Origin of the sequence: Lysinibacillus capsici (assembly GCF_003367505.1) — a bacterium.
GTDB lineage: Bacteria > Bacillota > Bacilli > Bacillales_A > Planococcaceae > Lysinibacillus > Lysinibacillus capsici.
Genome location: NZ_PXXX01000011.1, coordinates 230,687 through 346,029 on the forward strand (window position 1 = coordinate 230,687; position 115,343 = coordinate 346,029).

Here is a 115,343-nt window from a genome sequence, read left to right on the forward strand (position 1 = left end):
AAATAGTCCACCATACTTTGTAGTGAAAGAACGTATTGCTTGAAGAAATTCAGGGTTAGCTGGTATTCCCGCCATATTGCCTGCAAACGGTTCTACGATGACTGCTGCTATTTGTGAGCCATATTTATCAAAGATCTTTTTCAGGACTTCGATATTATTATAAGGTATGGAGATTGTATGCTTAGTGATCTCTATAGGTACACCCAGACTATCAGGAAGGCTGAAGGTAGCAATTCCTGAGCCTGCCTTTACTAATAGATGATCACTGTGCCCATGATAGTTTCCATCAAATTTCACAATCATGTCTTTGCCAGTAAAGCCTCTAGCTAGTCTAATGGCGCTCATTGTCGCTTCTGTACCCGAATTAACCATTCGAATCTTCTCTATGGAAGGTATGCGAGTAGCTATTAATGTTGCCAGCTTATTTTCTTGTAAAGTTGGCAAGCCAAAACTTGTCCCCCTCTTGATGGCTTCAAGAAGTGCATCTGAAACTTCCTTATCTGCATGTCCATGAATTAATGGCCCCCAAGATAGAACATAATCTATATAGCGATTGCCATCAATATCATATATGTTTGAGCCTTTCCCGTGACTCATAAAAATTGGCTCCATCCCAACTGATTGAAATGCTCTCACTGGGCTATTTACCCCACCAGGCATAAGTTTTTTTGCTATTTCGAAGGCTTCTATTGATTTTGTCGTATCGATGTTAAAAACCACCTTTCGTAGTGATATTATCTTTGTCTGATTTGTTGTCCCTCATTTATACTTTGCTGTTTTCTGAGCAATGGAACATTCATTAATAAATGTGCGCCCAAACCAGCTACAAGCCCCCAAAATGCCCCGCCAACTCCAAGTAAAGTAACATTTGCGGCTGTTGCCAAAAAAGTAATGAGTGCTGTTTCGCGTCCAATAGGATTTGTTAAAGCATTGGCAAGGCTACTACCAATTGTGCCTAGCAACGCTAATCCCGCTAATGTTGCAATGAACGTAGCTGGGAGAATTAAAAACAATGCAGCCAATGTTACCCCAAAAATTCCGACAATTATATAAAAAATGCCACAAACAATACCTGCAATATAACGTTTTCTTGAATCCTCATGAGCGTCCTTCCCCGTACAGATAGCTGCTGTAATTGCTGCTATGTTAAAAGCATGCGATCCAAAGGGTGCTGTCAGGAGTGATCCCAATCCTGTTACAATCAAAATCGGATTGGCACTCGTTTTAAATCCATCATTTCGCAACACTAACATGCCTGGCATGTACTGTCCTGTTAAGGTAATAATAAAAAGCGGCAAAGCGACACCCAATAATGCATGTAGAGAAAACGTTGGCGTAACAAATACAGGAGACGCGAAGGCTAACTCGATATGGCTGAAATCTACCTGCCCCATACTTATTAAATAAATCAAGCCAATGACTAGAATACCGACAATTGCATAGCGAGATGTAAACCTTCTTAGTACGATATACGTAGTAAACAGGACGATGACAAGTAAAGGTTCCACTTTCGCACCACCAAAGGCTGAAATACCAAATTGTAATAAAATACCTGCCAGTAGACCTGACGCAATACCTGGAGGAATAAGTTGGACAAAACGTTCGAACATGCCTGATAAACCTAACAAAACAAATGCTATTGCAGAAATAATATAAGCTCCAATGGCTTCAGCATATGGGGTAACAGCTAAAGCTGAAACAAGAAACGCCACGCCTGGTGTTGACCAAGCTGTAATAATGGGTTCACGATATCGGTAACTTAGCCAGATACCCGTTACCCCCACACCAATGGAAATCGACCATATCCATGATGCAGTCATTTCTGGACTTAGACCGGCAACCTTGGCAGCCTGAAACACCAAGATAAAAGTGCCCCCATAGTTAACTAAGACAGATATAAAAGCAGCGATGGTGGGCGACAGGAAATCCCGTACATTCAGTGAAACGTATGTTGAGTTCATACACTTTCCTACCTTTCTACAAATTATTTAATCTCTTCTTCATACTAGAAATTCATCACGTATTCTCGTCCTTTAAGGACTGTTCCCTTGTGGAATGTCAATTTCCTATTGTCATTAGCCCTCTTTATGCAATGATTCCAAGTAACGCTTTACTTGCCGCTATTTGATAAAATGTCAATCTACCTGAACTAAACAGTAGCACTTCCCCTCCTTGCTAATAAATGAACGGTCTTAGCATAACGTAATACGGATTGATAAAAAACATCCAAAACTACGAATTTTAGCAGTCCATAAAATTAGGTACAATAAAAAAATACTATCCTTATATTGTAGTTTTAAAAAAGAATTGAACGTTTAAAACAAAGATTGATTATTCATTTTAAAGTTTGATTAAAAGTCCTGTGTTGCTATGTAGGATTCTTTTGTTCAACAAACGGGCCAGATGTGGAACTAGGAAAAGCGTCTTTTTACAAATAAAAAAGATTGAGTTGAACGTATTCTTTTGTAATAATTGGTATTAATCAATAAGTTAATTAATGAAATAAGATTCAATAGAAAAATATAGGAGTGTGTCCATGGATAAAAATGAATTAATATCACTATTTCACAAAGAACTTCGACAAGAGGCTCAAGTAAAAGGTTACATAAGAGAGGAAACGGAGCATGTTGTGCGTCACATTTCACAATTTGGTGAAAAAGGGTTCATAATCTCATCTAATGTAAACGAAGGTGATGTAAGAGAAATTATTAAGAACGAGTTAAACTATTTTAGTAACATTGAGCAGGATTTTGAGTGGAAGGTGTATAGCTACGACAAGCCTGATAATTTGAAAGATATTCTTAAACAAGAAGATTTCACAATAGATGATCCTGAAGCAGTAATGGTCATGAAGTTAGATAATCAGCACCCCTTGCTTAATAATGACCAACACTTCAATTTAAAGGAAATAACAGATGAACAAGGCATTCAAGACATTATTGTACTAGAAGATGCCATCTGGAATGTATCGCATGCTGAGCTGGGGAAAAGACTTTGGAGAGATAAACAGAATAATCCTGAATCCCTATACATTTATGGAATTTATGAAGATGGTCAGCTGGTAAGTGCTGCTTGGATGTACTTGGAAAAAAACTCCTCCTTTGCTAGCTTATGGGGAGGTTCAACGCTACCGTTGTTCCGAGGAAAAGGTTACTATACAGCACTTTTAGCTACTCGTGCAAAAAAGGCATATGAAAATGGGCATCCTTTCCTTACTGTTGACGCCAGTCCAATGAGTGAACCTATCCTAGAAAAGTGTGGTTTTCTATGTCTTGCATACTCTTATGGCTGCCAGTCACCTTCTACCAAGTAGAAGAGCATCTTATTATAAAACTAGCAAATAGAAGTTCATGTGTTATTTCGTTTAAGGGCGCTTTTCTGTAATAAGTTAAGCGTCTTTATTCATGAAAAGGCTATATTATTGAATAACTTTCTGGTTTACCAAACGTCGCTTTGGAGACGTTTCTTGAAAAGATTAATGTTATAATCTGTATGAAACTAACAAAAAACAGGAGATTGAGGTTATGCAATATAAGGTTTGGAATGGTGCATCAGCAATTATTATTAAAGGTAATAGTGTCATTAATGATTCGTACAAAAAATTCAAATAGTTGGAGCATTCCTTCAGAGGGAGTAGAAGTTGGCGAAACCGCAGAGGAAGCTTGAATACGTGAAATTGCAGAAGAAACTGGTTATGAAGCTAAGATAGTTAAAGAATTACATACAAAAAAACAATTATCAAAGAATATAAAGTAACAACGCAATACTTTTTATGTAAAATTACTGGTGGTGAAATTCAATATCAAGATCCTGATGAAGAAATTGAGGAAATTTCGTGGAAGAATAGTAATGAAATTTCAAGATTAATTCATACTTATCCAGAAGACCAAGAAGTTATTGAACAATTATTATCTAAGTTCTCTTAAAAAAATCTTCAACAAACGGGCGCAATTTTGGAACAACATAGCTGAAGAATGTTCAAACTTTTTTATAAAAATCTCATACTTATCTAAAGAGAGTAACTCCATTTTGATCAATCTTTTTCAAAATGGAGTTTTTGATGTTGCTATTAGATAAGGATTAAGGGATATTTTTTAATCCATCTTTATTCTAGTTTACTGTGATTTGATTTACCAATTTCTAGAACCAATACTATGTATGTGGGATTTTCTCAATATTGAACATCTCCCCTAAGGCAATTGGATTTTCTTTCCCGGTAATATGTTGAGGATCAATACGGTAAACTTGAACAGGCCCTCCGAAAACGGCTGATCGATATTTATCCACGTGTTGCTGGGATAAGGGGCGATTATAGTAACCAGGTACATATTTATTTATCATTTCTTGCAACATGTGTGTCGCTTCATTCAAATCCAAAATAGGCTGAGCCTTGCCAAAAACCATGACACTCATATAAGCCGTGTCCGTTTTTGCAGGTACTGGATTTGTAATGGTTCCATATTCATCGCAAACCGTAAAGCAAACCTCTGGATTCTCTTCCATCACTTGATTTCGTCTCCCGCCAGTGGCTCCATGGAAATAAAGCACTCCATTTGTCCACACAAAATTAAGGGGGACAACATACGGCAAATGACCATCAACCATACCCAAATGCCCAATGCGAGCTTGCTGCAAAAATGCATCAATTTTGTTCTTGTCCAACACTTCTCTGACTTTATAACGTACCTTATCCATTGTTATCACTCCTACTTGTAGTATGATGTGATTTTATCAACCTTTGGATTGAATAAAAACGTCCATAACTACAGCAATTAAGCAATCCATTTTCCAACTTGAAACAAAGACAAAACCACCGTTCAACAAAGAATGCTCAAACGATGGTTCTATTTTTAGGAGATAGGTAATTATAAGCTTATTGGCTGACTAACTTTGCTATATTTGCCTTCAAAGAACGCAAGTGGTGAACCATCGCTCATCTCAATATCGGTTACTTCTCCAATAAAGAGTGTATGGTCTCCTGCAATTTGTTTGCTATGAACATTACATACAATATTTGCTAATGCATTTTTTAATACCGGTAGCCCATTTACCCAGTCAAATTCAACTTCACGTTCTTCTTTAATTTGTCCTGCAAAATGCATGGATAGCTCTTTTTGTTCCTCTGATAATATATTCACAGCAAATTTGCCTGAAGTATTAATCTTATCTAGCATTCTAGCTTTTTCGCCAATGGATATTAAGACTAATTTCGGGTCAAGCGAAACGGACATAAATGCGTTTGCTGTCATACCGTGTGCTTCCCCTTCAATCACAGTCGTAATTACTGTTACCCCTGTAGCAAATTTACCCATTGCATTTCTAAAAGTTCTATCATCCATCATGTTATTTCCTCCTTAAAATTCCTGATTTTATTATTTGAATATTCCGATATAAAAAGCTATTTAATAACCAATTCCTTTTGAGGCAATGATTGCTCCACTAAGCTCTCTTCTATTACTGGCGCTTTGCGTAAAAATGTAGCAGAGATAAAGGAAGCCACTGACAGAATCACAATGAAAATAGCGAGTGGAATCCAGGAGTTATTGTAAGTGCTAAGTAAAACTGTCGCAATCATAGGAGCAGTTCCTCCAAACAACGCCGACCCTGCTTGATAACCAAGTGTTATTCCTGTATAACCGACATTTGTACTAAACATTTCTGTAAACATGGTGCCAATTATACTGGCAATAGCTGACCATAGAATGCCTAAACCGATAATAGAAGCGGCATAAGCCCAAAACGTTGATGCTGTTGATAATAAATAATAGTAAGGGAAAGAGAATAACGCAATTCCTGCCGCTCCCATCATGAATAGGCGTTTACGTCCCAGTACGTCAGATATTTTCCCCATGACTGGAATACACAATGTCGTCACAATAGTTGCAACAGTAATAATATTCAGTGCTGTAGTCCTTGAGAAACCAATGTTATCTGTCGCATAGGAGATAAAAAATGTTGTGAAAACATAGAATGGACCCACTTCCACACATTTTGCCCCTAAGGAAATTAATACAGCTTTCCAATGATAACGTAATGTCTCAAAAAGGGGTACTTTTACAACATTGCCTTTTTGCTTTTCTTCACTAAATGCCGATGTCTCCTCGATGCCACGGCGAATCCAGAATCCCGTAATCACTAGAACGGCACTTAATAGAAAAGGAAGTCTCCATCCCCATGAAAGAAATTGCTCCTCTGGAAGCAAACTGACGATTGAAATAGCCGTTGTGCCAAGTAGCATACCTAGAGGAATTCCCATTGCAGGAAAACTTCCAAAGAATCCTCGTTTTTCTTTTGGTGCATTTTCAACTGCTAGGAGAACAGCTCCTCCCCATTCCCCACCAACAGCTATACCTTGGAGGAGTCTCAAGAATACTAGTAGAATAGGCGCGAAAATGCCGATTGAACTATATGTTGGTAGCAAGCCTATACATACGGTTGAAATCCCCATTAATAAAAGTGAAACAACAAGGGTGTTTTTCCTTCCAAATTTATCGCCCATATGACTAAAAATGAGCCCCCCAAGAGGTCGAATGAAAAACGTTACACCAAACGAAGCATAAGCGAGTAACAAACTTACATATGGATCATGGCTTGGGAAAAATAATTTATTGAAGACAAGTGCTGCCACGGTACCATAAAGAAAGAAATCGTAAAATTCAATTGTACTGCCAACTAAACTAGCGAATAATACTTTTCGGGAACTTGCAGTTGATTTTTCTTTTCCCATTCATCACATTCCCCCAACAATTTGTTTTTTAAATACAGATTTGTGGATAAACTTTAATTCCAAATAGGGATTGTATCCATATAAGCGACTCTGTTAAAAAATTTCACCGTTATTTCCTTTTGGTGTACCTCTTTCAATCTTTCTAATTTATTACTAAGCAGTTCAAATCTGATTTCGTGAGAGCTATTATGGTTTAAAAAACCTTGAATGGTTTTACAGTCATCAGTAATCTCTACTTTGTATAAACCTTGTTTTGGCAAAACATATTTACCCTGAATTTGAAAAGCCATACTATTCAATCGCGGTTGTCTATCCAAATCTTTCGGATAATTTATAAATCCTTTTACTTCATAATGTTTGCCCAAGTAGTATGGAACTAGGTGAACATCCCCTTCACTTATTAACTCTCTAATGAATGTTGAACTTATTTTGTTATCATTCGTGACCCTTTTGGAGATCACTGTCACTTTAAAGGGATTGTATCTACTAGCCTTGCGCAAATAATTTACATTGCCTTGCGCTTTATAGCCAAAGTTAAAGTCAAAGCCCACAACAATGTGTGTAGCATGGAGCTTGATGATATATTGGTTAATAAATTCACTTGCAGGAAGTGAAGCGAAAAGCGATGTGAATTTCATGACAAAAACTTTATCAACACCGATTTGAGACATTTCTTCAAGCTTAGAAGACAAAGGGGTTAAATATTTTCTATCTGTTTCACCTTTGATAATCTCACTAGGGTGAGGATCAAAAGTCATGACTGATAATTTACAGTTATTTTTATGAGCAATTTTCTTTGCTTGCTGCAGTAAAAATTGATGGCCTATATGAACACCATCGAAAAAGCCTAACGCCATTACATGGGGTTCTTGTATGTCAAAATGCTCCTTCATTGGATGTGTTAAATGGATAATTTCCACTACGCTTCACCTTCCTTACAAGTTAGCTAATCTTTAATGTATACTGTACTGTGTATACATTGATGAACAATAAAAATGTAGAAGTTTATATGCATCAGAGGCAATTTTAGATGAGATTCTTGACCCCATCTAAAAAATTAGCTTCTCTAATATTGAATCGCTTATTTATTGGCGTAATAGCGAACTTCGAAAATTTTACAGCCATTTGGGGACTGCCATGGTCCATGCTCCATTCCAGGAGGACGACATGCAACCATTCCTGCTGTAAATTCCTCGTTTAAACGTAAATCAATTAACGATCCTTCGATAATGTATAATTCTTCCCAGAAATCATGAATTTGCACACCGTCTGGAGATGTATCTGTCCCTGCTCCTAGTTCTAGAATACGTGTTGCTACTTCAGTACCTGGAATCTGTGCAATAATTCGTTGGGAGGAACCCTCTACAGTTTTTGATGGGACAGCCTCAAACGTCTTGAAGTCAACAAACTCATGCTCTTGCTTTTCCTGATCAGCATAATAACGAACTTCAAAAATTGTGCAGCCATTTGGGGACTGCCATGGCCCATGCTCCATTCCAGGAGGACGACATGCAACCATTCCTGCTGTAAATTCCTCGTTTAAACGTAAATCAATTAACGATCCTTCGATAATGTATAATTCTTCCCAGAAATCATGAATTTGTACACCGTCTGGAGATGTATCTGTCCCTGCTCCTAGTTCTAGAATACGTGTTGCTACTTCAGTACCTGGAATCTGTGCAATAATTCTTTGGGAGGAACCCTCTACAGTTTTTGATGGGACAGCCTCAAATGTTTTGTAATCAACAAATTCATGTTCTGGTTTAATAACCACTTCTATTTCTGAATTCCCCATTTCATACTACCTCCGCATCTGTTAAAATATGAACCTTATAATCTAGTTGAATTTTTCGGTCTGTTAAAGCATCATACAATTCTGCTGAAAAACCATCACCGTAAATAAATTCTCCAGTTACGATTGGTAGAGTCCCACAAAAAACCATCAAATCCTCACTGTAATATCCACGCTCTGTAATAATTTTTATTAGCTCTTTTGGATGCAAAAACTCTCCAAGTGTTCCAGTTTGGTATTCTTTTTTTTCACCATTCACAATCATCCAACTTCGCATTTCAATGTCATCCCAGCGGCTCTCTATGTCATCTAGCAACCAAAATTGAGTGGAAATCGGCTTACTGCAAACCTGTTTGGATTTTTGAATGGACAATTTTTCAAGCTCCCGATCTGTGTGATCACTACCCAGTCCTACGTACCATTTCCCTTTCACGTTCATAATAACGACTTCTGCTTCTCCACTACTACTTTCCTGAACTACTGAAATGGATGGACTTGTTGTAAGAAGATTAGTAGAAACATCGTAAATCATTGGCACTTGAGGTGGGGCTGGAACACCAATCTCTCTTAATTCATCAATATGTTTTTTTACAGATGCTTGATCTTTACCTGTATAGCCAGCAATAAGTAAGCGTTTAGGTGTAGCCTCCATTTTCTTTCCAGAAACGATAATATTCATTAAATCAATTCCTCCTGTCTATCTAAAACTCGATGCTTTAAATTAGGGAAGGCATCACGAATAGTAGCAATTTGGGAAGGATCAATTTCTGTTTTTACAATGGTTTCCTGATCGCCTCCACTTGCCATAACAATTCCCCAAGGATCAACCACTTGACTGTGACCACCTAACTGGATGCCATGTGTATTACCTACACAATTACTTGAAATTAAGAAACATTGGTTTTCTAATGCGCGCGCTGTATTAAATATTTTCCAATGCTCTAATCTAGCATGTGGCCAAGCAGATGTCACAAGAAGTAATTCTGCTCCTAAATCAACTTCTGCGCGGTACAATTCAGGGAAACGTAAATCATAGCAAGTTGATAATCCTACCTTCCCAAAGTCCGTATCTACTACAGTCGTTTCGATTCCTCTTGTTAAAATTTTTCCCTCTTGCGAACCATAACGGAATAAATGTATTTTTCTATAGGTTCCAATGAGTGTACCCTCGGGAGAAAATAGAACACTTGTGTTATAGTACTTTCCATTGTTTCTTTCTATGAAACTGCCTGCAAATAGATAGGATTGGATTTCTTTTGCCTTTGAAGAAAATCGCTGTACAAAATCACCGTTTATTTCTTCTGATTCATCAACATAACGATCAAATGCAAAGTACCCTGTCGCCCATGTTTCGGGTAGTACAATTAAATCTTGTCCCTTTAATTGATCAATCATTGCTTCGACACGATCGATACGAGCATTTTTCGATTCCTGATCTTTAATCTCTAACTGTATTGATGCAATTTTCATTTTTTCAACATCCTTTTATCTATTTTTCCTAAACCAGCTCCTCCACTTGCGTAGGAAGGGAATAACTTTCTAAAAATGTTTCAACCATTTTTACTGGCTCTTCATATCCATAATTTCTAAATGAATAGCCTTTCGTAACGAATGGTGCACCATTATAGAACAATTCATATTGTTGATGTCTACCACCAAACTCTGAGCCAATGATATCCCACACTAACTTAAATAATTTGATTCTCTCTTCAGCTCCAACTCCTGTGGAACGAATATATTGATAGATATCATCTTTCGTCTCAGGATTAATCATTTCTTTATAGGAAGAAGGTAATTGTAAAACACCTCCACCACAAAGCTCCCTTAAAATCCGAATAGTAGACGCATAAATAATATCCTGTTGACCAACTACACCATACAGGAAACGTGGATCTGGTCGAGCAACCCCATTTTTATCAATCGTGCAGTTATATTCGGATGCTAATAGGTTACCTTCAACAGAAGCTGCAATGGATGCCAACTCACCTAGCTTTTCTTGAACAGAAGGAATTTTATCAATGCCATTCATAGCTGTTACTTTACGTGCTGCACCAATTAAGAATTTCAATTTATTACTAAATCTTATTTGAGCTTGATTATTGCCTAATACGTGAGCTGGTGTTTCATGGAACTGAGCTCTTACAATATCAATGTTTTTATACACAAAAATATCTGACCATGGAATAAATACATCATCAAAAACCACTAACGAATCACTTTCATCAAAACGAGAAGACAACGGATAATCAAATGTACTCGGTGATTTTTCCGCATAGCTAGGTCTTGCATAGAATTTTAATCCTTTCGCGTGAATCGGTAAGACAAAGGATAATGCATAGTCTTCATCCCCAGGACGGAGTGGCGTAAGACAGCTTACAAATAAGTAGTCGGATACTGCTGAAGCTGTACCAAGCATTTGAGAACCTCTCACAATAATACCGTCCTCTACCTCTTCATAAACGCCTACAGGAAGGTATTTATCTTCTAGTTCATGAGCCGCTTTACTTCGATCAATTTGAGGAGGAATGATTACGTACGTTACATATAAATCATTATCTCGTACATGTTTATAGAAATTTAAAACATTTTCTCCATAGCCTTTTCCTCCACGTTCGAATACTTCAGGTGCACTAGCAAATGAAGCTAAAAAACTAGCAACATGATCAGGGCTTCTTCCAACAAAACCACAAGTGGCCTCAGACCATTTTGAAATGGCCAATCTTCGTTCTTTCAGTTCTTCACGACTCTTGGGAATCATATAAATTTTGTTTGCTAGCGTTCCATCTTCTGTTTGATAAATCATATTGTTTGATTCATCTAACGCTAAATCATATAAACCTGCAATTGTATTTGTAATACCTTTAAAAGCAGGATGTGTTGCTACATCTTTGACTCTTTCCCCATTTATGTAGATCACACGATCGTCTTTCAATGCTTGTAAGTACTCTTGACTTGTTCTCACCATATTTAATTCCTCCCCATGTGTTGTTTAAATAGAAGCTATAAGAGACAATCTTTCAGAAATTAATGAACCCAATCAAGTATTCTGTATACTGTATTGTGTATACATAAATCTCTGAAATAATTCAAAAAATTACAATAATTAAGTACGGACGAAGACGCAAGCGCTTACAACGAACAAATAAGTAAACCTCTCACGTTTTAAAATTTATCTTCATTGAAGTACACCCTACACGATAGTAGTAACTTCCTTAACACCTCCCTTCAAAGCATTCATGACTATTAGCTATTATCAATAACCATTAATGTTTCTTTTGTTTTTTCTAAATGATTTAAAATCATTTTTGAAGCTAAATCAGGATTTTTTTCCTCAATAGCTTGAATAATTTGTTGATGCTCAACTAAAACACTTTTCATTCTTCCAGGCTGCCTAATTGCTCTTAAGCCCATTAGCTGTGTTAGATTGTGCAAATTGGTCAAAATTTGTTCCATTATCGTGAATTTAGCCAACTTTGTAAGCGACAAATGAAATTCATGGTCTAACCCAATAAATCGAATAGCATCATCATTTTGGAGCGCTTCATCTTGTTGCTTCAAAATTAGCTTGAGTGACTTTAGCTGCTCAGGAGATGTTATGATTTCAATTAGCTTCTTTACTGCCTCCACTTCAATAGCACTTCTTAATAAGAACACTTCTTTTTGCTCATCTTCCGTCAGTTTTTTTACAGTCATTCCTTTTCTGGGAATAGAGACAAGTAAACCTTCCTTTATCAAGTCTTGAAGAGCTGCTCTTACTGGCGTTCTTGAAGTATTTAATTTCTCTGCTAATTGAACCTCTGTAAATATCTCATCACTCGTTATACCACCGTATAAAATCGCTTTTTTAATTTCTTTATACACTTTGTCTTGCGTTGTTTTTTCCTTCTCAATCGGCTTTAATTTTGCCCCTTCCATAATAATCCATCCTTTTTATTAAGTCTTTACCATACGAAATTAAAAATTTGAATTTATATGAATGGTTTAAACTCTTTATGTTTTATGTATACATAATACAAAACACTTTTATTATAAGTCAACATTATTTTTTGTTTTTTCTGAAATTTCAACTCTGCTATAAACAGTCAGCCCTTTTCCAATCTCATCTATCCTGCAAAACAAGAACTGTGAAAACTGAAAAGGGCTGTTTGAATTAAAGAATTTCAGGGAACATAAAGACTATTTCATTTTTACGATAATCTTCCCCTTTGCTCTACCTGACTCCGCATATTCCATCGCCTTTTGAGCATCTTCAAATGAAAAAGTTCTATCAATGACTGGTTTGATTTTACCAGATTCAATTAAATTGGCGATTATGCGTAATTGATCGCCACTTGGTTTCATAAATAAGAAGGAATATTGAGCATGATATTTCTTTTCAAGTGAGGTCAGTTTATGACTTGCTGCTGAAAATAATAATGTTTTGAAAAATCCTGAACCATATTCTTTGGCGAAACGTGCATTCGGCGTGCCTGATACGGAGACAATTTTTCCACCATCCTTGATAATCTCGAAAGATTTTTCTAAGGTCTTTCCTCCAAGCGTATCAAAGACTGCATCATAATTTTTCAGTATAGCTTCAAAGTTTTCTTTCTTATAATTAATCACTTTATCTGCACCCAAAGATGTAACTAAGTTTGCACCAGCTTCGCTAGCCGTTGTTGCCACTGAGGCGCCCATTACTTTTGCTAGTTGTATAGCAAAGGTACCTACACCACCAGAGCCAGCATGAATTAAAATCTTTTGACCTTTTTGTAATTGCATGATGTCATGTAAAGCTTGGTATGACGTTAAGCCAACCAGTGGGATTGATGCAGCTTCCTCAAAGCTCAAATTTTTAGGCTTTAGGGCTATGTCATCTTCATGAATCGAGATATATTCCGCAAAAGTACCAATTTTACTCTTCCTTGGACGTGCATAAATTTCATCTCCTACTTTAAAGCGCGTCACTTTTTCGCCAACCTTTACGACGACCCCTGAAAAATCATTTCCAAGGATCAGTGGCATTTTATAGTGGATTAACAGCTTTACTTTCCCATCACGGATTTTAAAATCAATCGGATTAATACTTGCTGCATGGATTTCAGCAAGTACCTCATATTCATTTATTTCAGGTGTAGGCACTTCTTTCATGCGCATTGGGACTTTGCCATATTGATCTATCACCATTGCTTTCATCGTTCATTCCTCCAGATAACCTATTATATTGTCAATAAAATTTCGTTAACAACGTCTCAATATCCAAAACAAGATTTTTTAACGAACCTAGTTTTGTCCGTATATCTATATAGTAAAAGTTTTTTGTACCTTCTTTGCGCATTAAAATAACACCAGCATCTCTCAAAATTTTAAGATGATGTGACACAGCTGGTCGAGAAAGATGTGTTTGTTCTGTGATTTCACCTACACGCAATCCCGTTTGACAATCTGTGCTCATTAATACCATTAAAATAGCTTGTCTGGTTTCATCACCAATTGCTAATAGTACCTTTTGAGAATTTATAAAGTCGTCCTTAATCAAGTTAAGCTGGTCCTGTTTATTCATTAAAATCCCTCCTCTTACTAATCTGTTGAATAGTTTAAGTTAATGAACCATTGCTGCATATAACGATATAATATTGCCGTATTCGCTGCAATATTGGGAAAGTAAATCGAGACGAATGATTTTTAAAGGCGTACACCTTACTTTCCCCTCTTTCCATAAAAAAACACAGAAGTCACATGGACTTCTGTGTTATTTGCTCTCCTTAATAAGAGCCTTCATATCTCCAACGATTGTTTCAACTGGTACGTTTGTCGCGCCATCATAGTCTTTTACAACTGTGCCGTCTGCGTTTACTAAATAATAGCTCGACATATGTATGACTTGGTCTGAGTTAGGATCGTTTTTAACTAATGAATTAAATGATTTACGTGCAAATTGTTCAATGAATTTTTGTTGATAGCCAGTTAGTAGCTGCCATTTGCTTTCATCTACAACATTATACGTATTTAAGTAATTTGTTAAAACCTCAGGCTTATCCACTTCTGGATCGACGCTAAATGCCACAATTTGATAATCTTCAAGGCCTTCATCCTGTAGTGCTTGTTGAACTTCTGTCATATTAAATGTCATGGGTGGACAGATTGTCGTACAGTTTGTAAAAATAAACATGGCTAGCCAAGGCTTACCTTTAAGATCATCTAGGGTCACTTGTTCATTTTTTTGATTTGTTACTGTGAAATCTTGAACCTCGAGATTTAATGTTGGTTCAAACTTGTAACTACCGCAAGCAGCTAGAATGCTACTAAATGCTAGAACTAAAACTAGCAATATACTTTTCTTTGTCATTAGTGGTGCCCACTTCCCTTCATTTCATCACCTTATTTTATTCATTATAGAAGCTAAACACAAGATAATGGACTTACACCCAGATGGCTATTTGTATAACATGTGAACATTAACTGATTCTGGAATTCCACCTCACTAATTCTTCCAAATGACACATCCTTTTTAAAAATTTTTTCATAGCTTTTTTTTATCATTTTCGTTATTTCCCAAAATCTCAGATAATTGTTATATAACAAATAATTTCTACTTAACAAGCTCCCATGGAATTTAATAGCAGAATAATAAAATACAGAAAATTCTCTTTTATGTTTGTATTTTCTCCTACATTCATTTTTATCAACAACAAACTATTTTAATAATATTATTTCACCAGAAAACCGCACGCTCTTTTAAACAGAATTTTTCTAATAAATCCTTATTATTTCTATGTTATTTCCACAAAACAGAAGTGACTAAAAATTATAAAAACTCAAAATTTAGTATTGCATTATAGGATTCTCCCCCATAAAATAAGTGAATATAACGACGAACGAAAAAGAAATATGTCGTTTAAAACAGAAATATATAACTTTAGGGGGAATAATAATGGCGAATGTTTCAAGCAAAAAACAGGCCCAATCAATTGATTATCATGCAATTGAAGCAATGGAATCGTTTAATAGCTTTGTAAAAAAGAAAAATACCTTTCTTTTCTCGATTACAGCAGTGTTTTTAATTCTTTATATCCTGCTTCCGATTCTTGCTTTCCAGCCTGTACTACAACAAAAATTCTTCGGAAATATTACGGGTGTATGGGTTTATTCTGCAGGATTATTTATCATGACCATTGTGCTTTGTACAGTATATGTAAAAAAAGCTGCTTCATTCGATAAAGCTGCAGCTGCTGTTCTTGCAGAGTACCAGGCGAAAGGTGGAAAATAAATGAATATCGTATCTATAGGTTTCTTTTTAGCTATTGTTGGCTTAACACTTGTTGTTACCTATATTGCAGCAAAGCGTACATCTTCTGCGGCTGATTTTTACACTGCTGGTGGTGGTTTAAAGGGGTGGCAAAACGGCTTTGCGATTGCTGGTGACTATTTATCTGCGGCAGCCTTTCTTGGGGTGTCTGGTGCAATTGCCTTAACTGGCTTTGATGGTTTCTTCTTTTCTGTAGGCTATGTAGTAGCGAATTTAGTGCTGCTTTATGTTATTGCTGAGCCAATGCGAAACTTAGGCCGCTACACGTTAGCAGATATGTTAACGGCTCGTTTTAATGAAAAGCGAATTCGTGGTGTGGCAGCGTCTGGGACCATTATTATAGTAATTCTTTATATGATTGCACAGCTAGTTGGTGCTGGTGCATTAATTAAGCTATTATTCGGTATTGAGTATTGGATTGCTGTTTTAATTGTCGGTGTTATGATGACAACTTATGTATTGTTTGGTGGTATGACAGCGACTTCTTGGGTGCAAATCATTAAAGCAAGTCTATTATTATTCGGGACAGGTTTATTAGCGGTTTTAGTATTAATGAAATTTGACTTCTCTCTTATGAAGATGTTCGACACAATTGCAGTAGATCATGGCGAAAAGTTCCTTGTACCTGGAATTAAGTATACAAGCACAATCGACTCCGTTTCGATGATGATGGCTTTAGTTTTAGGAACATCTGGTTTACCACATATTTTAATGCGTTTCTTTACTGTAAAGGATGCAAAAACAGCACGTTCCTCTATTTCTTGGACAACTTGGATTACAGCTATTTTCTTTTCATTAACAATTTTCTTAGGGTTCGGTGCATTAAACTTTGTAGGTTTAGATCAAATTCTTGCTGAGAGTAAGGCTGGTAATACAGCTGCTCCGCTTCTTGCGCATTACTTAGGTGGAGATGTATTGATGGCATTTATCGGCGCAGTGGCATTTGCGACTATTTTAGCCGTTGTTTCTGGTTTAGTACTAACAGGAGCTTCAGCCATTTCTCATGATATTTATGGAGAAATCATTAAGGGTGGTAATTTAACAGAGAAGCAACAGGTAGTAGCAGCTCGTACAGGCTCTATCTCAATTGCGATCGTGTCTATAATTCTCGCTCTGTTTGCACAAAGCTTAAACGTTTCATTCCTAGTATCATTCGCCTTTTGTATCGGTGCGTCAGCAAACCTACCTGTAATCCTTTATACAATCTATTGGAAGAAATTTAATTCTACAGGTGCTGTAACTGCGATGGTAACGGGGTTAGTATCATGTTTAATTTTAGGAGCAATGGGACCAAATGTGTGGAGCCCTGTTGAAGGTGCGGCTATCTTTGTTGGACAACCACTTGTGCCACTTGCTGTTCCAGCGATTATTACGATTCCATTAGGCTTTATTGCTGGATACTTAGGTACTGTTCTTTCATCTAACAAAGTGCCACAGGAAGAAGCAGAACGTATTTATAAAGAAATTCGTGTGAAAGCAAATACAGGCGTGTCTGTCTCTGATATTTCACATTAATATTTATACACCTCCTGCATAATGAATCTCAATTCAAAAAATGCAAAAAAATAGGCAAAAAATTCGATTTTTGGTCGAGTTTTTCGCCTTTTTTGTTATTCAATATCTACCAATTTATTTATCGAACAATATTATTTCACTTCCAAAAAACAGAAAAAATCCAATTTTCACTAGGTAAATAGTGTTTATTTTTAATTGAAAAAACAAGATTTTTTTGTAAATTTACCCTTCATTTTTTGTTAAGAATCTAGATTTCTCTTCACTTCATTTATTTATCTGAATTTTCTAAAACCCTTTATATTCTTGGCTTTGCGCCATTTTTTCTCTCTTAGGAGTATTTTCTGAAAAATTTTTTTTACATAATTTTTCTGAAATGTATTGCAATTTTGTGAACTGTTACATAAAATGAAAATGTGAATTCACTAAACTAGCAAAATCAAGTCTTGAGGTAGAAAAAATATACACAAAATGGGGAATGTTAATGGCGAACAATCAAGCAAAAAAAGGTATCGTGATTGACTATGATTCAATTGCAAATCAAGAATCATTTAAGTCTCTTGTACGAAGAAAGAACTCTTTTCTTTGGTCAATGACTGCCATATTTTTATCGGCATACATGTTGTTACCAATTCTGACATCGTACACGACAATTCTACACCAAAAGGCATTTGGGGAAATTACTTGGGTGTGGATCTATGCAGCAGGTCTTTTCATCATGACATGGGGGTTATGTCATTTATATGTAGCAAAAGCAAACAGCTTCGATAGAGAAGCAAAAGCGATTATCGCTGAATACGAGAACGGAGGTGGCCGCCGATGAGTAACGGAATGAGTCTTACAGCCATATTCTTCTTCGTAGCCATTGTTGGTTTAACATTAGTTATTACATGGTGGGCATCCAAACGTACATCTTCAGCAAGTGATTTCTATACTGCTGGTGGTGGCTTAACAGGCTGGCAAAATGGACTAGCTATCGCTGGTGACTACTTATCAGCAGCATCCTTCTTGGGTATCGCTGGTGCTGTAGCATTATTTGGATTTGATGGATTCTTCTTCTCTATTGGTTATTTAGTAGCTTACTTAGTGGTATTATATATCGTTGCTGAGCCATTACGTAACCTTGGGAAATTTACATTAGCTGACATGATTACAGCGCGTTTTGATAACGCCAAAGTCCGTGGAACAGCTGCTTTAAGCACTATTACAATTGTTTTATTCTACATGATTGCACAACTAGTTGGTGCAGGAGCACTTATTCAATTACTTTTAGGAATCGACTATTGGATCGCCGTATTAATCGTAGGATTCATGATGACTACTTACGTACTATTCGGTGGTATGACAGCAACATCTTGGGTACAAATTATTAAAGCTTGTCTTTTAATGTTGGGTACAGTTATTATTTCGTTCTTAGTATTAAAAGAGTTCGGCTTCAGTATCTCTACAATGTTTAAAGAAATGACAACGGTTACTGACAGTGGAGCTGCTTATTTAAACCCAGGTCTTAAATATACAAATGGACTTGATACAATCTCTATGTTAATTGCGTTAGTATTAGGTACTGCGGGTCTTCCACATATCTTAATGCGTTTCTTCACAGTAAAAGACGCGAAAACAGCTCGTTCATCTGTTATTTGGGCTACTTGGATCGTAGGTATCTTCTACGTTCTAACAATTTTCTTAGGCTTCGGTGCAGCAGCATTCGTTGGGAAAGAAGATATTATCGCAGCAAACGCTGCTGGTAACATGGCTGCCCCACTTCTTGCAGAAGCACTTGGTGGCGACATTCTATTCTCATTCGTTTGTGCAGTAGCATTCGCAACAATTTTAGCGGTAGTAGCAGGTCTTGTACTTTCTGGTGCATCTGCCCTATCTCATGATATTTATGGACAAATTATCAAAAAGGGTAAAATTACAGAAAAAGAGCAAGTTCTTGCAGCTCGTATCGGTTCGATTACAATCGCTGTTATTTCTATCCTATTAGCACTTGGTGCACAAACATTAAACGTTGCATTCTTAGTATCTTTAGCATTCTGTATCGCAGGATCTGCTAACCTTCCAGTTATCATCTACACAATTTATTGGAAACGCTTTAATACAGCGGGTGCTGTTACTGCGATGTTAACAGGTTTAATCTCTGCGTTAGTATTAGTTGCTATGTCTCCAAACGTTTGGAATCCAGTTGAAGGTAAGGCAATTTTCGTTGGTGATCCTTTAATTATGTTAACGAACCCAGCCTTAATCTCTGTACCACTTGGTTTCCTTGGTGGTTTCATCGGCACATTACTTTCTAAAGAAACAGATGATGCGAAGTATCGTGAAGTTGACGTTAAAGCAAACACAGGTATTTCTGTACAGGACGTATCTCACTAATACACTCGACAGCCTCGTAAGTATCTTGCTTACGAGGTTTTACTTTTTCTTCCCTATTCGCTACTATAGAATTAAAAATGAATTGGAGGCGATGCTCATGTCACAATCTAAAGCTAAAAAGAAGCGGATGCACATTAAACGCACAGTTGGTAAAGATGTTGAAAAAAATCGACAATCTATCTCTTTTAGTACACATGAACGTCTAACGAAAACAAAAAACGAAAAATTAGAGCATGATTATACGAAATATAAAAAGCAGTATAAGGACGAATAACTCGTACCCTATACTGCTTTTTCTTATTAAAGCCGATAAAATGTTTTCGTGTTTTGCGTAATAATTTTGGCCACTTCCTGTGTTGATAGCCCTTTGATGGAGGCAATCACCTCAATCGTTGAGTGCATCATCCAGGGAGATGTACGCTTCTTCGTAAACGGTCCCTCAAACGGCCAAGGACCATCCGTTTCTACCATCATTAGTTCAATGGGATAAGCATGAATTAGCTGTTGAATTTCCTCTTCGTACAAGCAATCTGGCGTAATAGAAATAAAATAACCTCGCTCTATCATGCGCTTCACAATAGCTTCATCCCCTTTAAACCAATGAAAATGGGCTTCGTGAAGCTGATGCTTTTCCAGCAAATCACACACAATATGGGCGTCCTCATATACTGCGTGTAACACAATTGGCTTGTCCAGCTCCTTCGCCAATACAACAAAACGCTCTAATAGTGCCACATAGGGACGTTCATCAATCGCTTGCTCTTGTTTTAAATAATAAGGTAGACCCACCTCACCAATAGCAACCATATCATCCTGATGCGAATGAATCCAATCAAATAAAGCTGTCTCATCATTTGGACTTAGTAAAGGCTGTTCAGGATGAAAGCCAAATGCAGCCTTTACTTGCTGATAGCTATTCGATAAACGCAACGTTCTTTCACAAGAGGAAAGTTGCATACTAACCGCGATTACAGCTTTCACTTCTTCTAATAAGGAAGGAATTTCCTCATCGGTGTACTGATCCAAATGAATATGCGCATCAATCAACATACATATCACCCTTTTCCTCCTGTAAATACATAAATAATTGTTGCTTTAATGCTGTGAATGCTGCAGAATGTCGAATTTCCTCTTTCCGAGGTCTCTCAAACGGCACGATGATTTCCTTTTTAACGGTAGCTGGACGTTTGGTTAAAACAAGTATGCGATCTGCTAAAAAGAGAGCTTCCTCAATACTATGTGTAACAAATAGAATGGATTTGCGGTACTCCTCCCAGATAGATAAAAGCCATGCTTGCATTTCCAGTCGAGTAAATTCATCCAACGCAGAAAATGGTTCGTCCAAGCATAAAATCGGCTTATCACTGACCATTGCTCGAATAAAGGACACACGCTGCTGCATGCCTCCAGACAGTTCGTTCGGGTAGGCATGGATAAAAGAGGCAAGACCAACCTTTTCTAACCATTCCTTGGCACGTTCAACATTTGGTTTATGTTGTAATTCCTCTACAAGCGTGACATTTTCTACTATTGTACGCCAGGGTAATAGACATGGCTGCTGTGGCATATAGCCAATCGTTCCTTTTTTTTGTTGGATATCCTCTCCATTTAATAAAATGGCTCCTTGATCAATTGGCGAAACACCACCAATTAATTGAAAAAGTGTACTTTTACCACTGCCTGAAGGACCAACGATGGCCACAAACTCTCCATCCTTGACGTCAAAAGAAAGTTGATCAAGGACTTTGAGCGCATCGAAGGATTTAGCGATGTTTTGAATGCTGAGCATGATAGCCTCTTCCCTTCACCATGAATTTTTCAATTAAACGAATACCACTAAACAATAGTAAGCTCAAGAGAACAATCGCAAAAATTGCCACAAATACGCGATCCGTACGGAAGGAGGATTGGGCTAGGGTCATGTAAACACCAATACCCCTTTTTGCACCAAGCCACTCCGCAATCACAGCCCCCATCACACTATATGTAGCCGCAATTTTAATGCCTGAAAAAATAGCAGGATAGGCATAAGGCCATTCCAGCTTCCAAAAGGTTTGTGCCCTTGTAGCACCAATCATGGCAAAATAATGCTTTAATTCTGGAACTGTTTGTCTAAATCCATCCATCGCTGCAATGACTATCGGGAAAAAGCACACAAGACAAATAATGATAAGCTTCGGTAATAAGCCAAAGCCAAACCAAATAATAAGGAGCGGTGCCAAGACAAGAATAGGAACATTCTGCGACATGATAAGAATTGGATAAAACAGTTCTCGAATAAATGTAAATCGATGCAACACTATTGCCACCGTTAGCCCACAAGCGATGCCAATGGCCAAACCTAGTAGAGCTAATTGTACTGTAGCGAATGCATGTGGTAGAAAGGTTTGATACGACTGGATGGCTTCTGACAAAATACTACTTGGTGTGGGAACTAACCAATGAGGAACTTCAGCAAACCGCACGATTAGTTCCCATATGAACAAGAGGAAGGCGATAAAAATTATCGTCCTTCCCTTCTGTAATGCACGTTTCATTACTGATATTTCTCCGTTAATGTATCCATCGTAATACCCGTTGGCTGATATAAAATTTTCACTTGTGTAATGACATTAATGGCACCAAGTTCAATCATCTTCTCATTCATTTTTTCAATGATTTGGAGCAATGTTGAAAGCTCACCCTCCATCGTTGTTTCCAATGGATGTACCTCATATTTCACACCAGAAGCATCGATCACCGCAATTGCTGCATCGACATATGGTATAACATCTTCATATTTCTCTGTCTTCGGAATGATTTGTACACTGATTAATGAATTTGCCATCTTATTTGGCCTCCTTTTTAGGTAAGAAATCATTAGTAAAGGCTTTTTTCGCATCAAATTCGCCCTCTAGTACTTGATTGCTTGACATCCATTTCGCGTAATTTTCCCACACAGAAAGCTTTTGCTCTCCCCATTGCTTGGCATCATCCTGATATTTATCAGCCAGCCATTCCTGACTTTTATGCACTAACGCTTTATCTAAATCAGGAGCTGCTTCGATTAAAATATCAGCCGCTTCACTTGGGTTTTCAATTGCGTATTCATAGCCCTTCGATGCAGCTGCCACAAAGGCTTTGACTACATCCGGGTTGTCCTGTATCATTTTTTCATTTGTAGCTAAAACTGGCGTATAATAATCCAATTGATCACTATAATCTGTAAGATATAGCATATTAATCTTTTCCCCACGCAGCTCAGCCTCAATCCCAGTCCATGCATAATAAATCCAAGCAAAATCTATATCTTTTTCCATCATTGTAAAGAAATCTAAATCCCCTGCATTGACGATATCTAGCTTATTAATATCTGCCTTTTCTTTTTGCATGAGTGATTGTAAAACGGCTTGCTCTAATGGCGCGCCCCAACCACCATAGGTTTTACCTTCAAAATCCTTTGGCGATGTAATGCCCTTCGAAGCAATAGAAGCAAAGCCAGATGTATTATGCTGTATAATTGCTGCGATGGAGACCAGCGGCACATCCTGTACTCGTGCCTGTGTTATGCCTTCCTGATAGCTCACGCCAAAATCCGCCTTTCCAGAAGCAACAAGCTGATCTGCGCCCGCCTCACCAGGCATAATAATATCAACATCTAAACCCTGTTCCTCAAAATAACCGAGTTTTTTGGCAACATATAGTCCTGTATGATTTGTATTCGGCGTCCAATCCAGTACCACAGACACCTTTTTCAGCTTGTCTGCAGCCTGCTTGTCATCCTTGTCACTACAGCCTACTAATGTCAATAGTGCTGCCAATAAAATAAAAAACCATTTTTTCATGCGAAAGCCTCCCAGTTTGTAATATGAAAGTGTTCATGAATGAATGTTGTCACCAGAAGAAAGCGTATACAATGTTGGCAAGCTGTTGCTTGAAAACATAAAAAAACGCCTAGGATTCCTCCCAGACGTATTGCAATCAATCTTCAAAACTTTGCTTTTTGAATAGATGTTCCCTACGCTGGTACGAGCCAAATCAGGTTCAAAGGGTCAGCGTCTACCGGACACAATCTCAGCTAGCAATTACTAGCCCCCCTACATTCTTTCGCTATGAACTTTTCGATGATTATTATACCCATAGTTTCACTTAAATGACAAGGTGCTATTTTTGAATAGAGCTTAAAGCCCAGCGCTCCTAAGAGGCTGGGCATGCTTTTAGCTTGGTTTCTGTTCTTTTTTGGCTGTTACAACATGAGAAATTGCTCCATCTGTTGCAATATCCACTTTAAATGAACCATTGGAATGGCGATCCGCACGAGACAATGCTTGTACGTCAATCATCTCTTGAACACCTTTTTCAGTTTCAATCACAACCTGCTCCTCGTCTGTTGCTTGAACAACTGCCACAATTCGGTGAGGGTTTGCTTTTAACTCTGTTAATACTTTTAGTCCACGTTTTGCACGACTTGCTACTTCAACTTCAGCGACATTCATTTTCTTCACGGCCCCACGCTGTGTCACAATCACTACATAGTGGGTAACATCAGGCTGTAACACATTGACTCCAACTAAGGCTTCTCCATCTTTTAGTGTGATCCCTTTCACACCACCTGTTTTCACACCTGTCACAGGTAGTTCCTCCATTGGGAAACGAATCGCATAGGCTGTATCTGTTGTGAGCATCAGCTCCAAGTCATCAGTCACAAATGATGCATAGATCATCGCATCACCAGCCTTGACATTCATCGTTTTAATTGGCTTTGAATAACGCGTTACCGCATAGTCTGCGAGTGGTGAGCGCTTAATTTGGCCATCTTTTGTGGCTGTGAAGACATACGTATTTGGCTGGTCAAATGTTTCGAAACCATAAACCGCAATAATCGATTCATCTTCCCCTGTTGGTACAATACTTGAAATATGCTGGCCGAGATCCTTCCAGCGTATATCAGGCAGCTCATGAACAGGCTGATAAATATAATTGCCTCGATTTGTGAAAAGCAGTAGATGGTGCTGAGTATTTAAATTTGCTTCATACAATAAATAATCCGAATCCTTCATGGCAAAATCTTGCCCGTTTGAAGCGGCATGAGAACGTATGGATGTACGTTTAATATAACCATCCTTCGTTACTGTTACGACAACCTCTTCACTTGGCACAAGGACATCCAATGTAATTTTGATTTCTTCAATTTCTTGCTCAATCTTCGAGCGACGAGGTTCTGTAAAGCGTTTCTTAATATCTAGTAACTCTTGTTTAATAACACGCACTAGCTTTGCTTCACTTTGTAGAATCCCCTCTAGCTTCGCAATTAGCTTATTTAACTCGTCCTGTTCCTGACGTAGCTCTGTAATATCCGTATTCGTTAAACGATATAATTGCAGGCTTACAATGGCCTCTGCCTGTACCTCTGTAAAATCAAACTTTGCTTGTAAATTAAGCTTCGCATCCTTCTTATCATTTGAAGAACGAATCGTCGCAATGACTTCATCTAAAATGGAAAGAGCTTTAATTAATCCATCTACAATATGAGAACGATCCTTTGCCTTTTGTAAATCATAAATGGAACGGTTTGTTACCACTTCTTTTTGATGGGCAATATACGCATCTAGCAATAATGGCAATGTCATCATCGTTGGACGACGATTATGAATGGCAATCATATTAAAATTATAAGCTACCTGTAAATCAGTTGTTTTAAACAAGTACTGTAAAATTCCTTGTCCTGGTACATCCTTTTTCAGCTCAATTACGACACGTAAGCCTGTACGGTCTGATTCATCACGAATTTCCGCAATGCCTTCTAGTCGTTTATCTACACGTTGCTCATCAATTTTTTTCACAAGATTCGCTTTATTTACATCATATGGTAACTCAGTGATAACAATTTGCTCTTTACCACCCTTGATTGGTTCAACAACTGCTTGTGCACGGACGATGATTTTACCACGACCTGTTTCATACGCCTTTTTAATGCCATCAACACCTTGAATGATTCCACCCGTTGGGAAATCAGGTCCTTTAATCACCGTCATCAATTCATCTACAGTAACATTAGGCTTGTCTAAGCGCATCAACACAGCATCCAGTACTTCATCTAAGGCATGTGGCGGAATATCTGTCGCATAACCAGCGGAAATTCCTGTAGAGCCATTGACTAAAAGGTTAGGAAAACGTGCTGGTAATACAGTTGGCTCCATATCCTGATCATCAAAGTTTGGCACAAATTCGACCGTTTTCTTGCCAATATCTCGTAGCATTTCAGCGGCAATAGCTGATAGTCTCGCCTCTGTATAACGCATTGCAGCTGGAGGATCGCCATCTACCGAGCCATTGTTCCCGTGCATCTCAATGAGCATATGACGTGCCTTCCAGTCCTGACTCATCCGTACCATCGCTTCATACACAGAGCTATCGCCGTGCGGATGATAATTACCAATTACATTACCCACAGTTTTTGCGGATTTACGGAACGGCTTATCATGTGTGTTGCCTTCCGTAAACATCGCATATAAAATACGGCGCTGTACTGGTTTAAGACCGTCACGTGCATCAGGCAACGCGCGGTCTTGAATAATATATTTACTATAGCGACCAAAACGGTCACCCATTACTTCTTCTAACGGTAAATCTTGAAACTTTTCTGTACTACTCATGCTTGGTCCTCCTCTTGTTGGATGAATTCATTCTCTAAAATGTTAGAATCATCCTCCATACCGAAGTCTACATTGGCTTCGATCCATTTACGACGTGGTTCCACCTTATCACCCATTAACGTCGTGACACGTCTCTCCGCTCGTGCACCATCCTCGATTGTGACACGAATCAATGTCCGTGTTTCAGGGTTCATCGTTGTGTCCCACAGTTGGTCTGCATTCATCTCACCAAGACCTTTATAGCGCTGTAATATGTAACCCTTTCCAACCTTCTTGATGGCCTTTTGTAAATCACTTTCTGTCCAAGCATATTCAATGACTTCTTTTTTCCCTGTACCTCTTGAGACTTTATAAAGCGGCGGTAGTGCGATATAGACTTTCCCAGACTCAATGAGCGGACGCATATAACGATAGAAGAATGTTAATAGCAAGACTTGAATATGTGCCCCATCCGTATCCGCATCGGTCATGATGACTACTTTATTGTAGGCAGAATCCTCCACCGCAAAATCCGTACCAACACCTGCCCCAATCGCATGGATAATCGTTGAAATTTCTTCGTTTTTCATAATATCCTGTAGCTTGGCTTTTTCTGTGTTGATTACTTTCCCGCGCAATGGCAGAATCGCTTGGAATGTACGGTCACGACCTTGTTTAGCAGAGCCACCCGCAGAATCACCCTCGACTAAATACAGCTCATTTTTTGCCGCATTACGTGACTGAGCTGGCGTTAATTTTCCAGATAAAATCGTACTACCCTTTTTGTTTTTCTTGCCATTTCGTGCATCCTCACGCGCTTTACGAGCTGCTTCACGCACTTGCTGCGCTCGAATCGCTTTACGAACAAGAGAAGCTGATAACTCTGCATTTTCCTCTAGCACATACAAAATTTGCTCAGACACTACACTATCTACTGCAGAACGAGCTTCACTTGTCCCAAGCTTGCCCTTTGTTTGTCCTTCAAATTGCAGTAAATGCTCAGGGATACGAACAGACACGATCGCTGCTAAGCCCTCACGAATATCTGTCCCCTCAAGGTTTTTATCTTTGTCCTTTAATAGGCCAATTTTTCTTGCATATTCATTAAAGACACGTGTCAATGCTGCCTTTGCACCCGTTTCATGTGTACCACCATCACGTGTACGGACATTATTAACGAATGATAAAATCGTTTCTGAATAACCATCGTTATACTGGAAAGCGAACTCTACTTCGATTTCATCCTGTACGCCTTCTACATATTTTACTGGATGAAGGACATCTTTTTCCTCATTCAAATACGCAACGAAAGCCTCAATGCCATTCTCATAAAAGAACACATCGCTCTTGCCTTCCTCGCGCTCATCAATTAATTCAATTTTTAAGCCCTTTAATAAAAAGGCTGATTCACGTAATCGTTCCGCTAACGTATCATAATTGAATTTTGTGACAGAGAAGATCGTTTCATCTGGTAGGAAATGAACAAGCGTTCCTGTCTGCTTGGTCTGCCCAATATTTTCAAGTGTTGTGACAGGCTGTCCACCATGCTCAAAGCGTTGACGATACTTTTTACCATCGCGATGGATTGTCACCTCTAAAAATGTTGAGAGCGCATTCACAACGGAAGAACCAACACCATGTAAACCTCCACTTGTTTTATAGCCACCTTGACCAAATTTACCACCAGCGTGTAGCACTGTAAAAATAATTTCTGGTGTCGGTTTGCCCATTTTATGCATACCGGTTGGCATCCCACGTCCAAAGTCGCGCACACTCATACTTTGATCTTTATGAATTGTGACAATAATATGAGATCCAAAGCCAGCCAGTGCTTCATCCACCGCATTATCTACGATTTCATACACAAGGTGATGAAGTCCACGGCCATCCGTAGAACCGATATACATGCCAGGTCGTTTGCGTACCGCTTCTAATCCTTCTAATACTTGTATAGCGTCATCATTATAGACGCTAGGTGACTGTTTATTCGTCAAAAAAATTCCCCTCCAAAAAACAAACACATGTTCTATTTATGTTCTCATCCTAATAATAATAGCATTTCCTGTCAATAGCTAGCGACAGGTCCAATAAAATTTTAAAATTTGCTGACAGTTTTGATCTTTTTTATTAATAGTAAACATCTTCAACAGTTGCTTAAAATTGGTATTTGAGCAAGACAGACTGCTTCTAGCTTCCATCATCATTTGACGCATTGAAGCCTACTTAGTTGCAAAATAAAGTTGTGATGCTTGCAAATAAAAGCACACTAACTCGTGCCTTGCGATTAAACAGGATAAAGTTAGACTTCTATTCTACCAAAGGAATGAGCGATTGACAAAATTGCCATTTTGCCTATATTTTTATAAAGGTTTTAGTGCTTCCTACAAATTTATGTCTAAAAGCCTAGTCCTCGCTAATAGATTCTCTTTTGTATTGATTCAAGACTTCGGATGAAATCTCCTTCATAACATTGTAGATTAGCAAGAAAAAGTGTAAAATACTTGTTACAAACTATTAGTACCAAGTGATGGACTATGAATGAAAGGAGTCCAACTATGATCAATGGACTTATTATTTTATGTGCTTATCTAATCGGCTCTATACCTTCTGGATTATGGATAGGCAAAATTTTTTATAATACCGATATTCGTGAACACGGGAGCGGTAATCTTGGTGCGACCAATACTTTTAGAACATTAGGGAAAAAGGCTGGTATTATTGTTACGGTGATGGATGTCTTAAAAGGAACAGCCGCTGTCTTACTCGTGACACTTCCTGTTTTCTCTGATACTACACTCCACTCTTTATTACTGGGTCTTGTCGCTGTTATCGGTCATATGTTCCCGATCTTCGCCAACTTTCGTGGTGGGAAAGCTGTGGCAACGTCAGCTGGTGTATTATTAGGCTATTCTTGGCCACTCTTTGTCCTACTATTTATTACCTTTATTGTGACATTAAAAATCACAAAAATCGTCAGCTTAACATCAATGATAGCCGCTTTAGTAGCGCTTATCTATGCAATCGTTTATTATTTTATTACAGGTGACTTTGCATTAGGCATCTTGGTAGCCTTTTTATTTACCTTTATTATTTATCGTCACCGTGCCAATATTGCTCGTATTAAAAACGGCACCGAACCAAAGGTAAAATGGCTGTAGGAAGAGAGGAGCATTTGAAATGAATATTGCATTGACAGATGAAGCCCTACAATGGTTCAAACATGAAATGGAAGTTGAACCTGGTGATACAATTCGTTTTTATGCACGTTATGGTGGCTCAAGTCCGTTTCACGAAGGCTTTTCATTAGGCATGACACGTGAGGAACCTATTGCCATAGGTGTGCAAACAGAAATTGATGGTGTTATCTATTACATTGATGAGAAAGATCTTTGGTTCTTTAACGATCACAATTTACATGTTGATGTTGATACAAGTAATGATGAATTACAATACGACTATCGTACATAAAGCAGTTTGTCCTTTCCATACATGAAAGGACAGACTGTTTTTTTATTTATTACAAAACAAGACACACAAAAGTTGCAAGGAATGTGATATTGCCACAAATAACTAGATTTTTCATATCGCTTTCGTTTATCTCTCAAAAAAATTGTCCATTCTAAAGATAATGAACGACCATTTGAGGAGGAAAACACATGTCCATGTCTAACAATCACGAGACCTCCCCATCCCATACAACGAACGATTTATTGTATACTTCCCTATCTAAAAATATAAAAATCATTCAACAGTCACTAGGGCATAGTAATGATATTATCATACGTGAAATTGCGATTGGAGAAACTGATCCTCATAGCCTCGCCATTATTTCCATTGATGGCTTATCGGATAAAACGACTATTTCTGATTCTGTTATCGATAAACTGATGGCAAATATTGAAGAAGAACAAGATATTGAAATAACAACCATTAATCAATATGTTCGGAATTCCTATTTAACGGTAGGCGATGTGACGAATATTGAGCATTTCACAACACTCTACAATGCCATTCTCAATGGTGAAACGGTTATTTTATTAGATGGCTTTGCCGAAGGGATTGTGACAAGTACTAGAAGTGCCAAGGATCGAGCTGTCACAGAGCCATCGACGGAATCCGTAATTCGCGGACCGAGGGAATCCTTTACGGAAACCTTGCGAACGAATACAGCGCTCATTCGTCGCAAAATAAAAAGTCCGAATCTCTGGATAAAATCACGCGTTATCGGAGATGTGACACAAACAGATGTAGTAGTGATGTATATAAATGGCATCGCCAGTGACAAAATCGTCGCAGAGGTATTGGCTCGATTAGATCGTATTAATATTGATGGCATTCTGGAAAGTGGCTATATTGAGGATTTTATTCAAGACTCAAAAAACTCTATGTTTCCAACCGTCTACAACTCTGAACGTCCTGATGTCATCGCAGGTGAATTATTAGATGGCAAAGTGGCGATTCTAGTTGATGGCACACCTTTCGTCTTAGTCGTTCCAGCGCTATTTACATCCTTTTTACAATCAGCAGAAGATTATTATCAGCATTGGATGATTAGCTCACTTGTACGTATCTTGCGTTTCTTTGGTATCAGTCTAGCATTAGTAGCACCATCCTTGTATGTGGCGATTACTACCTTTCATCAGGAAATGCTACCGACACCCATGTTAATTAGCATTGCTTCACAAAGGGAAGGCGTACCCTTTCCTGCAGTAGTAGAAGCGCTTATTATGGAGGTTGCCTTTGAGGTCTTAAGGGAAGCTGGACTTCGTATGCCTCGAACAATCGGTCCTGCGGTATCCATTGTAGGTACTTTAGTTATTGGACAGGCAGCAGTTGATGCAGGCGTCGTATCCGCTGTAATGGTAATTATTGTAGCCTTAACAGCGATTTGTAGCTTTCTATTCCCTGCCTATGGCTTATCGAATACGATTCGTGTACTACGTTTCCCATTAATGATTTTAGCTGCTATGTTTGGTTTATTCGGTGTAATGTTTGGCATTATGCTAATTACTCTTCATCTATGTAGCATTCGTTCATTTGGTGTACCTTATTTAAGCCCATTCGCACCGTTGGTATTACAGGATCAGAAGGATGCATTTGTGCTGTTCCCGCGTAGAAAATTACTTACACGACCTCGTTTGGTCAATCAAAAAAATATTGTTAGAGGACATAACTATATCAATGTAAAAGGCAGGAAATAACTTCAGGATAAATGAGGAATAGAATATGGCAAAATTAAACTGGATTTGCTTACTATGTATCCTCACTTTACTGTTAAGTGGTTGCTGGAGTAAGCGAGAATTAAATGAATTAGCCATTGTGGTAGCACTAGGCATTGACAAAATAGATGAGGAATATGAAATTACAGTTCAAATTGTCGATCCTAGTGAAGTCTCAGTGCGACAAGCTTCCACTCAACGCTCACCTGTCGTTAGCTATCATTCGAGAGGCGAAACCATCTTTGAGGCCATTCGCAAAATGACGACTATTGCAGCACGAAAACCTTATTTTGCCCACCTTCAAGTGGTTGTATTAGGGGAAGATCTCGCGAAAGAAGGCATTAGTGATGCACTTGATTTAATTGTAAGGGACCATGAATTTCGTAAGGATTTCGACGTCATTATGTCTCACGAAGCAACAGCGAAGGAAGTATTAAATGTACTAACACCCATCGAAAAAGTTCCTGCTAATAAAATCTTGAATTCCCTTGATGTCTCTGAAAAGGCTTGGGGCTCCACAATAGCTGTTAATATTGATGAATTAGTCAATACGTTAACCAATAAGCATAAAGGGGCGTTAATTTCTGCTATTGAAGTTCATGGCGATAAGAAATTAGGTGTAGATCAAACAAATGTGCAACGTGTTAAAACACCTGTGCTATTACGTTATACAGGTTTAGCAGTATTTAAAGGGGATAAATATATAGGGCTACTGACTGAAAGCGAAAGCAAAAGTATTAGTTTTCTTAATGACAAAATTCAAAGTACGATAGAAATCATCGCCTGTCCTAATAAAGGGACCTTGTCTACTGAAATCACCCAATCCACTACAAAGGTGAAAGGGTCATTTAAAAACGGGAAACCGAAAATCGATGTCCATATTAATGTAGAGCAGAATGTTGGAGAGGTCGAATGTGATATCGATCTTACCAAAAATAAATCGATTGATTACGTTAATAAAAAAACAGCCCAGGGTATTGATGACCGCATTGAAAAAACAGTAGAGAAAATTCAACAGCAATATGAAGTCGATGTTTTTGGATTTGGGGATGCCCTACATCGGGCAGATCCAAAGCAGTGGAAAAAAATTAAGGATGACTGGACTTCCATTTTTCCAGATTTAGCAGTGGCTGTTCATGTAAAGGTAACAACCCAAGGTTCAGGTACGATGCAAAATTCATTATTAAACAAGCCAAAGGAGGAGTAATGAGATGGTACTAGCAGTAGCTATCTTGATTATTGCAATCATTGTTGCTCTTGTTTTTATTCCAAAGCTAAAAAAGCAACAGGATAGAAAAGCCATTATTGTATTCTCCTTTTTGCTATTTATTGGAACGGCTTTAAATATGGGGATTGCCCTTAAAATCCATATTCCTAGCCCATTAGATTTGATTACCTTTATCTTCACACCGATTAGGGATTACATTGTGTCATTCACAAAATAGAAAGATGGACTGAGAAACGGAGGGTAGCTTGATGGAAAAAGAGATAATTAGTTCAAGACAGTTTACAATCGTTACCTTTCTCTATTCTATCGGTACAGCGATTTTAATTATCCCTTCGAGTATTACTGGTGCCGCTAAGCAAGATGCTTGGATAGCGGCAAGCATTGGTGTTCTGCTCAGTTTACTGGTTCTAAAATTATTTTTAACACTGGCCAATCAAACACCGTCCCTAAACTTTATCGAGGCCAATGAAAAAATTCTTGGGCGTTTTTTCGGGAAAATCACAGCGATTTGTTTCCTGATTATGACCTTTCTTTCGGCTGGAGAATTACTTTATTTTATCGGTATTTTCATGAAAACGGAAGTTATGCCAGAGACACCGACATTAGCATTTGCCCTACTGTTCAGTATCCTTATTATGTATGCCGCTTATTTAGGGATTGAGACCTTTGCCCGTTCGGCAGAAATCCTCTTCCCATTGTTTATCTTTATTTTTATTTTTTTCGTCATTAGTATTACCCCTCAAATTACATTTGAGAATATTCAGCCTCTACTAGAAGCGACCAAAGCATCTATGTTTTATAGTATTGCACGCTTTATGAGTATCTTTTCCTTTCCATTAATTGTATTATTGATGCTCTATCCTACTGGCGTCAATGTACAGCCGTCTGCACAGAAAGGGCTATATATTGGGGCAATCCTTGGCGGAATCGTCTTAGTTACGTTGATTGTCCTATCAATTCTTGTATTAGGTCCTGAAAACACTGCATCAAGGACATTTCCTAGCTATGCCTTAGCGCAAAGAATATCTATAGGGAATTTTTTACAGCGCATTGAAATCATTATGGCATTTATGTGGATTACGTCTATATATATTCGTACATTTATGTATTTCTATACGACCGTTGTTGGCCTTGCACAAATTTTGAAGATTAAGGATCATCGTCCGCTTATTATACCGATGGGTATAATTGTCATTGGACTTTCTCAAATTGTTCATCCAGATATTGTGCATTCTACTAATTATAATAATGAAATTTGGCCAATCTTTTCCTTTATTTTCACCATTTTATTACCCATACTTTTGTTGATTGTGGTAGTTATTCGCAATCGTAAATCCAAGGCTCAAAAAAACGAAACACCTCAGCAGGAAACAGAAGATGACAATCAAAAAGTCTAATTTCTTCTAAGCTAGAAAAGAAATTAGACTTTTTATTAATTAAATATGATATTCGATTTCATCTACAAAATCCCATTCATATGGTGTTTCTTGGTAAACATAGTAGTTCAACCAGTTAGAGAATAATAGATGCGTATGGGCACGCCATGTATTCATCGGCACTTGTGTCGGATCGTCATTCGGGAAGTAGTTTACAGGAACGGCGATATCTATGCCCTTCGCCACATCGCGACTATATTCATCGGCTAGCGTTGTCGCATCATACTCTAGATGCCCCGTAATCATAATATTTTTATTATCTTTTGATTGTACAATAAATACCCCAGCATCCTCTGAATAGGATAATAATCGTAGATCTGGATGATTGCGAACCTCGTCAATCGAAACAGATGTATAGCGTGAATGAGGTGCAGTAAATAAATCACTAAAGCCACGTACCAAATCTACAGTTAAATCTGTAATCACATGGGAATAGACGCCTGAGCATTTAGCAGAAAGCTCAACCTTCCCAATGCCATAATGATGATACAATGCAGCCTGTGCCCCCCAACATATATGTAGCACGGATGTCACATTCTTTTTAGACCAATCCATAATTTCTGAAATTTCCTGCCAATAGTTGACCTCTTCAAAAGCCATTTTTTCTACTGGCGCACCAGTTATAATCATACCATCATAGCGTCGGTGTCGAATCTGATTGAACGTTGTGTAGAAAAGCTGCAAATGGGATTTACTCACATTTTTAGACTCGTGTGTGGCTGTATTCAAAAAGGTAATATTGACTTGTAATGGTGTATTCCCCAATAAACGTAATAATTGGAGCTCTGTTTTTTCTTTTTCAGGCATTAAATTTAATATTAATATATTTAATGGACGGATTTGCTGTGTTTTCGCACGATCTTCTTCCATGACGAAGATTTTTTCCTCACGTAAATGTTCTCCAGCTGGTAAATTTTTCGGAATATTAATTGGCATCTTGCTTTCCCCTCTCTATAATCACTCTCTTTTAGCAAATCTTGCTTGCGTAGGATGCAACGAAATTAAAAAATCCTCCTCATTCCATACGAGATAGAATGAGAAGGATTTTTTTCACGTCCACTCTTATCTCTCAAAGGAAAAAATCCTTTGCTGGAATTAGCACCTTTCTAACAATTGTTAGAGGTTGCTGAAGCGTCATCGGGCCAAATCCCTCAGCTTCTCTTGATAAGATTATTTAATTATCTTGAATTGTAACACGAACTAGTTAGAATATCAATAATTCATAGAATATTTTGTGATTCATGTGCATGTTCCTTGCTCATTTGATGTACACTAAGCTTGCTATATGTGGTGTTTTTGCATTTAAAATTTATGGTAAACATGCCGTAATTATGTTACCATATACTTTTAGTAAGAGAGAGGAACGTGAATAGTTTGATTAAAATTGAATTTCCAAAACCAGATCTAGTAATCCGTCAACGTGAACAAGATTTAAAACCAGGTGATGTGCCGATCACACCTTACTTTGGTTTTATTGACTTCCATAAAATCACACGAGATAAAGGCGGCATTTTCTTATTCTATAATGACAAGAATGAGCTATTGTTTGTTGGGAAAGCACGTAAAATTCGTCAACGTATTAAAAAACATTTCGAGGATAATGTATCTCCGATGAAAAACCATCGTGATGAAGTGTTCAAAATTGAAGTCTATGAAGTAGAAGATCCAATGGAACGTGAAATTTACGAAACATATGCGATTAATACTTTCCGCTCTAAATATAACGTAGACAAAGTCTTTTATTAGACATCACGTAAAGAAACCGAAATCTCATTTCTAAAGGGATTTCGGTTTCTTTTATCACATAATGGTCATACGATCAATTGGCGTACTCTGACCGTTAATTCGCAAATCAATGGTATCCAGCTCAGGATTCTTGACGGTGATTTGAAAAACATAGGGCTGAGCCTCTTTCCTTTGCTCGCTGCCTTCTTCTAACTGGATAATAAGCCTATTTTCCTCAGCTGTAATACTTGCCAATACATTCCCTTTTGAATAATAAACAAGGTAATATGGAGCATCCTTTTCATGCAATAGTTGTATTCTGTCATTAGAAACGATATTTTTCTGGACATTATCTGGGACAACCGTTAGCTCATGAATCGTTGGTGGATCGGTAGGTGGTGTAGCATTACAGGCTCCTAGCATTAGTAGGCTCATTAAACCTAGCAACACGAGTTTTTTCAAGTAACTCCCCTTCCTTATACGACTATTCTAAGAAAAAAGCTTTACGTTCCTTAGCAATCCAGTCTTCTAACTCCTGATCATCACGTTTTACTAACCGATTGATGAGCACATCATGCCATATATAATCCTCTAACAAATAAATATGAACCGGATCATTGGTGATAAAGGCCGTCTCTTGGGTAGATGGAGAATGACCATAAATCATTTCCTGACCATCTATCGATAAGATAAACCAATGCGGTGTAGACGCTTTTTTTGTATAATGTGTGGCTCTATGCTGGTCAATTGAGGCGAGATGCTCTCCTACATACAACGTAATGCCATGAACAGGAACATGCAGCGCCACCTCTTGCAAATCTTCACGTAAGGCATCATACATATCTTCCCACATCGACAGCATCACTTTTTTCTTCGCCTTCTTTAGAAGTGACTGACAATAGTTGATAATGGATTCCTTGCCCTTCAGCATGACCACTTTAGGCTCAGCTTCCTGTACTTTTTCCTCTAATTTCTCTAATTTCCCGCTTATAGACGTAAAATTCGACTCCCAGCGCTGTTGCATTTGCTGTAAGAACACAGACACAGGCATTGCCGAATAGGTCGTTTGTTCTGCGGTCTCTTCTTTTAACACGATGCCCTTTTCTACAAGGATATTTAAAATATCATACACTCTTGCACGTGGTATGCCAGAATTTTTACTAACCTGATAAGCACTGACATGACTTTGCTGAACAAGTGCCGTATAGGCCTTCGCTTCATATTCTGTAAAACCCATTTCTTTCAGCTGGGTGATTAATTCCTCCATGTAATCCCTCCATTATCTTTATTATAGGCTACCAATGTGAAGATTTGCCAATGAAAAAATGGGGTTTACAGCGCAAATAAAATTAGTTACTATTTCAGTAGTAACTAATTATAAAGAGGTGTCATATGTTGTTTGAAATCGATGTACATATTCTCATACTATTAATTTCTTTTGGATTTCTGGCGGCTTTTGTTGACTCAGTAGTGGGAGGGGGCGGTTTAATTTCACTACCAGCCTTACTATTTGTTGGGCTCAATCCAGCTGCTGCGGTTGCCACGAACAAACTAGCAGGAGCTATGGGCTCGCTCACTTCCTCTATTTCTTTCTATCGTTCTGGCCAGCTGGACATTCGCTCTGTCCTCAAATATTTTCCATCAGCATTTATCGGATCATTATGTGGTGCTTGGACTGTGCATCTGATTAATCCAGCATTACTAAAGCCATTAATGCTTGTTATGCTGGCGGCTGTTGGGGTATATACGATCTTTAAAAAGGATTGGGGTGCCGTCTCTACCGTAAAAAATCTATCTAAAAAACATTTATTTTTATTTATGCTGCTATTATTTGCTATTGGTTTTTATGATGGATTTCTTGGTCCTGGGACAGGGTCGTTTTTAATCTTTAGCTTCTTACTGGTAGGCTTTGATTTTTTAAAGGCGGCTGGTAATGCGAAGTTTTTAAATTTGGCGAGTAATGTGGCTGGTGTTTGTATGTTTGCTTACTTAGGTCAAATTCATTATGTTTATGGTCTAGTCATGGGCATTGCGCAAATTGGTGGGGCTATGCTTGGCTCACGGATGGCAATCAAGAAAGGAAGTGGCTTTGTCCGCACGCTATTTATTGTCGTTACAATGACATTACTTGCGAAAAATGCCTATGATTTTATGATGCATTAAAATAAACGCCACAGAATTTGAAATCTGTGGCGTTTTGGCGTTAAATCATAAGCTTTTCGTTTTTAAATTTATGACTAGTGGACAAACTGACAATCACAAAAATAAAGAAGGATGCGACAATTGGTATCGTGACTGTATGCATACCCAAGACAGAAGGATAAAACCGATCAATCATAATATACAACAACATGCCTGAAATCATTGACGCAATCGCTCCGTATTTATTCGCTTTTTTCCAATACAATCCTAAAACGACTGTCCAAATAAAGACAGCCTCTAGTCCACCGAAGGCAAATAAGTTCAACCACACTAATAAATCAGGTGGATTGAGTGCAAAGATGACAACGGCTAGGCCAATGACTGTTGTTACAATAAAGCTTGCACGCTTTATCTCTGCATCACTAGCTTTCGGCTTCATATAATTTAAATAGATGTCTTTGACAACTGTAGAGCTGACAAGCATTAGTAAAGCATTAACCGTAGACATTGTCGCAGCCATTGGTGCAGCTAAAACGATTCCTGCTAAAAATGGCGGTAATACCTTCAATGTCAGGAGCGGCATGACTTTATCACCAATCTCAATGCCCGGTAAGACAGGTCGGGCTAACACCCCAATTAAATGCATGCCAAACATGATTGTCCCTATGGCAATCGTGCCAATAAGAATCGCTTGATGCATACTTTTGGAATCCTTATAGCTCATCGCACGAACCGCAATTTGCGGAAGTCCTACAACCCCTACACCAATGAGAATCCAAAATGTTGAGACATACAGAGGCGTTAAATCTCCTTGTGCGCCAAATGGTGACACAAAGTCAGGATTTTCAGCGACCAGTGAGGCCATTATATTGTCGATGCCTCCACCTGCCACAATGGTGCCGATTAATAAAATAATTGTACCAATCACCATAATTGAACCTTGGACCGTATCTGTAAGTGCAACCGCACGGAAGCCTCCGATAATCACATATACTAACACGGAAATCGCAAAAATAAACAGTGCTGCTGTGTAGCTTAAGCCAGTTAATGACTCAATTAAGCGTGCACCCCCAACCCATTGAGCCATCATAGCCGAAAATAAGAAAACAATGATGCTAATGGCTGATAAAATAACAATGACATGGCTTTTGTAGCGTTCACGTAAAAAGTCGATTAACGTAATGGCCTGGTAACGACGAGCAATAATGGCGAATTTTTTCCCTAAAATCATGAGTACAAAATAACCTGCTGGTAGCTGAGCCATTGCCAGTAATACCCACCCAAGTCCTTTTGTATAGGCTACACCCGGTCCTCCGATAAAACTACTCGCACTGCCATATGTAGCAATCATCGTCATTGCAAGGATAAAACCACCCATTTCACGACCACCTAGGAAATACTCCTGCAGGAATGAATTAGAGGAGCGGACATGCTTATTGGCCCAAATACCGATTCCAAAAATAATAATTAAAAATAATAGCAATGGAAATACAACTTGCCAATGCATTAGCGATCCACCTCCTCATCATCGAATGGTACCTCTTTGAAAAAGAGTTTCATCACAATCCAGATAAGAAGGATCATAAAGCCTGTCCCAGCGATACAGCTATAGAAAAACCAGGCAGGAAAACCAAATACATACGTATAATTTCTTGGATCTCCTGAACCTAATCCATAGGCAAAGCCAAACCAAATCGCAAAGTTGACAAGGACGAGTCCAATTCCGATAAGCGCCTCTCGATGCGCTATTTTAAAGCGTTGATCTTTCACATGTAATCCCCCTAACCTACTCTATTTTACTGATATGTCGCTCTGATGGGAAGAGATGTGAGTAAATAAGGATAAGTTATATGGAAATGATTTTGTTATACTAAGTAAAAGGTAAGGAGAAGAAAGTTGCTTGATCCTGACGTTTTTCACACAAACCTAACTATCCCTCACAATTATGTAGACATCTACAACAAACTGATAATGGAGATAAGTAAAAACCTTCGTCCATCTAGTTAGACGAAGGTTAGTTAGTTTATAATGGTCGCTTTTCCCAAGGTTGTAGCGTCCCGACGATATGGATAGGTTGATCCTGTTGAATAGCAGCAACGACACCTTGCGATATTTCCTCATGCGTAAGCCATCTCGCATGACCTTCTTCCATCATAAAACCTAGCTGGATTTGCCTGTATTGCGAACGAGCAGGGAGCTTCAATTTCTCTTGGACTTCACTTAAATTCGCCTTACTCCCCAACACATGAAACAGTTTCCATTCCCCATTATTCTCTATTGAAATTACATTGGAGATGTTCTCTAATGTAGTGTCCGCATAGGAATGAATCCAAGCAACGACCAATTCAATGGGCCCGTTATGCTCGAGCGTTTCTTCTAGCTTCTCTTTTAATAAGGCTATATTACAATAATCAACTAAAATCGGCGTTAGAAGGGCAGGTTTGGTTGTTCTATTTCGCAAATCTTCCATTCGATGGGCACTACGTCCAATTACTGAGACATGGTAGCCATCATTCACTAACCAAAGGGATGTGTCAGCCAACATCCCTGTTCCACCAATAACTAATGCGTGGGCCATTTATGTGTCCCTCTCTTATTTCGGATTTAGAAAGACGTGCGTTTCTTCCTTCTCATCATACTTAACAGATAGATGAGTCAACAAGCCTATACAATGCCTTTTTATCGATTTTACCAACGCTTGTTTTCGGTAGTTCGTCTAAGAAAATCATTTGTTTTGGAATCTTATAACGTCCTAATTGTTGATGACATAGCTCATTAAGATCATCTAATAGAGAGGCTACTTGGTGGGGACAAACAATAAAAGCTGTCACGATCTCACCCCAATAGTCATCACCTACACCAATCACGGCCACCTCCCGCACATCTGGATGCCGTAGTAGACATTGTTCTACTTCCTGAGGATAGATATTTTCACCACCTGAAATTATCATTTCTTTTCTACGCCCAACAATATAAAAATCGCCTTCCGCATCCATCATCGCTAAATCCCCTGTTTTCAACCAGCCATCTTGCAGGATATTGGCAGTTTCTTGCTTGTTATTCCAGTAAAAGCGAAACATATGCTTCCCTCTTACCAATAGCTCTCCTACTTCTCCAGGTGCACAACTTTTTCCTGTATGACTGATGATTTTAGCTTCATTGAATTGCATGCTTTTCCCGACAGCCCCCTTTTTTGCATAGGCACGCTCTCGGTCAATATAAAAATTATTGGGTCCTGCTTCTGTTAAACCATATCCCTCTTTAAAAAATAATCCCTTATTATAAAAAGCATCGTAAATAGGATGAGGGCACGGGGCACCTCCAGATAAAAATACCTTCATGGAAGGAAATTGATTTTCCTGAAAATACTTCGTAGCAATCATTGCTTGATACATTGTTGGCACAAAAAGAGAAATTGTCGTTTGATATTGGTTCGTTGCTTGTAGTGCCTCTTCTGCATCAAATTTATCGCCAATAATGACGGTTCCTCCCGCCATCAGTAAGGGAATGCATAAAGCATTTAAGCCACCAGTATGAAACATCGGCATATAATTTAATGTCCGATCTTGAGCATGTAAACCCCAGCTAATAATAGTATTCATGGCATTCCAATTGACCGACTGAAAGGATAACACTACTCCCTTTGGCTGACCCGTCGTGCCTCCTGTATAAATCATTAACCATGGATCATCCACATCCACGTCTTGCCTACTTGGTTGTATCTCCTTCTCATGCTGGCTAACATGAAGTGAAAACATTTTTTCTAAAACTAAGGGACAATGACTATCCTCTTCGTATAATAGGATAGCAGGAGTCGCATCCTCCAAAATTTGTGTTAGCTCCTCCTTGCTTAAGCGCCAATTTAAAGGTACATAAATGAGCCCACGTAGCCCACAGGCAAATAAAACAGCAAACAATTGGATATGATTTTTCGCAAAAACAGCGACTCTACTTCCCTTTTGTAGCTGCTGCCGTTCGAAAAATTGACTCCATTTGCCGATTTCCTCAGATAATTGCTGGTAGGTCCATTGTTCCTTTGATGTTAAATTAATTAATGCGATGTGGTGAGGTGTTAAAGCTGCACGTTTTAAAATCCATTCTTGCTCAACAAACATCTTGACTACCCCCTATCACATCATAATTGCGCCATCCACATGCAGAGTATGCCCATGAACATAGGAGGCCTCATCAGATGCTAAAAATAAATAGGCATTGGCAATATCACGTGGTGTCCCTAGGCGTTGTAGGGGGACGATTGATCGCATTTGAGCCAAAATATTTTCAGGCATTTTTTTGACCATATCTGTTTCTGTAAAGCCAGGTGCCACTGCATTAACATTAATCCCCTTACGCCCTAACTCCTTCGCCCATGTTTTTGTCATACCTACAATCGCTGCTTTTGTCGCTGCATAATTAGTTTGACCAACATTGCCATATACTCCACTAACTGAGGATGTATTTATAATTTTGCCTCCACCTGCTGCCACCATATAGGGAATGACCTCCTGTGTACAATGGAAGACACCTGTCAAATTGACATCTAGTACCTGCTGAAATTGATCCTCCGTCATTTTTGTCAGCATCGCGTCTCTTGTAATCCCCGCATTATTCACTAAAATATCAATCCGTCCTGCCTGTTCGATCACTGCCGTCACCAGCTGATTAACGCTCTCTCTACTTGCGACATCTACTTGTATAAATACAGCATTTTCGCCTAGTTGTTGTGCTGCTAGAATGCCTGCTTTATCGTCATAATCGGCGATAAATACCCATGCCCCCTCCTCGATAAAACGCTCAGCAGCCGCATAGCCAATACCATTTGCAGCGCCTGTAATGATAGCCACTTTATTGTTCAAACGCATACTGTCTTCCTCCAATTTCTAAAAAGGCTTCAATTTCAGCTGTCAATTGTGCTAAATCATCGACCAAAGGCGAATGTCCACAATTTTTTAGGCTTACAAACTGTGCTGTTTTGCCTAAATCATGTAATATCTCTGCATTCATTTCCTCTGTAATCACCAAATCACGATCCCCTCGGAGCACTAAAATTGGGATATGAAGCAACATGGCCTCCCGAGAGCCTTTTGCCACCTCATTGTCAACAGCGCTTATATTAAATGTATTGAGTGCATGATATACTTCTGCTAAATTGCGCTGTGTAAGCATATCCTCTACATATTCTTGATATTTCCCCTCGTTTGGTCGATGATGCGTATAAATTAATGCATTCCATATAGACTGTAAGCCTTCCGCATTTTTTTCATCGTAGAAGCCTTGAATAAGCTTTGTTTTGGATGTATCCACCAATACCTCCTCATAATGATAGGCTCGCTTAAAGGAGGCTGGATTGCCTGTTCCTAAATCCGTGTAAAATGGATAACCACGTGTAGAAGCAGACGCAAGTAAAATTAGTCGTTGACAGTGTCCTGGATAATTTGCTACAAACTGCATACAGACAGCTCCACCTGTTGACCAGCCAATCATATCAAAGCTTTGCAGTTGCAGTGCATCCACAAATAGTTTGACATCATCACTAAAATCTTTAATAGCAGTGATTGGCTTAAGATAGGATGATTCACCAAAACCACGTAAATCTATCGCGTAAATGGTGTATTTCTCGTCTAAAGCATCCATCAGAATATCCCAATGCTTAGAAGATGTCATATTGCCATGTACCAACACTAAAGGATGACCTCCACCTGATCGCTTGCGATAGGCCATTGTTTCTCCATTTGCTAGTTGAATCGTTTTTACCATGCCATTTCCCCCTTATCCCCAACGTATTGTGATAGCTCCCCATACATAGCCAATGCCAGCACTAACAAGCGTCACAATATCGCCTGCTTGAATTTGCTTTTGCTCCTGTGCTAGCTGTAGGGACAATATTTGATCGATCTGACCTATATGTCCATAGTCTTGCAAATAAATAGACTGCTCCTGCTGTAAGCCAAGCTCTGTTAAAATATAATCATGTGCAGATCTTTTCATGTGCAACATCGCTAAATAATTTAGCTGATCGTCACTGTATCCACTTTTCGCTAAAGAACTGCGAATGACCTTCAAAAAATTGCTTAAAGATTTTTGTTCTAGCCGCTCCTTCATCCCAATGGGGTCCAAAACGTCAAGCTTATATAAATTTTCGGTTAAATGGGTTGGGGTTAATGGATTTTTCGTTCCCCCGACAGGCACGACTACATCCTCTGAGAAAGAACCATCCGTTATAATATCTGCCTCTAGTAGCAAATTTTTTTCATAGTTTTTTTGTAATAACATGGCCCCTCCACCAGCCGCTAAATTGTACATAAAGCGCGTTCGTGGATTGCTGTAATCGATAAAATCAACATTGCGATAACCACCTGCTAACAGAATGGTTCGTATCGTGTCATCTGAGGCCATTAGGCTTTTCGCCACTTTCAGCGCCATGATTGTAGTGCCGCAGCGTAATTGCACATCAAATGCCCATGCATTCACAGCACCAAGCTCCTCCTGCATTTTAATGGAGGCTGTCCAGAGTGGATATTCCTTATGTTCCTCCCCCATATAGATGACAACATCAATATCCTTAGGGTCTATATTCGCTTTTTGAATCGCCTCCTGTGCTGCCCATATACCCATTTGCACGGTATGATCAGACTTATCAGGAATTGGCTTTTCATGAATGCCCATTTTTTGACGGATAATGGCCTCAGGAATATTGGAAAGAGCCGCAATTTCCTGCGACGCCATCTTCTGTTGAGGTAGATAAATACCTGTACTAACAATACCAACTGTCATTCAAATCGCTCCTTTTCCTGAGGCAAGGGACCTGTCGTTTTTCGTTGCTTTAGCCTTCCTCGCCACTTCCCAAAGAGCAATCTTAATGAGCCAATAATACCTTTTGGGAAGAAGATAACGGCTAAAATATAGAGAATCCCGAAGAAGATAATCCAACGTTCGAAAATAGGATAATCTCGTGCAAGCCCCGACAGTGCATGTTGCGCATATTCAATGACCGCCGAGCCTAATAACGGCCCCACTAAAGTACCAACCCCACCGATAATCGTCATTAACAATGCATCCAGCGTAATATCCATGGCCATCACACTCGTGTTAACGAAGCGCAATGACACTGCATATAAGGAGCCAGCAAAACTTGCTACAATGCCTGCCACAACTGAGGCAATGACTTTATAATGCAACGTATTAAAGCCTAATGATTTGGTCCGCTGTTCATTTTCACGAACGGCAATTAAAATACGGCCTGTTGGTGAATTAACAAAGCGGTAGAGCGCCAAAAAGATGACAACCAAGCTTGCTAGCACAAAGAAATAGAAGGTCATTCGATCTCTAAATAGATCAGGTGCTCTGAATGTAAAGCCATCATTGCCATACGTAACAGAGCGCCACTTTTCAGCTAAGACTAAAAATAACCCCGAAAAGGCTAGCGTCAGCATCGCAAAAAAATGACTTTTTAAGCGTAAGGTTAATAAACCTACTAAAAAGCTAATGAAGCCTGCTAGTATCATACCAATCACGATGGACAGTACAAAGATCAAGAGTGTGTGATCCATCTGCTTAAGCATGACTGCTGTTGTGTAGGCACCTATGCCGAAGAACATGGCGTGCCCAAAGGAGACGATGCCTGTATAGCCTAGTAAAATATCATAGCTCATTGCCAATATCCCAAAAATAAAGATTTGTGTGAGTAAAATAAGTAGTGTCCTTGAATCATTGACAAAAGGAAGGATAATAAAAATGACAAGTAACAGGAAAAAAGCGAAAGCGCGTAAAGATATTTTGTTGTTCATGATGTCCGCTCCTTTCGCATCGCAAACAGCCCCTGAGGACGGAAAATTAAAACGATGGCCATTAAAATCATATTGACCGCCAGTGACAGCACAGGGACATAATAAGCCATAAAGCTACCTGCTAGCCCTACTAAAATCGCTGCAAGCAAGGAGCCGGAAAAACTACCCATACCGCCAATTACCACAACAATAAAGCCTAAAATGGCATACTCCATGCCCATTTCCGCATAAATCACACCTGAATAGGGAGCCATCAACATCCCACTAAGTGCCGCCAGAGCAGCGCCCACCATAAAGACGTATAAAAATACACGCTTAATATGAATACCGAGAGCCTGCGCCATTTCCTTATCCTGCACCCCAGCCCGAACGATCAAGCCAATCTTCGTACGCTTCAGCATGTATTGGAAAATACCAAAAATCACAAACCCTATGACAATAATAAATAAACGATATTTAATGATGATCACATCACCAATTTCCCAGCTACCTGCTAAATAACTTGGTGTTTTTACTGCCACCCCATTTGGTCCAAAGACCACCTTAATAAGCTCCTGCAACACGAGCATCAGCCCTAAGGTAATTAAAATTTGCTGAATATGATTGCCGTAAACAGGCGTAATAATGAATTTCTCTGTCAGCAGTCCAAGCAACGCTCCGGTCACAATCGCGCCTATAATCCCAACGATAAAACTTTCTGTCAACATATAGGTAAAGATGCCCGCATAGGCCCCCCAAACAAAGAGCCCACCATGCGCAAAATTCAATACATCCATTAAACCGAAAATTAATGTCAAACCAGCTGCTAGCAGAAAAATTAACATCCCAGTGGCCAAGCCATTAATGATTAAATTGACCAATAGCTCCAATGATAGTCACCCCCCTCTATCCAATGCCAAGATACTTGCGTTTTAGCTCTTCATCATCAATCAAATCCTGCATATTGCCCGAATTTACTGTTCTACCATCATCGATTAATGTATAGGTATCACCAATTCGACTAGCCATTATAAAGTTTTGCTCCACTAGAACAATGGACGTTTTCTTTTTCATTTCCACAATCGCTTCCATCACTTTTTCCACAACTATCGGAGCAAGTCCCTTGGAAGGCTCATCTATCAATATTAATTGGCTATCATTGATAAAGGCTCTTGCCATGGACAGCATTTGCTTTTGACCACCCGATAAATGCCCACCAGCCTTTTTCCAAAACTTCTTTAAGTCAGGAAACAGCTCTAGCACATATTGCTGTCTCTCTAATGTGGCTGTATCCTCCTTGCGCATCGCTACCTTCATGTTTTCCTCTACCGTTAAATCTGCAAAAATCCCTTGATTTTCAGGTACATAGCCGATTCCTAATTTCGCCACCTTATAGGTAGGACTTTTTTTAATCGATTGGGAGCGAAAGGCAATGTCACCCTTTGTTGCAGGCGTTAAACCCATTATTGTTTTCAGGGTGGTCGTTTTCCCTGCGCCATTGCGTCCGAGCAGTACTGTAACCTGCCCCTCCTTCGCTTCAAAATTAACGCCCTGCAAAATATGATATTGACCAATATGCGTGTGTACCTCATTTAATGTCAGTAAGGTGGTCATCGTACAGCCCTCCTAAATATGCATGTTGCACAGTATCATTATTCATAATTTCTTCTGGTGAGCCATCTGCTAATAGCTGACCATTGAACAACACCATAATAGAATCCGATAAATCCAAAATCATATCCATTTTGTGTTCAATGAGCAAAATGGTTTTATCCCCCTGCTGTTTTATGCTTCGAATAATTTCTAAAATCGTAGGTACTTCCTCTAATGACATCCCTGCAGTTGGTTCATCGAGCAGTAGAATTTCTGTATCTAACGCGAGTAGCATGGCAATCTCAAGCTTTCTTTTCTCTCCATGGGATAGCATTGTTGTCAGGGCATCTCGTTTATTGTCGAGTAACACAAGTGCCAATAACTCCTCCGCTTTGTCCGTAATCGCCTGATAGCTTTTGTAATGGCGGAATAGCTGATAACGAATTCTCTCCTTGGATTGGACGGCTAAACGAACATTTTCGAGAACCGTTAAGTTTGGAAAAACATTGGTAATCTGAAAAGATCGTCCCAATCCCATTCGAGTTCTTTCAATGGCCGACTTTTGTGCAAGTGATTGCCCTTTAAAATAAACATCACCCGCAGTTGGCTTTAGCTCACCACTAATCAAATTAAAGAAGGTTGTTTTCCCAGCACCATTCGGCCCAATAATGGACTTTAAATGCTTCTCAGGCATTTGAAAATTAACGCCATCTACAGCCGTATGTCCCCCAAAACGAATTGTTAAATTATCTGTATATAATATAGGCTCCATTCTCTACTCCCTTCCTTCTCACATTTATGTAGAGAGACAGCTATGCTGCCTCTCAATTCTTTAATTCATAACGGGCGGTGCTGTCTCTTCAGGACTAAGCTCCCGAATAAGTACTGGTACTGGATAATCCACACCATCTTGTTGCTCTAAGCGAATCGAATACATGGATTGTAGAGCCTGGTGATCCTCTTCACGGAATGTCATTGTCCCTTTTGGTGTTTCAAAGGACATACCTTCCATAACGTCGATTAATTTGTTGGCGTCTGCATCCCCATCCGATTGTTTCAATGCCTCCACAATAGCAATCGCCGCAGACATGCCGCCAGGCGTAAATAAGTCGGGCACTTCATTGAAACGTTTTTGATGTTCATCTACTAACCATTCATTGACATCATTTTGAGGAAGTGTATGATAATACACCGAGAAGCCTTCCATCCCAACCAATGGATTCATAAATTGAAGCGCAATAATATCCGGCGCACCCGTCGAAATTTTAATGCCCTTTTCTTGAATTTTAAGATCTGCAATTTGATTCCATGGTGAATTTGCTCCTGCCCAAACCACAAACAAATAGTCTGGCTTCGCATCAATCACTTTTTGCAAATTGGAAGTAAAATCTGTTGCAGCAGGATCTGCATACTCCTCTAGTACAATTTCAGCCCCTAATTTCTCCGCTGCCGTTTTAAAGGCATTCACACCATCCCAGCCAAACGAATAATCTGGCGCAAATGTAGCAATCTTCACACCTTTGCCTGCAATAGCCGCTGCCGCTGCATAGGCATCCTGTGATGAATTACGACCTGTTCGGAAAATATACTCATTGAACTCTGAACCTGTAATACTGTCAGCCACCGCAGGCTCTACCACCATAATTTTTTCATACTCCTCGGCAAGCGGTAGAACAGCGAGCGTATCTCCCGAGCTTGAAGAGCCGACTAAAAAATCAACCTGATCATCTTCTAAAAGCTTTGTCGCTTTTTGTACAGCCACCTCTGGCTTTGTTTCGGTATCCTCATATACAATTTCTATTTTCTTACCATTGACCTCCATCGTGCCGCCTGTTGCATACTCAATTCCTAAATCAAATCCTCGCTGCGTCTGCTTCCCATATGACTCAAGCGCCCCAGTTAACGATGCAAGTACACCAATCTTAATTGTGCCGCCTTCCGCAGTAACCGCCTTCGTCTCCCCATCAGAAGAATCCGCTTCCGTTGCACCCTCTTTCGTATCCCCATTACAAGCCACCAACACCACAGCCAACATCACTAAAAGAAACCAATACCACTGCTTCCTCATCCCATATCCCCCTTCAAAATAAGCTCCCTAGAAAGCGCTTTCTTGCTATGACAACACTATATAAAAGTCCAGTTACAAATTAGTTACAAGCTAGCTGGCTCAAATATAAGCCACCTAGCTCTGTCCCGAAAATGGAGCGAAGCAGAATGGCAACTAAACAACATTTCTTAAAACAAAAAGCAAGAATGTTTAGAAATCAACATTCTTGCTTTTTAGAGTCCACATCTATTTTTCTTATAATTTTTTTCTCATTCCCTACTGCATTTAATTGCAGTGATACATCGGATTCTTATTGCTCTTTTCCTTCTGCATAGCTTTATACCCCTAAATAAGATGACTTTTAATCGTACGCTTCATGATAACCATTCTTGTTTCAACATACTATACAATAATGAATCTCGCCAAACGCCATCTTTCATTAACATGTTTTCACGTAATATTCCTTCCTTTGACATTCCTATTTTCTCTAATACTTTGGATGATCCAATATTTCGAGGGTCGCATGTTGCATAAATACGATGGAGCTTTAATGTTTCAAAGCCGAAAGTCATCATCAATTTAGCACTCTGCGTTGCTATTCCCTTACCCCAATAATCAGGGTTCACGATATAGCCAATTTCCCCGACTTCATTTACAAAATCCCTGATCATCATTTCTACCGCACCTATTAATGTTTCTTGATGAATAATAGCAAAAACATATCGTTCCCTTGGTGTTTGTGTTGCTTCTTCGAGAGCATCCTGAATGAATTCTTTTGTATCCTCTTCTGAATTCGGTCCCCATGTTTGATACCTACAAACAACCTCCTGAGAGGCATATTTATGCACATCAACCCAGTCTTGCTGTCTGAATTCTCTTAAAAATAATTTATCATTTGCAAGTATCACTTTAATCCATCGCTCCCTCTACACGATTCAACCATTCACTCATCAGCTCGGTAAACAATTCAGGTTGCTCGATCTGCAAATTGTGGCCTGCTCTATCTAAAATGGCAAAGCTTGCTCTGGGAAACTTCTCTAGAAGTGATAACGCGTCCTTATAGCCAACCACAGAATCTTGTTTACCAAGCAAAAAGAGACTTGGCTTATCAAAGGACTTTTCGTCAACGGCAAAGGAAAATCCGTAGCTTTGCTGAATTTTTTCTAAAAATGCCTGATCTGCTAGATTACACCCTGCCAACACCTCTGTTGAATAACGCTCCCAATTATAGGCATCTAAGACAACTTGATTAGCCATAAAATCATCTTGCTCCTGCTGACTTAATGTTGATAAAAAAGCGGTGTCTGCTTGTACAATACAATGCGGTGGCACCGTACGTTGTTCTTTTTCAGGAATGATGAGAGGGCAAATAAAGGCAGTACCTAAAAGTTGATCCACTGATTTCCTCATAATACCGCGCGCTAAATAGCCACCATAAGATTCACCAACCAACAAGTACGATTCTTGTGGAATGATTGTGTGTATCAATTCGATAATCGCTTCTAGCATTTCATCCGAGTTTTGAATTGATGAATAGTCTGTTGTTTTTCCCATTCCCGGAAGATCCAGATAAATACGTTTCCACCCTTCACGTTCTTTAAAAACAGGCTCCATACAGCCCTTCATCAAACGATGATCAGGAGAAAAACCATGTAGCATGATGATAGGTATCCCTGTTCCAATTATTTCGTAGTAAATTTTCGCTTTATTTGTCTGACAAAATGGCATTGTTGTTCCTCCATATAGGTTACATTTTTATAGTATTGTCTACCCCACTGTTGGAGCGGATTGACATAGTTTATGAGTGAGTTCCTCATAGAATGAGCGCTTTGACTAGGAGGGGGCACCGCCTCTGTTGGAGTGTTTTCACATTACTTAGGAGCGGCTCTACTCTCTGTTGGAGCGGGTTTCCACATATGAATGAGCATTCCCACAATCAATGGAGCACTTCCAAACACTTGAGCAAGCCCATCCAATACAAAATCACTTCACCTAGCCTTAATAACAACACCAATTACCCCATTATCAAGTCATAGACCGTCATGGTGGATTCCATCGGGGTTGTGTTTAGCTCCTGTTGTAATTGCTGGACACATTTTTCATACCATTTTAAGGCAAGAGAACGATTATGGAGCTGGTAGTGGCTGTACATGAGCAGGCGATACGCTTCTTCCCAGAGTGCATCCTCGCGTAGCATCTTTTCTGCGAAAAAAATGGCTTTTTTATATTGCTGTTGCCTTGTTGCATTTTGTGCTAGTCGTTCCAAGACTTCGATATATAAAAATTGTAGCTTTTCACGGTCCTGCGTTAGCCTGTCGATTTGCTTTTTTTCCGCATAGAGCGCATCCGTATAGCTCGCTTCCGCTAATAAGAGCCACTCATTGGACAGCTGTGGATCAAATTCGTCGATTCCTAAGCTGTAATAATAGTGAAAACGTTCAACATCAATTTGGAGAAAAGCAATATTTTGTAACTGATACATATTATTTTTCCGCTGAATGAAAAAGCTCTCTTGTCTTGCATGTCGTTGCGGCTCCAACACTTTAAGTAACGTATTTAACACCACCTTAAAATCACGATCCAAGGACTCGACACTACGATCTGGCCATAATGCCTGTGCTATTTCTTCCTTTGGTGTAAAGCGATGGCGATGGCAATAGAGATATACGAATAATTCCTTTGATTTATCACGTTGCCATTCTTTGTCTTCTAGCTTTCGTTGTGAACGAATTAAATTTAAACTCCCGAAAAGATTCATCTGTATTTCATCATGCGGATAACTAATACTATCCTCGACCTGAAAATAATTTTGCAATGCTAATATAGCTGGATGCTTCATCTGGCATTTTTGACTAAATTGCAATAGCTCGTAAAAAACCATTCGATTGCTCGGACCAAGTATCGTTGGCCTTTGTAAGAAGTATTCATAGCCATTTGAGACACATAGTTGTGCAAACTGTTGAAAATACTGTTGAAACGGCTTCTTATTACACTCTTTCAGGGCAATCATTGATTGATAAAATAAGACATGCATCAAGCCATTGCGATCACCGCACTCCTGAAATAGTTGCTGTGTCTTCTTTAATAATTGCTTCGCTCTCTCTATTTCTTGCTCAGAAAGTATTATTTTTACTTCTGCTAAAAGAATAAGCGCTGTCATCCAAGCATCTTGAACTTGCTCCGTTTCCTGTAAGCCCAGTGCTAAGTATTTCTTAGCCGCCACCATATCTCCTAACAAATGTTTGACAATGGCTAACCCCATATATGGCTCCGCCTTCACACGAGAAATATTAATGGCATTCATGAGGGTCAACGCTTTTTCATAGGCTTGACATGCCCCATAATGATCTGGGAAATCCATTAACAGCAGGGCATGAGCCTTTCTGATATAGCCAACCGCCTCTATGAAAATAGACTTTTCTTTTATTCCTCTTCGAATGCCATGCTGGGCAGCATACCAGGCTTCTTTGCCTTGACCTAACAGTGCATAAACGAAAGCTGCTAGCAGTTCACTTTCTCGATGGGTTGCAACAAGCTGAGGCGGTAATTCAAGTCGCTGCGCTAATAACTCCTTGGCCTCCCGTAGTTGTCCTGTTCGTAGTAAAACACGTACATCAACATTTGCTCGCTGTATGACATCCTCTGGCAATGCGACGTCCTCCATAAAGAGCTGTGCACCCTTGGCCTTCCCTAGATTCACTAAATTTTCAGCGTATTGCCGTTGAAGTTCTAGTAATTCCTCTTTGCGCAATGGTGTATGTTTCGCTAGCTCTAATGCTTTCTCGAGATATGGCTCTGCTAAAGCAGGTTGAATGGTGTCTAAGTAAATATGGGCTATCCCAGCTTGTGACTTTGTCATAAATAGGTGATCCCGCTGCTGCTGTGCGAGGATTGCACATTTTTCATAGGATTGTTTCGCTTTTTCATAATAAGCTCGGTAGCGATGACATTCACCCTCAAAATAATTTAATTTATAAAATTTATCTTTTTCCTGTACAGTGAATCGATTGATTTTTTCGAGCAACCATTCAAATTGACCAGCCCGTACGATTGATTCTGCATGAAGCTGTAGGAGCTCTCCGCAGAAATGATGATCATTCGTTTTAAAGGCATGATACAGGACAGCTTGAATATTTTGATGTTCTACATAATACAATGCTGCTTGTTTATGAAGGTCCGCATGTTGTGTTGGATACTGTCGCCATTTCATTTCTAAAAATCGACTAAACAATGCATGAAAACGATAGAAGCCATCTGTTGTCACAGGTTGGATAAATAAATGACGCTGAGTTAATGCATTCAGCATTTGCGCAATCTCAGCGCCATAAAACGCTTTCAATAGCTCCGCAGAAAAGGTAGGAAAAATCGCTAATTTTAAGATCGTCTCCTGCTCAGTAGCAGTCATCCTACTATAAACTTCCTCTGATAAATATGTGAATAGCTCATTTGTGGGAATCGTCAGCCAATGATCTAGCGAAGCATGATGCCATTGCTCTGCCAATAAGGAAATGCTAATGGCCCAGCCTTCAGTGATCTCTAATACTTTTTTCATTTCAGCCTCGGATAAATGTACATCTACATATTCTTCAAAAAACACTGCAATCTCCTCAGTTGAAAATGCCAGTTCGTCCTCTTTTATAACGAGCCATCTTTTTTGTAGCTTTAATTTCCTCATAATATCCCAATTGGGTAGTGTTCTAGAAGCCAAAATAAAATGAATGCTGGGTGGAGCAAATTCAATGATTTTTTCCATGAAATAATTAATAGGAAAAACATGATCTACTAGGTGAAAGTCGTCAATCACGATGAGAAGAGGCTCGTCTAGATCGCAGAGGCAATTGACAAAAAGCTTATACCATCGATTGAGCTCATCCATTTTTGGAAAGCGCGATAATTGGTTCCACCCATCAAATGTATGACCAAAATTCGGTACGACGCGCTGTATACTAAAAAAGAAGTGCCTCAAAAAGGGTAATAAATTATCATCTTCATCAGAAATACTATACCAAGAAAACGTACTTGATTCGGTTGCAAGAAATTGAGTTAGAATGGTTGTTTTACCGTACCCTGCACCACTATGCAAGAAAGTACAAGTATGATGATGACTTTTCTTTAGCGTTCGCATTAGTGTTGCTCTATTAATACAATGCGTGGATGGATTGGGGGCCATACATTTTGATTGAATAATAATATCTGCTGTCATATAAACATAACCTCCATATTTTGTAAGGTTACAAAAATTTCTACAAAAATTCAGATTATTAAATTATTGACAGTTTACCATATTTTTTATGTATTTTTATAGATTTTATCCCCATTTTTTGCTTGAGGGATGGAAGTAGAATTTAGTTGGTATTTTCTTCCCAATTTTAGTATCCTGTTATATTACTAAAATTTAGAAGGAAAGTGGCTAAATGAACCGCCTTTAAATATAGAGATTATACGAGTTCCGATTATAATGGAACTGCTTTACCGAGCGAAGGAATTTGAGTGAAGTATGGATATGTGGTTATTGCAATTCCAAAAGACTTAGTACCATTTATGAAAGAAAATTTAACAGTGGCAACTAGCAAGGCTATTCTTGCTATAAAGGAAGCATTACTTCATTTTCCCACACAATACGCCTCCATTTTTATTGATCAAGCAGTCTTAGAATTTGGCATTAGACATGTAGATGTATCGTTTCATTGGCAACCTACTTTAGCAAAAAATTAGGCTTAAAAAAATTCCCGATTATCAACTCAATGATAATCGGGATCATTAGCTACGTTTATAGTAATTCTTTACGTAATTCAGCAGCTGATTTTGGCGAAAGTAGGCTGAATGGGATATCAAATACTGTTTTCGCCCCTTTATCACCCGCTTGACTTAAACGGTGTGCTGCACGTGCATAAGCCACTAATACGCTAGATGTAAAGTTTGGATTACTGTCCAGTTTTAATGAGAATTCGAGAATTTGTTTATCGTTTGCACCACTGTCACCACTGCGAATGACAAAACCACCATGTGGCATACCAGTATGATTTGCTTTAAATTCATCTTCAGAAATGAAGTTCACTGTTGTGTCATATTCATCGAAATAGTTAGGCATTGTGACAATTTCTTGTTCAACCTTTGTTGCATCTGCACCTTCTTCTAATACAACCCAACATTCACGTGCATGTTTTTCACGTGTTGTTAGTTCAGGGTTTTCACCGTTACGAACTCGTTCTACCGCTTCTTTTATCGGTAATGTGTATTGAACAGCATTTTTTACGCCTTCAATACGACGAACAGCATCTGAATGTCCTTGACTTAGGCCATCGCCCCAGAATGTATATGTTGTACCAACTGGTAATACTGATTCTCCAAGTAGACGATTTAAAGAGAATAGACCTGGATCCCAACCAACTGAGATAACAGATACTTTACCAGATTTTTGTGCCGCTGCATCTACAGCATCGAAAAATTCAGGAATTTTCGCATGTGTATCGAAGCTATCAATTGTATTAAACCATTGTGCAAAATGTGGACCTTGCTCTGGTAAATCTGTTGCAGAACCACCACATAAAATCATAACATCAATGTCGTTTTGGAATTTTTCAGCGTCATCTACTAAATATACGCTTGCATTGCTTGCTACGTTTACTGTTGAAGGATCACGTCGTGTGAATACTGCTACTAATTCCATATCTGGATTTTGTGAAATGGCATACTCCACACCACGTCCTAAATTTCCATATCCTACAATACCTACTCGAATTGCACTCATTAAAAATTCCTCCTAACGATTTCGCGACTTTGTGAAAACTTTCACGTTAAATCTAATTACAATAATACTTCGTGTTAGAAAAATTCACAATAGTTTGAGTATGAGTTTTTTAAAAAGAATTTATATCAGTTTTCTATGGTTTTTATCCCATAATGGTATGAATACGGTTACAAATCACTAAATTTTCCATGAACCTTAAAGTTATTGTAAAAGGCTTGTAAATAACGGCTATTTTCCCACTTAGTCTTGTACAATAACTGTAACGACAAAAGGGGGCATGTTGAATGAAAAGTACTGGTTACTCATCAAGCACAGCATTGGCACAAGGAGAACTACTTGCATTCCATATGACACAAAACTCAATGAACAAGCATAGTGAATCGATACAAAGTGGCAGTAAGCAACAAGGAGATTTTCCAACAAATAATCATTTATGTATCGGCGTTTTACCTTTTGACGTTTTAGAAAACATCCCTGACCTCTCCATCCAAAAAAACAAGGTAAATGAAGTGGACTTTTACCATAGTGGTAAGGATATCGCTCGCTGGTTAATTAAAAAAAGTGAATACAACAAAAATGGATTTGACTTCATTTAAAGAAGTCAAATCCTTTTTAATTTATAACTTATAAAATTGAATTAATTCCCTCAGCTGATCTGCACTAATAGGCAACCTTTATGGAATGGTTGTTATCATAGTACTTCCTGTGCCAGTTGTGCGAGACGATTTTTATCAATAATTTGGTAGCCTGTCTTACGCTTTTCCAATATCCTTTCATCACAAAACTGTGCCAAGACATATAGTAAATGGCGATAAGAGACCCCTAAATATTCGCAGATTTCCGTATGTTTTTCCTTGTAGACACCTTGGTCGGCTGATAATTGGATAAAGGCTGCTAAGCGATTTTCCAGCGGATAGGCCTGATTTTGTGTATATTTAGATGTCATTTTTGTCGCTTTTTCCCCTAAAAATACACAAAGTCTACGTAAAAACAAAGCATCCGCAAGTAACTTCTCCTTACATGACTGTGTAATCGAATAGCAAATTGTTTTGGTGACGGTTTGTATCCCCTTTGTATACCTAGCCTCATTTAACAATTCAATTTCCCCCATAAAAAGAGGAGCCTCTAGGTATTCAATAAGTGAAACCTTCCCATTTTTATGTGTCATATAGAGCTTCGCCTTTCCTTCTATCATGTAATACACGGTGTCTGGAAAGGAGCCTTCCTGGAAGATCCACTCCCCCTTGTCAAACTGGCGGACTTCTAAATAGGGATTGATATCAAATGAGAAAAAATCATCAATCGGATATTTTTCAAGATAATGGGTACGGGCTTCAGCTGTTAAAATATGCATTTTTTACTCTCTCCTATAAAAAATATGAGATATCTCACATTATTGTAGCGATGAACATGCTATTATTCAACATAGTTAATGGAGGTACGGAAATTATATGAACAATCAACGATGGCTTTCTCAGAATTTCTTTACATTTTTTATCACTTGGGGCATTTTCTTACCCTACTGGACAGGTTGGCTGGTGGATGCGAAACATCTAACCGTCTCGCAGGCAAGTGTCGTGATGGGCTGTGGGCTCCTAGCTCGTGCCACATCCAATCTCTTCTTCTTCCCAACACTTGCAAAATACGTACACAATAAACGACTCATTACAATTTTAGCAATAGGCTCGTTGCTAACTGCCTTGCTCTATATTCCAAGCACAGGCTTTACAGCATTATTAATCGTGACCATTTTATTTAGTGTTTTTTACCCAGCGCTATTACCTGCTGTGGAAAGCAGTGCCGCTACGCTTGTGCAGTATGGCAATATTCATTATGGTAAAAGCCGTTCCTATGGTTCATTTGGCTTTGTCATCGCTGTTTTAATTATTAGTATGCTGACCGGCGTTTTTGGAAAGAACATCATCTTCTGGAGCATGATTATAGGGTTGGTGGGCATGTTACTTATGCAACAATTAGCAACACCAAAGGAATTACTCGTAGTACCAACAAAAGAACAGCGTGCAAAATCATTGTCGATGAAAACACTATGGACTATCAAAGGCTTCCCGATTGTTTTATTCATCGTGATCTTGCTACAGGGTGCACATGCCTCCTATTATAGCTACGGTTATATTTATTTAGAAGATTTACAGGTTGATCCATTCTATATGGGTATGATTATTAATATCGCTGTTATTTGCGAAATTCTTTACTTTATGAAGGCTGATACGTTATTGACGAAATGGCGCTCATCATCCTTATTACTCTTAGCAGCGAGCGGCTCTTCCCTACGTTGGTTACTTATCTTTTTGTTCCCAAATGTCTGGGTATTTATCGCTTCTCAAACCTTGCACGCATTATCCTTTGCATTAGCCCATTTTGCCTTTATTCGCTACTTAACAAAAGCGCTACCAAAGGAACAAATCCCCAATGCACAAGGTTTATACTCTGCATTAGCTATGGGCTTAAGTACCGCCATCCTTACATTTTTAGGTGGCTATTTATACGAAATATCACCAGGTCTGTCCTTCGCAGCCATGCTCATTTGTACAATACCAGCCATCGCTATTTTGCTAATGACACGCAAAAAATATCAATATTAAACTAAAAGCAGGTGAGAACTTCCTCACCTGCTTTCTTTATTTCGGATAATAGGAAAAACCAGGATATTTTACAACCGGCCATTTTTCTTTTCTGAGAGCCTCAAGCAGCTCAGGACCGACCTGTAAATTACTTTGCACCAATTCTGTCGGCGTTAACGCCATCCATTGATTTAAGGACACATCCTGGAATCGATCACTTTTAAACATTTCTAAAAACCATAATGGCTCTGTTCCAGTATTTTCAATATAATGCCCCGTCGCAAATGGAACATAGCCAACATCTCCCGCCCGATAATCAAATGTTCGAGCCGTTCCATTTCCTGTGAAAACTGTCATACGGCCTTTTCCTTGCAGATAATATTGCCATTCATCGTTGTTAGGATGCCAATGCAACTCCCGCATCGCCCCTGGCTCAATTTCCACCAGTGCAGCCGCGATATTTTTAGAAATTGGGAAATTAGTCGAATCGACAATGCGCACACTGCCTCCAGGTGTTTTTAATGGAGGCTGTGCCAACAGACGATGTTTAAAGGTTTGCGGAACCTCACCATATGGAGATTGCACTTTCTGAGAATCAATTGGCCCCGGAACCCGATCCTGATAAATATATAGCTGTTCACTCGGGATGTGATCGAAAGCATGAATAGGAACCCCAAAATTCGCTGATAACACTTCTTTTGGCGTATGAGCAAACCAATCTGAAATTGACAGTGTGTTCAGATCGGAGAAATGCCCATCATCAAATACTAATAAGAATTCACAGCCATCCTCAAGTCCTTGAATGGAATGAGGAATGCCAGGTGGAAAATACCATAAATCACCGGGTCCCACATCCGCTATAAAGTTACAACCATTCTGATCGACAGCTGTAATGCGAGCATGGCCAAGCAGCATATAAGACCACTCTGCCTGTTGATGCCAGTGCAGCTCACGTACGCCTCCTGGTGTCAAACTCATGTTCACACCCGCCAAAGTCGTAGCAATCGGTAATTCACGAACCGTAATTTCCCGTGACCACCCACCTTGATTTAAGGTCATATGCGTGTCTGAAAACGAGAATCGTAAATTAGGAATCAAACCCGCATCAGTCGTTGGTGGCACTAGCATATCAGGATTTTCTAAATCCCTCATAATATCCCGTGGCCCCTTATCCACCCCTCCAGCCCCATCACCTCGAATAGGCTGAGGCACCTGAAAATAACCCGGTGGCAAATTTTCCAATCGTTCACCTCTTTATGTTTGTAATCAAAATAAAATACTTCTATTCTTCTAAAATGTATGGATACACAGCTTGGATTATTCTCTTTCTTTTCTGGCAGTGGGTTGGCTACTAAGCATAGATACTTTATTGAGAGAGGAGCTTGCTACATTGATCACTTTTCCCTAATTTTGGAGCGGGTTCTTCAGTTGTTTGATCACTTCTCATCTACTTTGGAGAGGGTTCCTTACTTGTTTGATCGTTTCTCAACCACTTTAGAGCGGGTTTCTCACTTCTTTGATCACTTTTAGAGCAACCTTCTCTCGTTTCCCTAACTTCAGGACAAGCCCTTATTTACTCTTTCGTCCAATAGCCTCCACCGCACATTCATGTAGGATTTGTAAGCCTTCCTGTAATTCTTCATAGGTTGCATAGGCGTAGGATAGACGAATATGATGATGATCTTGTGGATCATAGATATAGCCGGGATTGATTAATACTTGCCGCTGCAACAGCTTCATAAAGAAGTCTTTATCTACAAGCGGCTCATGAAACTTGAGCCAAATATAAAAGCCTCCCCTTGGTTTGCTCCAATTCGCCACATCTGTAAACTTCTCCTTTAAAAGCTGTTCCGTAAAATCGGCTCGCTCCTGTAATTGTTGACGTAATCCTGCGAGATGCTTTTCATATTTTCCTGATTGCAGCCAATGTAGGACAATTTCCTGAGAAATGGCACTTGAGCCATAGTCTGTTTGCATTTTTATATCGGCTAATCGCTCAATCACAGTGGTTGGACCGATGAGCCAGCCAATGCGTAACCCTGGGCTTAAGGTTTTAGAGACGCTGCCAATATAAAGAACTTGTCCGCTATTATCCATGGCCTTAAGCGGCGGTGATGCCTCTTCAAAAAGCAATTCATGATAAACATCATCTTCTACAATTGGAATCCGTGATGCCTGACAAGCTTCATATAGCTGTTCTTTTTCTCTTGTTGTCCATACATGACCTGTTGGATTATGTAAAGTAGGAATGGCATAAAACACGGCTTGTTTCTTTCGTTTCCTTTGCGCTAATGTTTGAGCAAGCTGTACATCACGTTCAATGCTAATCATTTGCATGCCAACTGACTGAAAAGGGTGAACAGAATTTAAATAGGAGGTTGGCTCCTGAAACACAATAGACCCTTGCTCTAATAAGCCAACAGCAATTAATTGTAGTGCCTGAAGAGCACCTGAAACAATACAGACGTTTTGAGGTTCAGCGGGAATGCCTCTTTTTTGAACATATTTACAAATAGCTTTACGAAGCTGATCATTACCTTGTGGCGAAGAGTAGCCTAATGCTTTGGGTTGGAAGGATAGCTCTCGCAGTGAAGCTTCTATTTCCTCGGTAGGCAACAAACTGGGTGCTAGCTCTCCCGTTCCTAAACGAATTACATCCTCGCGCTGTTCGTATTCGTTAATTAATTGGATGGTGTGGTAGTTTGGCTTGTGGATGCTTGTTTCGATATAAGTTTGCCAATTCGGCTGTGTTTGTTGGATTAATGCATGCCAGGAATTGTGCGTAACATAAACACCAGAGCCTATCTTTGCTTCAAGAATGCCCATTGCTTTTAATTCCTCCAAAGCCTGCTGAACTGTGCTTCGATTCACATCGAACTGCATGGCCAGCTGTCTTTGGGTAGGTAGTTTTGTCCCTGCTGCCCAGTCTCCTCGCTCCACATTGGCTGTTATCCACTGTACAATCTGCTGCTGTAATGTATTATCACTTCTTCTATTCGGCTGCCAGCTCATGTTCCTTCTCCTTCCATGCAATAAAATTGGGTGGATAAAAAACCATCCAATTGGTCGTTTTCTTTTAGTTATACCATATCTAAAATAAGTAAAGAAAGGAGGAATGGTCATTGGAAGCTTTTCTTCATGGGATCATTTTAGCATTTGGACTCATTTTGCCATTAGGCGTACAAAATGTTTTTGTTTTTTCACAAGGTGCTACACAACCAAGTTTATTACGTGCTTTGCCAGCAGGTGTGACTGCTGCGATCTGTGATACACTGCTTATTCTACTTGCGGTATTCGGTCTGTCATTAATTGTTCTACAGTTTGAATGGTTGCGTATCACTTTAATGACTATTGGTATCATCTTTTTACTTTACATGGGCTATAGCATTTGGCGTTCAAATCCAGCAAACACTGAAAATAGCGAAGCATTGCCTATAAAAAAACAAATTCTCTTCGCACTCTCTGTGTCACTTCTAAATCCACATGCTATTTTAGATACAATCGGTGTTATTGGTACAAGCGCATTAAAATATAGTGGAACCGAGCAAATAATGTTCACTGTTGCTTGTGTGTTCATTTCCTGGCTATGGTTTTTCGGTCTCACATTGACTGGCGCCTCGTTCAAAAAACTAGACGGCTCTGGAAAATTGATGCGACTATTTAATAAATGCTCCGCCGTCTTTATTTGGGCCACAGCATGTTATCTGGCAAGTGGCTTATTTTAACGTACATAGAAAAAGCTCAGGAGGTAACCCTGAGCTTTTCTTTTATAGAGAAACAAATAAAGTGAGCTTTTCATTAAACAATGACGTCTCAATGGATTTTGCATGAGGCCATTGCTCACCATAATGAATAGCTTTAACTAATACATTTTCTTGTAATAAAGCTTCGTGCTGCTGAATCATGAAAAGTACCCCTGCACTACCATTAAAGGCAATCGATACATATTGCGCCACTGGTAGCTGCCATTTTTTTCGTGCATCTTGTATAGTACGAATCAATTCTCGTATTTGCCCTTCTTGTAGTAAGCTCTCTGTAAGTTGAACATTCATCAAGACACGGCAAGTGCTATCCTCCGCTAAAATATAATGGTCCTTGACGATTGATTCAGCTATTACATGTTCTCTTAATAATGTTAGCTGTTGACCGTCCATCATGAGATCCACAGTTTCATGATGTTGTAGCCTTTGTTTCTCTTCCTCTGTTAATGACAACACATACTCTTTTACTTGATGAACCTTTGGACCAAATGCCGCTCCTGCTGTTTTAAAATTCAATTTATAATGCACGCTTTCATAGGCTGAAAAATCATGTGTCCATCTACAAGCTTTGATGTTTAACTCGTCCTGAATGAGTTCGCTATAGGCTTGGTAATCCGACAGTTCACCTTTTAGGGCAACAATGAGTTCACTTAAAGGCTGCTTGACCTTTATTCCCTGACTATTGCGAATGCTACGTCCAAGTTCGACAACTGTTAAGACCGTTGCCATTTCTTGTTCAAGTTTCACATCCACTAGTTGATCGTCGAATATTGGATATTCCTCAAGATGAACACTTTTTCCACATAGTTGACGGTAGATATCCTCTGCTATAAATGGTGTAAACGGTGCTATTAATTGACAAATGGATGTCAGTGCCTCGTAAAGTGTGCTAAATGCACCTCGTTTATCTGCTGTCATTCCATTTGCCCAAAATCTAGCACGTGAACGACGTATATACCAATTGCTTAACTCTTCCACCAATTGACCAATTTCCCTTGTAGCCTGTGTAAATTGATAATCATCCATAGAGGTTGTGACAAGCTGGATAGTGTGATGTAAGCGGGACAATATCCAATGATCTAGCTGTGAACGTGTACCTGTATTTGTAGCATCATACGTAAAGTTATCGATCTGGGCATACATGTCATAAAATTTAAACGTATTGTCGAGTGTATCCACCAGCTTAGATTTCGCATCTAAGACAATTTTCTTCGAAAAACGCTTTGGATTCCATGGTGAGCTATCAACTAAAAATGCCCAACGTAGAGCATCTGCTCCATACTCCTGGATTAACTCAACAGGCTCTAATGCATTGCCTTTACTTTTGGACATCTTCTGTCCATGCTCATCGAGTACATGCCCTAACGATAGCACATTTTTATAAGGTGGTTTTCCTGTAAACAAGGTTGATACTGCTAATAAGCTATAGAAAAATCCTCGCGTTTGATCGATGCCCTCAATGACCACATCTGCTGGAAACTGATGATGAAAGTTCGCTACGTCTTCAAAAGGATAATGCTGTTGGGCAAATGGCATCGAGCCACTGTCAAACCAAACATCGATAACTTCAGGCGTACGTTTCATGTCGCCCTGGCAGACAGGACAGGTACAGACAATGGCATCTATAAATGGCTTATGGAGCTCTAATTGTTCTTTGACAGCTCCTTTGGCTAATTGTTGTAGCACTGCAACACTGTTAGGTGCCTCCTCATGATTGCAATCCTGACAGATCCACACATTGAGTGGTGTCCCCCAATAACGATTACGACTAATATTCCAATCCACTAAGTTTTCTAGGAAGTTGCCAAATCGTCCATCCTTAATATGGCTAGGGTACCATGTCACCTGCTGATTATTTTGTAAAAGCTGCTCTTTTAATGCCGACATTTTGATAAACCAGCTATCTGTTGCATAGTACAATAATGGTGAATCACAGCGCCAGCAATGCGGATAGCTGTGCTCATATTTTTCTTTAGCAAATAAAAGCTCTTTTGCTGCAAGCAGTTTAATGATATCGACATCACAATCTTTCACAAATCGTCCAACAAGCTCAGGTACCGCTTCTGTATAACAGCCTTTTAGATCAACTACATTGACAAAGGACAAGCCATGTTGCTGCACCGTTTTATAATCGTCCTCTCCATAAGCAGGTGCTATGTGTACAATTCCTGTTCCACTATGCTCTGTCACATAATCTGCCATGACAATGATATGCCCTTTATCGACGGTTACATAGGAAAATGGCGATAGATAGGAAACACCTGCAAACTCCTGTCCGTCATGCTCACTTAATATTTCTACAGGCTCTGAAAAAACCTTTGATACCAACGATTTAGCTAGTATATAGATGCTGTTTGCATGCCTTACACGGACATATCGAAGAGCAGGATTCATAGCCAAGGCTACATTGGCTGGTAATGTCCTAGGCGTCGTTGTCCAGCCTAAGATATATTCGTCTCGATCCTCTAGCTTAAACATTGCAGTAACGGATAAATCCTTAACATCCTTATAGCCCTGTGCCACCTCATGAGAGCTTAAGGAAGTTTGACAGCTAGGGCAATAAGGTGAAACGCGATGTCCTTTGTATAACAGTTTTTCCTTGTGAACATGGCTTAAAATATGCCACACAGATTCAATATAGTCATTACTTAATGTTAGGTAAGGATCATCCATGTCAAGCCAGTAGCCAAGCTGCTCTGTAAAAGTACGCCATTTTTGCTCATAGGTAAAAACGCTCTTCTTACATGCTTGAATAAATTGCTCCACCCCATAGTTCTCAATCTCCTGCTTTCCTGAGATTCCTAATGCCTTTTCTACCCCTAATTCCACAGGCAACCCATGTGTATCCCAACCTGCTTTGCGTTCAACTAAATAGCCTTGCATTGTTTTATAACGTGCCACCACATCTTTTATGGTTCTACCAAATGCATGGCCAACATGTGGTAAACCATTCGCTGTTGGGGGTCCCTCATAAAATACAAAGGGCTGCTGTTCAGCACGATTACTTACGGATTTTGCAAAGGTCCCTTCTTGCGCCCATAATGTACGAATCCTTGTTTCTCGTTCAACCGTTGTTTCTTTCTTTTGTTCTTTCTGCATATTAGTTCCTCCTATACAAGCAAATTTGTATAAAAGGCATACAAAAAACCCCGTCCCAAGGAAAAGGGACGGGGTTAACCGCGAATACCACCCTAATTCTATTGACACGATGGCCAATAGCACTCAGCAACGTACAATCATACGTGTTCTTTTTAACGGTAGACACCCGGATTAGCTTACTCCATTCAGCTAATCTTCTCAGAGAGGATTTTCATGTAACACCTGCACACCGACTTCCACCAAATGTCGGCTCTCTGTAGAACAAAATGAAACACTACTCTTTCTCATCAACGAATTTGTATGCTTTTATTGTCCTTCATCTTAGCAAATTACCAATTGTCTGTCAACGGAGGACAATCTTAAAAAATTTCGTTGAGACAAGTGGCAATACTTTGATGGAGATCAGCATATTGTGGCTGTTGAATGGTTTGAATCAAAAAGCTCTTCAGCAATGTTTTACTATTGAATAGCACGAGAATGTCTAGCTTCTTGTTAGTGAGATTCCTTTACTATTTTCATTTCTACGATATCCTTATAATCAATGAATGGCTGAGCGTCATCGTTCCCAATCGACTGTCTATATTGAACTTCTACTCGATCACCAACTGATAGTGTTTGCGGGACATCCACTAGAGGGAACCATGTACCATTACTATGTTTTTGCACTAATTCATCGACAGATTTTTGCCCAACCTCGCTTGCCAAGACGCCTGAGACAACTAAAAATTCATGTTCCTTGATCGCTAAGACCGTTCCACTTCTGATGAGCTTCATTTGGCTGTCCTTTTCTGGGATTTTATATTTTTCTCGTAAGGCGGCAATGTCTTTATGATAATGTTGTTCTAAATAATTCATGGCTTCTTGCTCGACAAGCCATGTACGAATGGGATTACTTACATCCTTATAATCGGCTTGGCTTGCCTCCCATAATAAGTCAAATGTAGCCATTTTATAGGCAATTGGCTTGCCATAGTTCTCTATAAACCCTTCGTTTGTGACTTGCAACATTTGCAGAAGCTTATCATAAGTTGGCCGAGTATCATCCTCATAGCTCCACTCTTCCATGAACTGTTCGAGTGCCTTATCTACTTGCTCTTGTGTAGGTACTAGTTTTTTCGATTGCGCATAAGCAAAGGTCGATTCTAAATATAAAAAGTTATCAAAGCTTGCCTTATATAAACGATTCTTTCCGTTCATAAAAGAATCAAGTTGTAAATATAGCTCTAAAATCCGCTCATCTAATACGGGTGGAATAGTAGAAGCTTGCTGTTGTTGTTCATTATATTGATGATATATAAACAGCCCTATGCAGACACTTAAAATCATAGCCAAAACACCATATGGCCAGCGTTTTGCAGATTTTTTTTCTTGGCGTTGCTGTAAATGCTGAACCACATTTGTCATCACACGCTTTTTACTTTCTGATAAATCCCTTACTACGCGAGCATCCATTTTACTCATGCAGGAGCACCTCCCATTCAACATGCTGTAATTGTAGCTTCAATAACTCTCGCCCACGACGTAGCCTTGTTTTGACGGTGCTTTCAGGAATCGTTAACAGCTCTGCAATGTCTACCACAGACATTTCTTCAAAATAAAAATGTATAATGACCTCTCGCTGTTTGAAAGGGAGAGCTAGAATCGCATTTTCAATCAAAGTACGTTCATCTTGCTGTACAAGCATATCTCTTCTCATAACGGTTTGCTGCGGAAAAATCTTCTGTTGCACTTGAATTTTCCGATAGGTCCAGCTACGTAAATAATCTTTACTTCGATTACTAACTAATTTTGATAAATACGCCTTTAGCTCCCCACGTTCCTCATAGTTTTGCTGATTATCATAGAACTTAATAAAGACATCCTGTACGATATCTTCAGCACTTTGTAAATCTCTAACATAGTAAAAGGCAAGACGAATAAGCCTCTCTGTATGCTGTTCCATTATTCGTTCCAGTTCATGAATTAGCAACATTCTTCCTCCTCTCTACCCTATAAACGGTGCCCACGGCTTCGAGGTTTGCTTTTTTTGTCATTTACTCCAAATCATTGTCAGCAAATGGTGTAATCACTTGTTTTTCCGTTGAAGATAACACGATATTAGTAGAAGGTGTGCCATAGGGCATAGCCGCATCAATAAATTGTTCTAATGTTTCTACTGAATAGGTCGCTAATTTAACAATATAGCTAATTTCCCCAGCCACTCGATAACATGCCAAAACATCAGGATGAGCATTACAAAATGAAGAAAGACTTTTACAATCAATGGACTTAAATAAAATAATGGCTTCAATCGTACGCTCCATCTTTTTCAGATTTACCTTTGCATGATAGCCCTCAATCACCCCCTGCTCCTCTAGCTTTCTGATTCTTTCAATAACGGCAGGAGAGGATAAATGAACGGTAGTGGCTAATTCCTTCATAGAGATTTTGGCATTTTGCTGTAACTGCTGTAATATTTGTGTATCAATATGATCCATGGTCCTTCACCTTTCTAAATAAATTATTTATGACATAATACCTTTTCAAATAAAGTTTTTTACCTAAAATCCATTATACAACGTATGTAATCTTTTCTCCCTTTTGTTTACAATAATATCAATAAAGGAGGCAAAACAAACATGAAAAAAATATTGTTACTATTAGCAAATGGCTTTGAAGCGGTGGAGGCAAGCGTCTTTACTGATGTGCTCGGCTGGAATAAGTGGGAAGGTGATGGTACGACAGATGTGGTTACGGTCGGCCTGCATGAACAGCTGCAATGCACCTGGAATTTTAAAGTCACTCCTGAAAAATTGCTCCATGAAATTGTATTAGAGGATTTTGATGCATTAGCGATTCCTGGAGGCTTTGAGGAAGCCGGTTTTTATGAGGATGCGTTTAGCGAGGAATTTCAGGCAGTCGTTCGTCACTTTGATGAACAGAAAAAACCGATTGCAACAATCTGTGTAGCTTCTCTTATTTTAGGCCACAGTGGAATTCTTCAGCATCGTCAAGCAACAACCTATAATCATCCAACAAGTAAACGTTTAGCACAGCTAAAGGGCTATGGTGCAGCAATTGTCAACGAGCGCATTGTGCAAACTGATCATATCATCACCTCCTCCAATCCAGGAACAGCCTTTGATGTTGCCTTTCGCTTACTAGAAACTCTAACATCTGCTCCAAACACAGCGAAAGTAAAAGAATTAATGGGCTTCCACTAAAGCATAAAAAAAGTAGGCTTACACCAATATACTTGGCATAAACCTACTTTTTGTATTATTTACTTACTGGTGCTGTTTCTGATGCACTCAAATCCATTTCCTTTGCATTGTCTAGCACATCTTTTGGAATCGTAATTGTCGTTACCGCATTGAAATCATGATATTTGATCGTTGTTTGCTGTCTTGTTTTGATCGAATTGCCTTCTACTTGCATCTTTAATGTCATGTCCATAGCAATTTCTTCTACATCGAATGTTTCTTTATTAATCAATAATTTATATGTGAGACCATCAAAGGAAATATTGCCTAATTGTGCCTCTAGATCCGCTTCCATTCCTAAATCCATTGCGCCAAGCTGCTGCTTCACTAGCTCTGTGAATTTATCGCCAGAGCCTTTTAATGTTAATTCATAACGGTTTGCTGATTCTACTAATGTAAAATCTTCGGCAAATGCTTGTAGCATCTCCAATTGTTCAGTTGCATCTGGCTGCATCCCTGTTTGGCTCAGTACATCTTCAAATAATTGTTTCGGGAACTTTACCCAGGCCTTTTGTTCTGCCTCATACATATACATACCATCTTTAGCCGTCATATACATTTTAATCGGCAAATTAATCGCTTCACCACTTGTTGGATCTGTTAAAGCCATTGAACCATCAGCAAAGAATTGCATTGGCTCTGTAACAATTTCCATCTTCATGTTGCCTTTAGAATCCATTTTCATGGTTTCCTTACCATCGTTTGCCTCCACTGTCTGAGAGATCGTCATGGTAGCCTTCATGCTTTTTAGCTCTTTTTGCTTGGCTAATGTTTTCGTAAATACTTCCTCTAACAAAGCACTATCCTTTGTTGTAGTAGGTTGTTCTTCTGTTACTTGCTCCTCTTTAGGCTCTTCCTCTTTTACTTCTGTTGTAGGCTGTGTATCCTCAGCTAAGCCTAATGCGTTCACAATAAATGTTGCTAACTGACCACGAGTAACATTTTTATCTACACCAAATTCTGTGGCAGTAACACCCTTCGCAATGCCTGCCTCATACAGAGCTGTTACTGCATCTGCAAATGGACTATCTTGCTGTACATCTGTGAATGGACTTTTACCTTCTGCTGTTAAACCTGCAGCCTCTGCTACCATTACTGCCATTTGACCACGAGTAATTGTGTCATCTGGACGGAATGTATCATCCTCATAGCCTTGTACAACGCCAAGATTAACTAATGTAACAATCGCTTTATAGTATGGGCTAGATGAGTCGACATCCTTGAAATTCGGATTCTCGACAGCCGTATCCGTTGTAGTTAGATGAAAAGCACTTGCTATCATCTTTGCTGCCTGTCCACGTGTCACATCCTTTGAAGGCTTAAATGTACCATCTGGAAAACCATTAATGATGTCTGCTGCATGCAATGTAGAAATACTATTATAATGCGCATAATCCTCACTCACATCTGAAAATGGACTAGCCGCCGATACAGGTACTACCGCAACAGCAGTAACCGCCATTGCCGCTGTTGCCGCTGTATAAAACTTATGTTTTTTCTTTGTCATAATCAATCGTCCCCCGTTTATGTAAATTTAATGCTTACCTATTAATTTTAGCGAAAGAATTGGAAAAATGCTAGGTTCATTGGAAATTAAATTATAATTATCCATTAAATCCGTCATTTGGTGCTATTTATACATATTTTGGTCACTTCTATCCAACACTCTCTTAATAAATAAAAAAACCGACCTCCTAAGAGATCGGTTTTTATGGTGATGATTACTCAGCAGCTTTTGCGCGTAGAACCATTTGTAGGATACCACCATGGCGGTAGTAGTCTACCTCTACTTCTGAGTCGAAACGAGCTAAAGCTTGGAAAGTTTTAACTGTGCCGTCTTCAGATTTAGCAGTTACTGTTAAGATTTCACGTGGTTTTACGTTGTCAGTAATGTTAACAGAGATTTCTTCTTTACCAGTTAAGCCTAATGTATCAGCAGATTCACCTGGCATAAATTGAAGTGGAAGAACACCCATCATTACTAGGTTAGAACGGTGGATACGCTCGTAAGATTGTGCGATAACAGTTTTCACGCCAAGTAGGAATGTACCTTTCGCAGCCCAGTCACGAGAAGAACCCATACCGTAGTCGTTACCAGCAAGTACGACTAAGCCAGTACCTTGCTCTTGGTATTTCATACATGCGTCATAGATGTACTCTACTTCGCCTGTTGGCCAGTAAGTAGTGAATCCACCCTCTGTACCAGGAGCAACTTGGTTACGGATACGGATGTTTGCAAATGTACCACGCATCATTACTTCGTGGTTACCACGACGAGAACCGTAAGAGTTGAAGTCACGGATTGCAACACCGTTTTCAATTAAATATTTACCTGCAGGTGTATCTTTACCGATTGCACCAGCTGGAGAAATATGGTCAGTTGTGATTGAGTCACCGAACTTCGCCATAATGCGTAAGCCGTCTAAGCCTTTAATAGCTTCTGGCTCTTTTGCAAGACCTTGGAAGAATGGTGGGTTTTGGATGTAAGTTGATTTGTCATCAAATGTGTATAGAGACTCAGTTGATGTTTCAATTGCATTCCATTTTTCGTTCGCTGTGAATACAGTTTCGTATTCTTTTTGGAATAACTCACGGTTAACAACAGTACCTAATACTGCATTAACTTCTTCTGTTGATGGCCAGATATCAGCGAAGAATACTTCGTTACCATCTTTGTCTTTACCGAATGAATCTTTTTGTAGATCGATATCCACTGTACCAGCAAGTGCATAAGCAACAACAAGTGGTGGTGAAGCTAAGTAGTTAGCTTTTACAAGTGGGTGTACACGACCTTCAAAGTTACGGTTACCAGAAAGAACTGAAGTTACGAATAAGTCATTTGCTTTAATTGCTTCTTCGATTTCAGGTAATAATGGACCTGAGTTACCGATACATGTTGTACAACCGTAACCTACAGTGTTGAAACCGATTTGGTCAAGGTATGTTTGTAAACCTGAATCTTCAAGGTAACCAGTTACAACTTTAGAACCTGGTGCTAAAGAAGTTTTTACCCATTTCGGCACTGTCAGACCTTTTTCTACAGCTTTTTTCGCCACTAAGCCCGCAGCAATTAATACGTATGGGTTAGAAGTATTTGTACAAGAAGTGATCGCAGCAATCGCAACAGCACCTGTTGGAATTTCTACATCGCCTTCAGCGAATTTCGCTACAGAAGTTTTTTCGAATTCATCTTCTGTTAAACCGAAACCTTGTGTACCTTGTGGTGCCACTACTGCTTCTTTGTAACGAGAACGCATTTGAGATAGTGGAATTAAGTCTTGTGGACGTTTAGGACCAGAAAGGTTTGGTTCGATTTCAGCTAAGTTTACTTCTAAAACGTCTGTGTAAACTGGCTCTAATGTTGGATCGAAGAACATGTGGTTCGCTTTTAAGTAAGCTTCTACAACCGCAATGTGCTCTTCGTCACGACCAGTTAAACGCATGTAGTTTAATGATTCTTCGTCGATTGCGAAGTAACCACATGTAGCACCATATTCAGGAGCCATGTTAGAGATTGTCGCACGGTCAGCTAGTGGTAATTTAGATACGCCAGGTCCGAAGAACTCAACGAATTTACCAACTACGCCACGTTGACGTAATACTTGTGTTACTTTTAATGCTAAGTCAGTAGCAGTTGTTCCGTTTGGAAGATCGCCAACTAATTTAACACCGATAACTTCTGGAATTGGGAAGTATGAAGGCTGACCAAGCATACCTGCTTCAGCTTCGATACCACCTACGCCCCATCCAAGAACGCCGATACCGTTGATCATTGTTGTATGAGAGTCAGTACCTACTACTGAATCTGGGAATGTTTCGAATGTGCCGTCAGCATTTTCGTTTACGTGTACAACTGGAGCTAAGTACTCTAAGTTTACTTGGTGAACGATACCTGTTGCTGGTGGTACAGCACGGAAGTTATTGTAAGCAGTTTGAGCCCATTTTAAGAAGTTATAACGCTCAGCGTTACGTTCAAATTCTAGGTCCATGTTTGCTTGTAATGCAGATGCATTACCATATTTGTCAACTTGTACTGAGTGGTCAATTACAAGGTCAACTGGAATAGCAGGGTTGATTTTGCTTGGGTCGCCGCCCATTTCTTTCATTGCAGAACGAAGAGATGCAAGGTCAACAACTACTGGTACACCAGTAAAGTCTTGTAATACAACACGAGAAGGTTTGAATGGTACTTCTGCCTCTGGGTCAGCACCGTTACCCCATTTTGCTAATTCGTTTACGTGTTCTTCTTTAATTACATACGCATCATATTGACGTAAAACAGATTCTAATAATACTTTAATTGAGTAAGGAAGGTTTGAAACTTTTGCAACGCCAGCTTTTTCAATCGCAGCTAAGTCATAGTAATTGTAAGTTTTACCATTCACTTCGAATGATGCACGGCTGTTGTGTAAATTACCTTGTGCCATTTGCGGATCCCCCTAATATATCTTTTTGAAAAGGCTTTAAAAATGTGTAGCATCTTTTCTCCAATACCCATGATAGCGCATTTATATTCATAAGTAAATTACATTAATATTATCTTTTTTGATAAGCATAACTTATGACCTTGGTTTCTATCCTGATGTTTTTAATTTTTTGATGTGCATAATATCAAGGTTTTGTATTAATGAGGGTTTCTATACCTGTCTAACGAAGCATATCTAAGTGTATTTAACTGGGGTACTTTTTGGGGCACTTGCTGGGGCACCTGTAACTTTTTTAAAATGGTGCCCCAGTTCGTAAAAATGTAGATAAAGAAGGTTTGGACAGGTACTATTTTATAAGGAAAGATCGATATATAAATTCCTTTAAAGTTAATAGTATTTCTTTGCAACAATCTGTGGCATTTTTATTTTGATTTTTACTATACAAACAATTTTCTACTATTATTAATACATTTTTATTATGGTACCTTCTCTTGGTTCATCTCGTTTGTAGATTCTAAAGATTTTTGTTTGCTTTCTCTCACTGCTTCAGTTATGATTTTGAAATTTCTTCTAAATCAAATTCATCACGATCCATGTGTCTGGGCTCTTTTTCTTTGTTGGTGTTTTTATTATAGGCTATCATATTTGACAGCCTTTAAAACCTTTCTTTGAAGTTAATACTTATAATATTTTCATCTCTTTGGATCATTCTGATTACGTTGTAACCCTGTGCTCTTAAAAGGTTTAGAGCAACATCGTCTGTTAGTGCTTCATGTTCACCGTGTGTTAAATGTAAGCTTGATAAACCTATAATTGGTACATTGTCAGGCTTGCGTTTGAATAAAAATTTTACTGGTACTATTATATTGTAATTCATAATCCACACCCCTTTTTTACAGATATTTCTACATATAAGTTTAAATACCCTTCCATTGAAGAGAATATTAACTTTTATTTCTATATACAAAACATCCTGATTTTCCTAAAATGGGAAATAGCAGATATGAGCAGAGAGGAAAATGTAATTGATAAATTGCCCTAATTGTTTAGCCAATAATTCATTTGAAGAAGTAAATAAAGATGGTTACTGTTTATATGTATGTGAATATTGCAATTCTGTAATTGAAAAAACACCAATTCCGAAGGAGAAAATTGTTGATGAGGCTTTGCCCTCACAAAAGATTTTTACAACTACACTCGAACAACCTCCAGAGTATAATCAAAAAAATATAGATACCTTTAATTTAATATTTATTGGTGTATTTATTTTTTGTTTTTTACTACTTTTATACTTCTTAATAGTATAATGTTAAACAAAAAGACCAGCTCGGCTAAATTTTAGCTTTGCTGGTTTTAGCGAATTTACAGAAACGAGCATTATTTACTACGCTGCTCAATAATAATCTTCAAACCTTCAAAATCCCCACTTGTCATTTTTTCAGCATCAAATTTACCAAGCCATGATTTATCTATCTTACCTTTATCTACAGCCTGTTTAATGTAATCACGAACTGCTGCTTTAGTTGTCTCATTTGAGAATTGCATTTTATCTTCATCCTTTTCTGTTGGTTTTCCTTTTTCCATCGGATTCATTGCTTCTTCAATTCGTTTCAAAAAACTATTCCAACGATTTTCTGTCAATATACGGTGGGGACAATACTTGCTGTTCCAGTCCTGATGTTTCTTCACTCGCTCAATGCCCCAGCCGTATTGCTTCAATAATTTTGCAATGTACTGAACTGCATTTTCTTCAGCCACTCCATAACGAACACCACCACTTTTGCTGTAGCAGATTTCTATTCCAATAGAAATACGGTTGCCTTTCTTTGATGCCTTAGGATCCGAACTACCTCCACCATCTCCACAATGCCAAGCGTTACGATTAAACGGAATAGCTTGGATCACCTCTTTATCATCTATCGCAACATGATAAGATACTTGATTATTGTTATTGATCATATAAGCAATTTCGTTAGCAGCTGGTGCATCATTTGCTGTATTGTGCACAGTGATAAATTGAGGCACCATGGTGTATGGCGTCTTGATTGAATATTTGTTTGCAGGTAGAAAGGTTTGTTTGAACGTATAAGCCATTACTGTTCACCTTCCTTTTTAGCTGCCTTTAACAAATCAAATGTGCCTGACGCTGTTAGTCCTGCTATAAAGCCAGAAATCAACATAACGTACAGTGGAAATTCAGCTAAAGGCCATAATACCAAACCAATAAAAATACCAATCACTACAGACGTGATCGGCATGTATTGAGTATTAAGATTAAACGTCTTTTTAAGTACCTCTGCAACTGCTAAGACAATTGCAACCATCATCATTGCAATCATAAAAATGTTTGTTAAATCCATTATTCATCATCCTTTTCTTTGTTTTTATAAGTATGTTTTTCCATGCGGTCCATACGTCCTTATAACGATGTTAAACTGCGACTGATTCCTTGCATTGCTGTTGCTTGTTTACCTTGCGCTGCAGTTAAAGCTTCTAAATTTCCCGTTAGTTTTTGCTCTCGTTTTGCTGAATTCCAAAAAACATACACGACTAAGCAAATACACAAAATCGACCACACAACCTGGGAGTTTGCTATATGACTTGCTGTTGTTACTGCGGATACAATATCCATTCAATCACCAATCCTTTGCCCTAATATAAAAAGCCATGATAAGCATCGATATTCAGTACAGTGTACTGTAGCCCATATCGATTGCTCTCATAGCATTAAAAGCCCTCCACTGATTGATAGTAGAAGGCGAATTATTGTTGTTAAAACATTCATCAATTATAAAAAGAATCTTATTTTGAATACTCAACCAACCATTTGAATGCCAGTTCGTAATTATCGAAAAATTCAACAGACTTTTTTGTGTTGGATTTCTTTAAATGGTTCATTATCTCTCCCTCTTCAAGGAGAAACGCAATTGCTTTACTGTGTTTTAGCATTGTTTTATTATAGAACTTATCTTTCCATTCTTTTTGAACAGAAAAATGATCTGGGGTGTATCCTTTCCTATCTACCAACAATTTGTACTCTCTACCTTCAGAAATAAACTGCTGACACACCTTTTCAAAATCATTAAACCAATCATTAACGTCTTGAATTTTTATTTGACCTATCAGGTGGGTAACTATTATATCTCCTGAAACTTCGGTGTTGACATTTTTCACTATCAACTTAGAATCATCTCCCTCAGTTTCTATTATCCATTAAAACCATATAAATTCAACGCTTAACTTATACCGCCTGCCGTTTACTTGCACTTCATAAAACCATATTCTATGTTTGATTCAGACAATAAAAATAACGCTAAGCTTCTGCTTGCGTTTCTGTTTGAGTGGCCGATACTGGTAATACACTGATTAAAATTCTGGTGTAGAAACCTCATCACCGTTATCTAAATAAAATTTCATAATATAGTTATCCATATTCTCACCCCCTATCTTTACCCAATAAAACCACACCAAACTCCGCCCTATCGGTTACTAGTACATGACAGTCTTTTTCGATATCTAATGTTCCTAAGATACTTACTTACCCGTAACCAGTCCTTTTTATTTGTATGGCTGTTTGATGCAGTTTTCAAAGCAAAAGAAAAAGCACCCAAATAGGTGCTCTTGCTCTACAATACTATTACCATGCAACCATTAATTTAAATGGCTGATCAAATACAATACCTGGGGCTGTTTCAATTACTTCAATATAATTCCATCCATAAGTCAGATCCTCTGCCGTAACATTTCTATCTGTTGCTACTTTGATAAAGTTACCATTCAGCACATTCATTTTGTGGTTACCATCTGGATGGAAAAGAAGCGATGCATATCCTGAATAACGATCATAATAAAACTTGTAGTAGCGAATCGGAGTATATCTGTTTGTATAAGAATTTACATATTCACCACTTTTTATTTCTGTCGCTTTTTCATAAACACTACTTGTTGTTGCAGCATACTGAATAGTTTCTTCAGAAGTGTTTAATACCTCATTAGCAGATGCTACATTATGTAATCCTCCAAATAATCCAAGTGCTATAACAGGTGCTAAAACTAAACCTTTTTTCATAAATAATCCTCCTTTTATGTATTACATAAATAGTTTATCACAAAAAAATAAATAAAATTACCTTTAATTCAAAAATAAGGAATATTAACCATCCAAGAAACATACTATTTTCAATTTTAAACCATTTTTAGTATATTAAACAAATAATTGAAATAATAAACTATATAAAAAGCCTCCATCCTAAGATGAAAGCTTTGATATTGTGGTAAATTGTCGAGTGCCCTTTTCTGACTCGTGGTAGAGGACGTTATTTTGTAACGAATTGTGTTCTAATTTTATAGTGCATTTCCGTGCACTTTGTAGCTATAGTAAGTTTGACTGAATTCTATGGAAAGTGGACGAAGTTCACATATAAACCACTCCTTAATGTTGGTCATAGTAAAACTGTGAATTGATACATTGATAAATAAACCGCAAATAAAAAATGCCCGATTAATAACCAACCATAAACTTTTCTCTCGCTCTGAAATGCTTCAATTCCTTTAGTTAACATGAATTAAGAAGTCCTCTAAATGATTCATTGTTTCTGTTCCAAAGCCTTCCCCCTGTATTCTTCGAAAATATAAATTTCATATAGAAAAGCACTTTTCTTTTCTTCCTCAATTTTTAACCAAACAAAGCCTATTACCTTTTCTCCTCTTTGTATATCAAAAAGGTGATGATTAGGTGTTTCAATTCCATTTGGTAGTAAACCTTTTAATTGTTTGTGTGCTTTGGTAGAAGGCTCATCTCCCTGTTCATGTATATTTTTAGATAAAACATCCCAAAATCTTTCAATCTTATTTTGAAAGTAATTCTCAAATTCATCTTTTGACATTTTTCTTAGTACTATCTCTTCCATTATTGTCTATCTCCTTGATATGTTTGACTTATCTATAATCTAATATTCATTCATCTTGAACTGAACTGCTTCGTAAGTTGAAAAATCAATACTTTTAGAATTAACTAAAAAGAAGTAGCCCTTCAGCTACTCCATCATTTGTTCCAATATATTATTTCTAACCCTAAATATCGTCTTACTGGATAATTTCCATGCGCTTACCAATCGCTCGCATACTATCCCCATCAAGCAATCTATGAAGTACCTCAACCTCTCGATCCCCGTGGACTAATGGAATACGTTTTTGTATCTCCGCAATCTTTTGCTCATACTCCTTAATTCGATAATTTAGAGAATATACACGCCGTTGTACTTCTGTATACACTGGATCACTTTGAACCTACAGGCATTCAGTATAATCCCATAGGGAAGGATCGAATGACCTATGAAATATCTTATGGACCTGAAGTTAAATTGATAAATCACACTCACCTAAAGACTTATAAATATCCACCAGAATAGTCAATTCTGTCTCCTGGTGGAACTATAGGCGGACCATTATAGATATTGTTTCTTTCACTCTTTATCCTCCTAAACATCTTTCTACTATTCCCCATTTCACTCCCTTTGACTTAACTTTCCTAAGTATGATTGTTTTCAAATGTCTATCCCATTTTCAAAACAAACTCAACTGCTCATATTTTTGCTTCTTGACAGGTAATTTCACTATTTCAGATATTTCGCACTCAATTTTTGTCGTTTGGTTCACCTTTTCCTGCTTATCGTTCACCATAACAGCTTCCAGTACGGGTCTAGATCCAACTTTTCTAATAGCTTGTAGTTCCTCTCCTATTAAAAGCACGCTACTTATGTCCTTCCTATCTACAAGCCCATTTCTCTTAATTGATATGCAACCATAAAAATTCTCTATCACCGTTGCCTGCTCACCATTTTCATAATGTTTATGCCTGATAAGTGATGCATCCAAATTTTCTACAATATCGCCAACCTCAAATATGGTAGCCGGGTCTGTTACTGATTCTTCAAGAGACACAATATACTCAAAACATTCATTACGTTTATATGCCCCAATTGGTGGATAATCTGGACGATGCTAAAAAAACACACTGTAGTAACCATCTGCTCGTGGCTCCGTAATGATGTATTCCTCGTCAATTTGATAAAAATGTGAGGGTGGCTTTACTACACGAGCCAAATATATTAAGTACTTGAGCTTGCGCATCAATAGCAACATCCACTAGCTCAAAGTGATTCTTTTGGTAGGCTCTAAAGTGTGATTCAGGTCTAGGGAAGCGGCTAGCACAATAGGCATGACCGCCATGTGGGAAAAGATAGTAAAGTTCACCTTTTGTGAAATGTAGTGTTTTTTAACGTAGCAAAAAACATAGACCATGAGTCCTTATTGGTACTCTTTGCCTAATGTACATTATATGAAGTAGGAAATTTATTGTTTTAGCAACACGCGCTATATATAAGTGACCATTTGCAGGGTCAATGGCAATGTCCACATTGGTACACGCGGTATTAATAGTACCTAATGACGTAGATGAAATTGCTTGATTACTGTTAGCTCGTTTTTGGCAAATAAAATATATGTAATAACTTTTTGCTCTCAAAACTACACAAACCCCGCTCTCTCACCTCAAAGCATTTTGGCTGTTTGATGCAGTTTTCAAAGCAAAATAAAAAACCTTCATCCTAAAATGAAAGCTTAAATAGTGTGGTAATCCTATTGTCGAGTGCTCACTTTTGACATTCTGGCAGAGCGTACCACGTTATTTCGTAATTGTATGTTAGATTTAAAGTGCATTTTCGTGCACTTTAAATCTATAGTAAGTTTGACGAAGTTCACATATAAACCACTCCTTTCAAAATTCGAACTATAAAAACAAAATTAATTTATAAATACAAAAAGCCACACCTTATTAGATGTGACTCGCAATAAAAAACTTATGCTAATCTTAAAATTACAATAGAGGCACTGATAACCGAACTACCACTAGTTGTAGTATTTAATAAAGATATTGGAGTGGTATCAATACTTCTTAAAGTAAGAACATCCATTGCATTTAAAGTCGTGATCACTTCACCAGTTTGCCTTGTGGTAGGAGAATTACCCCCATAATTGGAACCTGCTATTTGGTTGTTGCCATTGAACAAAGCAAAAGCAGAAGAAGGCGTACCTATAGCGAACACTTCATAGATAATAAGGTAAGTACCCATTTGGTTTATTATAATAGGTGTTGTTCCTGGTACATGTGTGACAAACCCTGCAGGAGTAATATTGCCATGTGTATTGAAAGTAATTTGACCATTATTCGGAATATCTATCTGGTTGAGCAGTTGTATCATAAATATAAGCAAGCTCTGGAAACCCCGTACCAACAGGTTGTTGTGGTACCTGTACTCCTTGATGGACATTCTTGTTATTACAACTTTCTTCACAATCTTCATGAATTCTGCTAACTCTTTTTCAAAATATAGACCAGCCATGTATGTCATGCTCCGAACTAATTTGCTCGGCGCAGGTCAGTCTGTCTTTCCGTAATAATTAGTAATTTATAAATACCAAGGGAGGAAAACCTTACCTCACCGTCCTGCCTCCCATTTTACAAGATAAATTTTTGAATACCTAATGTGTAACATATATAACGTTTGTAACATGTATCACATTTAAACATTGATTAGTTTATTATTTTTCAATATTATTGCAAGCATCAAGTATGTAATTCATGAATTGGATAGTATCATCAATACGTTGTTTTTTAGATTTATAATAACGTATGTTCAATCCTTCTTTTATACTAATAGCTTCTTTTATAAGGTTATGCCATCTTTCTGGTATATGATTGATTGCATATTTACTAGCATCTACCTTTGAAACAATATCGCATTCTCTAAGTGTATAAAATTGACGTAACATCCCTGTAATAGACCACTCTACTTCCATATCGACAAATTTATTTGGTAACAGAAGAGCTATGGTCTTATATTTTTTTATTGTCTTCAATCGATTTAACCAATAGGTATTCATATTTTCTAAAACATATTCAATTAATATACTTTCATCAACATTAAAAACTAATGTGGTAACATCTGAACCCTTTATAGTGATTCCTTTGTTTTTTAAAATCCACCAAGTAATAGGGTTAGTACAATGATTACTCCATTTTGTTTTACCTTCATTTACGTATAAACAATTCTTTATCTCAGATTGTTTCTTACCAAAATCTTTATCTAGTAAATAACACCCATCCATTACTGTTTTCTTATATTTTTGATTTAGTTTTTCATGAAGATCAGATATTATTTTCACATCTGATTCAGTTAGGGATCGATTTACAACAGCAATAAAGTCAATATCACTAGAACCTTCTATGTAAGCATGAAGAGCAATTGAACCATGTAAATATAATGCATCCAGTGTATTAGGAATTTGATTTTCAAATAACGATAAATATTCATTTAAAAAACTTTGAACTTGGATAGGAACTTTAGAATCCATAGAAACTCTCCTTTTAATTCTAATCAATACTTATATTACTAAATAAATAATATAATTCCTATTTTTGATAAGGATTATTAATAGAAATTCCATTTGCCACTAAAAAAAGAGGACATAGAGCCCTCCCTTTCTTACGCCAACATCTGATAAATAATACTATTTTTTAATTCTTCGAATGCTCGTTGCTGATAAAGCCATATGTTGGCCTATTCACCGTTGCAAATTGCCATCTAACATCCAGTTCAACACTTGGACCTCTCTATCACCAGTAACTCTTACGATTAGATTTTGTACCTCTAAAAGCTTCTTCTCATATTCTGCAACATGTTTTATATTTTATGCAGAGGTTGCATAATCTGAAGATGATGAGTGATAGGGACAGGTCATAAGTGATAGCTACCAAGAGAGTAATTCATTATGAAGATATTCTTTTTTTTATTCGACACTTTTAAAATTAGGAATAGTATACTTTTTCTACTTTATATAATGTCTGCTCGATAGTGGAGCAGAGAACGGCATCCGCTTTGTAAAATTTAACTCGAAAGTATAAACTTTTCAAAAAGTTCTTTATATTATTTTTTTGCTTAAAGGCAGGGAGAAATTCTGAATTTTTCTCCACATCACCAAAACTTTGAATCCACTGCTCTACACAAGTCTGACTAAGTATTTTTCTATTTAAAACACTAATTATGGATTTGACCATTCTCTCATCTTCCCCATCGGAGTAAATTCGCTCTGTTATAGTCATCTTTTCGTAAACCAAATCGAGGATAGTTAAGAGGTCGCTTTTATCCAGTTCGGAACATTGAGCCAAATCATCTAAAGCATCTGCTGCATGGGCTATGGCATGAGCCCAGCCTTTTTCTTCATCATACCCACGGTAATCTCGCTCTTCTTGTACATTGTAAAATACTTTCTCTTTTATGTGATGAATTTGCTCTCTTGAGAGAAATGGTGATTCTCTATGCCTCGTTAAGAGGAGCGGTATGACTAGCATGGAGAAAGACCGAGTGAAGACAGAGTCTGTATTTGTTTCACCAAGCTTAAAAAGCAAATGGTTTTTATCCAAAACAACCGGTAAAAGTTGTTCTAGTTCGTTTGCGGTGAGAGATTTATCAAGAATCCAGTGTGATAAGGTTGTATAAATTAGCTCATCACGTAGTTGGGCATCCAAAGAGCCAATGTTATTTATCATTTCTAGTATCAACTGAAATCTATCGGGAGGTGCTTGGTACCCATTTTCTTTTATTACTATCAACTTTTCTTTTAAATTCATTTTACACGCTCCTATTAGAAAAATTTGTTTGAAATCAACCCTTTATTGATTAGTAAAGTATTCAACTTACGCCTTTTCTTAATTCGCTCAGTTTTACTACAACAAAATCATTCAAATCTTTTAGTAATTTATTTGAATCATTTATGTAATACTTATTATGCCATCGGAACGTTTCTTCTAGTTCATTTAAATTACCTATCGAATCTAATCTATTAATTATTATTTCGATATTCCGATTAACTGTATGTTCGTAACCATTAATTTGGTCTGATAAAATTCCGATGTAAATATTTTTTATAATTAAAGTATTTAAACAAACTGTTAATTCGTTTCGCAGTTTTTCGAGTTTCAGATTGTTTTCGACCAAATCCCTTTTAGCCATATCATAAATTCCGTCATCTTTACGTTTTAAAGAAAATCTATCCTCATATGTGTTCATTAAGATTTGGTGTGTTTTAGTTAATTCTGAAATTATCCATTATTTTTTTTTAGATTTGAGTAGATTTTATAATTTCATGGTTCAACTCTTCTGCTTTGGTAAGGATTAATGCAATGTAATCTCTATCCCTTGCCTGCTTATCTTGTTTTTTTAACGAATCCTCCACTGATTTTTTGTTTGCTTCGATAATGAAATAAGTAGTTACAATTACGCCTACCATTCCTATTATCCCACCCACTATACTACCTATAAGTCCATTATCAACATTTAATCCATCGATCATTATTGTATCAATTACGAATGATGTCCCTAAAATTAGGACAACAAAAAAATATGATTCCAATAAAAATGTTTTAAATTTTATCTGACATTATTTAACCTCCCACTAAATCATAATCTGAGAGATAATAAATTGGAACAATTTTCTACAAATTCCACTTTCAAAACATCACCAAACTCTGCCCTCTCAACTCAAAGCGTTTTGGCTGTTTGATGCAGTTTTCAAAGCAAAAGAAAAAGCCACAACCCATATAAAGTGTACCCTTTGTAAAGGGTACACTTTAATTTTAGACGTGACCTTTAATATTGTTTTACATTAGATTTGTTTTATGGAATTTTCTTCTAATTACTTTTTCAATGGATTCATATTTGGTAATTCCATTTTCTATTAGTGTTAATTTCGGAAGTGTAAAGTAAATTATTATTGCAGAAGTAATTCCAATAAGAGCACCTACCATTACATCTAATGGATAATGAACTCCTACCCAAATACGTGAAATTCCGACTAATATAGCAAGCAAAATCCATAGAATCCATTTTCCTTTTTTAAATAACCAAAAGGACATACAGAATGAAAAAAATAATATGGTATGATCGCTTGGAAATGAATTATTTATTGCTTTTTCTATCAACTGATTTGTATTCGAAAGGACAGCAAATGGTTGGTGATTAAAATGTAATAACCCTGCAAATTTCCCTATAATTTCAGCCAAAACGAAAGCTATGCTTGCGCACATGAGCATTATTTTATTTTCTCTATCTTTGGTAAACCAGAACAGAATAACAAAAATAGCTAAAAAAATAACTGTGTATTCAGCAATAATAATCATTGGTAAATTGAAGAATTGAAATTCTTTTCCTAAACTATTAAGCATTCTAAATAAATCATTATTTATTTCTAATATATTCAAGACATTCTCTCCTTTATAGCTTATAAAGCTATGTTAAGAAAAAATGTATCTTTAAACCATCGTAAAAGGTGACAATTAATTGCTTAAGCTAACATTATTGTCACTTTGATTTGAAAGCCTTTATGATTAGTTGTATCAATTGCTCGTTTCTGACATACACGTACAAGTGAACGTGTTTATTTTACATATTCATAATGTATATTGACTCAATCTGAATAGTGAAATATTTACCAGTTTATGTTATCCTTATATAAATTATTAGGAAGCCTCGGGGGTTGTTTTGTGTTGAAAATACATTCTACAAATAGATATATCATATTTATTTTTGGCATTACTTTGATGATAACTGGATTAGGAAGATTATCTGGTTTCTTTGAATATGATTCAGTTATTCCAAATCAATCTGTTGCACTACTATACATATCTATGGGCGTTTCTGTAATGTTCATTTCTTACTTTGTTAAACCCAAAAAAGAAAAAAGTTAAACGTTTACCATTCCAGATCTTTCAAGCATGTTCCTCATATTGTGTAGTTAGAAACTGTAAACAACCATCCTTGAAATATCTCTTTAATTCTCTTTTCCTAACAACCATTTCTTTATTGTTATTTACTAATCTTACATACTATTCTTTGTTAGCATGAAAGTTTAACTTTCGTCTGTTTCTCCTTTAAAACCTATGATATAGGTTCTGCGATACTCTAATTTGTTAGGTAGCCAACCCAGTTTATGACGTAACATAAATGGTTTCATAAAAACATACCCCTTTATTATAAATTCATATAATTTACTGACAGCCCATATTGACTTTTGTACTTCCTCCATCAACCTCAAATACTCCTATTGTGCAATAATCAAACCGAACCATATTTTCAAATATTACCTAATCATGTTATCCTTTTGTAAGTTATTACCTAAATATCAGGAGTTGTTATAAAATGAAAACACCTTCTAAAATTGGACATATCATATTTGTTTTAGGCATCTTATCGCTTTCAATCGGATCAGCGAGATTAACAGGTGCCCTAGAATACAATTCATTTATTTCAAATAAATCTGTTGCAATACTTTTCATTGCTATAGGGGTTTCTGTTATGTTCATTTCATTCTTTGTAAAACCTCTAAAAGTTAAATAACTTTACAGAACAATATCTTTTAAATATCTAACTCCAATTGACCTGTTATTTCTTGTACATGATCATTCCAAGCAATTTGATAATTACTTGCTATCAGAGTTAGCTGGAACAAATTTAAAAGCCTCTAACAGTCGAAGGGATAGTTGCAAACTACGTTTTAAAAAGACCATTAACGATATAACCAGTACTCATATTATTTTATAAGTGACCTGACTTTACTGAGAAAGTGAATTAATATCTTTATTACGAATATGAACAACTCCTGTATTACTAACTTTTATATTCACTTCTGTAATGCCTCTTTTTAAAATATGTTCTATTGCATATCTAATCTCCCATTCTTTAACTTGACCAAGATCATTTGAAATACTAGCATGGCTGGATTTCTTATTTTCACTATGAATAATGACTGTCCCTTCACATTCATATACCTTTACAACACCTCCCATAAAACCAGAAGCAATAGTTACAACATCGACTCTTTCTTTTGTTATATCTCGAAATGCTTTAGTTGGAAAATTATATATTTTCGCCATTTTGACCTCTCCTTCTACGGAACGTTTGTTTGTATTTATATTAGAACAAACATTCGCTCTTTAGCAAGGAGAAATTTATGAAAATAAAAAAACTTTGTTATATGATAGTGATTAAATTCCTTCTTCTAAATACTATAAGAACTAAGATTTAAAATATTAAAAACAAAAAAGTCCAGGCTCATAATTAATTGAGTACCTGGCTTTTTTGTCGTCGGAGTATTGCTTTTTTAGATTAACACTTCAACCTGTACAACTTCTGAACAAACTATCATTAAATCTCGGATAATTTTGTTGTTATGCTTTCATTGTTATAGACTATCTTCTAACTTAATAAATCTGCAATTTCACGGACTGCTATACCTTGAGTTGTTACACCTCTATTTACTAAGATGTCCTGAAACAATAAATCTATTAGCATCTGCATTATGAAAAGCAATTAGGTTATTTTTATTCTGTTTTAGACGTTTAGAGATTTTGACCTCATAAAATGTTGCAGGAACGCGCTCTAAAAATTTTTCTCATAATTTCAGTTTTTACCAAACCAACTAATAATATCAGATACCGTTGATTTTATATACAATAAATTGTTGGATACTTATATACAAAATTTTTTGAAAGAATAGGTACACAAAGAGTAAGAAGCTTGAAAAACAAGTGTAAATCAAGGACATAACGTTACATCTATTGGAAATATTATTTATTTATGCTATATTTTTATAATGAATATAGGTATATTTACGCAAGAATTATTGACTACTAATATATAAATGGATTAAATACTTATACTCTATTGAAAAATTTTTATTCAGGAAGCAAACTTCACTTGGCCAGGGAAGATAATCTATTTGACTACAGTGTACAAAATAGTTGCTGTGCATTAATTCAAACACAAAGGGAGAGGGTACAAATGAATCTTAAAGAAACAATAGAAGTATTAAACAACGTAATATCCGAGAATAGTGAACTGATTAAAAACGAAGAATCTACAAAACAATTTCTTGTTTTACCATTACTTAAAGGGTTAGGTTACGATACCTATAGCCCCCAAGAAGTTACTCCAGAATTCACAGCTGATTTTCATAAAAAAAATGAAAAAGTAGATTATGCTATTTCTATCAATGGGCAACCTCGAATTTTTATTGAGGCAAAATCGATCAATACGAAAATCAATAAAAGTGCCCCACAATTAAGTAGATATTTCAGTACATTTCCAAGTGTTAAATTAGGGATTTTAACAAACGGAATTGAGTATCACTTTTTTACTGATTTAAATAACTCAAATATAATGGATTCTAAGCCCTTTTTTATCTTCAATATTATAAATCATAATGAAGAAGATTTTGAAAATCTGATTAAGTTTTCTAAAAATCTGTATGATGAAGAAACCGTAAAAACACTTGCCGAATCGCTAATATATTTTCAATCATTTAAATCTGTAATTAAAGAAATTTTTGAATCCCCAAATGATGATTTTATCAAATTTGTTATTAAAGAACGGTTTAAATTTAAGGTAACTCAGCAGTTTATAAACACCTCTCGCCCTTTAATAGTGAAGAGTATTCAAGAGGCAATATCTGAAGTAATTAGTGAAAAATTTAATATAGATACTTCACGATCTTCTCAAGAGATTGCCAGTACTAGTATAGAAGGTATTACAAAAGAAGAGAAAAAGGTTTACTACACTCAGGATGAAATTGATTCACTAGGGAAATTTGAAGAGTTTGAGGGAGTAACAATTGTATTACCCAATCCAGATTCTTACATAAAATTATTGAAGTTAACATCAGAAGAATACTCAGTTGAAAAAGGTAACCCATTAAGTGATTTCTTTATTTCTTCCGTTGTAACCCAGGGTTCTATGATTGTTGGATATTTAGTTGGTCAGTATGTTAATCAAATGGAAGATATAAAACTATATACCGTTAAATCTAACGAAATAGCAAGGTTTTTGGATGAAAACCCTATTCTCAAAGAGACAGGTTTTATTAACGCCCGATTAGGTTCTCGATTAAATAAAAAGAATAATGAAACAACATACTTCTTAAAAAGTTGTCTAAATAACCTTTCGTTTAGAGATATACCTAACCTTATTTCTAGAATAGAAGACACAGAGAAGTTTTTTTAAAGCGCCATATTAGTAATACTACTCATTTATTAATCAGAAGTTACACTAAAAAATAGAATAAGTTATATAGATGGTTGTTTAATAACAAAAAAGTAAAAAACATCTGATTTATAATTTATAATAATACAAGAACTTCAACGTTTCCACCTGGACAAATTTATCATGTTGAATGGGATGGAGATTTTAAATACGCAGGATACCTAACAAGATTTGATTATGCATACGATCCTGATGCAGGTATTTACTTTGCAACATATAAAGGAAATATTACAATTCAATAAAATTGAATAAACACCTAATCCCCTAGAGTTTTAATAAAGCATAACTAAGCATCCTGGTCACTTTTAATAGAAGTGACCTTTTTCTTTCGATTAATCCTCGGTAAACTTAATTAATTGTCTACCTTCTCCTCGCTAGTACGCTTTTGATGTCATGTAAAACTTGATTAATTTATCATCAATCTTGAATTGTTTGTCGTTTATCACTTTGTACAATGCATATTCAGCTGCTATTGACTCCCCACTTTCTTTTCAGTAGTCCAAAGAGCAATTTTCGCATTTTTTTAAGTAGTTTCTTTACAAATCATTAGTAAATTGCCATCTAAATCTTTGAACACAAAATAAAAATTATCCTGAATCTCTGTAACCAGTTCAACATTATTTTCTTTCATAAATTGATATGAAGCTTCAATATCATCGGTCAAAAGCTGAATTGACGGAACTTGGTAAGTGGTAATATCACCATCTTCTTTTCTCCACTTTGGCATGGAATCTAAAATTAATCCAGCGGTACCTTTCATGGGTACCACGAATAAATGTCCAAAATATTCTTCTCCCCCTTCCAAATCAAGTATTTTTCTGTACCATTCTTTTGCTTTCTCTAGGTTACGAACTGGAACAAATACACCGCCGATTCTGTTTTTTATTGGTGATTTATAATCATGGCTAGTCACAAATACATCCTCCTTACTAATTTATTTCTACTTCTATTTCAACGTGATATTCTACTATTCCTTCTTGCACACCTTCTCGATAAGTTGAAGAAACAACACTTTTAGAAATAACTAAATAGAAGAGCTTAAAATATTGTTTCTCACCTACAGACGTTCGTTTCAAACGTTCAATTAGAACGTCAAACAGCTTTAATTATTAGTACATTCTTTTCCTTTATTTTCTAAACACATCGTTAAAACCAGCAATTTTCTTCTTTATTTTTCTCTAAAAGGTGCTTTATTTTATTATCTATATTTAATAAAACCTGTTTAATTTGTTTAAGCTGATGTTCTCTTTGTAACATCTGCTCATACTTTTCTTGGAATATAACTTTTATTTCAAGTAGATTTTGTATTTCTTCTTTTGTCAGTTTTTTATTTTGATCAATATTTCCCGACCAATCAAAAAGCATTTTGATTTCTTGGAGAGAAAATCCCGTTTGTTTAAGTTTAAGAATTGCTTCCACTATATCAATGTCTTTCTTGTTATAATAGCGGTGCTTATTTTTAATTTCCGGTTGCAATAAATTCATTTTTTCATAATAACGAATAGTATCTTTACTAAGACCAGTACATATTGCAAATTCACCAATTTTCATTAAAATCTCCTTCTATAATATAAATTTATAAACCATTAGGGCAATTATACAATGGAAAATGAAACGAATGATATGATGGCTGAAAGTAATTCGTCCATTTGTTAACCTCCCTTCTATAACTGCTAGTATATGTAACAAGATAAATGCAATTATCAGTAATATAAATAACCAACCTTTGCTTGGTATCCATAATATTAAGAGAATACTAATTGATATGATAACAAATATAAATGTTCGTACTTCAAATCCAACTTCTTTCCATTTTTTTATCCCTGCCACCCCTATTAAAACCGCATATAACACAATTAGTATAGTTGTCAAAATTACCATCCCATCACTCCATTCTTTGATTTCATTCATCTTAAAAGATGGAGCCGACTCCATGTCAACAGATAAGAAATAGTTCCATTAAGCTCAAGTATCTTAATCTTCCTCACGAAACGCCCTAGTCTAGCCCTTGACATTTCAAAGTAAAAGAAAAGCCTCCATTTAGGAACCTCCCTAAATGTTTTTTTAATCGCTTAATTAGTACAACCGTGCTAAAATAAATACATGAGTAAAAAAAATAAAACAACTAATCAAAAAGAAATGTCATTTATTGAAAAAGCTCGTAGAACTCAAATTGTGGAATGTGCTATTGAAACCATTGCAGAGGTGGGTTACGCTCAAGCTTCTTTAGGTCAAATTGCAAAACGTGCACAAATCAGTAAGGGGGTTATCTCCTATCACTTTGCAAGTAAGGGGGAATTGTTAGAGCAAGTAATTTATGATTACTATATGGCATGTCAAGCTTATACTGCTCCTCTAATCGAACATCAAAAATCTCCTATAGATATGCTTAGCATTTATATTGAATCAAACCTTAGATTCATAGATGAAAATCGGCAACATGTTTTCGCTGTCATTGAAATTGTTTCTAATGAAAGAACTGCTGATGGCAAACTTCGATTTGCGGCGGATCATGATGATACTATTTTTCTTCCCATTGAAAACATACTTACACTGGGAATGCATGCGGGTGTCTTCCGCGAATTCACCAAATTGGCTTCAAGAGTTATGGCGTTAACGATACGAAATTCCATTGACGGATTCACTATTGAATTAATGAGAAATCCCCAGTTAAATGTTGAGGAATATACGAGAGAACTAATTACAATATTCGTTAAATCAACTAAAAAATAATATGTCAGAAAACTTGAGGAGGATAGCTATGCATTACTATGAGGTAATTTGTTCTAGTTGTAGGAATAAATTCAGAGTATACGAGGGATCACTGAGATTTAGACAGTTAAAGGAAAGAACCGATAAGATTTTTCGTTGCGAAGAATGTTATAGCAAAATTCGTATGGATGCTATTAAAAATTTCTTTAGATAGCTCCTTCAGCCGATCTTGAGAATAATAAAAGGGATTACAAGTTAAATAAGTATAAAGCCCAGGCTCAAAATTAATGAGTATCTGGGCTTTGTGGAATCATTTAGTTCTATCTCTACTTACAACTATGCTATCGTCAGTCGTTTCTCAAAACAAATTCTATCATTTTCTTATGCCTATCCATGTTTGCATTAAGAATTTGCTGCTGACATTCTACTTTGAACACAAAACCTTTGCAAAAATAAAAAGCCATCAAGAATCAGGAACAACTACTACTGCCCAACTCGATTGCACTCAAAGCATTTAAAAAGAACACCTATGTTAGGTGCTCTTCCGATCATTTTTTCTTGTTTAAATCATCTGGATAAACTATCGTGTTAATTACATCTCCATTTGATTCATCTTTAAAAATTACTTTGACTTTATAATCCTTTTCATCCACACCATTAAATAATTGATAGTACATACCTGTTAAAGCTAGCCCCAATGAGGCCATGGTGTCAAGACTATTATCAAATTCTTCTTTGTTTACAGATAAAGTGAATTCTGAAAAAGACTTGTCATAGGTTACATCTTTAATAGATTTGAACTCTTCACTTGCTTTAAGCTCTTCTACACTTGCTAGAATGCCTTCTTTTAAACCTTTCATCATTTCTTTATGTTCTGTTTCAGACATTTTATAAGTTAAAGAACCATCATCATTCTTACTGACTTCCTTCATCCCACTGCTTTTTGCCTTTGAAATAACAGAATCAATGTCCTGACCCTCAAAAAATAGAGCTGGAATAGTTACTTCTACATCTCCACCATCTTTGCTACCTTTTTCCTGACCCTCACTACAACCAGAGATCAAAACACCTACTAATATAAATAATGGTAGTATCCATTTTCTTGCCATTAAATCTCCTCCTCATACACCAATATACAGAATATGAAGAGATTACACTATACTTTATTAACATAAAGCTCTATTTCTTAACCGCTTCTATACATGAAAAATCATTTCTTTTTTGAGAAACTGATTTTTTATCGTTATCTTAATGTGTTTGGTGAAGTTCCACATCATATAAATAAAATCTATTTCTTACTTAGTGTTCAGTGCTTAATTTTATAAAATTCAACACGAACTTTGATATAATCAATCATGCGTTGTTTTACATTTCTTTTTCTTTACATTTTCTTCAACAAAGGTTGTGATGAATTTTTATGTTTGCAGTACTTTTGGCTATAAGTATTGGAGCTATTCTTGCTGTGCAAACAGCCATTAATGCTCAATTAAGAAAGTTTGTGATTTCTCCTTTTTTAGCTTCAATGATTTCCTTCGCTGTTGGTGTCATCTTCTTAACTATTACATTAGTAAGTAGTGGTTCATCACTGGGGATTCCATTAGATTTATTGTTGAACCAACCTATCTATATATGGTTGGGGGGAATTGGTGGCGCTATTGCGATAACTACTAACATTCTCTTGTTTCCTAAATTGGGAAGTGTGCAAACAACTATCCTACCGATCTTTGGAATGACTCTCATGAGTATGTTCATCGATCATAATGGCTGGTTTAATGCAACACAATATTCCTTTGGATGGAATCGAATCTTTGGCATATTACTAGTCTTACTAGGCGTCCTTTTAGCTACAGCTATACGAAGCAAGAAAAATGAACAGTATTCTCCCCAAACAAATAAGGAGAATGTGCGGAATCTATGGATTTGGCGCATAGTAGGGATTCTAGCAGGGATGTTACTAGCTATCCAAATCGCTGTTAATGGACAATTAGGAAAAGTTCTTCACTCTTCTTCTCATGCTGCCCTTGTTTCATTCTTTGTTGGTACTATTACCTTGATTATAATTGTTGGGTTAAAAGATCGATCTTACACAAGTATTAAAGAGCCTTTTAAACAAGCTGCTCCTTGGTGGATATGGATTGGCGGGATCTTAGGAGGATCTTATGTTCTCATCAATGTATTTCTTGTCAATCAAATTGGAAATGGCCAAACTGTAGTTCTTGCTTTATTCGGTCAAATCACTGGTAGCTTGCTGGTACAGCAATTCGGATTGTTTAACTCGCTAAAGAATCGAATTCAACCATTACAAATAATTGGTTTAATGGTGATGATAGCCGGTGTATTTTTAATCAGGATATTTTAAATAATTTTCTTTGCTAATCTTGATCGATGAAATGAAACTCTTTTTCAAGAATGGATGCGACATTTCCCTAAAACATAAAACCAGAGTTCATCTACAAAATGTAGCATAAACTCTGGTGACAATGGTGGTCTAACTTTATTTTATGAATTGCCTCATGATTATTTCTTCGCCGATACGTCCTATTAGCCTTTCATTCGTATCTTCAAACCCTACTTTTACATATAGTTTCTGTGCTGGAATATTATCTTTGTCTACAACTAAAACAATTTCATCGCAATTTGGAAATTCTGCTTTAACAAACTCAACTAGTAATGTCATTCCTTGTTTTGCATAGCCCTTCCCTTGTTCTGTATGATTAATTGATAATGCAGATAATAGCATCGCATTTCTATTCGTAGAATATTTCTTAACTCGTTCATTTGCATTTAGGAGAAAGAAACCAACAGGTGTATTTTCACTTAGAATTACAATGCGATGCTGTCCTTCATTAATTTCCTCAAAATTACTCGGCAGTGCAGAAAATTGTTTTTGCTCTTCAGTAAGTACAAAAGCGTTCAGTCCTTGCATATATTCACTTGAAAAATGTTTTAATTCAACCTTCTTCAGTTTTTCCATTACATAATTCTCCATTCACTTTTTCTATACTTTACCACTTTATTAGGTTGTGGTCATTCATTTATTTGAAATTTCGAAAAACAACACGTTCGTTAGATAAATAAATCACGTAAAAAATGCCCAGGCTCAACATTAATTTGAGTACCTAGGCTTTGGTGTTACTTAGTATATTCATCCTAATACCGTTTTTGGATTTGCCGCTAACACTCTACTGGCTTCATGTTGTACTTTTGTTAGCAATGTATGTAATCTTTACTTGATTTCGTTCACTAACACTGCAGTATTTGGAGCAACAATCGTTTCAATGCCCGAAGCTTTGTAGCTAACTCGAATTGAGTCGTTGCTTTTATATAAATGGAAAGTATCCGAACTAAAAACAAATTCCCCGTTCTCATCTAAAACCGGTGAATAAGTGATATCATAATGGAACTTTATGTCCTTTGCATCGGCTGGCATATCTGGTTCAGGTTGATAATCCTCAGGAACTTCCGTTGTAACGTATCTAAAAAATAGTTGTATGTCGTTATCATCTATTTTTTTCCAAAGGTCATATGTATTTCCTTGCGTCTTCATACCATCAAAATAAGTTGTTTCCTTTTCTTTATCAGTAAGGGGCAGATAAGGAACGGCCGCTTTTGCTAATTCCGTTATTTTTATTCTTTTCGTTTCTTTCCCTACGGCATTATAAACCAATAGTATTTTGTCTATACTTCCAAACAAATCATCTCTTTTTCCAACGAGAAGATGATTTTGAAAGGTTAAAAACACCTCATCAGTTTGCAAATTTACATTATATTGATTTACAACTTTATTCATCTCTTTATTCATTAAATGTTCTTCAAGGATATATTTTAAATTTCCAAATCCCAATAAAGGAATTATTGCTGAGATGATCATGCTTAAAAACAACAAACCAAATTTTTTGGATAAACTAATCTTATTTTTAATAAAGATGATTGGCATACCCACCGCAAAAGTAAAACCTAATAAGCCAACATATGCAAAAAATTGCATCAACCCTAATTCATCTATTTCGTACATATTAATATATACACACACACCAAGTAGAGCGATAGCGATTATTCGTATCAATTGATTTTTCATAAAATACTTCCCTTCCTTTTACAAACCCTCTAAAAGCTATGGTCGCACTAAGAAAAGTTCGGATAATTTCTCTACAATAGTTTCTTTATTCTCAATTATCAGCTCTGTTTTTCCTTTCTTTATTACGTAAGGACTGCCATTTCTGCTCCTATATTTTATTTTGACTACTTTTTTAATTGTCCCTAAGTTTAGACCTATGTACCATTTTTTAAAGCTTGTAATGACTAACTAGCTTTCTATTCCAATTCCATCGAATACTTTACCTATCAAATCTTAACAATGTCTCACCTAATTTTATATATGTAATATTTTCCTTTTTCGTAATGGAAGGAGCATTACTTTTAGAAATGTGCAACTAACTAATATCATTATTGTTGGAGGAGACTGGAATAGTTCATAAGACATTTTTCTTACTTTATCGTATATTGTTTATTTTGTAATCGTACTTTTCTTAACTTATTGTATCCAATGGGTGACTGTGCTTTTTATGGGAGGTATTCGATTTACAGCTGCAGAAAGTTATCCAGGGGATTTGAGTAGTATTTCTTTAGTTATATGGAGCTTCTTATTTTCTTGCATTCATTTTGTTATTTTAACAATGTATTTATTTCTTCATCATTTAGTGTTGTCTCTCTTTAAAATTAGGTTTCAAAGCAAGATAGCATTTTTGTTTAATACTTTTGTGACTGTTTAATTTTCTATTACTTAAAATCATTTTTATAGTACGTATCAGCAAGATAACTCGTTACTTATGAATAATACTACTCTTTAGGATCAATATTACAGGTGTGTCTCTACAATCTCTAGACACCAAGTATTTAAATCTCAATGGATTACTTTCTCTTGGATATTGTTACAGGGAGAGTGGCAACCATTAATATTAACCCTAGATAGAGAGGATATTTTAAACATTCATTCGTTAAATACCCCAATAAATAAGGCATACCTATTAAGGCCATTACTACTCCAATTACAAACAAACCCATTTCAATTTTTCTAATCATATTTTTCTCCTATCCCTTAACATTTCTTATTCATTTCTCCCTACAACCAGAGAAGCTTAATCTAAGAAGCTTCTTTAAAATAAAAGACACCCCTCAGAAATAAGGAATGTCTAACTTTTTATCTATACACATCTAACAGATTTAACAAATATCTTTCTAATTCATTAATCGCAAACAAAACTTCCTTATGAAGTCTATCCTCGACGACGCTATCATCATTAAAGACCTCTAAGTATTTATTCACTTCTACAAAGAATTTTTCATACTCCTGTAAAAACTTATCAATCGTTTGATCACCAGGTGTTACAGATAAATAAATTGTTTTAAATAAATTAAAATCACTATACGCATTACTTAAAAAATAGATAGCCAGTATTCTATCGCTATTAATATACAATTTCACAAAAGATAGATTTTGCTTCAATTTTTTCAATGCATTGATAAGATTGTTCGTTTGCTTCAACATATTTGCCGTATTACTATACATCTGATAATCACCTCCATCTTTATAATAAGCAGAAAACCAACAAATTGGAATAATTTTCTGCAAATTACTAGCTGAAAACTTCCTTTACAATACAATTAAGTCGAAATATTAATTAATAATGCTAAATGTATGACAGAAAGGACCCCCATTGGATAAATAATGGATCTTGAAAAGCTATTTTTAAATTCATTTCGAGGATGCCTTTCAAAAAATAAATGCAGGATTGCATGAATGATAAAGAATAGATCAAGGACCCAAAAAATGATGGTTTGATACTGACTGAAAAGTAAGGAAAGGATTAATACGTATAGAAACAGGTGAATAAAAGTGAATACTTTATAAGCCTTTGAATCTTCCATATCTTTAAGTATTATAAACAATCGCCACTCAGAGCATCTTATTGCATCCATTTCGTGCAAAAGAAATAAAGAAAAGTTAAATAAAAAAAGAACGAGTAATAAATCAGGCATATAAAACCTCCTACAGACTATATACCAAATATTACTATAAAACAACTTTCGAAATACTAAGTAAACATGCCTAAATATGTCGATTTGTAGGCATATGGAGGCTTTCATTCTTTCCCTTATATTAAGCAACATAACCTTTTTACTTCATTCATTTTTGCATAAAGACATTTAAATCCATCTTACATTCAGCTCCCAATGAAATTTTATCAAGTGCACCATTCTAAAATTGTCCACTTTCCTTGAGTAATCTTCTAGAAGTAAACAAAAGCACACAATCAGAAGACTTTTCGTTGATAAATACTATGTGTAATCCCCCAAGAAATAATATAGATTAGCATAATAAAAAACGTCGCCCCTGTATATAAAACCGTAACGGATGTATTATCAACAAAATCAATAATTGTTGTTAAGTGTTCATTCATATACAATGCAATTGGTCGTGAAATCCAAGTTAAGAGGATAAAGCTAATAAGTATAACCGTTGTAATATAACCCTGTTTAAATATCTGAAATAATGGGAAGGTAAGCGCAGCAAATAGTAAGAATAAGCCACTACCAATGGCAATGTCAGATACCGTAAAATGTTTATTGAAAGCTAGCAGCGCTAGACTTGTAACACCTATGGATAAAATCATATAGACAATCGCTCCAAGATAGCGGGATGCGATAATTTCTGTACGTGTGTATGGCAAGGAGTTTAATAATATATTCGTCTCAACTTTTTCATCGTATGCATACGTGTTAAAGGGAATAAAAATACTGGCGACCAGAAAAATTAAAACGGGTGGTGCCCCCAACAAAATAAAAACTAAGATAAAAGGAATAAAAAGCAATAGCTGCCTTTTCTGTAGTATGACATCGCGTTTAATTAAGTTAAGCATGATGGATGCCTCCTTTAAAGTAATACATGATATCTTCCAGAGAGGCACGTTCAATAATAACTGTGTCTCCAAAAATATTTTTCGCTGCTTTAATATTATCCGTTAATGCTTCAAATCCTGTGGATGCACGATGAACATGAACAAATGCTTTTTCAGTGTCTCTATCAAGTAGATTCAACTCACCTTTAACGAGCGCATAGTTTTCAGCTACATCGTGTATAGATTGATTAAATACTAATTCCCCTTTCTGTATAAAAGCTATGTAATCTGCGATACGATCTAAATCAGTTGTAATGTGCGTAGAAAAGAAAATAGTGCGATTGCCATCAACCATTAATTCCTGTAATAGATCTAACAGCTCCCGTCTAAAAATGGGATCTAATCCTGCTGTCGGCTCATCCATAATGATTAGCTCTGCCTGATGTGAGAGGGCTATTGCTAATGAAGCCTTCATTTGCATCCCTTTAGAAAATGTTTTTATTGCTTTGTTAAGTGGTAATTCGAATTGTTCTACGTATTGATAAAATATTGTATCGTCCCAGCGTTTGTAAGCAGGTGCAACTATACGTTTTATATCTTTTAAGTTCAACCCTTCAAAAAATATATTGCCATCGTATACAAACCCAATGCGCTGCTTAATCTCCTTCTCATGCGTCTTGTAGTCTAATCCGAAAAGCTTTACTTCTCCAGCATCTGGCCTTAATAGATTCATCATCGTTTTTATCGTTGTAGACTTACCAGCTCCATTTGCTCCAATGAAACCCGTTACAAAGCCTCGCTTTACCTGTAAATTTATATGATTTACGGAAAAGCCCTTGAACCTCTTTGTGACATTCTTTAATTCGACTACATTTTCCATCCCTTTCACTCCTCGTATAAAATCTTCAATAATTCCTTTAACTCATCAAGTGACAGGCCTATTTCTCTGCTATTCGCAATGACCGCACTTAGCTGTTCCTCAATAACCTTCAGCTTCTTTTCCCGTATAACCTCCAAATTTTGCTCCGCTACAAAAGATCCTTTACCAACAATGGAATAGATAAAGCCCGCCTTCTCCAATTCTTCATAAGCGCGTTTTGTCGTTATTACACTAATTTGTAAATCCTTTGCGAGGTTACGCATGGAGGGTATTGCTGTGCCCTCCTGTAGTTCACCTGCTAAAATAAGTGATTTAATTTGATTCGTAATTTGTTCATAAATTGGCTCCTTTGAACTGTTCGAAATAATTATTTGCATGCCAATCCCTCTTCTTTATTTTTTTGAGAATATCGTTGAAATAATATTCCCTAGTGCTGCAATCAGTATAGCAATAACATGGATTGTGATGAACATATTAAAAAAAGGAAAGGAATAAGGCGTTATCCATTCGGTGAAAAGCCTCGAATCCAAAATCCATCTTCCCATTCTGGCAACTAAATTATTACTATCGTTCATGTTCGGCTCAAGAGCAGTGCCATCGACCGCGATAAAGATCAATTGAACAATTAAAAATATACCAATAGTGATGATCCATCGTTTTAACAGATTACTTTCATCCGCTTTTTCAGTGCCTATCACTTAAACAATTCCCCCACAAATTTATTATATTGTATATATACTATATAAACATTATATACACAAATAAAAAATTTGTTCAACCACTTTTTTTAAAAAGGAAATTTTATACCATGAAAAGATCTATGACATTCAAATACAAAGAAGGAGCCTGTTTTGATAGCTATTATCAAAACAGGCCCCTATTAACAACTTGCCATTCATTGTGTCTTGTCATTCAAATATGTTCATTCTACAGTTGCAATCTGATAATTTATGATATAATGAATCATCTGACTAAATTGGCAAGACAATGGCTGTAGCGTGTGACGACGCTGCGGCTTTTTCTTTGTTTTTTCCTTACGTGATTAATTTAAATACTTACCCTGCTTGGGTAGTGCGATTTGTTCAAAATCATCGACTAGTTTTTTTAAGTTGCTTGTCAGTTCTTCGCCCTTCATAGGTAATCCGTGCCCTGTGATGGCAACTGAAGGTTTTAGTATTGCTAATTTTTCGATAGATGCTCGAGCAGCCAGCCAATCTGTTGTAAAATATTGAGGGGGACCACTGATTTCTTTTGTCTGCGTAATCACCTTATAAAGAGATTCTTGTTTGACCGTAACAAATGCATCTCCAGCAATAAGCACCTTATCCTTCTCACGGAATAAAGATATATGCCCTGGTGAATGGCCTGGCGTATGAATCCATCGGAAACCTGCCATAAATGGAACACTACCATCAGAAGGTAAAACTTTGAGGTTACCACCTAAATTTATAGCTTCATTTGGAAAAATAGGTGACATTTTAGCAACCAAGCCGTTATTTACCGTTGGATCAGGCTCGGGATAATTTTGTTTTCCAGATAAAAAGGGTATTTCCAATGTATGCGCATAGACAGGAACATCCCACCGCTCTATTAATTCTATGATTCCTCCGACATGATCAAAATGACCGTGAGTCAGTATGATTGCCTTCGGTCGAGCCTTAGAACCATAACGTTCTTCAACAACTGAAATGATCTCATCCGCACTTTTGGGCATCCCCGCATCTATTAGCACAAAATCTTTCATCTGCGGTTCACCATAAAGTACAATATTTACAATTTGAATCGTGTATTGATATAAATCAGGTAATATGTCTATACCTACACCGCTTCCAACAGAAGTTGCTGGGATAAATTTATAATCTTCCCCGTAATTCAAATTCTTGTCCATTTTAAATCATCTTCTTTCAATTAAGTCATTGGAGGTTCAAGCATAAACTATATGGAAATGCCACAACCATTGATGATGGCATACTTACCTTCTTATTTCTTTTCTTTTTTATTGAAGGGCTGTTCTTTCTGTTGCTCTTGTTGCTCTTTTACTGCTTCTAATTCTTCAGGATTAAATTCCATTGCTATTTCTTCTTGCTCTACTTCATTCTTTTGCTTTTCTTTTGTCAAAACACTCACCTCCAATATGCTTTAAAGTGGCCTTTCTTAAGAAAATCTATACTTTTCACTTTTTCAAAGCTACATTAAACGTATAACTAAACAAAAAACATCCATTCTATAAGTGCGTAGTGTTTCACTACTTAAAGAGCTGCAGAGATTTCTTTCTCTGTGGCTTCTTTTAATTTTTACATTAAAAATTTTATTAAAAGTGAATTTTACTTATTTTTTCAGCCATACTAACATGGCTTTAATGGCGAAAAATAAGAAAAGGATGTGTACAGATGGGTATTCTTGGTGGAAATCCAAAAGATGAACCGTTGCATTATGGTGAGGTATTTAGTGTTTGGTCGGGTTTAATTGCAGACTATGGCATGATTTCTGGCTATCAAACGTTTTATAATCATGCTGGTGATGAAGATCTTAAAAAAATTATTGAAGATATCATCGAAACATGCAGGGAAGAAGTAAAGCAATTAGAAAAAATTCTAAAAACAAACGGGATTGCACTACCTCCTGCATCACCCGAGAGACCTGTAGCAAGACTGGAAGATATTCCTCCAGGTGCAAAGTTTAATGATCCAGAAATAAGCGCTGCCCTAAGTGCTGACCTAGCAGCTGGATTAGTTGCATGTAGTCAGGCAATGGGTACTTCTACTCGTGAAGATATCGCATTAATGTTTGGGCAATTCCATATGGCTAAAGCTCAACTTGGTGCAAAGCTTTTACGTTTAAACAAAAATAAAGGCTGGCTTGTACCACCACCATTACATGTTAATTATCCTGAAAAATAAAGATTCCCTTAATTTAGTACTGTACTCATTGACACGTAATCAGAAATTTCGAGGCACTTTAGGGGTAGATTGAACACAGTCCTGGCCTGAAAGATAAAATATTTTTAGCTGTAGCGTTTGTAGACGCTGCAGCTTTTCGAATGTATAAATAGACTATAATTGTATCGCACATTTCAACACACTTCATAGGCTGTGACGTTGGTTGACCATCATAGTCTTATTTTTATTTTAAAGGCAATAAACTATGCACAATGAGTTAACTTTTCATATAAATAGTAGTGTTAAGCTAATCTAGTTTAACATGTACCTCCCGAATTGTTACTTAGGGTCACTTTCAGCCGAGTGACCCTTAAATATTTATTCATTTATATAAACTTCGTTTTAAAGGAGATTATTTTGCCTGAAGCTTTCTATACTTTACATATTCTAGATTTTCGAAAGGAGGGACTTTCATATGGAATATGAAGTTTACGGTTCAAACTATGGCAAGCATGATAATTTATCATTCGCTCTAATTGTTGTCCTCTTTATTCTATTAATTATTGCTGGTGCTACTTTCTTATATCATTAATAATTACCTTCTATTATCCTCAAATATTCATGCTATGATCAAAGGGTCGTCTTCCACCCTGGTGACCCTTTTTTACTACTTACTTTGTTGCATAGAAGAATGTATGTAGGAAGTTTGTTGCTTAGTGTACTAATCTAATAAACAGTTCATAGAATATATCAAGCATAATTTGGGCTATAAATAACAAAGGAGAATGCCTATGAGCATTGATTTTATTACACTTGCCCCAACAGTCATGCAGGTGTTTAAAGCAGGAGATGCAAATCCCAAAAAAGTAAAGCGCATCGTTTATGGACAAGCTACCTCTGATGCAAATGGAATAGCCACATTATATTTTACAGACAATGCATTAGCGAATGGCAATGCTCTTTTATCTACTATTGACTATGCAGTGGCAAGTGTATACTCGACAAATCCAACGATAAACTTAAGACCGAGAGTTCAAATGAGAGAGAAGAATATTAGTGGGAAATATGTCTCTGCTAATATTACAAATATTAGTGGTGTGACAGTATTGGGAATTAATGTATTAGGATCGGAAAATCCAGTAAGTGGCGTGATTGTAGATTTTATGATTTTAGGTAGTTTTGATTTGTAAACAGATCATACTGAACAAACTCCCTCGTACATTCTTCTTGGTAAAACCTCATATCCTCACTTCTTTCATCGAGAATAGGCAAGGAACAAATGTATTTTGATTTGAAATGTAATGAGAAAAAAAATAAAGACAAAGTCGAAAAAATCGACTTTGTCTACTGAAACCACTCTATTTAAGAATGTTTTTCTTCATTTAAAAATTAAAGTTTAACGATGTTAGCAGCTTGTGGTCCACGTTGACCTTCTTCAACTGTGAATTCAACTTTTTGACCTTCTTCAAGTGATTTGAAACCTTCACCTTGGATAGCTGAGAAGTGAGCGAATACGTCTTGTCCGCCTTCTACTTCGATGAAACCAAAACCTTTTTCTGCGTTAAACCATTTTACTGTACCTTGTGTCATTTAAATGACCTCCAATAATGTTATTAAATAAAATCATACTACTTCCAAAGAAAAAAATTCACATATTACAAAAAGTAACTAACAAAACACGATTACTCTTTGTAATATGTGAATTTATTATTTCTTTAAGAAAGATTCTATTACATACAGTATATGATAAAAAATCGTATTAGTCCAGTGAAAAGTGAATTTTTTTATCAATGAAGGCTAAAACCTGCACGTACAACCATTTTTAAAGGTTAAAATTAGTCATTTCACCGCCATTAAGTAGCTAGAGGCAATTGTTTTTGTATTTCAATAGCGACATTCCTTCCCCTCATTAATCCGTATATTTTTTGAAGCTGAATATTACATTTTAGGACTTATTTGCCCTTTGCATCCTTAGGCTCTACATGGACATGCACTTCATAAACCCCTTGCTCTTCCACCATATTTTTTTCAACAACCGAAGCAACATCATGCGCTTTCGTGATATCTAACTTTGCATCTACAAGTATAACGACATCAATTACCTCATTATTCCCATAATTTCTTCCTCTGATTTCTTTCAATCCTTTAACGCCATCTATTTTTAAAATAATCTCTTTGTATGTTTGAAGAATTTTCTCATCAAATCCATCCGATAGTTCATGAGAGGCTTCCTTGAAAATCTCCCAAGCAGTTTTACAAATGATGAAACCTACGACAATCGCAGTACCCGTATCTAACCAAGGCATATGTAGTTGTGACCCTAAAATTCCTACAGCGGTTCCAATACTTACCCAAGCGTCTGACAAATTATCTTTAGCTGCAGCCATAACGGCTTTACTATTGATTTTTTTAGCCAATTGTTTGTTGTAACGATAGACTAAATACATCACCAATGCTGATCCTATCCCTACATAGGCTGCGACCATATCCGGCGATTCTTTTCCACCTTGAAAAATGGAAGAAAACCCACCGACCAATACTTGAATACCAACGGCCATCATAATAAATGAAGCGACCATTGATGCAATGGTTTCACTTTTCCAATGACCATAGCGATGATCATGATCTGCTGGTTTTTGTGAAAGCTTTAGTCCAATAAGTACTGCAATAGAGGCAATAATATCTGTCGTATTATTCAAACCATCCGCTTTTAAAGCTTCTGAACCACTCAAGTAACCAATGCCAACTTTTATGATGGATAAAATTATATAAGCAATAATACTGATAATGGCACCACGTTCACCTAATTTAAGATTATTATATCTTTCTGCTTCCAATTCACTTACCTCCCACTTACGTACATCATCATCATAACAACCCAACATCGAGTGGGTCTACAGCAACCTTTTTGCCTTGCTATACATAAGTAGGAGGACTATAAAAGTGTTGATGTGGGGAAAAAATAAAGCCCTTAGGAAGATACGCTGTCACTGGTTTAAAGCCTAGAAATTATTATACTAACCGAATAAAATAGTAGTGTATCTGTTCTTTAAGATTTTTTCCTCCAACGAACACACCTAACAAACCTTGGTCATTTCCAATTTCGGGAGTGACCCTTTTTACGTACATATAAGCACGTAGAAAAGCCTCGCCACAACTGTAGCAAGGCTTTTAATCAATTATCCTCGTAAAAATCCGCCCTCTGAGTGGATTATTTGACCAGTTATCCATGTAGCCTCCTCGCTAGCAAGAAAGCTAATCACCTTGGCCACATCCACTGGTGTCCCAATCCGCCCCATTGGAAATTTGGGTAACAGATAACTTCTAATCTCATCATTCATCCATGTAGAATCTGTTGGCCCTGGATTGACAGCATTGACGGTAATGCCCAGCGGTGCTAGCTCCTGTGCTAATGATCTAGTAAAGGATGAAATTGCCCCTTTCGTTGCCACATAGGCTAGCTCTCCCATCATAGGACCTAAATCTTGACCAGAAGTCATATTAATAATTCTCCCTGAGTTTAAATTAGCTTTTTCAAAAAGACGTGCAAATTCCACACAAAGTAGTAGGGTTGACCTTATATTCACCGCGTAATGCTCGTCTAATGTTTGAGCATCTAATGCTAGATAACCATCTTGTGCTGAATGGGCAGCATTATTCACTAAAATGGAAGGTACACCCATTTTTTCGAAAACCGTTTGGAGTATCGTTTTTGGAGCTTGGGAATCTGATAAATCAATCGACAATTCTTCACATGAAACACCCTTACTCAAAATTTCCTGTTTGAATTCTCCTATCCACTTACGATCAGCATGCCAGTGTGTGAAAAAAACATTAACACCATCCATAGCCAATCTTCTACAAATAGCTGTTCCAATATCTTGAGGGTGGCTTGCACCCGTAATGATTGCTATTTTATGTTGTGTTTTATTCATTTCTTTTTACCCCCATGGTTATTGAGATTACTAATAAAAAAAGAGCATCACCATAATGGTCCGCTCCGTTTTTAGAAATCAAAACCCTTACACTGCACTTCTTTGAAAATGACCATCATACCTTGACACACACCTATAAAGGAAAAAGATACAGAGTTTGTCACATGTAGAGTATGTATTCCCCTCTTCATCTAATCTGAATTATTTTTTAATCTAAAGTTTTCATCGTATTTTGAACATCAATAGAAAAGGTTTCTACATCAAATTGATGCTGCTTTATCGTATCTTCCGCTAACTGTTGAGCCTTCTTTTTAGCCTTGTGATTTGTCTCTTGTGTTAAATTAATTCTTACTTGAATTTCCTCAGACGTCATACTATGGTCAATGCTGAAAGTGCCAAAATTTTCTGCAAACATCGCCTCAAATAGATTGGCCATGACATCATTATAACTTAGCCGAGTTGAGATCGCTTCTGCTGGCTCATAGAGTTGCTTTAACGTTATTTGAAAAGAGATAGGGTTTAATTCATTAGCTTTGATAACGTCCAGCATTGTTTCTTCTATATGTTGCTTTGTCTTGTGATCGACCTTGTCGGGTAATGACACAAGGAGCTCTATTTTTCCATTAGGTAAAATTCCATAATCTAATAGAAAGCTATAGGATTCTTTGCGCAATGTATAGGAAATCTCACTAATTAAAAATTGATATTGCTGAATATAACGCAATAATTCATCATTACTAGGCTGTGGCATAGAAACATTGGTTTTTTCAGCATATTGAATAGGTGCATTTGCCAAAAAGAAAAATGCACCACAAACAATGCTTAAAAGTAGAAACCATAACGTAAATAACCTTTTAATAAACATGTATAGCCCCCTTATTCGGGACTATATGCCAACTATCGAAAGTAAATTACGGTAGAATTTTATAAAACAACACACGATCTTGATTTTCACCACCATAATTACTATGAATGGACATATTATCTAACACTTTGTCACCTTTTTCCATTCTAAAACCCAGATTCGTATGGAAGGCGATGGATACTTCATTAATAGGCGACGTGACACATTTCACAATATTTCGATGGTATTGCTTCACCACATGAAAGAATACATCATATAATCTTTTTGCAATATTCTGTTTTCTGTAATCAGGATGGACCCCAACAAAATGGATGAACGCTTCATTTGTTTTGGACTGCGATAAAAAGCCAATGAGGAAGCCAATAATTTCGCCATCCTTCTCCATAATAAGGCTTGTATTTGTAAAGTGATCAAAAAATAATTTAGGCAGCTTGTCTGACATATTCCTACCACCCCACCACTCATTAATCAATGGAGATAAAGTATAGTAATCTGAACTCTGTACACTACGAATGTTCATGGAATCCCTCCTCCTTTTCAAGTCATACAACAGATTTATGGTCTGAATGTATCTACAGCTAATATATAAATGGTGACAATCACCATAACAAACACACTACAAATGCATATTTAAGTTATTGTGCTGAGGCTCATACAAACTCAAAAACAATCACCACAACCAGATATGGATAAAACAATGTAGATGAATACTATCTCTATACCCTTCATCTAGGAAGGTTAATCCTTCTCTTATTTTACCCTACCATTTATTTCAATATCAATGGTTCTATTATACCTTTGCCATCACTAATGCCTTTAACGTGTTACTTAAAGCCTGAATATGATTTGTTGTATCCGTCATGCTTACTAGAAGCTGATTTTCGTCCTCCACTGAATGTAGAATAGCACCAGTAGAAGCCGCATTTTGCTCGGTCATGTGATTCAGTTTTTCAATTTGCTTTTGGATTACCTCGAATTGTGAGATGGCACTGCTTAATTCATGCATCCCTCTTGTTAAATCTGTATTCGTTTCCGTAAAAGAATCCTTTAAACTATTAAAGAAATGACTGACATCCTGTAAAAGCTGTTCTCCATGCTGGAGTGCCTTTTCACCGTCATCAGAGCGTTGATGAGCCTCTGTTGATTTTTCAAACAAGGTTTTTGTCACATTGGTAATGCTGACAGTAATTGCAGCGCTTTCCTCTGCTAGCTTACGCACTTCATCTGCTACAATGGCAAATCCTTTTCCATGTTCTCCCGCTCTAGCTGCTTCTATCGCCGCATTTAAGGCCAATAAATTAGTCTGTTCTGCAATATGGGTAATCCCCTTTAATAGACTATCCACTGTTTGCAGGCTGTGTTGCAGCTCGTTGACAGTTTCTGCAGTTGAGCCCATGGCATGACTCATGACGCTCATTTGAGTCATTGCATCCTGCATTTTATCCCACCCTGCTAATACTTCTTGTTGTAGATCAGTAGATTTAGCGACCGTATCCTTCGAAATCGTCAATGTTTTATTGACAAAATGAACGGAGTCGCCCATTGTGCCATGAATCATTTGCAAACTGGATGCCTCCTGCTGAATACTTGCAGAAATATCCTCTGTCGCTACTAAAATTTGCTTACTAGAGCCAGAAATCCTTTGCATTGTTTGTTGGAATTGCGTGACATGTTTGTCCAATGCCTGACTGCTCTTTTCGATTTCCTGAAATGTATTTTGTAGTTGATTGAAGGATGCTTGCACTTCATTTTGCTGGATTTCTGCATGTTGAATCAATTCATTTCCCCATTTTGCCAGCAAATAAAAAGCAATAATGACCCCATTCATAATTGCCAGAAGTGTCACAAAGACAATGGTGTCATCAAATGGTCCTAACAATGATGACGAGTTGACCATATATAAAATGAAAAAACTAAGATTGGTTAGCATTCCAAAAAAAACAATCAATTCTTTTTTAAAATACAGGGCAATAATGGCCACTGTGCACAGTAAAATATAATGTTTATTTAATGAGAAGCTATCAAGCAAAAATAAGGTAAACACAACACTTGATGGAATGAGACCAAAAATAAAGCCTTTGACATACGTCTTTATAGGTAAAAAATAATTGCATACCGCCAAAGCAATGACAGCTAACCCAATAAATAAAAAATGGATGCCCTTTGATAGAATCATAGGTCCACATATTAGAATGGCCAAAATTGAGATAATAGCCAAATTTACACGATGAACTTTTCGTGTATCATAACGAATTTTATGCTCCATTACTATCCCCCTAAAAAAATGAATAGACATTCAGTTTAATTTTCTATTATTATATAGTATAACAACTACTTTTTGTAGCTAAATATTGCATTTATAAGCATAATTAGCTTATTTTTGAAAAAAAGGGGGAAATTGAATTGACTAGCGTCCAACAAATCGCACCAAATTTCTACTGTATCGATACACATGATTTAGGTCGAGAGCAGCGAACAAGCTCCTATCTATTAATCGATGAAAAGATTGCTCTCATCGAAACTTCGGCCAGTCCATCCGTACCTTATATTATGGAAGGGTTACAGAAATTAAATATTGCAGTAGAGGATATAGACTATGTCATCGTGACACATATTCATTTAGACCATGCAGGCGGAGCAGGGTTATTTTTGCAAAGCTGTCCCAATGCTAAATTAGTGGTTCATCCACGAGGCGCAGCCCACATGATTGATCCAAGTCGTCTTATCCGCAGTGCTAAAGGGGTTTATGGCGCTGAATTTGACCGCCTTTTTGATCCAATTGTGCCCATTGACGCTACAAGAATTATTGAAGTCCAACACGAACAGCTATTACAATTAGGTCAACATCATTTAACGTTTTATCATACTGAGGGGCATGCTAAGCATCATGTTTCAATGCTTTATTCCGCAACAAATGGCTTGTTTGTAGGAGATACAACAGGTGTTCGCTATCCCGAAATGGATGAGGAAGCAATTGATTTAATCATTCCGTCCACCTCTCCAAATCAATACAACCCTGAAACAATGGAACAATCCTTAAAATTGTACGAAAAGCTACAAGCAAGTGAATTGTACTTCGGTCACTATGGGGCTTATAAAAATCCAGCTGAAGCCTATCGTCAGGTGCGCTATTGGACACCACTCTTTTTAGAAGAAGGTAGAAAAGCGCAAGCAGCATCCAGCCAGTTCCAAGAACAAGTTCACTATTTAGATGCTCGCTTAAAGGAACTTTTATTTAACTATCTACAGGAAAACGGCATTCCGTCCGATCATCCTGTCTATCAAACCATCCCATTCGATACCATTGTGTCCGCAATGGGCATACTGGATTATCTCGAAAAAGCAAATGCGCAGATTCCACTTTAACGGCAATAAGAGGTGTTCCCAATGACATTGGGGACACCTCTTTTTTAGAAGCGCTTATAGTACTGGTCAATGCAAGCTTTTTGTAAAACCGCCCTTTTACATCGGAGGGCACTCTTTTTTCAGGTGAACCGCTCGCTTTACATCGCACTGCGCTTATGCCTGTCCATGCTTTCCCTATCTCCATAAATGTCCTCATGCCTTTAATTGATCTAGAACTGCTTGAAAATTTTGTTCCTCCCCTACTTCACGAAATAATTGAAAGGGATTGCTCATTTTTTTCATGCGCTCCATGACAAAGGGAATCGTAAAAAGTGTTGGCGTTAGGTTTTCATTGACCTCCTCCCATAGAAGCGGTGTTGCTACTAAACCCATTTCATTGCCACGAGTGGAATACGGGGCAATGATAGTCTTGCCCTCTGCATGTTGTACATAATCTAAATATAATTTTTCATGACGATTCTTTTTTAAACGCTCAATTGTATATAGATTTGGCTTTTGCTCACATAAAAAGCGACAAACAAACTCTGTAAATATACGTACCTCTTCATAAGTAAATGTATTTGCGGGTAAAGGAATATACAGCTGTAAACCTTTTCCACCTGATGTTTTAATAAAGGATTGGAGCTGAAAATAATCAATAATGTTCTTTAAATCAAGTGCTCCTGAAACGGCTAATGAAAAATCTTGTACTGAGGGAGGATCTAAGTCGAAAACGATTTCTGTCGGGTACGGAGAATGATGTGTTTGAAATGGAATGTGGAACTCTAATGCCAGCTGATTTCCAAGCCACAATAACGTTTCCAAGTTATTACACACGATATAATCAATATCATCCATCACAGCTGTTGCCACAAAATTAGGCATTTTTTCTGGTTTACTTTTTTGATAAAAACTTTCGCCTGGAACACCATGTGGATAGCGTATTAGCGTTAGAGGACGATCCTTTAGAAAAGGCATTACATAGGGCGAAATATTTTGCAAATAGAACAAGTATTGATCCTTTGTAATACCCATATTCGGCCATACAGGCTTGTCTGGATGTGTGATAGCAACTGAATCAGGGATAGGATACAGTTGACGTTGCATGTGCAGCCAATGACATTCCTTAGGTGATATCTCTAATCGAAAGGCATGAAATCTAGGTTCCCTAAGCTTACTACCATCAAAATCAATACAGGCAATATCAACACAAATCGAAGGCTCAAGTTCCCATACCTCCTTTTTACGCAGTCCATTAGTCTGAAAGAATTTGACAAGTGTTTGATGCTCTTCCTCTGTCATCCCATGCTTAAACGTAACGACTTCTCGTAATTGATTGTCCTCAAAAACTGCACCATGAAAATAACTATTGCTATGGTCATATTGTGTGACAATGACTGTGACATAACGCCAATTTTTTATCTTTAACCAATGATTTGATCGTATGTTTTCAAGCCATTTACTTGTTTTCCTCTTAGCAACAATGCCTTCCCCATTGTAAAGTTTGATGGACTGCCATAAGCTCTCATGCTCCTCACTACCACGTATGACTTGGATAGGCGTTGGATTCTCATAGTTTACGCTTGGCCATTTGAACTTCGTCGCAAGCTTGCCCAATTGCTCCTTACGCGTTTTTAAATAATGGTTTTGGAGAGATTCTCCTTTAAGGGTTAAAACATCAAATGCTAGATAGTGAAAAGGACATGAATGAGCATGTTCCTGAATCACGTCTTGATTTTGCATTCTCCCCCTCTTCTGAACAACGGCAAAATCACTTTTAAAATGATTGCGTAAATAAACTAACTCCCCATCCAAGGTTAGGGGTAAAAAGGTTTGAATGGATGCATATATTTGCTGACAAAAAGCTAAAATTTCGGGAAACAAGTGATTTAAATGTCGTCCATTTCTGCTAATGAGCTTCGGCTCCTCATCCCAAACTAATAAGCAGCGAAAACCATCATATTTTGTTTCAAATAGCCATTCATCTCCACTAGGAATATCGTTTGTTTCGGATAAAAGCATTGGTTTCATTCCGCTATACCTACTTTGCTTTTTATATTCAGTGTTTGAAGATTTCATTTTAAGATACATAAAAAACCTCAAAATACATCATAGTAAGAAAAACGAGGTGACAACAATGCATACAGTGTGGAAAGGCAGTATTTCCTTTGGACTTGTTAATATTCCTGTGAAACTACATGCTGCAACTGAAAATAAAGATGTCAAATTGCGTCAGCTTCACAAAGACTGCCATACGCCGATTAGCTATAAAAAGGTTTGTGAGGGCTGTAACCAAGAGGTAACAGATGAGGATATCGTGAAGGCTTATGAATATGCCAAAAATAAATTTGTTGTGTTGGATCAAGAAGATTTAGAAAACTTGCGTAAGGAAAATGAAGATAAGGCTGTGGAAATTATTGATTTTGTGCAATTAACTGAAATCGATCCAATCTATTTTGAACGCACCTATTTTTTATCACCCGATTCGACGGGAGCCAAAGCCTATTCATTGTTACGAAAAACATTAGAACAATCAGGGAAAATTGGCATTGCCAAAATCGTTATCCGCTCTAAAGAGCAGCTTGCCATTGTGCGTGTTTATCAAAATGCCCTTGTGATGGAAACAATTCACTATCCAGATGAGGTAAGAAGCATTGGCGATGTCCCTAATATTCCAAGTGAACAGGATGTAGTACAAAAGGAGCTCGATACAGCCCTCATGTTAGTGGAACAACTAACAACTACATTCAACCCTGAAAAATATACAGATGATTACCGCAATGCTTTATTAGAACTAATTGAAGAAAAGAAAGCTACAAATACGATATCTACAAGCGATAAACAACGTCCAATTCCTGAAAATGTCACGGATTTAATGACAGCTCTACAGGCCTCTTTAGAAAAAACAAAAAAGCCCGCTACAAGAAAACGGACTACACGTACAAAGAAAAATGCTTAAGAACAAGCGTATCCTGACATCGGGATACGCTTTAGAATTGTCGAAAATAGGAATCTAAATCCTTTTTGCGCTGAATCATTAAAAGTTTAGCCAATACAGCATGTTGCTGTTTAAAGAATTTAGGCTTTCCTACCCTTTCAAAGCGTTTATTCCAACGAAACATTTTAAAAAAGATCGAAAAAGTAGGTTGATAGTGAGCTTTTTCGAAGCCCATTTTTTGTTTTATAAATCTTTTTATTATACGAAAGACTCGAATTTTATAAGGCGTATCGAGAAAGATAATGCAATCAGCTTGCTGGAAGCTATCAACAACCCACTTCTCCTGATGGATCCCCTCTATAATCCAACTGTTCGTTTGGAGAATGGTTTGTAAGTGCTCCTTTTTTTCTTCATCTGTTCTTAGAATATCCCCTGATTCCTTTCGCATCCATGCCACATTATCAAGCTCATAATAAGGAATCTGCAAGGTTTTAGATAACTTCCTCGCCAATGTTGTTTTCCCACTGCCAACGGACCCAATGATATGTATTTTTTGTGGAAACGCTTTTGTCACAAAACCCCTCCATTGTATGTACCTTTGTAGAAATAATTCCTTTATTATACAATAGATTTCAGCTGACATAACGATAGTTTTCCAAGAACATTCGTTCCTAATTATGGTATAATAAAGGAAAAACTAGGAGATCTTTATTCATGACAATACATGAGCAAATGTCGCAACAACAAATAGCTGGCCTCAGCATTGCCTATATAAAGGATGGTGAGCTTCAGAAGGCAGAGTGCTTTGGTCTATTAGAGGTCGGGAAAACTAACAGAATCAATACCGAAACCATCTTCAATGCCTGTTCAATTAGTAAACTAGTTACAAGCATTTTAGTGATGAAGCTGGTCGAGCAAGGTATAGTAGATTTAGATGAGGATATTAATCAAAAGCTCACATCTTGGAAGATGCCAGATCATAGCTACACTCAGGGAAAAAAAGTAACATTACGACATTTGTTAAGTCATCAGGCCGGAATTATTGACCCTAAAGGCAGCTTCTCTCCCTTACATTCACTATGGCAGAGGCCTTCGATGGTCGACTTATTAAAAGGTACAACTCCTTATTGTTCCATACCAATCGATAGTACTTTTGAGGCCGAGCAAGAATTTCACTATTCAGATGCTGGCTTTTGCATTGTTCAATTGCTGATTGAGAATACAACAGGCTCAAGTTTTTCAACACTTATGACAGACGTGATTTTCCGACCACTAGCCATGGCAAATAGCTTTTTTTCTTCCGCAGTCCCAACTGCCAATACAGCAAGTGGTCATCAGAAAGATGGCACCCTAACAGCACAAAGATACCCTATTTACCCGTATGATGCAGCTTGTGGATTATGGACAACACCGTCAGATCTAGCAAAATTATTACAAGAGGTAATGCAGGCCTTAAAGGGAAAGGGTACACTTGGTTTAGCTTCAATCCATGAGCTAATTCGTCCTCAGGGCTGTAAAGAATGGATGGGCCTTGGTGTATTTCTTGATGGTGCTGGTGAGCAGCTTGAAATATCCTCGCTTGGCTGGGGCGTTGGCTATCAATGTATGCTAGTGGCCTACCCCCACCTAGACAAAGGCTTTGTTGCCATGACTAACACCGATACAGGCATCCATCAAATGCAAGGTCTCTTAGGAGAAATCTATCGTTCCTTTATCAAATAAAGAAGAGGCTTGATTTAAGCCTCTTTCCTTACCTCATAATGTAGTTGTACCATTTGACCATATCGTTTTGTTTCCAATAGCCTTAAGTTTTCGAATGGACGGGGAGATTTAAACAAGGGTATCCCTGAGCCTAGTAAATGGGGTGTAATCGTAATAATCCATTCGTCAATTAGCCGCTCCTGTAAAAAAGCATCTAGAAGGTCCCCTCCCCCTACCATCCAAATCTTTGTGCCTTCTTGCTCTTTTAAACGTTGAGTAAATGTGATGACATCCTCTTGGATAAACGTCACATGCTCATTTTCCCCAGTTTGAGTTGTTGAGAACACATAGCATTTTTTATCAGGATAAGGGAACGGTTTAAGATGTTCTAGGATATAATCATATGTCCGTTTTCCCATAATGACGGTATCAATAGTTTGATACATATCAGCGTAGCCATTATCACCCTCTCCCTCTGTTTCCTCTAGCCACTGTAGATCATCATTTTCCTTGGCAATAAATCCATCTAAACTCCCTGCAATAAATACCAGTATTTCTCGTGACATTACGTCAGCTCCTCTTCTTTTGAAAATCTCTTGTACAATCTCTATACTAAATATAAAACATGACAACTATTGGCATGATTAAATAAAAAGGTGAAAAAATATGACCAAAGCTAAACGATTAATTGATATTTTGCTATTCGT

At 37.3% G+C, this 115,343-nt stretch carries 121 protein-coding genes, 1 pseudogene, 2 riboswitches and 1 other annotated feature (2 of these 125 running past the window's edge); of the genes and pseudogenes, 34 read left to right on the forward strand and 88 right to left on the reverse strand.

The genetic code is table 11. The features are described 5' to 3' along the window. Nucleotides 1-720: the 5' portion of a glutamate-1-semialdehyde 2,1-aminomutase gene (hemL, locus tag C7B89_RS10255; RefSeq protein ID WP_115673647.1), read on the reverse strand. The gene continues 582 nt to the left of window position 1, outside the view; 720 of the gene's 1,302 nt are visible here — the first part of the coding sequence; its start codon is at nucleotides 718-720; its stop codon lies off the left edge, out of view. 14 nt (nucleotides 721-734) lie between these two features. Beyond that, the gene (locus C7B89_RS10260) at nucleotides 735-1,961 is read right to left on the reverse strand and encodes a benzoate/H(+) symporter BenE family transporter (RefSeq protein WP_081011023.1); all 1,227 of its coding nucleotides are present in this window, start codon (nucleotides 1,959-1,961) and stop codon (nucleotides 735-737) included. A 575-nt stretch (nucleotides 1,962-2,536) separates the two neighbouring features. On the opposite strand from C7B89_RS10260, the gene C7B89_RS10265 reads away from it, so the two are divergent. Both C7B89_RS10265 and C7B89_RS23425 read left to right on the forward strand, forming a co-directional pair. Further along, nucleotides 2,537-3,313, forward strand: coding sequence for a GNAT family N-acetyltransferase (locus tag C7B89_RS10265; RefSeq protein ID WP_115673648.1), 777 nt, complete (start codon nucleotides 2,537-2,539; stop codon nucleotides 3,311-3,313). A 230-nt stretch (nucleotides 3,314-3,543) separates the two neighbouring features. Further along, entirely contained in the window at nucleotides 3,544-3,666 is a 123-nt protein-coding gene (locus C7B89_RS23425; protein ID WP_279629543.1) for an NUDIX hydrolase, read from the forward strand. A 486-nt stretch (nucleotides 3,667-4,152) separates the two neighbouring features. On the opposite strand, the gene C7B89_RS10275 is transcribed toward C7B89_RS23425, so the two are convergent. The 12 genes from C7B89_RS10275 to C7B89_RS10330 all read right to left on the reverse strand — a co-directional run bounded on the left by C7B89_RS10275 (nucleotide 4,153) and on the right by C7B89_RS10330 (nucleotide 14,847). Beyond that, the gene (locus C7B89_RS10275; protein WP_115673649.1) at nucleotides 4,153-4,695 is read right to left on the reverse strand and encodes a pyridoxamine 5'-phosphate oxidase family protein; all 543 of its coding nucleotides are present in this window, start codon (nucleotides 4,693-4,695) and stop codon (nucleotides 4,153-4,155) included. Nucleotides 4,696-4,865: 170 nt separating this feature from the next. Then, nucleotides 4,866-5,339 carry a flavin reductase family protein gene (locus C7B89_RS10280; RefSeq protein ID WP_048393159.1) on the reverse strand — a complete coding sequence of 158 codons (474 nt, stop codon included), beginning with the start codon at nucleotides 5,337-5,339 and terminating at the stop codon, nucleotides 4,866-4,868. 59 nt (nucleotides 5,340-5,398) lie between these two features. Next, nucleotides 5,399-6,727, reverse strand: coding sequence for an MFS transporter (locus tag C7B89_RS10285; RefSeq protein ID WP_115673650.1), 1,329 nt, complete (start codon nucleotides 6,725-6,727; stop codon nucleotides 5,399-5,401). A gap of 53 nt (nucleotides 6,728-6,780) precedes the next feature. Continuing rightward, complete coding sequence (locus C7B89_RS10290; protein WP_115673651.1) at nucleotides 6,781-7,647, reverse strand: FAD synthetase family protein; 867 nt, start codon at nucleotides 7,645-7,647, stop codon at nucleotides 6,781-6,783. A 161-nt stretch (nucleotides 7,648-7,808) separates the two neighbouring features. Continuing rightward, nucleotides 7,809-8,522, reverse strand: coding sequence for a cupin domain-containing protein (locus tag C7B89_RS10295; RefSeq protein WP_115673652.1), 714 nt, complete (start codon nucleotides 8,520-8,522; stop codon nucleotides 7,809-7,811). 1 nt (nucleotide 8,523) lies between these two features. Next, nucleotides 8,524-9,198, reverse strand: coding sequence for a DUF2848 family protein (locus C7B89_RS10300; protein WP_115673653.1), 675 nt, complete (start codon nucleotides 9,196-9,198; stop codon nucleotides 8,524-8,526). Next, nucleotides 9,198-9,989, reverse strand: coding sequence for a carbon-nitrogen family hydrolase (locus C7B89_RS10305; protein WP_115673654.1), 792 nt, complete (start codon nucleotides 9,987-9,989; stop codon nucleotides 9,198-9,200). The genes C7B89_RS10300 and C7B89_RS10305 overlap by 1 nt, the downstream gene beginning before the upstream one ends. Before the next feature lie 28 nt (nucleotides 9,990-10,017). Continuing rightward, entirely contained in the window at nucleotides 10,018-11,484 is a 1,467-nt protein-coding gene (locus C7B89_RS10310; protein ID WP_244205625.1) for a 4-hydroxyphenylacetate 3-hydroxylase family protein, read from the reverse strand. A 278-nt stretch (nucleotides 11,485-11,762) separates the two neighbouring features. Beyond that, nucleotides 11,763-12,434 carry a GntR family transcriptional regulator gene (locus tag C7B89_RS10315; protein WP_048393050.1) on the reverse strand — a complete coding sequence of 224 codons (672 nt, stop codon included), beginning with the start codon at nucleotides 12,432-12,434 and terminating at the stop codon, nucleotides 11,763-11,765. 261 nt (nucleotides 12,435-12,695) lie between these two features. Further along, the gene (locus tag C7B89_RS10320) at nucleotides 12,696-13,694 is read right to left on the reverse strand and encodes an NADP-dependent oxidoreductase (protein ID WP_115673655.1); all 999 of its coding nucleotides are present in this window, start codon (nucleotides 13,692-13,694) and stop codon (nucleotides 12,696-12,698) included. A gap of 31 nt (nucleotides 13,695-13,725) precedes the next feature. Then, nucleotides 13,726-14,061, reverse strand: coding sequence for an ArsR/SmtB family transcription factor (locus C7B89_RS10325; RefSeq protein WP_112118578.1), 336 nt, complete (start codon nucleotides 14,059-14,061; stop codon nucleotides 13,726-13,728). Between the two features lie 189 nt (nucleotides 14,062-14,250). Beyond that, entirely contained in the window at nucleotides 14,251-14,847 is a 597-nt protein-coding gene (locus C7B89_RS10330) for an SCO family protein (RefSeq protein WP_115673656.1), read from the reverse strand. Between the two features lie 585 nt (nucleotides 14,848-15,432). On the opposite strand from C7B89_RS10330, the gene C7B89_RS10335 reads away from it, so the two are divergent. The 5 genes from C7B89_RS10335 (at nucleotide 15,433) to C7B89_RS23050 (ending at nucleotide 19,969) form a co-directional block, all read left to right on the forward strand. Beyond that, on the forward strand, nucleotides 15,433-15,768 hold the full coding sequence (locus tag C7B89_RS10335) for a DUF485 domain-containing protein (RefSeq protein WP_004227946.1): 336 nt from the start codon (nucleotides 15,433-15,435) through the stop codon (nucleotides 15,766-15,768). Further along, nucleotides 15,769-17,322 carry a solute symporter family protein gene (locus C7B89_RS10340; RefSeq protein ID WP_048393056.1) on the forward strand — a complete coding sequence of 518 codons (1,554 nt, stop codon included), beginning with the start codon at nucleotides 15,769-15,771 and terminating at the stop codon, nucleotides 17,320-17,322. Between the two features lie 481 nt (nucleotides 17,323-17,803). Next, nucleotides 17,804-18,142: a DUF485 domain-containing protein gene (locus C7B89_RS10345; RefSeq protein ID WP_048393058.1), complete on the forward strand. Its 339-nt coding sequence runs from the start codon at nucleotides 17,804-17,806 to the stop codon at nucleotides 18,140-18,142. 8 nt (nucleotides 18,143-18,150) lie between these two features. Next, a complete protein-coding gene (locus tag C7B89_RS10350) occupies nucleotides 18,151-19,695 on the forward strand; it encodes a solute symporter family protein (RefSeq protein ID WP_048393165.1) in 1,545 nt (514 codons plus the stop codon). A gap of 97 nt (nucleotides 19,696-19,792) precedes the next feature. After that, nucleotides 19,793-19,969, forward strand: coding sequence for a hypothetical protein (locus tag C7B89_RS23050; protein ID WP_004227938.1), 177 nt, complete (start codon nucleotides 19,793-19,795; stop codon nucleotides 19,967-19,969). 26 nt (nucleotides 19,970-19,995) lie between these two features. Here the strand turns inward: C7B89_RS23050 and C7B89_RS10355 are convergent, their stop codons facing one another. The 7 genes from C7B89_RS10355 to parE all read right to left on the reverse strand — a co-directional run bounded on the left by C7B89_RS10355 (nucleotide 19,996) and on the right by parE (nucleotide 28,303). Next, the gene (locus C7B89_RS10355) at nucleotides 19,996-20,745 is read right to left on the reverse strand and encodes a TatD family hydrolase (RefSeq protein ID WP_048393060.1); all 750 of its coding nucleotides are present in this window, start codon (nucleotides 20,743-20,745) and stop codon (nucleotides 19,996-19,998) included. After that, complete coding sequence (locus C7B89_RS10360; RefSeq protein ID WP_103118201.1) at nucleotides 20,735-21,484, reverse strand: ABC transporter ATP-binding protein; 750 nt, start codon at nucleotides 21,482-21,484, stop codon at nucleotides 20,735-20,737. The genes C7B89_RS10355 and C7B89_RS10360 overlap by 11 nt, the downstream gene beginning before the upstream one ends. Beyond that, nucleotides 21,459-22,232: an ABC transporter permease gene (locus tag C7B89_RS10365; protein WP_115673657.1), complete on the reverse strand. Its 774-nt coding sequence runs from the start codon at nucleotides 22,230-22,232 to the stop codon at nucleotides 21,459-21,461. The genes C7B89_RS10360 and C7B89_RS10365 overlap by 26 nt, the downstream gene beginning before the upstream one ends. Further along, on the reverse strand, nucleotides 22,232-22,522 hold the full coding sequence (locus C7B89_RS10370; protein ID WP_004227928.1) for a thiamine-binding protein: 291 nt from the start codon (nucleotides 22,520-22,522) through the stop codon (nucleotides 22,232-22,234). Before C7B89_RS10370 ends, C7B89_RS10365 begins: the two co-directional genes overlap by 1 nt. A 1-nt stretch (nucleotide 22,523) precedes the next feature. Next, nucleotides 22,524-23,519 carry an ABC transporter substrate-binding protein gene (locus C7B89_RS10375; RefSeq protein WP_103118202.1) on the reverse strand — a complete coding sequence of 332 codons (996 nt, stop codon included), beginning with the start codon at nucleotides 23,517-23,519 and terminating at the stop codon, nucleotides 22,524-22,526. A gap of 153 nt (nucleotides 23,520-23,672) precedes the next feature. Further along, nucleotides 23,673-23,783: riboswitch (TPP riboswitch) on the reverse strand. A gap of 108 nt (nucleotides 23,784-23,891) precedes the next feature. Beyond that, on the reverse strand, nucleotides 23,892-26,330 hold the full coding sequence (gene parC / locus C7B89_RS10380; protein WP_115673658.1) for a DNA topoisomerase IV subunit A: 2,439 nt from the start codon (nucleotides 26,328-26,330) through the stop codon (nucleotides 23,892-23,894). Next, nucleotides 26,327-28,303 (reverse strand): DNA topoisomerase IV subunit B, encoded by a 1,977-nt coding sequence (parE, locus tag C7B89_RS10385; protein WP_048393067.1) that lies wholly within the window; start codon nucleotides 28,301-28,303, stop codon nucleotides 26,327-26,329. Before parE ends, parC begins: the two co-directional genes overlap by 4 nt. Before the next feature lie 561 nt (nucleotides 28,304-28,864). On the opposite strand from parE, the gene plsY reads away from it, so the two are divergent. From plsY to C7B89_RS10415, 6 genes are all read left to right on the forward strand, one after another. Next, complete coding sequence (gene plsY, locus C7B89_RS10390; protein ID WP_048393068.1) at nucleotides 28,865-29,467, forward strand: glycerol-3-phosphate 1-O-acyltransferase PlsY; 603 nt, start codon at nucleotides 28,865-28,867, stop codon at nucleotides 29,465-29,467. Between the two features lie 19 nt (nucleotides 29,468-29,486). Then, a complete protein-coding gene (locus C7B89_RS10395) occupies nucleotides 29,487-29,777 on the forward strand; it encodes a HesB/YadR/YfhF family protein (RefSeq protein WP_048393071.1) in 291 nt (96 codons plus the stop codon). Nucleotides 29,778-29,965: 188 nt separating this feature from the next. Beyond that, complete coding sequence (locus C7B89_RS10400; protein WP_115673659.1) at nucleotides 29,966-31,510, forward strand: spore germination protein; 1,545 nt, start codon at nucleotides 29,966-29,968, stop codon at nucleotides 31,508-31,510. Nucleotides 31,511-31,535: 25 nt separating this feature from the next. Continuing rightward, on the forward strand, nucleotides 31,536-32,735 hold the full coding sequence (locus tag C7B89_RS10405; RefSeq protein WP_115673660.1) for a Ger(x)C family spore germination protein: 1,200 nt from the start codon (nucleotides 31,536-31,538) through the stop codon (nucleotides 32,733-32,735). Nucleotides 32,736-32,739: 4 nt separating this feature from the next. After that, a complete protein-coding gene (locus tag C7B89_RS10410; protein ID WP_054550235.1) occupies nucleotides 32,740-32,973 on the forward strand; it encodes a hypothetical protein in 234 nt (77 codons plus the stop codon). A gap of 31 nt (nucleotides 32,974-33,004) precedes the next feature. After that, nucleotides 33,005-34,153: a GerAB/ArcD/ProY family transporter gene (locus C7B89_RS10415; protein ID WP_115673661.1), complete on the forward strand. Its 1,149-nt coding sequence runs from the start codon at nucleotides 33,005-33,007 to the stop codon at nucleotides 34,151-34,153. 39 nt (nucleotides 34,154-34,192) lie between these two features. On the opposite strand, the gene metA is transcribed toward C7B89_RS10415, so the two are convergent. Then, entirely contained in the window at nucleotides 34,193-35,128 is a 936-nt protein-coding gene (gene metA / locus C7B89_RS10420; protein WP_004227915.1) for a homoserine O-acetyltransferase MetA, read from the reverse strand. A gap of 123 nt (nucleotides 35,129-35,251) precedes the next feature. Next, nucleotides 35,252-35,363: riboswitch (SAM riboswitch) on the reverse strand. Nucleotides 35,364-35,566: 203 nt separating this feature from the next. Here metA and C7B89_RS10425 point away from each other — a divergent pair. Further along, complete coding sequence (locus C7B89_RS10425) at nucleotides 35,567-35,938, forward strand: nucleotide excision repair endonuclease (protein WP_004227912.1); 372 nt, start codon at nucleotides 35,567-35,569, stop codon at nucleotides 35,936-35,938. 54 nt (nucleotides 35,939-35,992) lie between these two features. Here the strand turns inward: C7B89_RS10425 and C7B89_RS10430 are convergent, their stop codons facing one another. Both C7B89_RS10430 and C7B89_RS10435 read right to left on the reverse strand, forming a co-directional pair. After that, nucleotides 35,993-36,379: a hypothetical protein gene (locus C7B89_RS10430; RefSeq protein WP_115673662.1), complete on the reverse strand. Its 387-nt coding sequence runs from the start codon at nucleotides 36,377-36,379 to the stop codon at nucleotides 35,993-35,995. Between the two features lie 22 nt (nucleotides 36,380-36,401). After that, the gene (locus C7B89_RS10435) at nucleotides 36,402-37,184 is read right to left on the reverse strand and encodes a TrmB family transcriptional regulator (RefSeq protein WP_054550238.1); all 783 of its coding nucleotides are present in this window, start codon (nucleotides 37,182-37,184) and stop codon (nucleotides 36,402-36,404) included. A gap of 125 nt (nucleotides 37,185-37,309) precedes the next feature. Here C7B89_RS10435 and C7B89_RS10440 point away from each other — a divergent pair, with 125 nt between their 5' ends. Next, the gene (locus C7B89_RS10440; protein ID WP_115673663.1) at nucleotides 37,310-38,080 is read left to right on the forward strand and encodes a TSUP family transporter; all 771 of its coding nucleotides are present in this window, start codon (nucleotides 37,310-37,312) and stop codon (nucleotides 38,078-38,080) included. A 40-nt stretch (nucleotides 38,081-38,120) separates the two neighbouring features. Here the strand turns inward: C7B89_RS10440 and panF are convergent, their stop codons facing one another. The 15 genes from panF to C7B89_RS10515 form a co-directional block, all read right to left on the reverse strand. After that, the gene (gene panF, locus C7B89_RS10445) at nucleotides 38,121-39,566 is read right to left on the reverse strand and encodes a sodium/pantothenate symporter (RefSeq protein ID WP_115673664.1); all 1,446 of its coding nucleotides are present in this window, start codon (nucleotides 39,564-39,566) and stop codon (nucleotides 38,121-38,123) included. Then, nucleotides 39,566-39,829: a YhdT family protein gene (locus tag C7B89_RS10450; RefSeq protein WP_004227902.1), complete on the reverse strand. Its 264-nt coding sequence runs from the start codon at nucleotides 39,827-39,829 to the stop codon at nucleotides 39,566-39,568. The genes panF and C7B89_RS10450 overlap by 1 nt, the downstream gene beginning before the upstream one ends. A 253-nt stretch (nucleotides 39,830-40,082) precedes the next feature. Then, nucleotides 40,083-40,637: a short-chain dehydrogenase gene (locus tag C7B89_RS10455; RefSeq protein ID WP_054550239.1), complete on the reverse strand. Its 555-nt coding sequence runs from the start codon at nucleotides 40,635-40,637 to the stop codon at nucleotides 40,083-40,085. Between the two features lie 61 nt (nucleotides 40,638-40,698). Continuing rightward, on the reverse strand, nucleotides 40,699-42,174 hold the full coding sequence (locus tag C7B89_RS10460; RefSeq protein WP_112118563.1) for a class I adenylate-forming enzyme family protein: 1,476 nt from the start codon (nucleotides 42,172-42,174) through the stop codon (nucleotides 40,699-40,701). A 15-nt stretch (nucleotides 42,175-42,189) separates the two neighbouring features. Further along, on the reverse strand, nucleotides 42,190-42,921 hold the full coding sequence (fabG, locus tag C7B89_RS10465) for a 3-oxoacyl-ACP reductase FabG (RefSeq protein ID WP_048393085.1): 732 nt from the start codon (nucleotides 42,919-42,921) through the stop codon (nucleotides 42,190-42,192). Further along, nucleotides 42,905-43,816 carry an intracellular short-chain-length polyhydroxyalkanoate depolymerase gene (gene phaZ / locus C7B89_RS10470; RefSeq protein ID WP_066036674.1) on the reverse strand — a complete coding sequence of 304 codons (912 nt, stop codon included), beginning with the start codon at nucleotides 43,814-43,816 and terminating at the stop codon, nucleotides 42,905-42,907. Before phaZ ends, fabG begins: the two co-directional genes overlap by 17 nt. Nucleotides 43,817-43,828: 12 nt before the next feature. Then, on the reverse strand, nucleotides 43,829-44,833 hold the full coding sequence (locus C7B89_RS10475; protein WP_054550242.1) for a 3-oxoacyl-ACP synthase: 1,005 nt from the start codon (nucleotides 44,831-44,833) through the stop codon (nucleotides 43,829-43,831). Further along, complete coding sequence (locus C7B89_RS10480) at nucleotides 44,830-45,846, reverse strand: branched-chain amino acid ABC transporter permease (RefSeq protein ID WP_115673665.1); 1,017 nt, start codon at nucleotides 45,844-45,846, stop codon at nucleotides 44,830-44,832. The genes C7B89_RS10475 and C7B89_RS10480 overlap by 4 nt, the downstream gene beginning before the upstream one ends. Further along, on the reverse strand, nucleotides 45,843-46,715 hold the full coding sequence (locus C7B89_RS10485; protein ID WP_004227888.1) for a branched-chain amino acid ABC transporter permease: 873 nt from the start codon (nucleotides 46,713-46,715) through the stop codon (nucleotides 45,843-45,845). Before C7B89_RS10485 ends, C7B89_RS10480 begins: the two co-directional genes overlap by 4 nt. A gap of 16 nt (nucleotides 46,716-46,731) precedes the next feature. Then, nucleotides 46,732-47,439, reverse strand: a complete 708-nt coding sequence (locus tag C7B89_RS10490; protein ID WP_054550244.1) for an ABC transporter ATP-binding protein — start codon at nucleotides 47,437-47,439, stop codon at nucleotides 46,732-46,734. Further along, the gene (locus C7B89_RS10495) at nucleotides 47,414-48,190 is read right to left on the reverse strand and encodes an ABC transporter ATP-binding protein (protein ID WP_004227883.1); all 777 of its coding nucleotides are present in this window, start codon (nucleotides 48,188-48,190) and stop codon (nucleotides 47,414-47,416) included. The genes C7B89_RS10490 and C7B89_RS10495 overlap by 26 nt, the downstream gene beginning before the upstream one ends. 60 nt (nucleotides 48,191-48,250) lie before the next feature. Next, on the reverse strand, nucleotides 48,251-49,486 hold the full coding sequence (locus C7B89_RS10500; protein WP_115673666.1) for a substrate-binding domain-containing protein: 1,236 nt from the start codon (nucleotides 49,484-49,486) through the stop codon (nucleotides 48,251-48,253). Between the two features lie 353 nt (nucleotides 49,487-49,839). Then, nucleotides 49,840-50,373 (reverse strand): GNAT family N-acetyltransferase, encoded by a 534-nt coding sequence (locus C7B89_RS10505; protein WP_009371725.1) that lies wholly within the window; start codon nucleotides 50,371-50,373, stop codon nucleotides 49,840-49,842. A gap of 1 nt (nucleotide 50,374) precedes the next feature. Next, nucleotides 50,375-51,193 (reverse strand): alpha/beta fold hydrolase, encoded by an 819-nt coding sequence (locus C7B89_RS10510; protein ID WP_115673667.1) that lies wholly within the window; start codon nucleotides 51,191-51,193, stop codon nucleotides 50,375-50,377. A gap of 286 nt (nucleotides 51,194-51,479) precedes the next feature. Continuing rightward, nucleotides 51,480-54,668: a winged helix-turn-helix domain-containing protein gene (locus tag C7B89_RS10515; protein ID WP_115673668.1), complete on the reverse strand. Its 3,189-nt coding sequence runs from the start codon at nucleotides 54,666-54,668 to the stop codon at nucleotides 51,480-51,482. 287 nt (nucleotides 54,669-54,955) lie between these two features. On the opposite strand from C7B89_RS10515, the gene C7B89_RS10520 reads away from it, so the two are divergent. Beyond that, nucleotides 54,956-55,180: a hypothetical protein gene (locus tag C7B89_RS10520; protein ID WP_115673669.1), complete on the forward strand. Its 225-nt coding sequence runs from the start codon at nucleotides 54,956-54,958 to the stop codon at nucleotides 55,178-55,180. A 55-nt stretch (nucleotides 55,181-55,235) separates the two neighbouring features. Here C7B89_RS10520 and C7B89_RS10525 read toward each other — a convergent pair whose 3' ends face one another. Continuing rightward, the gene (locus tag C7B89_RS10525; protein ID WP_009371727.1) at nucleotides 55,236-56,216 is read right to left on the reverse strand and encodes a diaminopimelate dehydrogenase; all 981 of its coding nucleotides are present in this window, start codon (nucleotides 56,214-56,216) and stop codon (nucleotides 55,236-55,238) included. A gap of 284 nt (nucleotides 56,217-56,500) precedes the next feature. On the opposite strand from C7B89_RS10525, the gene C7B89_RS10530 reads away from it, so the two are divergent. Continuing rightward, the gene (locus C7B89_RS10530) at nucleotides 56,501-56,812 is read left to right on the forward strand and encodes a hypothetical protein (RefSeq protein WP_048393103.1); all 312 of its coding nucleotides are present in this window, start codon (nucleotides 56,501-56,503) and stop codon (nucleotides 56,810-56,812) included. A 95-nt stretch (nucleotides 56,813-56,907) separates the two neighbouring features. Here the strand turns inward: C7B89_RS10530 and yeiL are convergent, their stop codons facing one another. Further along, nucleotides 56,908-57,570: a transcriptional regulator YeiL gene (gene yeiL / locus C7B89_RS10535; protein WP_054550251.1), complete on the reverse strand. Its 663-nt coding sequence runs from the start codon at nucleotides 57,568-57,570 to the stop codon at nucleotides 56,908-56,910. Between the two features lie 97 nt (nucleotides 57,571-57,667). On the opposite strand from yeiL, the gene C7B89_RS10540 reads away from it, so the two are divergent. Then, nucleotides 57,668-58,819, forward strand: coding sequence for an MFS transporter (locus C7B89_RS10540; protein WP_048393107.1), 1,152 nt, complete (start codon nucleotides 57,668-57,670; stop codon nucleotides 58,817-58,819). 36 nt (nucleotides 58,820-58,855) lie between these two features. Here the strand turns inward: C7B89_RS10540 and C7B89_RS10545 are convergent, their stop codons facing one another. Continuing rightward, entirely contained in the window at nucleotides 58,856-60,040 is a 1,185-nt protein-coding gene (locus C7B89_RS10545; protein WP_048393109.1) for an oxalate decarboxylase family bicupin, read from the reverse strand. A 327-nt stretch (nucleotides 60,041-60,367) separates the two neighbouring features. Next, a complete protein-coding gene (locus C7B89_RS10550; RefSeq protein WP_115673670.1) occupies nucleotides 60,368-61,810 on the reverse strand; it encodes an aminotransferase-like domain-containing protein in 1,443 nt (480 codons plus the stop codon). A 110-nt stretch (nucleotides 61,811-61,920) separates the two neighbouring features. Here C7B89_RS10550 and C7B89_RS10555 point away from each other — a divergent pair, with 110 nt between their 5' ends. Beyond that, entirely contained in the window at nucleotides 61,921-62,523 is a 603-nt protein-coding gene (locus tag C7B89_RS10555) for a LysE/ArgO family amino acid transporter (RefSeq protein WP_054550253.1), read from the forward strand. Between the two features lie 42 nt (nucleotides 62,524-62,565). Here the strand turns inward: C7B89_RS10555 and ileS are convergent, their stop codons facing one another. The 4 genes from ileS to C7B89_RS10575 all read right to left on the reverse strand — a co-directional run bounded on the left by ileS (nucleotide 62,566) and on the right by C7B89_RS10575 (nucleotide 68,135). Then, entirely contained in the window at nucleotides 62,566-65,658 is a 3,093-nt protein-coding gene (gene ileS / locus C7B89_RS10560) for an isoleucine--tRNA ligase (RefSeq protein ID WP_115673704.1), read from the reverse strand. A gap of 61 nt (nucleotides 65,659-65,719) precedes the next feature. Continuing rightward, nucleotides 65,720-65,958 (reverse strand) — a binding site (T-box leader). Nucleotides 65,959-66,150: 192 nt separating this feature from the next. Continuing rightward, the gene (locus C7B89_RS10565; RefSeq protein WP_115673671.1) at nucleotides 66,151-67,119 is read right to left on the reverse strand and encodes a DUF3221 domain-containing protein; all 969 of its coding nucleotides are present in this window, start codon (nucleotides 67,117-67,119) and stop codon (nucleotides 66,151-66,153) included. Continuing rightward, entirely contained in the window at nucleotides 67,112-67,627 is a 516-nt protein-coding gene (locus tag C7B89_RS10570; RefSeq protein ID WP_115673672.1) for a sigma-70 family RNA polymerase sigma factor, read from the reverse strand. The genes C7B89_RS10565 and C7B89_RS10570 overlap by 8 nt, the downstream gene beginning before the upstream one ends. 64 nt (nucleotides 67,628-67,691) lie before the next feature. Continuing rightward, a complete protein-coding gene (locus C7B89_RS10575; RefSeq protein WP_048393120.1) occupies nucleotides 67,692-68,135 on the reverse strand; it encodes an Lrp/AsnC family transcriptional regulator in 444 nt (147 codons plus the stop codon). A 141-nt stretch (nucleotides 68,136-68,276) separates the two neighbouring features. Here C7B89_RS10575 and C7B89_RS10580 point away from each other — a divergent pair, with 141 nt between their 5' ends. Further along, nucleotides 68,277-68,861 (forward strand): DJ-1/PfpI family protein, encoded by a 585-nt coding sequence (locus tag C7B89_RS10580; RefSeq protein WP_066037380.1) that lies wholly within the window; start codon nucleotides 68,277-68,279, stop codon nucleotides 68,859-68,861. A gap of 55 nt (nucleotides 68,862-68,916) precedes the next feature. On the opposite strand, the gene C7B89_RS10585 is transcribed toward C7B89_RS10580, so the two are convergent. The 10 genes from C7B89_RS10585 to C7B89_RS10640 all read right to left on the reverse strand — a co-directional run bounded on the left by C7B89_RS10585 (nucleotide 68,917) and on the right by C7B89_RS10640 (nucleotide 78,601). Beyond that, entirely contained in the window at nucleotides 68,917-70,407 is a 1,491-nt protein-coding gene (locus C7B89_RS10585; protein ID WP_115673673.1) for an S-layer homology domain-containing protein, read from the reverse strand. A 214-nt stretch (nucleotides 70,408-70,621) separates the two neighbouring features. Further along, complete coding sequence (acnA, locus tag C7B89_RS10590; RefSeq protein ID WP_048393126.1) at nucleotides 70,622-73,327, reverse strand: aconitate hydratase AcnA; 2,706 nt, start codon at nucleotides 73,325-73,327, stop codon at nucleotides 70,622-70,624. Between the two features lie 655 nt (nucleotides 73,328-73,982). Beyond that, nucleotides 73,983-74,204 carry a hypothetical protein gene (locus tag C7B89_RS10595; protein WP_115673674.1) on the reverse strand — a complete coding sequence of 74 codons (222 nt, stop codon included), beginning with the start codon at nucleotides 74,202-74,204 and terminating at the stop codon, nucleotides 73,983-73,985. Between the two features lie 500 nt (nucleotides 74,205-74,704). Next, a complete protein-coding gene (locus tag C7B89_RS10605) occupies nucleotides 74,705-75,421 on the reverse strand; it encodes a peptidoglycan recognition protein family protein (RefSeq protein WP_115673675.1) in 717 nt (238 codons plus the stop codon). Beyond that, nucleotides 75,421-75,687: a hypothetical protein gene (locus C7B89_RS10610; protein WP_004227831.1), complete on the reverse strand. Its 267-nt coding sequence runs from the start codon at nucleotides 75,685-75,687 to the stop codon at nucleotides 75,421-75,423. The genes C7B89_RS10605 and C7B89_RS10610 overlap by 1 nt, the downstream gene beginning before the upstream one ends. A gap of 59 nt (nucleotides 75,688-75,746) precedes the next feature. Then, nucleotides 75,747-75,959 (reverse strand): hypothetical protein, encoded by a 213-nt coding sequence (locus tag C7B89_RS10615; RefSeq protein ID WP_115673676.1) that lies wholly within the window; start codon nucleotides 75,957-75,959, stop codon nucleotides 75,747-75,749. A 170-nt stretch (nucleotides 75,960-76,129) separates the two neighbouring features. Further along, the gene (locus C7B89_RS10620) at nucleotides 76,130-76,537 is read right to left on the reverse strand and encodes an STAS/SEC14 domain-containing protein (RefSeq protein WP_167444829.1); all 408 of its coding nucleotides are present in this window, start codon (nucleotides 76,535-76,537) and stop codon (nucleotides 76,130-76,132) included. 427 nt (nucleotides 76,538-76,964) lie between these two features. Then, nucleotides 76,965-77,396 carry a hypothetical protein gene (locus tag C7B89_RS10625; protein ID WP_115673678.1) on the reverse strand — a complete coding sequence of 144 codons (432 nt, stop codon included), beginning with the start codon at nucleotides 77,394-77,396 and terminating at the stop codon, nucleotides 76,965-76,967. A gap of 517 nt (nucleotides 77,397-77,913) precedes the next feature. Further along, nucleotides 77,914-78,237 carry a GNAT family N-acetyltransferase gene (locus C7B89_RS10635; protein WP_115673680.1) on the reverse strand — a complete coding sequence of 108 codons (324 nt, stop codon included), beginning with the start codon at nucleotides 78,235-78,237 and terminating at the stop codon, nucleotides 77,914-77,916. A gap of 175 nt (nucleotides 78,238-78,412) precedes the next feature. Beyond that, nucleotides 78,413-78,601 carry a hypothetical protein gene (locus C7B89_RS10640; RefSeq protein WP_244205629.1) on the reverse strand — a complete coding sequence of 63 codons (189 nt, stop codon included), beginning with the start codon at nucleotides 78,599-78,601 and terminating at the stop codon, nucleotides 78,413-78,415. Nucleotides 78,602-78,612: 11 nt separating this feature from the next. On the opposite strand from C7B89_RS10640, the pseudogene C7B89_RS23540 reads away from it, so the two are divergent. Beyond that, nucleotides 78,613-78,738: pseudogene (locus C7B89_RS23540) on the forward strand (DUF3888 domain-containing protein); the annotation flags it as partial. Between the two features lie 154 nt (nucleotides 78,739-78,892). Here the strand turns inward: C7B89_RS23540 and C7B89_RS10650 are convergent. The 6 genes from C7B89_RS10650 to C7B89_RS10675 form a co-directional block, all read right to left on the reverse strand. Beyond that, nucleotides 78,893-79,270: a hypothetical protein gene (locus C7B89_RS10650; RefSeq protein ID WP_115673681.1), complete on the reverse strand. Its 378-nt coding sequence runs from the start codon at nucleotides 79,268-79,270 to the stop codon at nucleotides 78,893-78,895. Nucleotides 79,271-80,187: 917 nt separating this feature from the next. Then, nucleotides 80,188-80,730, reverse strand: coding sequence for a hypothetical protein (locus tag C7B89_RS22910; RefSeq protein ID WP_158539188.1), 543 nt, complete (start codon nucleotides 80,728-80,730; stop codon nucleotides 80,188-80,190). Nucleotides 80,731-80,929: 199 nt separating this feature from the next. Continuing rightward, a complete protein-coding gene (locus C7B89_RS10660; RefSeq protein ID WP_115673683.1) occupies nucleotides 80,930-81,742 on the reverse strand; it encodes an aminoglycoside adenylyltransferase domain-containing protein in 813 nt (270 codons plus the stop codon). Nucleotides 81,743-82,196: 454 nt separating this feature from the next. Next, nucleotides 82,197-83,018: a DUF2785 domain-containing protein gene (locus tag C7B89_RS10665; protein WP_115673684.1), complete on the reverse strand. Its 822-nt coding sequence runs from the start codon at nucleotides 83,016-83,018 to the stop codon at nucleotides 82,197-82,199. Nucleotides 83,019-83,506: 488 nt separating this feature from the next. Next, nucleotides 83,507-83,677 (reverse strand): hypothetical protein, encoded by a 171-nt coding sequence (locus C7B89_RS22915; protein WP_158539189.1) that lies wholly within the window; start codon nucleotides 83,675-83,677, stop codon nucleotides 83,507-83,509. A gap of 370 nt (nucleotides 83,678-84,047) precedes the next feature. Beyond that, entirely contained in the window at nucleotides 84,048-84,647 is a 600-nt protein-coding gene (locus tag C7B89_RS10675; RefSeq protein ID WP_066037318.1) for an undecaprenyl-diphosphatase, read from the reverse strand. Between the two features lie 282 nt (nucleotides 84,648-84,929). Between C7B89_RS10675 and C7B89_RS10680 the strand changes: the two genes are divergently transcribed. Beyond that, nucleotides 84,930-85,133: a hypothetical protein gene (locus C7B89_RS10680; RefSeq protein ID WP_231595622.1), complete on the forward strand. Its 204-nt coding sequence runs from the start codon at nucleotides 84,930-84,932 to the stop codon at nucleotides 85,131-85,133. A 161-nt stretch (nucleotides 85,134-85,294) separates the two neighbouring features. Here the strand turns inward: C7B89_RS10680 and C7B89_RS23245 are convergent, their stop codons facing one another. Continuing rightward, the gene (locus C7B89_RS23245; protein WP_231595621.1) at nucleotides 85,295-85,471 is read right to left on the reverse strand and encodes a hypothetical protein; all 177 of its coding nucleotides are present in this window, start codon (nucleotides 85,469-85,471) and stop codon (nucleotides 85,295-85,297) included. A gap of 113 nt (nucleotides 85,472-85,584) precedes the next feature. Between C7B89_RS23245 and C7B89_RS10690 the strand changes: the two genes are divergently transcribed. Further along, the gene (locus C7B89_RS10690) at nucleotides 85,585-85,782 is read left to right on the forward strand and encodes a hypothetical protein (protein ID WP_048392664.1); all 198 of its coding nucleotides are present in this window, start codon (nucleotides 85,585-85,587) and stop codon (nucleotides 85,780-85,782) included. Nucleotides 85,783-85,997: 215 nt separating this feature from the next. On the opposite strand, the gene C7B89_RS10695 is transcribed toward C7B89_RS10690, so the two are convergent. Continuing rightward, nucleotides 85,998-86,318, reverse strand: coding sequence for a DUF1827 family protein (locus C7B89_RS10695; protein WP_048392662.1), 321 nt, complete (start codon nucleotides 86,316-86,318; stop codon nucleotides 85,998-86,000). 907 nt (nucleotides 86,319-87,225) lie between these two features. Here C7B89_RS10695 and C7B89_RS10700 point away from each other — a divergent pair. Next, nucleotides 87,226-88,443 (forward strand): type I restriction endonuclease, encoded by a 1,218-nt coding sequence (locus tag C7B89_RS10700; RefSeq protein ID WP_103118236.1) that lies wholly within the window; start codon nucleotides 87,226-87,228, stop codon nucleotides 88,441-88,443. Nucleotides 88,444-89,005: 562 nt separating this feature from the next. Here the strand turns inward: C7B89_RS10700 and C7B89_RS10705 are convergent. Together C7B89_RS10705 and C7B89_RS10710 are read right to left on the reverse strand one after the other, a co-directional pair. Next, complete coding sequence (locus tag C7B89_RS10705) at nucleotides 89,006-89,395, reverse strand: VOC family protein (protein WP_054550263.1); 390 nt, start codon at nucleotides 89,393-89,395, stop codon at nucleotides 89,006-89,008. 233 nt (nucleotides 89,396-89,628) lie between these two features. Continuing rightward, nucleotides 89,629-90,033 (reverse strand): helix-turn-helix domain-containing protein, encoded by a 405-nt coding sequence (locus C7B89_RS10710; protein ID WP_054550264.1) that lies wholly within the window; start codon nucleotides 90,031-90,033, stop codon nucleotides 89,629-89,631. Nucleotides 90,034-90,585: 552 nt separating this feature from the next. Here C7B89_RS10710 and C7B89_RS10720 point away from each other — a divergent pair. Together C7B89_RS10720 and C7B89_RS23250 are read left to right on the forward strand one after the other, a co-directional pair. Next, on the forward strand, nucleotides 90,586-91,215 hold the full coding sequence (locus tag C7B89_RS10720; protein WP_054550266.1) for a TetR/AcrR family transcriptional regulator: 630 nt from the start codon (nucleotides 90,586-90,588) through the stop codon (nucleotides 91,213-91,215). 28 nt (nucleotides 91,216-91,243) lie between these two features. Further along, nucleotides 91,244-91,408 carry a DUF2197 domain-containing protein gene (locus C7B89_RS23250; RefSeq protein WP_066037314.1) on the forward strand — a complete coding sequence of 55 codons (165 nt, stop codon included), beginning with the start codon at nucleotides 91,244-91,246 and terminating at the stop codon, nucleotides 91,406-91,408. A 334-nt stretch (nucleotides 91,409-91,742) separates the two neighbouring features. Here the strand turns inward: C7B89_RS23250 and C7B89_RS10730 are convergent, their stop codons facing one another. Next, a complete protein-coding gene (locus C7B89_RS10730) occupies nucleotides 91,743-92,303 on the reverse strand; it encodes a hypothetical protein (RefSeq protein ID WP_054550267.1) in 561 nt (186 codons plus the stop codon). A gap of 308 nt (nucleotides 92,304-92,611) precedes the next feature. Here C7B89_RS10730 and C7B89_RS10735 point away from each other — a divergent pair, with 308 nt between their 5' ends. After that, on the forward strand, nucleotides 92,612-93,553 hold the full coding sequence (locus C7B89_RS10735; RefSeq protein ID WP_115673686.1) for a DMT family transporter: 942 nt from the start codon (nucleotides 92,612-92,614) through the stop codon (nucleotides 93,551-93,553). Between the two features lie 135 nt (nucleotides 93,554-93,688). Here the strand turns inward: C7B89_RS10735 and C7B89_RS10740 are convergent, their stop codons facing one another. The 11 genes from C7B89_RS10740 to C7B89_RS22920 all read right to left on the reverse strand — a co-directional run bounded on the left by C7B89_RS10740 (nucleotide 93,689) and on the right by C7B89_RS22920 (nucleotide 101,091). Further along, a complete protein-coding gene (locus C7B89_RS10740; RefSeq protein ID WP_054550269.1) occupies nucleotides 93,689-94,168 on the reverse strand; it encodes a GNAT family N-acetyltransferase in 480 nt (159 codons plus the stop codon). A 252-nt stretch (nucleotides 94,169-94,420) separates the two neighbouring features. Further along, on the reverse strand, nucleotides 94,421-95,272 hold the full coding sequence (locus C7B89_RS10745; RefSeq protein ID WP_115673687.1) for a hypothetical protein: 852 nt from the start codon (nucleotides 95,270-95,272) through the stop codon (nucleotides 94,421-94,423). 833 nt (nucleotides 95,273-96,105) lie between these two features. Further along, nucleotides 96,106-96,276 (reverse strand): hypothetical protein, encoded by a 171-nt coding sequence (locus C7B89_RS23060; protein WP_167444828.1) that lies wholly within the window; start codon nucleotides 96,274-96,276, stop codon nucleotides 96,106-96,108. A gap of 118 nt (nucleotides 96,277-96,394) precedes the next feature. Further along, the gene (locus C7B89_RS10750; RefSeq protein ID WP_048392639.1) at nucleotides 96,395-96,763 is read right to left on the reverse strand and encodes a hypothetical protein; all 369 of its coding nucleotides are present in this window, start codon (nucleotides 96,761-96,763) and stop codon (nucleotides 96,395-96,397) included. A gap of 95 nt (nucleotides 96,764-96,858) precedes the next feature. Continuing rightward, nucleotides 96,859-97,233 (reverse strand): DUF6713 family protein, encoded by a 375-nt coding sequence (locus tag C7B89_RS10755; RefSeq protein WP_066037310.1) that lies wholly within the window; start codon nucleotides 97,231-97,233, stop codon nucleotides 96,859-96,861. Nucleotides 97,234-97,508: 275 nt separating this feature from the next. Further along, on the reverse strand, nucleotides 97,509-98,114 hold the full coding sequence (locus C7B89_RS10760) for an ABC-2 transporter permease (RefSeq protein ID WP_115673688.1): 606 nt from the start codon (nucleotides 98,112-98,114) through the stop codon (nucleotides 97,509-97,511). Then, the gene (locus C7B89_RS10765; protein ID WP_115673689.1) at nucleotides 98,107-98,973 is read right to left on the reverse strand and encodes an ABC transporter ATP-binding protein; all 867 of its coding nucleotides are present in this window, start codon (nucleotides 98,971-98,973) and stop codon (nucleotides 98,107-98,109) included. Before C7B89_RS10765 ends, C7B89_RS10760 begins: the two co-directional genes overlap by 8 nt. A gap of 5 nt (nucleotides 98,974-98,978) precedes the next feature. Beyond that, the gene (locus C7B89_RS10770; protein ID WP_004225203.1) at nucleotides 98,979-99,350 is read right to left on the reverse strand and encodes a GntR family transcriptional regulator; all 372 of its coding nucleotides are present in this window, start codon (nucleotides 99,348-99,350) and stop codon (nucleotides 98,979-98,981) included. A gap of 15 nt (nucleotides 99,351-99,365) precedes the next feature. After that, nucleotides 99,366-99,671, reverse strand: a complete 306-nt coding sequence (locus tag C7B89_RS10775) for a YfzA family protein (RefSeq protein WP_048392629.1) — start codon at nucleotides 99,669-99,671, stop codon at nucleotides 99,366-99,368. A gap of 344 nt (nucleotides 99,672-100,015) precedes the next feature. Continuing rightward, nucleotides 100,016-100,861 carry an MBL fold metallo-hydrolase gene (locus C7B89_RS10780; RefSeq protein ID WP_115673690.1) on the reverse strand — a complete coding sequence of 282 codons (846 nt, stop codon included), beginning with the start codon at nucleotides 100,859-100,861 and terminating at the stop codon, nucleotides 100,016-100,018. A gap of 92 nt (nucleotides 100,862-100,953) precedes the next feature. After that, the gene (locus C7B89_RS22920; RefSeq protein WP_158539190.1) at nucleotides 100,954-101,091 is read right to left on the reverse strand and encodes a hypothetical protein; all 138 of its coding nucleotides are present in this window, start codon (nucleotides 101,089-101,091) and stop codon (nucleotides 100,954-100,956) included. A gap of 272 nt (nucleotides 101,092-101,363) precedes the next feature. On the opposite strand from C7B89_RS22920, the gene C7B89_RS10785 reads away from it, so the two are divergent. From C7B89_RS10785 to C7B89_RS10795, 3 genes are all read left to right on the forward strand, one after another. Further along, nucleotides 101,364-101,873 carry a DUF3231 family protein gene (locus tag C7B89_RS10785; RefSeq protein ID WP_048392625.1) on the forward strand — a complete coding sequence of 170 codons (510 nt, stop codon included), beginning with the start codon at nucleotides 101,364-101,366 and terminating at the stop codon, nucleotides 101,871-101,873. 454 nt (nucleotides 101,874-102,327) lie between these two features. Continuing rightward, nucleotides 102,328-102,444, forward strand: coding sequence for a YjcZ family sporulation protein (locus C7B89_RS10790; protein ID WP_115673691.1), 117 nt, complete (start codon nucleotides 102,328-102,330; stop codon nucleotides 102,442-102,444). 199 nt (nucleotides 102,445-102,643) lie between these two features. Further along, a complete protein-coding gene (locus tag C7B89_RS10795) occupies nucleotides 102,644-103,042 on the forward strand; it encodes a hypothetical protein (protein WP_115673692.1) in 399 nt (132 codons plus the stop codon). 199 nt (nucleotides 103,043-103,241) lie between these two features. Here C7B89_RS10795 and C7B89_RS10800 read toward each other — a convergent pair whose 3' ends face one another. The 6 genes from C7B89_RS10800 to C7B89_RS10825 form a co-directional block, all read right to left on the reverse strand. After that, nucleotides 103,242-103,442 carry a cold-shock protein gene (locus C7B89_RS10800; protein WP_004225195.1) on the reverse strand — a complete coding sequence of 67 codons (201 nt, stop codon included), beginning with the start codon at nucleotides 103,440-103,442 and terminating at the stop codon, nucleotides 103,242-103,244. Nucleotides 103,443-103,804: 362 nt separating this feature from the next. After that, on the reverse strand, nucleotides 103,805-104,689 hold the full coding sequence (locus tag C7B89_RS10805; protein WP_103118246.1) for a cation diffusion facilitator family transporter: 885 nt from the start codon (nucleotides 104,687-104,689) through the stop codon (nucleotides 103,805-103,807). A gap of 342 nt (nucleotides 104,690-105,031) precedes the next feature. Continuing rightward, the gene (locus C7B89_RS10810) at nucleotides 105,032-105,787 is read right to left on the reverse strand and encodes an SDR family oxidoreductase (RefSeq protein WP_115673693.1); all 756 of its coding nucleotides are present in this window, start codon (nucleotides 105,785-105,787) and stop codon (nucleotides 105,032-105,034) included. Between the two features lie 208 nt (nucleotides 105,788-105,995). Next, the gene (locus C7B89_RS10815; protein WP_115673694.1) at nucleotides 105,996-106,652 is read right to left on the reverse strand and encodes a hypothetical protein; all 657 of its coding nucleotides are present in this window, start codon (nucleotides 106,650-106,652) and stop codon (nucleotides 105,996-105,998) included. Between the two features lie 46 nt (nucleotides 106,653-106,698). Further along, nucleotides 106,699-107,172, reverse strand: a complete 474-nt coding sequence (locus C7B89_RS10820; protein WP_103118249.1) for a GNAT family N-acetyltransferase — start codon at nucleotides 107,170-107,172, stop codon at nucleotides 106,699-106,701. Nucleotides 107,173-107,442: 270 nt separating this feature from the next. Further along, entirely contained in the window at nucleotides 107,443-108,918 is a 1,476-nt protein-coding gene (locus C7B89_RS10825; protein ID WP_115673695.1) for a methyl-accepting chemotaxis protein, read from the reverse strand. 137 nt (nucleotides 108,919-109,055) lie between these two features. On the opposite strand from C7B89_RS10825, the gene C7B89_RS10830 reads away from it, so the two are divergent. Further along, complete coding sequence (locus tag C7B89_RS10830) at nucleotides 109,056-110,018, forward strand: MBL fold metallo-hydrolase (protein ID WP_048392607.1); 963 nt, start codon at nucleotides 109,056-109,058, stop codon at nucleotides 110,016-110,018. 192 nt (nucleotides 110,019-110,210) lie between these two features. On the opposite strand, the gene C7B89_RS10835 is transcribed toward C7B89_RS10830, so the two are convergent. Next, complete coding sequence (locus C7B89_RS10835; RefSeq protein WP_115673696.1) at nucleotides 110,211-112,028, reverse strand: DNA ligase D; 1,818 nt, start codon at nucleotides 112,026-112,028, stop codon at nucleotides 110,211-110,213. Between the two features lie 106 nt (nucleotides 112,029-112,134). Here C7B89_RS10835 and ku point away from each other — a divergent pair, with 106 nt between their 5' ends. After that, nucleotides 112,135-112,956, forward strand: a complete 822-nt coding sequence (gene ku, locus C7B89_RS10840) for a non-homologous end joining protein Ku (protein WP_004225181.1) — start codon at nucleotides 112,135-112,137, stop codon at nucleotides 112,954-112,956. A 31-nt stretch (nucleotides 112,957-112,987) separates the two neighbouring features. Here ku and C7B89_RS10845 read toward each other — a convergent pair whose 3' ends face one another. Further along, entirely contained in the window at nucleotides 112,988-113,509 is a 522-nt protein-coding gene (locus C7B89_RS10845) for an AAA family ATPase (RefSeq protein ID WP_048392603.1), read from the reverse strand. Nucleotides 113,510-113,649: 140 nt separating this feature from the next. On the opposite strand from C7B89_RS10845, the gene C7B89_RS10850 reads away from it, so the two are divergent. Further along, nucleotides 113,650-114,657: a serine hydrolase domain-containing protein gene (locus C7B89_RS10850; RefSeq protein WP_115673697.1), complete on the forward strand. Its 1,008-nt coding sequence runs from the start codon at nucleotides 113,650-113,652 to the stop codon at nucleotides 114,655-114,657. A 14-nt stretch (nucleotides 114,658-114,671) separates the two neighbouring features. On the opposite strand, the gene C7B89_RS10855 is transcribed toward C7B89_RS10850, so the two are convergent. Beyond that, nucleotides 114,672-115,202 (reverse strand): dihydrofolate reductase family protein, encoded by a 531-nt coding sequence (locus C7B89_RS10855; RefSeq protein ID WP_048392599.1) that lies wholly within the window; start codon nucleotides 115,200-115,202, stop codon nucleotides 114,672-114,674. 100 nt (nucleotides 115,203-115,302) lie between these two features. Here C7B89_RS10855 and C7B89_RS10860 point away from each other — a divergent pair, with 100 nt between their 5' ends. Next, on the forward strand, nucleotides 115,303-115,343 hold the beginning of the coding sequence (locus C7B89_RS10860; RefSeq protein WP_115673698.1) for a helix-turn-helix transcriptional regulator. Its footprint extends 913 nt past the window's final position; the window shows 41 of its 954 coding nt (coding positions 1-41); its start codon is at nucleotides 115,303-115,305; its stop codon lies off the right edge, out of view.

Excerpts from the sequence above, each read along its gene's own strand:
- C7B89_RS10260 (WP_081011023.1), bottom strand. The coding sequence starts at position 1,961 with ATGAACTCAACATACGTTTCACTGAATGTACGGGATTTCCTGTCGCCC.
- C7B89_RS10265 (WP_115673648.1), top strand. The coding sequence starts at position 2,537 with ATGGATAAAAATGAATTAATATCACTATTTCACAAAGAACTTCGACAA.
- C7B89_RS23425 (WP_279629543.1), top strand. The coding sequence starts at position 3,544 with ATGGTGCATCAGCAATTATTATTAAAGGTAATAGTGTCATTAATGATT.
- C7B89_RS10275 (WP_115673649.1), bottom strand. The coding sequence starts at position 4,695 with ATGGATAAGGTACGTTATAAAGTCAGAGAAGTGTTGGACAAGAACAAA.
- C7B89_RS10280 (WP_048393159.1), bottom strand. The coding sequence starts at position 5,339 with ATGGATGATAGAACTTTTAGAAATGCAATGGGTAAATTTGCTACAGGG.
- C7B89_RS10285 (WP_115673650.1), bottom strand. The coding sequence starts at position 6,727 with ATGGGAAAAGAAAAATCAACTGCAAGTTCCCGAAAAGTATTATTCGCT.
- C7B89_RS10295 (WP_115673652.1), bottom strand. The coding sequence starts at position 8,522 with ATGGGGAATTCAGAAATAGAAGTGGTTATTAAACCAGAACATGAATTT.
- C7B89_RS10300 (WP_115673653.1), bottom strand. The coding sequence starts at position 9,198 with ATGAATATTATCGTTTCTGGAAAGAAAATGGAGGCTACACCTAAACGC.
- C7B89_RS10305 (WP_115673654.1), bottom strand. The coding sequence starts at position 9,989 with ATGAAAATTGCATCAATACAGTTAGAGATTAAAGATCAGGAATCGAAA.
- C7B89_RS10310 (WP_244205625.1), bottom strand. The coding sequence starts at position 11,484 with ATGGTGAGAACAAGTCAAGAGTACTTACAAGCATTGAAAGACGATCGT.
- C7B89_RS10315 (WP_048393050.1), bottom strand. The coding sequence starts at position 12,434 with ATGGAAGGGGCAAAATTAAAGCCGATTGAGAAGGAAAAAACAACGCAA.
- C7B89_RS10320 (WP_115673655.1), bottom strand. The coding sequence starts at position 13,694 with ATGAAAGCAATGGTGATAGATCAATATGGCAAAGTCCCAATGCGCATG.
- C7B89_RS10325 (WP_112118578.1), bottom strand. The coding sequence starts at position 14,061 with ATGAATAAACAGGACCAGCTTAACTTGATTAAGGACGACTTTATAAAT.
- C7B89_RS10330 (WP_115673656.1), bottom strand. The coding sequence starts at position 14,847 with ATGACAAAGAAAAGTATATTGCTAGTTTTAGTTCTAGCATTTAGTAGC.
- C7B89_RS10335 (WP_004227946.1), top strand. The coding sequence starts at position 15,433 with ATGGCGAATGTTTCAAGCAAAAAACAGGCCCAATCAATTGATTATCAT.
- C7B89_RS10340 (WP_048393056.1), top strand. The coding sequence starts at position 15,769 with ATGAATATCGTATCTATAGGTTTCTTTTTAGCTATTGTTGGCTTAACA.
- C7B89_RS10345 (WP_048393058.1), top strand. The coding sequence starts at position 17,804 with ATGGCGAACAATCAAGCAAAAAAAGGTATCGTGATTGACTATGATTCA.
- C7B89_RS10350 (WP_048393165.1), top strand. The coding sequence starts at position 18,151 with ATGAGTCTTACAGCCATATTCTTCTTCGTAGCCATTGTTGGTTTAACA.
- C7B89_RS23050 (WP_004227938.1), top strand. The coding sequence starts at position 19,793 with ATGTCACAATCTAAAGCTAAAAAGAAGCGGATGCACATTAAACGCACA.
- C7B89_RS10355 (WP_048393060.1), bottom strand. The coding sequence starts at position 20,745 with ATGTTGATTGATGCGCATATTCATTTGGATCAGTACACCGATGAGGAA.
- C7B89_RS10360 (WP_103118201.1), bottom strand. The coding sequence starts at position 21,484 with ATGCTCAGCATTCAAAACATCGCTAAATCCTTCGATGCGCTCAAAGTC.
- C7B89_RS10365 (WP_115673657.1), bottom strand. The coding sequence starts at position 22,232 with ATGAAACGTGCATTACAGAAGGGAAGGACGATAATTTTTATCGCCTTC.
- C7B89_RS10370 (WP_004227928.1), bottom strand. The coding sequence starts at position 22,522 with ATGGCAAATTCATTAATCAGTGTACAAATCATTCCGAAGACAGAGAAA.
- C7B89_RS10375 (WP_103118202.1), bottom strand. The coding sequence starts at position 23,519 with ATGAAAAAATGGTTTTTTATTTTATTGGCAGCACTATTGACATTAGTA.
- parC (WP_115673658.1), bottom strand. The coding sequence starts at position 26,330 with ATGAGTAGTACAGAAAAGTTTCAAGATTTACCGTTAGAAGAAGTAATG.
- plsY (WP_048393068.1), top strand. The coding sequence starts at position 28,865 with ATGATCAATGGACTTATTATTTTATGTGCTTATCTAATCGGCTCTATA.
- C7B89_RS10395 (WP_048393071.1), top strand. The coding sequence starts at position 29,487 with ATGAATATTGCATTGACAGATGAAGCCCTACAATGGTTCAAACATGAA.
- C7B89_RS10400 (WP_115673659.1), top strand. The coding sequence starts at position 29,966 with ATGTCCATGTCTAACAATCACGAGACCTCCCCATCCCATACAACGAAC.
- C7B89_RS10405 (WP_115673660.1), top strand. The coding sequence starts at position 31,536 with ATGGCAAAATTAAACTGGATTTGCTTACTATGTATCCTCACTTTACTG.
- C7B89_RS10410 (WP_054550235.1), top strand. The coding sequence starts at position 32,740 with ATGGTACTAGCAGTAGCTATCTTGATTATTGCAATCATTGTTGCTCTT.
- C7B89_RS10415 (WP_115673661.1), top strand. The coding sequence starts at position 33,005 with ATGGAAAAAGAGATAATTAGTTCAAGACAGTTTACAATCGTTACCTTT.
- metA (WP_004227915.1), bottom strand. The coding sequence starts at position 35,128 with ATGCCAATTAATATTCCGAAAAATTTACCAGCTGGAGAACATTTACGT.
- C7B89_RS10435 (WP_054550238.1), bottom strand. The coding sequence starts at position 37,184 with ATGGAGGAATTAATCACCCAGCTGAAAGAAATGGGTTTTACAGAATAT.
- C7B89_RS10440 (WP_115673663.1), top strand. The coding sequence starts at position 37,310 with ATGTTGTTTGAAATCGATGTACATATTCTCATACTATTAATTTCTTTT.
- panF (WP_115673664.1), bottom strand. The coding sequence starts at position 39,566 with ATGCATTGGCAAGTTGTATTTCCATTGCTATTATTTTTAATTATTATT.
- C7B89_RS10455 (WP_054550239.1), bottom strand. The coding sequence starts at position 40,637 with ATGGCCCACGCATTAGTTATTGGTGGAACAGGGATGTTGGCTGACACA.
- C7B89_RS10460 (WP_112118563.1), bottom strand. The coding sequence starts at position 42,174 with ATGTTTGTTGAGCAAGAATGGATTTTAAAACGTGCAGCTTTAACACCT.
- fabG (WP_048393085.1), bottom strand. The coding sequence starts at position 42,921 with ATGCGTTTGAACAATAAAGTGGCTATCATTACAGGCGCTGCAAATGGT.
- phaZ (WP_066036674.1), bottom strand. The coding sequence starts at position 43,816 with ATGGTAAAAACGATTCAACTAGCAAATGGAGAAACAATGGCCTATCGC.
- C7B89_RS10475 (WP_054550242.1), bottom strand. The coding sequence starts at position 44,833 with ATGACAGTTGGTATTGTTAGTACAGGTATTTATCTACCTCAACAGAAG.
- C7B89_RS10480 (WP_115673665.1), bottom strand. The coding sequence starts at position 45,846 with ATGAACAACAAAATATCTTTACGCGCTTTCGCTTTTTTCCTGTTACTT.
- C7B89_RS10490 (WP_054550244.1), bottom strand. The coding sequence starts at position 47,439 with ATGACCACCTTACTGACATTAAATGAGGTACACACGCATATTGGTCAA.
- C7B89_RS10495 (WP_004227883.1), bottom strand. The coding sequence starts at position 48,190 with ATGGAGCCTATATTATATACAGATAATTTAACAATTCGTTTTGGGGGA.
- C7B89_RS10500 (WP_115673666.1), bottom strand. The coding sequence starts at position 49,486 with ATGAGGAAGCAGTGGTATTGGTTTCTTTTAGTGATGTTGGCTGTGGTG.
- C7B89_RS10510 (WP_115673667.1), bottom strand. The coding sequence starts at position 51,193 with ATGCCATTTTGTCAGACAAATAAAGCGAAAATTTACTACGAAATAATT.
- C7B89_RS10515 (WP_115673668.1), bottom strand. The coding sequence starts at position 54,668 with ATGACAGCAGATATTATTATTCAATCAAAATGTATGGCCCCCAATCCA.
- C7B89_RS10525 (WP_009371727.1), bottom strand. The coding sequence starts at position 56,216 with ATGAGTGCAATTCGAGTAGGTATTGTAGGATATGGAAATTTAGGACGT.
- C7B89_RS10530 (WP_048393103.1), top strand. The coding sequence starts at position 56,501 with ATGAAAAGTACTGGTTACTCATCAAGCACAGCATTGGCACAAGGAGAA.
- yeiL (WP_054550251.1), bottom strand. The coding sequence starts at position 57,570 with ATGCATATTTTAACAGCTGAAGCCCGTACCCATTATCTTGAAAAATAT.
- C7B89_RS10540 (WP_048393107.1), top strand. The coding sequence starts at position 57,668 with ATGAACAATCAACGATGGCTTTCTCAGAATTTCTTTACATTTTTTATC.
- C7B89_RS10550 (WP_115673670.1), bottom strand. The coding sequence starts at position 61,810 with ATGAGCTGGCAGCCGAATAGAAGAAGTGATAATACATTACAGCAGCAG.
- ileS (WP_115673704.1), bottom strand. The coding sequence starts at position 65,658 with ATGCAGAAAGAACAAAAGAAAGAAACAACGGTTGAACGAGAAACAAGG.
- C7B89_RS10565 (WP_115673671.1), bottom strand. The coding sequence starts at position 67,119 with ATGAGTAAAATGGATGCTCGCGTAGTAAGGGATTTATCAGAAAGTAAA.
- C7B89_RS10575 (WP_048393120.1), bottom strand. The coding sequence starts at position 68,135 with ATGGATCATATTGATACACAAATATTACAGCAGTTACAGCAAAATGCC.
- C7B89_RS10580 (WP_066037380.1), top strand. The coding sequence starts at position 68,277 with ATGAAAAAAATATTGTTACTATTAGCAAATGGCTTTGAAGCGGTGGAG.
- C7B89_RS10585 (WP_115673673.1), bottom strand. The coding sequence starts at position 70,407 with ATGACAAAGAAAAAACATAAGTTTTATACAGCGGCAACAGCGGCAATG.
- acnA (WP_048393126.1), bottom strand. The coding sequence starts at position 73,327 with ATGGCACAAGGTAATTTACACAACAGCCGTGCATCATTCGAAGTGAAT.
- C7B89_RS10595 (WP_115673674.1), bottom strand. The coding sequence starts at position 74,204 with ATGAATTACAATATAATAGTACCAGTAAAATTTTTATTCAAACGCAAG.
- C7B89_RS10605 (WP_115673675.1), bottom strand. The coding sequence starts at position 75,421 with ATGGCTTATACGTTCAAACAAACCTTTCTACCTGCAAACAAATATTCA.
- C7B89_RS10610 (WP_004227831.1), bottom strand. The coding sequence starts at position 75,687 with ATGGATTTAACAAACATTTTTATGATTGCAATGATGATGGTTGCAATT.
- C7B89_RS10615 (WP_115673676.1), bottom strand. The coding sequence starts at position 75,959 with ATGGATATTGTATCCGCAGTAACAACAGCAAGTCATATAGCAAACTCC.
- C7B89_RS10625 (WP_115673678.1), bottom strand. The coding sequence starts at position 77,396 with ATGAAAAAAGGTTTAGTTTTAGCACCTGTTATAGCACTTGGATTATTT.
- C7B89_RS10635 (WP_115673680.1), bottom strand. The coding sequence starts at position 78,237 with ATGGAAGAGATAGTACTAAGAAAAATGTCAAAAGATGAATTTGAGAAT.
- C7B89_RS22910 (WP_158539188.1), bottom strand. The coding sequence starts at position 80,730 with ATGGCTGGTCTATATTTTGAAAAAGAGTTAGCAGAATTCATGAAGATT.
- C7B89_RS10660 (WP_115673683.1), bottom strand. The coding sequence starts at position 81,742 with ATGGATTCTAAAGTTCCTATCCAAGTTCAAAGTTTTTTAAATGAATAT.
- C7B89_RS10665 (WP_115673684.1), bottom strand. The coding sequence starts at position 83,018 with ATGAATTTAAAAGAAAAGTTGATAGTAATAAAAGAAAATGGGTACCAA.
- C7B89_RS22915 (WP_158539189.1), bottom strand. The coding sequence starts at position 83,677 with ATGGTAGGCGTAATTGTAACTACTTATTTCATTATCGAAGCAAACAAA.
- C7B89_RS23245 (WP_231595621.1), bottom strand. The coding sequence starts at position 85,471 with ATGGAGGAAGTACAAAAGTCAATATGGGCTGTCAGTAAATTATATGAA.
- C7B89_RS10690 (WP_048392664.1), top strand. The coding sequence starts at position 85,585 with ATGAAAACACCTTCTAAAATTGGACATATCATATTTGTTTTAGGCATC.
- C7B89_RS10695 (WP_048392662.1), bottom strand. The coding sequence starts at position 86,318 with ATGGCGAAAATATATAATTTTCCAACTAAAGCATTTCGAGATATAACA.
- C7B89_RS10700 (WP_103118236.1), top strand. The coding sequence starts at position 87,226 with ATGAATCTTAAAGAAACAATAGAAGTATTAAACAACGTAATATCCGAG.
- C7B89_RS10710 (WP_054550264.1), bottom strand. The coding sequence starts at position 90,033 with ATGAAAATTGGTGAATTTGCAATATGTACTGGTCTTAGTAAAGATACT.
- C7B89_RS10720 (WP_054550266.1), top strand. The coding sequence starts at position 90,586 with ATGAGTAAAAAAAATAAAACAACTAATCAAAAAGAAATGTCATTTATT.
- C7B89_RS23250 (WP_066037314.1), top strand. The coding sequence starts at position 91,244 with ATGCATTACTATGAGGTAATTTGTTCTAGTTGTAGGAATAAATTCAGA.
- C7B89_RS10730 (WP_054550267.1), bottom strand. The coding sequence starts at position 92,303 with ATGGCAAGAAAATGGATACTACCATTATTTATATTAGTAGGTGTTTTG.
- C7B89_RS10735 (WP_115673686.1), top strand. The coding sequence starts at position 92,612 with ATGTTTGCAGTACTTTTGGCTATAAGTATTGGAGCTATTCTTGCTGTG.
- C7B89_RS10740 (WP_054550269.1), bottom strand. The coding sequence starts at position 94,168 with ATGGAAAAACTGAAGAAGGTTGAATTAAAACATTTTTCAAGTGAATAT.
- C7B89_RS10745 (WP_115673687.1), bottom strand. The coding sequence starts at position 95,272 with ATGAAAAATCAATTGATACGAATAATCGCTATCGCTCTACTTGGTGTG.
- C7B89_RS23060 (WP_167444828.1), bottom strand. The coding sequence starts at position 96,276 with ATGATTAGAAAAATTGAAATGGGTTTGTTTGTAATTGGAGTAGTAATG.
- C7B89_RS10750 (WP_048392639.1), bottom strand. The coding sequence starts at position 96,763 with ATGTATAGTAATACGGCAAATATGTTGAAGCAAACGAACAATCTTATC.
- C7B89_RS10755 (WP_066037310.1), bottom strand. The coding sequence starts at position 97,233 with ATGCCTGATTTATTACTCGTTCTTTTTTTATTTAACTTTTCTTTATTT.
- C7B89_RS10760 (WP_115673688.1), bottom strand. The coding sequence starts at position 98,114 with ATGCTTAACTTAATTAAACGCGATGTCATACTACAGAAAAGGCAGCTA.
- C7B89_RS10765 (WP_115673689.1), bottom strand. The coding sequence starts at position 98,973 with ATGGAAAATGTAGTCGAATTAAAGAATGTCACAAAGAGGTTCAAGGGC.
- C7B89_RS10770 (WP_004225203.1), bottom strand. The coding sequence starts at position 99,350 with ATGCAAATAATTATTTCGAACAGTTCAAAGGAGCCAATTTATGAACAA.
- C7B89_RS10780 (WP_115673690.1), bottom strand. The coding sequence starts at position 100,861 with ATGGACAAGAATTTGAATTACGGGGAAGATTATAAATTTATCCCAGCA.
- C7B89_RS10785 (WP_048392625.1), top strand. The coding sequence starts at position 101,364 with ATGGGTATTCTTGGTGGAAATCCAAAAGATGAACCGTTGCATTATGGT.
- C7B89_RS10790 (WP_115673691.1), top strand. The coding sequence starts at position 102,328 with ATGGAATATGAAGTTTACGGTTCAAACTATGGCAAGCATGATAATTTA.
- C7B89_RS10795 (WP_115673692.1), top strand. The coding sequence starts at position 102,644 with ATGAGCATTGATTTTATTACACTTGCCCCAACAGTCATGCAGGTGTTT.
- C7B89_RS10800 (WP_004225195.1), bottom strand. The coding sequence starts at position 103,442 with ATGACACAAGGTACAGTAAAATGGTTTAACGCAGAAAAAGGTTTTGGT.
- C7B89_RS10810 (WP_115673693.1), bottom strand. The coding sequence starts at position 105,787 with ATGAATAAAACACAACATAAAATAGCAATCATTACGGGTGCAAGCCAC.
- C7B89_RS10815 (WP_115673694.1), bottom strand. The coding sequence starts at position 106,652 with ATGTTTATTAAAAGGTTATTTACGTTATGGTTTCTACTTTTAAGCATT.
- C7B89_RS10820 (WP_103118249.1), bottom strand. The coding sequence starts at position 107,172 with ATGAACATTCGTAGTGTACAGAGTTCAGATTACTATACTTTATCTCCA.
- C7B89_RS10825 (WP_115673695.1), bottom strand. The coding sequence starts at position 108,918 with ATGGAGCATAAAATTCGTTATGATACACGAAAAGTTCATCGTGTAAAT.
- C7B89_RS10835 (WP_115673696.1), bottom strand. The coding sequence starts at position 112,028 with ATGAAACCAATGCTTTTATCCGAAACAAACGATATTCCTAGTGGAGAT.
- ku (WP_004225181.1), top strand. The coding sequence starts at position 112,135 with ATGCATACAGTGTGGAAAGGCAGTATTTCCTTTGGACTTGTTAATATT.
- C7B89_RS10850 (WP_115673697.1), top strand. The coding sequence starts at position 113,650 with ATGACAATACATGAGCAAATGTCGCAACAACAAATAGCTGGCCTCAGC.
- C7B89_RS10855 (WP_048392599.1), bottom strand. The coding sequence starts at position 115,202 with ATGTCACGAGAAATACTGGTATTTATTGCAGGGAGTTTAGATGGATTT.